General features: G+C 70.1%; 114 protein-coding genes (2 of these 114 only partly in view). 51 read left to right on the top strand and 63 right to left on the bottom strand.

The features are described 5' to 3' along the window. The 8 genes from ACSQ2H_RS20580 to dmeF all read right to left on the bottom strand — a co-directional run. Positions 1-407, bottom strand: partial view of a nicotinate-nucleotide adenylyltransferase gene (locus tag ACSQ2H_RS20580; RefSeq protein WP_436063228.1) — the 5' portion only. Its footprint begins 244 nt before the window's first position; 407 of the gene's 651 nt are visible here — the first part of the coding sequence; its start codon is at positions 405-407; the stop codon falls past the left edge of the window. A gap of 15 nt (positions 408-422) precedes the next feature. After that, positions 423-1,988 (bottom strand): aldehyde dehydrogenase family protein, encoded by a 1,566-nt coding sequence (locus ACSQ2H_RS20575; RefSeq protein WP_436063227.1) that lies wholly within the window; start codon positions 1,986-1,988, stop codon positions 423-425. Positions 1,989-2,060: 72 nt separating this feature from the next. Beyond that, positions 2,061-3,185, bottom strand: a complete 1,125-nt coding sequence (proB, locus tag ACSQ2H_RS20570; RefSeq protein ID WP_436063226.1) for a glutamate 5-kinase — start codon at positions 3,183-3,185, stop codon at positions 2,061-2,063. After that, complete coding sequence (gene obgE, locus ACSQ2H_RS20565; protein WP_436063225.1) at positions 3,182-4,231, bottom strand: GTPase ObgE; 1,050 nt, start codon at positions 4,229-4,231, stop codon at positions 3,182-3,184. The genes proB and obgE overlap by 4 nt, the downstream gene beginning before the upstream one ends. 78 nt (positions 4,232-4,309) lie before the next feature. Next, positions 4,310-4,846 carry a GNAT family N-acetyltransferase gene (locus tag ACSQ2H_RS20560; protein ID WP_436063224.1) on the bottom strand — a complete coding sequence of 179 codons (537 nt, stop codon included), beginning with the start codon at positions 4,844-4,846 and terminating at the stop codon, positions 4,310-4,312. A gap of 130 nt (positions 4,847-4,976) precedes the next feature. Continuing rightward, positions 4,977-5,243, bottom strand: coding sequence for a 50S ribosomal protein L27 (gene rpmA, locus ACSQ2H_RS20555; protein ID WP_436063223.1), 267 nt, complete (start codon positions 5,241-5,243; stop codon positions 4,977-4,979). Between the two features lie 28 nt (positions 5,244-5,271). After that, on the bottom strand, positions 5,272-5,772 hold the full coding sequence (gene rplU, locus ACSQ2H_RS20550; protein ID WP_436063222.1) for a 50S ribosomal protein L21: 501 nt from the start codon (positions 5,770-5,772) through the stop codon (positions 5,272-5,274). 92 nt (positions 5,773-5,864) lie between these two features. Continuing rightward, a complete protein-coding gene (gene dmeF / locus ACSQ2H_RS20545; protein ID WP_436063221.1) occupies positions 5,865-6,782 on the bottom strand; it encodes a CDF family Co(II)/Ni(II) efflux transporter DmeF in 918 nt (305 codons plus the stop codon). A gap of 173 nt (positions 6,783-6,955) precedes the next feature. On the opposite strand from dmeF, the gene ACSQ2H_RS20540 reads away from it, so the two are divergent. After that, on the top strand, positions 6,956-8,026 hold the full coding sequence (locus tag ACSQ2H_RS20540; protein WP_436063220.1) for a CobW family GTP-binding protein: 1,071 nt from the start codon (positions 6,956-6,958) through the stop codon (positions 8,024-8,026). A 113-nt stretch (positions 8,027-8,139) separates the two neighbouring features. Here ACSQ2H_RS20540 and ACSQ2H_RS20535 read toward each other — a convergent pair whose 3' ends face one another. Beyond that, positions 8,140-8,571 (bottom strand): biopolymer transporter ExbD, encoded by a 432-nt coding sequence (locus tag ACSQ2H_RS20535; RefSeq protein ID WP_436063219.1) that lies wholly within the window; start codon positions 8,569-8,571, stop codon positions 8,140-8,142. Between the two features lie 206 nt (positions 8,572-8,777). Between ACSQ2H_RS20535 and ACSQ2H_RS20530 the strand changes: the two genes are divergently transcribed. Further along, positions 8,778-9,743, top strand: a complete 966-nt coding sequence (locus tag ACSQ2H_RS20530) for a WD40 repeat domain-containing protein (RefSeq protein WP_436063218.1) — start codon at positions 8,778-8,780, stop codon at positions 9,741-9,743. Here the strand turns inward: ACSQ2H_RS20530 and ACSQ2H_RS20525 are convergent. Continuing rightward, positions 9,740-10,405 carry a nitroreductase gene (locus ACSQ2H_RS20525; protein WP_436063217.1) on the bottom strand — a complete coding sequence of 222 codons (666 nt, stop codon included), beginning with the start codon at positions 10,403-10,405 and terminating at the stop codon, positions 9,740-9,742. The two genes, ACSQ2H_RS20530 and ACSQ2H_RS20525, sit on opposite strands and share 4 nt — an antisense overlap. Before the next feature lie 83 nt (positions 10,406-10,488). Here ACSQ2H_RS20525 and mtgA point away from each other — a divergent pair, with 83 nt between their 5' ends. Next, entirely contained in the window at positions 10,489-11,193 is a 705-nt protein-coding gene (gene mtgA, locus ACSQ2H_RS20520) for a monofunctional biosynthetic peptidoglycan transglycosylase (RefSeq protein WP_436063216.1), read from the top strand. Positions 11,194-11,253: 60 nt separating this feature from the next. Next, positions 11,254-12,372, top strand: coding sequence for an alanine dehydrogenase (gene ald, locus ACSQ2H_RS20515; RefSeq protein ID WP_436063215.1), 1,119 nt, complete (start codon positions 11,254-11,256; stop codon positions 12,370-12,372). On the opposite strand, the gene ACSQ2H_RS20510 is transcribed toward ald, so the two are convergent. Next, a complete protein-coding gene (locus tag ACSQ2H_RS20510) occupies positions 12,369-13,244 on the bottom strand; it encodes a bifunctional regulator KidO (RefSeq protein ID WP_436063214.1) in 876 nt (291 codons plus the stop codon). The two genes, ald and ACSQ2H_RS20510, sit on opposite strands and share 4 nt — an antisense overlap. A gap of 101 nt (positions 13,245-13,345) precedes the next feature. Between ACSQ2H_RS20510 and ACSQ2H_RS20505 the strand changes: the two genes are divergently transcribed. Next, the gene (locus ACSQ2H_RS20505) at positions 13,346-14,329 is read left to right on the top strand and encodes an XdhC family protein (RefSeq protein ID WP_436063213.1); all 984 of its coding nucleotides are present in this window, start codon (positions 13,346-13,348) and stop codon (positions 14,327-14,329) included. Positions 14,330-14,474: 145 nt separating this feature from the next. Here ACSQ2H_RS20505 and ACSQ2H_RS20500 read toward each other — a convergent pair whose 3' ends face one another. The 6 genes from ACSQ2H_RS20500 to moaA are packed head-to-tail and all read right to left on the bottom strand — an operon-like array spanning position 14,475 to position 18,405. After that, the gene (locus tag ACSQ2H_RS20500; protein WP_436063212.1) at positions 14,475-15,665 is read right to left on the bottom strand and encodes a molybdopterin molybdotransferase MoeA; all 1,191 of its coding nucleotides are present in this window, start codon (positions 15,663-15,665) and stop codon (positions 14,475-14,477) included. Continuing rightward, positions 15,662-16,132 carry a cyclic pyranopterin monophosphate synthase MoaC gene (moaC, locus tag ACSQ2H_RS20495; protein WP_436063211.1) on the bottom strand — a complete coding sequence of 157 codons (471 nt, stop codon included), beginning with the start codon at positions 16,130-16,132 and terminating at the stop codon, positions 15,662-15,664. Before moaC ends, ACSQ2H_RS20500 begins: the two co-directional genes overlap by 4 nt. Then, positions 16,133-16,681: a molybdenum cofactor biosynthesis protein B gene (gene moaB / locus ACSQ2H_RS20490; RefSeq protein ID WP_436063210.1), complete on the bottom strand. Its 549-nt coding sequence runs from the start codon at positions 16,679-16,681 to the stop codon at positions 16,133-16,135. It abuts the gene before it with no gap. After that, a complete protein-coding gene (locus ACSQ2H_RS20485; protein ID WP_436063209.1) occupies positions 16,678-17,130 on the bottom strand; it encodes a molybdenum cofactor biosynthesis protein MoaE in 453 nt (150 codons plus the stop codon). Before ACSQ2H_RS20485 ends, moaB begins: the two co-directional genes overlap by 4 nt. Then, positions 17,127-17,366 (bottom strand): MoaD/ThiS family protein, encoded by a 240-nt coding sequence (locus tag ACSQ2H_RS20480; protein WP_436063208.1) that lies wholly within the window; start codon positions 17,364-17,366, stop codon positions 17,127-17,129. The genes ACSQ2H_RS20485 and ACSQ2H_RS20480 overlap by 4 nt, the downstream gene beginning before the upstream one ends. Before the next feature lie 4 nt (positions 17,367-17,370). Continuing rightward, the gene (moaA, locus tag ACSQ2H_RS20475; RefSeq protein WP_436063207.1) at positions 17,371-18,405 is read right to left on the bottom strand and encodes a GTP 3',8-cyclase MoaA; all 1,035 of its coding nucleotides are present in this window, start codon (positions 18,403-18,405) and stop codon (positions 17,371-17,373) included. Between the two features lie 29 nt (positions 18,406-18,434). Between moaA and ACSQ2H_RS20470 the strand changes: the two genes are divergently transcribed. Beyond that, entirely contained in the window at positions 18,435-19,043 is a 609-nt protein-coding gene (locus tag ACSQ2H_RS20470; RefSeq protein WP_436063206.1) for a nucleotidyltransferase family protein, read from the top strand. Between the two features lie 267 nt (positions 19,044-19,310). After that, positions 19,311-22,553, top strand: a complete 3,243-nt coding sequence (locus tag ACSQ2H_RS20465) for an autotransporter outer membrane beta-barrel domain-containing protein (RefSeq protein ID WP_436063205.1) — start codon at positions 19,311-19,313, stop codon at positions 22,551-22,553. A 60-nt stretch (positions 22,554-22,613) separates the two neighbouring features. Here ACSQ2H_RS20465 and ACSQ2H_RS20460 read toward each other — a convergent pair whose 3' ends face one another. After that, on the bottom strand, positions 22,614-24,797 hold the full coding sequence (locus tag ACSQ2H_RS20460; RefSeq protein ID WP_436063204.1) for a molybdopterin cofactor-binding domain-containing protein: 2,184 nt from the start codon (positions 24,795-24,797) through the stop codon (positions 22,614-22,616). Between the two features lie 14 nt (positions 24,798-24,811). After that, positions 24,812-25,300 carry a (2Fe-2S)-binding protein gene (locus tag ACSQ2H_RS20455; protein ID WP_436063203.1) on the bottom strand — a complete coding sequence of 163 codons (489 nt, stop codon included), beginning with the start codon at positions 25,298-25,300 and terminating at the stop codon, positions 24,812-24,814. Positions 25,301-25,421: 121 nt separating this feature from the next. On the opposite strand from ACSQ2H_RS20455, the gene ACSQ2H_RS20450 reads away from it, so the two are divergent. From ACSQ2H_RS20450 to ACSQ2H_RS20435, 4 genes are all read left to right on the top strand, one after another. Then, positions 25,422-25,733, top strand: a complete 312-nt coding sequence (locus ACSQ2H_RS20450) for an MliC family protein (RefSeq protein WP_436063202.1) — start codon at positions 25,422-25,424, stop codon at positions 25,731-25,733. Then, a complete protein-coding gene (locus ACSQ2H_RS20445) occupies positions 25,733-26,626 on the top strand; it encodes a precorrin-2 dehydrogenase/sirohydrochlorin ferrochelatase family protein (RefSeq protein ID WP_436063201.1) in 894 nt (297 codons plus the stop codon). The genes ACSQ2H_RS20450 and ACSQ2H_RS20445 overlap by 1 nt, the downstream gene beginning before the upstream one ends. Next, positions 26,623-27,321: a molybdate ABC transporter permease subunit gene (modB, locus tag ACSQ2H_RS20440; RefSeq protein WP_436063200.1), complete on the top strand. Its 699-nt coding sequence runs from the start codon at positions 26,623-26,625 to the stop codon at positions 27,319-27,321. The genes ACSQ2H_RS20445 and modB overlap by 4 nt, the downstream gene beginning before the upstream one ends. A gap of 67 nt (positions 27,322-27,388) precedes the next feature. After that, positions 27,389-28,384 (top strand): phosphotransferase, encoded by a 996-nt coding sequence (locus tag ACSQ2H_RS20435; protein ID WP_436063199.1) that lies wholly within the window; start codon positions 27,389-27,391, stop codon positions 28,382-28,384. Between the two features lie 17 nt (positions 28,385-28,401). On the opposite strand, the gene ACSQ2H_RS20430 is transcribed toward ACSQ2H_RS20435, so the two are convergent. The 6 genes from ACSQ2H_RS20430 to ACSQ2H_RS20405 form a co-directional block, all read right to left on the bottom strand. Continuing rightward, the gene (locus ACSQ2H_RS20430) at positions 28,402-30,069 is read right to left on the bottom strand and encodes an MFS transporter (RefSeq protein ID WP_436063198.1); all 1,668 of its coding nucleotides are present in this window, start codon (positions 30,067-30,069) and stop codon (positions 28,402-28,404) included. A 76-nt stretch (positions 30,070-30,145) separates the two neighbouring features. Further along, positions 30,146-32,842 (bottom strand): PAS domain S-box protein, encoded by a 2,697-nt coding sequence (locus tag ACSQ2H_RS20425; RefSeq protein ID WP_436063197.1) that lies wholly within the window; start codon positions 32,840-32,842, stop codon positions 30,146-30,148. Positions 32,843-32,953: 111 nt separating this feature from the next. Beyond that, the gene (locus ACSQ2H_RS20420) at positions 32,954-34,144 is read right to left on the bottom strand and encodes an acyl-CoA dehydrogenase (RefSeq protein WP_436063196.1); all 1,191 of its coding nucleotides are present in this window, start codon (positions 34,142-34,144) and stop codon (positions 32,954-32,956) included. A gap of 46 nt (positions 34,145-34,190) precedes the next feature. Beyond that, positions 34,191-34,988, bottom strand: a complete 798-nt coding sequence (locus ACSQ2H_RS20415; protein WP_436063195.1) for an enoyl-CoA hydratase/isomerase family protein — start codon at positions 34,986-34,988, stop codon at positions 34,191-34,193. A gap of 44 nt (positions 34,989-35,032) precedes the next feature. After that, the gene (locus ACSQ2H_RS20410; protein WP_436063194.1) at positions 35,033-35,716 is read right to left on the bottom strand and encodes a Fe2+-dependent dioxygenase; all 684 of its coding nucleotides are present in this window, start codon (positions 35,714-35,716) and stop codon (positions 35,033-35,035) included. Between the two features lie 94 nt (positions 35,717-35,810). After that, the gene (locus ACSQ2H_RS20405) at positions 35,811-38,111 is read right to left on the bottom strand and encodes a TonB-dependent receptor (protein ID WP_436063193.1); all 2,301 of its coding nucleotides are present in this window, start codon (positions 38,109-38,111) and stop codon (positions 35,811-35,813) included. A 237-nt stretch (positions 38,112-38,348) separates the two neighbouring features. On the opposite strand from ACSQ2H_RS20405, the gene ACSQ2H_RS20400 reads away from it, so the two are divergent. Further along, entirely contained in the window at positions 38,349-38,519 is a 171-nt protein-coding gene (locus tag ACSQ2H_RS20400) for a hypothetical protein (protein WP_436063192.1), read from the top strand. On the opposite strand, the gene cysQ is transcribed toward ACSQ2H_RS20400, so the two are convergent. Both cysQ and ACSQ2H_RS20390 read right to left on the bottom strand, forming a co-directional pair. Further along, positions 38,516-39,280, bottom strand: coding sequence for a 3'(2'),5'-bisphosphate nucleotidase CysQ (cysQ, locus tag ACSQ2H_RS20395; protein ID WP_436063191.1), 765 nt, complete (start codon positions 39,278-39,280; stop codon positions 38,516-38,518). The two genes, ACSQ2H_RS20400 and cysQ, sit on opposite strands and share 4 nt — an antisense overlap. Continuing rightward, a complete protein-coding gene (locus ACSQ2H_RS20390) occupies positions 39,277-39,474 on the bottom strand; it encodes a DUF3553 domain-containing protein (protein ID WP_436063190.1) in 198 nt (65 codons plus the stop codon). The genes cysQ and ACSQ2H_RS20390 overlap by 4 nt, the downstream gene beginning before the upstream one ends. A 67-nt stretch (positions 39,475-39,541) precedes the next feature. Here ACSQ2H_RS20390 and chpT point away from each other — a divergent pair, with 67 nt between their 5' ends. Next, positions 39,542-40,231 (top strand): histidine phosphotransferase ChpT, encoded by a 690-nt coding sequence (chpT, locus tag ACSQ2H_RS20385; protein WP_436063189.1) that lies wholly within the window; start codon positions 39,542-39,544, stop codon positions 40,229-40,231. A 61-nt stretch (positions 40,232-40,292) separates the two neighbouring features. Next, positions 40,293-40,670 (top strand): VOC family protein, encoded by a 378-nt coding sequence (locus tag ACSQ2H_RS20380; RefSeq protein ID WP_436063188.1) that lies wholly within the window; start codon positions 40,293-40,295, stop codon positions 40,668-40,670. Between the two features lie 40 nt (positions 40,671-40,710). Here the strand turns inward: ACSQ2H_RS20380 and ACSQ2H_RS20375 are convergent, their stop codons facing one another. Both ACSQ2H_RS20375 and ACSQ2H_RS20370 read right to left on the bottom strand, forming a co-directional pair. Next, entirely contained in the window at positions 40,711-41,130 is a 420-nt protein-coding gene (locus ACSQ2H_RS20375) for a DUF805 domain-containing protein (RefSeq protein WP_436063187.1), read from the bottom strand. A 94-nt stretch (positions 41,131-41,224) separates the two neighbouring features. Further along, entirely contained in the window at positions 41,225-42,577 is a 1,353-nt protein-coding gene (locus ACSQ2H_RS20370) for an amidohydrolase family protein (RefSeq protein ID WP_436063186.1), read from the bottom strand. Positions 42,578-42,653: 76 nt separating this feature from the next. Here ACSQ2H_RS20370 and ACSQ2H_RS20365 point away from each other — a divergent pair, with 76 nt between their 5' ends. The 8 genes from ACSQ2H_RS20365 (at position 42,654) to ACSQ2H_RS20330 (ending at position 51,123) form a co-directional block, all read left to right on the top strand. Beyond that, positions 42,654-43,040, top strand: a complete 387-nt coding sequence (locus tag ACSQ2H_RS20365) for a VOC family protein (RefSeq protein WP_436063185.1) — start codon at positions 42,654-42,656, stop codon at positions 43,038-43,040. Between the two features lie 67 nt (positions 43,041-43,107). Then, positions 43,108-43,986 (top strand): TauD/TfdA dioxygenase family protein, encoded by an 879-nt coding sequence (locus ACSQ2H_RS20360; RefSeq protein WP_436063184.1) that lies wholly within the window; start codon positions 43,108-43,110, stop codon positions 43,984-43,986. Positions 43,987-44,049: 63 nt separating this feature from the next. Beyond that, positions 44,050-44,868, top strand: a complete 819-nt coding sequence (locus tag ACSQ2H_RS20355) for an SDR family NAD(P)-dependent oxidoreductase (RefSeq protein ID WP_436063183.1) — start codon at positions 44,050-44,052, stop codon at positions 44,866-44,868. Positions 44,869-44,937: 69 nt separating this feature from the next. Then, on the top strand, positions 44,938-45,609 hold the full coding sequence (locus tag ACSQ2H_RS20350; protein ID WP_436063182.1) for an MOSC domain-containing protein: 672 nt from the start codon (positions 44,938-44,940) through the stop codon (positions 45,607-45,609). A 31-nt stretch (positions 45,610-45,640) separates the two neighbouring features. Next, entirely contained in the window at positions 45,641-46,165 is a 525-nt protein-coding gene (locus ACSQ2H_RS20345) for an RNA polymerase sigma factor (RefSeq protein WP_436063181.1), read from the top strand. Continuing rightward, positions 46,162-47,145 carry a FecR family protein gene (locus ACSQ2H_RS20340; RefSeq protein WP_436063180.1) on the top strand — a complete coding sequence of 328 codons (984 nt, stop codon included), beginning with the start codon at positions 46,162-46,164 and terminating at the stop codon, positions 47,143-47,145. Before ACSQ2H_RS20345 ends, ACSQ2H_RS20340 begins: the two co-directional genes overlap by 4 nt. Before the next feature lie 82 nt (positions 47,146-47,227). Further along, positions 47,228-50,197: a TonB-dependent receptor gene (locus ACSQ2H_RS20335; protein WP_436063179.1), complete on the top strand. Its 2,970-nt coding sequence runs from the start codon at positions 47,228-47,230 to the stop codon at positions 50,195-50,197. A gap of 8 nt (positions 50,198-50,205) precedes the next feature. Beyond that, on the top strand, positions 50,206-51,123 hold the full coding sequence (locus tag ACSQ2H_RS20330; RefSeq protein ID WP_436063178.1) for a glycerophosphodiester phosphodiesterase family protein: 918 nt from the start codon (positions 50,206-50,208) through the stop codon (positions 51,121-51,123). Here the strand turns inward: ACSQ2H_RS20330 and ACSQ2H_RS20325 are convergent. Next, complete coding sequence (locus ACSQ2H_RS20325; RefSeq protein WP_436063177.1) at positions 51,120-51,845, bottom strand: glutathione binding-like protein; 726 nt, start codon at positions 51,843-51,845, stop codon at positions 51,120-51,122. The two genes, ACSQ2H_RS20330 and ACSQ2H_RS20325, sit on opposite strands and share 4 nt — an antisense overlap. A 180-nt stretch (positions 51,846-52,025) precedes the next feature. Between ACSQ2H_RS20325 and ACSQ2H_RS20320 the strand changes: the two genes are divergently transcribed. Together ACSQ2H_RS20320 and ACSQ2H_RS20315 are read left to right on the top strand one after the other, a co-directional pair. Next, positions 52,026-52,391 (top strand): response regulator, encoded by a 366-nt coding sequence (locus ACSQ2H_RS20320; protein ID WP_436063176.1) that lies wholly within the window; start codon positions 52,026-52,028, stop codon positions 52,389-52,391. Continuing rightward, positions 52,388-53,215 (top strand): CheR family methyltransferase, encoded by an 828-nt coding sequence (locus tag ACSQ2H_RS20315; protein WP_436063175.1) that lies wholly within the window; start codon positions 52,388-52,390, stop codon positions 53,213-53,215. Before ACSQ2H_RS20320 ends, ACSQ2H_RS20315 begins: the two co-directional genes overlap by 4 nt. A gap of 102 nt (positions 53,216-53,317) precedes the next feature. Here the strand turns inward: ACSQ2H_RS20315 and ACSQ2H_RS20310 are convergent, their stop codons facing one another. From ACSQ2H_RS20310 to nepR, 4 genes are read right to left on the bottom strand one after another with little or no spacing between them, the layout of a single operon-like run. After that, positions 53,318-53,455 (bottom strand): entericidin A/B family lipoprotein, encoded by a 138-nt coding sequence (locus ACSQ2H_RS20310; RefSeq protein ID WP_267233848.1) that lies wholly within the window; start codon positions 53,453-53,455, stop codon positions 53,318-53,320. Between the two features lie 37 nt (positions 53,456-53,492). Next, positions 53,493-55,217: a sensor histidine kinase PhyK gene (phyK, locus tag ACSQ2H_RS20305; RefSeq protein WP_436063174.1), complete on the bottom strand. Its 1,725-nt coding sequence runs from the start codon at positions 55,215-55,217 to the stop codon at positions 53,493-53,495. A gap of 12 nt (positions 55,218-55,229) precedes the next feature. Then, on the bottom strand, positions 55,230-55,838 hold the full coding sequence (locus ACSQ2H_RS20300) for a sigma-70 family RNA polymerase sigma factor (RefSeq protein ID WP_436063595.1): 609 nt from the start codon (positions 55,836-55,838) through the stop codon (positions 55,230-55,232). Beyond that, the gene (gene nepR / locus ACSQ2H_RS20295; protein WP_436063173.1) at positions 55,835-56,083 is read right to left on the bottom strand and encodes an anti-sigma T factor NepR; all 249 of its coding nucleotides are present in this window, start codon (positions 56,081-56,083) and stop codon (positions 55,835-55,837) included. Before nepR ends, ACSQ2H_RS20300 begins: the two co-directional genes overlap by 4 nt. Positions 56,084-56,247: 164 nt before the next feature. Between nepR and phyR the strand changes: the two genes are divergently transcribed. Beyond that, complete coding sequence (gene phyR, locus ACSQ2H_RS20290; RefSeq protein ID WP_436063172.1) at positions 56,248-57,039, top strand: anti-anti sigma factor/receiver protein PhyR; 792 nt, start codon at positions 56,248-56,250, stop codon at positions 57,037-57,039. A gap of 79 nt (positions 57,040-57,118) precedes the next feature. Then, entirely contained in the window at positions 57,119-57,292 is a 174-nt protein-coding gene (locus tag ACSQ2H_RS20285; protein ID WP_183771343.1) for a DUF1328 domain-containing protein, read from the top strand. Here ACSQ2H_RS20285 and ACSQ2H_RS20280 read toward each other — a convergent pair. Continuing rightward, positions 57,289-57,567: a hypothetical protein gene (locus ACSQ2H_RS20280; RefSeq protein WP_436063171.1), complete on the bottom strand. Its 279-nt coding sequence runs from the start codon at positions 57,565-57,567 to the stop codon at positions 57,289-57,291. The genes ACSQ2H_RS20285 and ACSQ2H_RS20280 overlap by 4 nt on opposite strands. 18 nt (positions 57,568-57,585) lie before the next feature. After that, positions 57,586-57,786 (bottom strand): hypothetical protein, encoded by a 201-nt coding sequence (locus ACSQ2H_RS20275; protein ID WP_436063170.1) that lies wholly within the window; start codon positions 57,784-57,786, stop codon positions 57,586-57,588. A gap of 130 nt (positions 57,787-57,916) precedes the next feature. Between ACSQ2H_RS20275 and ACSQ2H_RS20270 the strand changes: the two genes are divergently transcribed. Continuing rightward, positions 57,917-58,234, top strand: a complete 318-nt coding sequence (locus ACSQ2H_RS20270) for a hypothetical protein (protein ID WP_436063169.1) — start codon at positions 57,917-57,919, stop codon at positions 58,232-58,234. Positions 58,235-58,501: 267 nt separating this feature from the next. Here the strand turns inward: ACSQ2H_RS20270 and ACSQ2H_RS20265 are convergent, their stop codons facing one another. Further along, positions 58,502-58,945, bottom strand: a complete 444-nt coding sequence (locus ACSQ2H_RS20265; RefSeq protein WP_436063168.1) for an OmpA family protein — start codon at positions 58,943-58,945, stop codon at positions 58,502-58,504. 96 nt (positions 58,946-59,041) lie between these two features. After that, positions 59,042-59,377, bottom strand: a complete 336-nt coding sequence (locus ACSQ2H_RS20260; protein WP_436063594.1) for a YMGG-like glycine zipper-containing protein — start codon at positions 59,375-59,377, stop codon at positions 59,042-59,044. 141 nt (positions 59,378-59,518) lie between these two features. Here ACSQ2H_RS20260 and ACSQ2H_RS20255 point away from each other — a divergent pair, with 141 nt between their 5' ends. Both ACSQ2H_RS20255 and ACSQ2H_RS20250 read left to right on the top strand, forming a co-directional pair. Beyond that, entirely contained in the window at positions 59,519-60,397 is an 879-nt protein-coding gene (locus tag ACSQ2H_RS20255; RefSeq protein WP_436063167.1) for a diacylglycerol/lipid kinase family protein, read from the top strand. Further along, positions 60,394-61,176, top strand: a complete 783-nt coding sequence (locus ACSQ2H_RS20250) for a metallophosphoesterase family protein (protein WP_436063166.1) — start codon at positions 60,394-60,396, stop codon at positions 61,174-61,176. The genes ACSQ2H_RS20255 and ACSQ2H_RS20250 overlap by 4 nt, the downstream gene beginning before the upstream one ends. A 46-nt stretch (positions 61,177-61,222) precedes the next feature. Here ACSQ2H_RS20250 and ACSQ2H_RS20245 read toward each other — a convergent pair whose 3' ends face one another. The 4 genes from ACSQ2H_RS20245 to ACSQ2H_RS20230 all read right to left on the bottom strand — a co-directional run bounded on the left by ACSQ2H_RS20245 (position 61,223) and on the right by ACSQ2H_RS20230 (position 62,875). Beyond that, the gene (locus ACSQ2H_RS20245; RefSeq protein WP_183771352.1) at positions 61,223-61,396 is read right to left on the bottom strand and encodes a DUF1328 domain-containing protein; all 174 of its coding nucleotides are present in this window, start codon (positions 61,394-61,396) and stop codon (positions 61,223-61,225) included. A gap of 63 nt (positions 61,397-61,459) precedes the next feature. Continuing rightward, complete coding sequence (locus ACSQ2H_RS20240) at positions 61,460-62,086, bottom strand: superoxide dismutase (RefSeq protein ID WP_436063165.1); 627 nt, start codon at positions 62,084-62,086, stop codon at positions 61,460-61,462. Between the two features lie 76 nt (positions 62,087-62,162). Next, positions 62,163-62,555 (bottom strand): hypothetical protein, encoded by a 393-nt coding sequence (locus tag ACSQ2H_RS20235; RefSeq protein ID WP_436063164.1) that lies wholly within the window; start codon positions 62,553-62,555, stop codon positions 62,163-62,165. After that, complete coding sequence (locus tag ACSQ2H_RS20230; protein WP_436063163.1) at positions 62,552-62,875, bottom strand: glycine zipper domain-containing protein; 324 nt, start codon at positions 62,873-62,875, stop codon at positions 62,552-62,554. The genes ACSQ2H_RS20235 and ACSQ2H_RS20230 overlap by 4 nt, the downstream gene beginning before the upstream one ends. 173 nt (positions 62,876-63,048) lie before the next feature. On the opposite strand from ACSQ2H_RS20230, the gene ACSQ2H_RS20225 reads away from it, so the two are divergent. Continuing rightward, positions 63,049-64,458 carry an HWE histidine kinase domain-containing protein gene (locus ACSQ2H_RS20225; RefSeq protein WP_436063162.1) on the top strand — a complete coding sequence of 470 codons (1,410 nt, stop codon included), beginning with the start codon at positions 63,049-63,051 and terminating at the stop codon, positions 64,456-64,458. Here the strand turns inward: ACSQ2H_RS20225 and ACSQ2H_RS20220 are convergent. Next, entirely contained in the window at positions 64,455-65,507 is a 1,053-nt protein-coding gene (locus tag ACSQ2H_RS20220) for an ATP-grasp domain-containing protein (RefSeq protein ID WP_436063161.1), read from the bottom strand. The genes ACSQ2H_RS20225 and ACSQ2H_RS20220 overlap by 4 nt on opposite strands. 42 nt (positions 65,508-65,549) lie before the next feature. Then, complete coding sequence (locus ACSQ2H_RS20215) at positions 65,550-66,347, bottom strand: alpha/beta fold hydrolase (protein WP_436063160.1); 798 nt, start codon at positions 66,345-66,347, stop codon at positions 65,550-65,552. Positions 66,348-66,442: 95 nt separating this feature from the next. Here ACSQ2H_RS20215 and ACSQ2H_RS20210 point away from each other — a divergent pair, with 95 nt between their 5' ends. Further along, positions 66,443-66,994 carry a cytochrome b gene (locus tag ACSQ2H_RS20210; RefSeq protein ID WP_436063159.1) on the top strand — a complete coding sequence of 184 codons (552 nt, stop codon included), beginning with the start codon at positions 66,443-66,445 and terminating at the stop codon, positions 66,992-66,994. Positions 66,995-67,019: 25 nt separating this feature from the next. Beyond that, complete coding sequence (locus ACSQ2H_RS20205) at positions 67,020-67,715, top strand: VIT1/CCC1 transporter family protein (protein ID WP_436063158.1); 696 nt, start codon at positions 67,020-67,022, stop codon at positions 67,713-67,715. A gap of 60 nt (positions 67,716-67,775) precedes the next feature. On the opposite strand, the gene ACSQ2H_RS20200 is transcribed toward ACSQ2H_RS20205, so the two are convergent. Next, the gene (locus ACSQ2H_RS20200) at positions 67,776-67,985 is read right to left on the bottom strand and encodes a cold-shock protein (RefSeq protein WP_269627887.1); all 210 of its coding nucleotides are present in this window, start codon (positions 67,983-67,985) and stop codon (positions 67,776-67,778) included. Between the two features lie 252 nt (positions 67,986-68,237). Here ACSQ2H_RS20200 and ACSQ2H_RS20195 point away from each other — a divergent pair, with 252 nt between their 5' ends. Further along, positions 68,238-68,417 carry a hypothetical protein gene (locus ACSQ2H_RS20195; protein ID WP_436063157.1) on the top strand — a complete coding sequence of 60 codons (180 nt, stop codon included), beginning with the start codon at positions 68,238-68,240 and terminating at the stop codon, positions 68,415-68,417. Positions 68,418-68,426: 9 nt separating this feature from the next. On the opposite strand, the gene ACSQ2H_RS20190 is transcribed toward ACSQ2H_RS20195, so the two are convergent. The 3 genes from ACSQ2H_RS20190 to ACSQ2H_RS20180 all read right to left on the bottom strand — a co-directional run bounded on the left by ACSQ2H_RS20190 (position 68,427) and on the right by ACSQ2H_RS20180 (position 71,637). After that, the gene (locus ACSQ2H_RS20190) at positions 68,427-69,941 is read right to left on the bottom strand and encodes a M20/M25/M40 family metallo-hydrolase (protein WP_436063156.1); all 1,515 of its coding nucleotides are present in this window, start codon (positions 69,939-69,941) and stop codon (positions 68,427-68,429) included. Between the two features lie 87 nt (positions 69,942-70,028). Continuing rightward, positions 70,029-70,280: an endonuclease domain-containing protein gene (locus ACSQ2H_RS20185; RefSeq protein ID WP_436063155.1), complete on the bottom strand. Its 252-nt coding sequence runs from the start codon at positions 70,278-70,280 to the stop codon at positions 70,029-70,031. Between the two features lie 148 nt (positions 70,281-70,428). Then, positions 70,429-71,637: a CaiB/BaiF CoA transferase family protein gene (locus tag ACSQ2H_RS20180; RefSeq protein WP_436063154.1), complete on the bottom strand. Its 1,209-nt coding sequence runs from the start codon at positions 71,635-71,637 to the stop codon at positions 70,429-70,431. A gap of 104 nt (positions 71,638-71,741) precedes the next feature. Between ACSQ2H_RS20180 and ACSQ2H_RS20175 the strand changes: the two genes are divergently transcribed. From ACSQ2H_RS20175 to ACSQ2H_RS20160, 4 genes are all read left to right on the top strand, one after another. Then, the gene (locus ACSQ2H_RS20175) at positions 71,742-72,332 is read left to right on the top strand and encodes a DUF4142 domain-containing protein (RefSeq protein ID WP_436063153.1); all 591 of its coding nucleotides are present in this window, start codon (positions 71,742-71,744) and stop codon (positions 72,330-72,332) included. Positions 72,333-72,550: 218 nt separating this feature from the next. Beyond that, positions 72,551-73,246, top strand: a complete 696-nt coding sequence (locus tag ACSQ2H_RS20170) for a fumarylacetoacetate hydrolase family protein (RefSeq protein ID WP_436063152.1) — start codon at positions 72,551-72,553, stop codon at positions 73,244-73,246. Next, the gene (gene maiA / locus ACSQ2H_RS20165; protein ID WP_436063151.1) at positions 73,243-73,887 is read left to right on the top strand and encodes a maleylacetoacetate isomerase; all 645 of its coding nucleotides are present in this window, start codon (positions 73,243-73,245) and stop codon (positions 73,885-73,887) included. Before ACSQ2H_RS20170 ends, maiA begins: the two co-directional genes overlap by 4 nt. Then, positions 73,880-74,503: a carbonic anhydrase gene (locus ACSQ2H_RS20160; RefSeq protein WP_436063150.1), complete on the top strand. Its 624-nt coding sequence runs from the start codon at positions 73,880-73,882 to the stop codon at positions 74,501-74,503. The genes maiA and ACSQ2H_RS20160 overlap by 8 nt, the downstream gene beginning before the upstream one ends. Positions 74,504-74,505: 2 nt before the next feature. Here ACSQ2H_RS20160 and ACSQ2H_RS20155 read toward each other — a convergent pair whose 3' ends face one another. From ACSQ2H_RS20155 to ACSQ2H_RS20145, 3 genes are all read right to left on the bottom strand, one after another. Next, entirely contained in the window at positions 74,506-74,871 is a 366-nt protein-coding gene (locus ACSQ2H_RS20155; protein WP_436063149.1) for an endonuclease domain-containing protein, read from the bottom strand. Positions 74,872-75,056: 185 nt separating this feature from the next. Next, entirely contained in the window at positions 75,057-77,051 is a 1,995-nt protein-coding gene (gene pbpC / locus ACSQ2H_RS20150; RefSeq protein WP_436063593.1) for a penicillin-binding protein 1C, read from the bottom strand. 215 nt (positions 77,052-77,266) lie between these two features. After that, on the bottom strand, positions 77,267-82,309 hold the full coding sequence (locus ACSQ2H_RS20145) for an alpha-2-macroglobulin family protein (RefSeq protein WP_436063148.1): 5,043 nt from the start codon (positions 82,307-82,309) through the stop codon (positions 77,267-77,269). A 193-nt stretch (positions 82,310-82,502) separates the two neighbouring features. Between ACSQ2H_RS20145 and ACSQ2H_RS20140 the strand changes: the two genes are divergently transcribed. After that, a complete protein-coding gene (locus tag ACSQ2H_RS20140) occupies positions 82,503-83,921 on the top strand; it encodes a DUF1254 domain-containing protein (RefSeq protein WP_436063147.1) in 1,419 nt (472 codons plus the stop codon). A 45-nt stretch (positions 83,922-83,966) separates the two neighbouring features. On the opposite strand, the gene ACSQ2H_RS20135 is transcribed toward ACSQ2H_RS20140, so the two are convergent. Next, positions 83,967-85,466 (bottom strand): arylsulfatase, encoded by a 1,500-nt coding sequence (locus ACSQ2H_RS20135; RefSeq protein WP_436063146.1) that lies wholly within the window; start codon positions 85,464-85,466, stop codon positions 83,967-83,969. Between the two features lie 200 nt (positions 85,467-85,666). Between ACSQ2H_RS20135 and ACSQ2H_RS20130 the strand changes: the two genes are divergently transcribed. Together ACSQ2H_RS20130 and ACSQ2H_RS20125 are read left to right on the top strand one after the other, a co-directional pair. Continuing rightward, on the top strand, positions 85,667-86,695 hold the full coding sequence (locus ACSQ2H_RS20130; RefSeq protein WP_436063145.1) for an MBL fold metallo-hydrolase: 1,029 nt from the start codon (positions 85,667-85,669) through the stop codon (positions 86,693-86,695). Between the two features lie 23 nt (positions 86,696-86,718). After that, positions 86,719-86,970: a hypothetical protein gene (locus tag ACSQ2H_RS20125; RefSeq protein ID WP_436063144.1), complete on the top strand. Its 252-nt coding sequence runs from the start codon at positions 86,719-86,721 to the stop codon at positions 86,968-86,970. Here ACSQ2H_RS20125 and ACSQ2H_RS20120 read toward each other — a convergent pair. Genes ACSQ2H_RS20120 through ACSQ2H_RS20110 form a run of 3 tightly spaced genes read right to left on the bottom strand, consistent with a single transcriptional unit; the run spans position 86,967 to position 88,252 of the window. After that, positions 86,967-87,470: a GNAT family N-acetyltransferase gene (locus ACSQ2H_RS20120; RefSeq protein ID WP_436063143.1), complete on the bottom strand. Its 504-nt coding sequence runs from the start codon at positions 87,468-87,470 to the stop codon at positions 86,967-86,969. The two genes, ACSQ2H_RS20125 and ACSQ2H_RS20120, sit on opposite strands and share 4 nt — an antisense overlap. Continuing rightward, on the bottom strand, positions 87,467-87,799 hold the full coding sequence (locus ACSQ2H_RS20115) for a MazG nucleotide pyrophosphohydrolase domain-containing protein (protein WP_436063142.1): 333 nt from the start codon (positions 87,797-87,799) through the stop codon (positions 87,467-87,469). Before ACSQ2H_RS20115 ends, ACSQ2H_RS20120 begins: the two co-directional genes overlap by 4 nt. Before the next feature lie 27 nt (positions 87,800-87,826). Next, positions 87,827-88,252, bottom strand: a complete 426-nt coding sequence (locus ACSQ2H_RS20110) for an acetyltransferase (RefSeq protein WP_436063141.1) — start codon at positions 88,250-88,252, stop codon at positions 87,827-87,829. A 110-nt stretch (positions 88,253-88,362) separates the two neighbouring features. Here ACSQ2H_RS20110 and ACSQ2H_RS20105 point away from each other — a divergent pair, with 110 nt between their 5' ends. After that, positions 88,363-89,094 carry a CPBP family intramembrane glutamic endopeptidase gene (locus tag ACSQ2H_RS20105; protein ID WP_436063140.1) on the top strand — a complete coding sequence of 244 codons (732 nt, stop codon included), beginning with the start codon at positions 88,363-88,365 and terminating at the stop codon, positions 89,092-89,094. Positions 89,095-89,271: 177 nt separating this feature from the next. Here the strand turns inward: ACSQ2H_RS20105 and ACSQ2H_RS20100 are convergent, their stop codons facing one another. Then, positions 89,272-90,249, bottom strand: coding sequence for an NAD(P)H-dependent flavin oxidoreductase (locus ACSQ2H_RS20100; RefSeq protein ID WP_436063139.1), 978 nt, complete (start codon positions 90,247-90,249; stop codon positions 89,272-89,274). A gap of 297 nt (positions 90,250-90,546) precedes the next feature. Between ACSQ2H_RS20100 and ACSQ2H_RS20095 the strand changes: the two genes are divergently transcribed. Beyond that, positions 90,547-91,419 carry a crotonase/enoyl-CoA hydratase family protein gene (locus ACSQ2H_RS20095; RefSeq protein WP_436063138.1) on the top strand — a complete coding sequence of 291 codons (873 nt, stop codon included), beginning with the start codon at positions 90,547-90,549 and terminating at the stop codon, positions 91,417-91,419. 10 nt (positions 91,420-91,429) lie between these two features. Here the strand turns inward: ACSQ2H_RS20095 and ACSQ2H_RS20090 are convergent, their stop codons facing one another. Continuing rightward, entirely contained in the window at positions 91,430-92,446 is a 1,017-nt protein-coding gene (locus ACSQ2H_RS20090) for a zinc-dependent alcohol dehydrogenase family protein (RefSeq protein ID WP_436063137.1), read from the bottom strand. Between the two features lie 103 nt (positions 92,447-92,549). Here ACSQ2H_RS20090 and ACSQ2H_RS20085 point away from each other — a divergent pair, with 103 nt between their 5' ends. Genes ACSQ2H_RS20085 through ACSQ2H_RS20075 form a run of 3 tightly spaced genes read left to right on the top strand, consistent with a single transcriptional unit; the run spans position 92,550 to position 95,580 of the window. Continuing rightward, a complete protein-coding gene (locus ACSQ2H_RS20085) occupies positions 92,550-93,230 on the top strand; it encodes an HAD hydrolase-like protein (RefSeq protein WP_436063136.1) in 681 nt (226 codons plus the stop codon). 33 nt (positions 93,231-93,263) lie between these two features. Further along, complete coding sequence (locus ACSQ2H_RS20080) at positions 93,264-94,217, top strand: DUF1254 domain-containing protein (RefSeq protein ID WP_436063135.1); 954 nt, start codon at positions 93,264-93,266, stop codon at positions 94,215-94,217. 16 nt (positions 94,218-94,233) lie between these two features. Further along, positions 94,234-95,580, top strand: a complete 1,347-nt coding sequence (locus tag ACSQ2H_RS20075; RefSeq protein ID WP_436063134.1) for a DUF1254 domain-containing protein — start codon at positions 94,234-94,236, stop codon at positions 95,578-95,580. Here ACSQ2H_RS20075 and ACSQ2H_RS20070 read toward each other — a convergent pair. Next, complete coding sequence (locus tag ACSQ2H_RS20070) at positions 95,577-96,281, bottom strand: DUF899 family protein (protein ID WP_436063133.1); 705 nt, start codon at positions 96,279-96,281, stop codon at positions 95,577-95,579. The genes ACSQ2H_RS20075 and ACSQ2H_RS20070 overlap by 4 nt on opposite strands. Before the next feature lie 190 nt (positions 96,282-96,471). Between ACSQ2H_RS20070 and ACSQ2H_RS20065 the strand changes: the two genes are divergently transcribed. Beyond that, complete coding sequence (locus ACSQ2H_RS20065) at positions 96,472-97,887, top strand: amidase (RefSeq protein ID WP_436063132.1); 1,416 nt, start codon at positions 96,472-96,474, stop codon at positions 97,885-97,887. Here the strand turns inward: ACSQ2H_RS20065 and ACSQ2H_RS20060 are convergent. From ACSQ2H_RS20060 to ACSQ2H_RS20050, 3 genes are all read right to left on the bottom strand, one after another. Then, positions 97,884-98,585: a glutathione S-transferase gene (locus tag ACSQ2H_RS20060; protein ID WP_436063131.1), complete on the bottom strand. Its 702-nt coding sequence runs from the start codon at positions 98,583-98,585 to the stop codon at positions 97,884-97,886. The genes ACSQ2H_RS20065 and ACSQ2H_RS20060 overlap by 4 nt on opposite strands. A 180-nt stretch (positions 98,586-98,765) precedes the next feature. Continuing rightward, positions 98,766-99,386, bottom strand: a complete 621-nt coding sequence (locus ACSQ2H_RS20055; protein WP_436063130.1) for a response regulator — start codon at positions 99,384-99,386, stop codon at positions 98,766-98,768. Beyond that, positions 99,386-101,068 (bottom strand): sensor histidine kinase, encoded by a 1,683-nt coding sequence (locus tag ACSQ2H_RS20050; RefSeq protein WP_436063129.1) that lies wholly within the window; start codon positions 101,066-101,068, stop codon positions 99,386-99,388. The genes ACSQ2H_RS20055 and ACSQ2H_RS20050 overlap by 1 nt, the downstream gene beginning before the upstream one ends. Before the next feature lie 138 nt (positions 101,069-101,206). Between ACSQ2H_RS20050 and ACSQ2H_RS20045 the strand changes: the two genes are divergently transcribed. Continuing rightward, positions 101,207-101,833: an FxDxF family PEP-CTERM protein gene (locus ACSQ2H_RS20045; RefSeq protein WP_436063128.1), complete on the top strand. Its 627-nt coding sequence runs from the start codon at positions 101,207-101,209 to the stop codon at positions 101,831-101,833. A 76-nt stretch (positions 101,834-101,909) separates the two neighbouring features. Here ACSQ2H_RS20045 and ACSQ2H_RS20040 read toward each other — a convergent pair whose 3' ends face one another. Next, on the bottom strand, positions 101,910-102,449 hold the full coding sequence (locus ACSQ2H_RS20040; RefSeq protein WP_436063127.1) for a dihydrofolate reductase family protein: 540 nt from the start codon (positions 102,447-102,449) through the stop codon (positions 101,910-101,912). A 46-nt stretch (positions 102,450-102,495) separates the two neighbouring features. Here ACSQ2H_RS20040 and ACSQ2H_RS20035 point away from each other — a divergent pair, with 46 nt between their 5' ends. Continuing rightward, positions 102,496-103,059, top strand: a complete 564-nt coding sequence (locus ACSQ2H_RS20035; RefSeq protein WP_436063126.1) for a hypothetical protein — start codon at positions 102,496-102,498, stop codon at positions 103,057-103,059. On the opposite strand, the gene ACSQ2H_RS20030 is transcribed toward ACSQ2H_RS20035, so the two are convergent. After that, positions 103,056-104,531 carry an NAD-dependent succinate-semialdehyde dehydrogenase gene (locus ACSQ2H_RS20030; RefSeq protein ID WP_436063125.1) on the bottom strand — a complete coding sequence of 492 codons (1,476 nt, stop codon included), beginning with the start codon at positions 104,529-104,531 and terminating at the stop codon, positions 103,056-103,058. The genes ACSQ2H_RS20035 and ACSQ2H_RS20030 overlap by 4 nt on opposite strands. A gap of 171 nt (positions 104,532-104,702) precedes the next feature. Here ACSQ2H_RS20030 and ACSQ2H_RS20025 point away from each other — a divergent pair, with 171 nt between their 5' ends. From ACSQ2H_RS20025 to ACSQ2H_RS20015, 3 genes are all read left to right on the top strand, one after another. Further along, positions 104,703-104,876 (top strand): hypothetical protein, encoded by a 174-nt coding sequence (locus tag ACSQ2H_RS20025; RefSeq protein WP_436063124.1) that lies wholly within the window; start codon positions 104,703-104,705, stop codon positions 104,874-104,876. A 90-nt stretch (positions 104,877-104,966) separates the two neighbouring features. Beyond that, entirely contained in the window at positions 104,967-106,775 is a 1,809-nt protein-coding gene (locus ACSQ2H_RS20020) for a M2 family metallopeptidase (protein ID WP_436063123.1), read from the top strand. A gap of 114 nt (positions 106,776-106,889) precedes the next feature. Then, positions 106,890-106,975, top strand: the 5' portion of a protein-coding gene (locus ACSQ2H_RS20015; RefSeq protein ID WP_436063122.1) for a ubiquitin-activating E1 FCCH domain-containing protein. It continues 1,549 nt past the right edge of the window; only the first 86 of its 1,635 coding nucleotides appear in the window; the start codon lies at positions 106,890-106,892; the stop codon falls past the right edge of the window.

Below are 106,975 nucleotides of genomic sequence, written 5' to 3'. Positions count from 1 at the left end.
GCCAGGCTGTCGGCGCCCATGATCCAGACGAAGTCCACGCCCGGAAAGCGAGCCTTCAGGGCGCGAATGGTGTCGATGGTGTACTGCGAGCCAAACCGGGTCTCGGCGTCGCTGACGATCATGCTGCGGCCGTGCGCCACAGCCCGGGCGCCGGCTATGCGTTCGGCCAGCGGCGCGGTCTCGCGCGCGGTCTTCAACGGGTTCTGCGGCGAGACCAGCCAGATCACCCGGTCGAGCTGCAGGCGCCGGCGGGCGGTTTCGGCGACGTGGGCGTGACCCTCGTGGGCCGGATTGAACGAGCCGCCGTAAAGGCCCACGCGCATCCCCGGCTTCAGATCGAAGCCGAGCCGCAGGGCCCCCGGACGCCCCGCTACGGGCCGGCGCCTAGCGGGGCCGGCGAACCACATGGACGTCCCCGGATCTCAAAGCGTCTTCGCCGTGGCCGGATTGCGGTCGAGGTTTGGGTCGCTCTGGCGGACCCGGGCGCGGACGGTGAACACCCCGTCGCCGGACAGCACGCCGCCGCGGGCGAACAGGCGGCCGTGCTCCCAGTTGGAAAGGCCGAGCTCGGGGCGGTCGAGGGCGAACTGGCCGTCGACCCAGCGGGTGAAGCCGTCCCCGACGAACGGCGCGTTGACGGCTCCGTAGAAGCGTTCGTGCGCGGCGGCGTCCTGCGAGATCAGGCTCGCGGCGAACTGCGGGCTGTAGCGGTTGAAGAGGTCGGCGGCGGCCTCGACACTGTCCACCAGCACCAGGGTCAGCTCCGGGGTTTCTTCCCACTCCCACTCGCGGGCCAGGTCGTGCTCGGCGAGCAGCTCGACCTTGGGCTCGTCGACGTCGCCCTCGGCCCGGCCGACGACCACGCGCGCCTCGCGCCAGGCGGCGGGCAGGGCGCCTTCCGAGCCCTCGACCACGTGCAGCTTCACATTGCGGCGGCGCTCGCCCGCCAGGTCCAGCGCCTCGAGGAAGGCCGGGACCAGCACGTCGGCCGCCTCGCGGACGATGGCGCAGACGTTGAGCGTGTTGCAGACCTTGCGGTCGAGCGAGTGGTAGACGGCGGCCTTGAAGCGGGCCGGATCGGCGTCGGCGGCGGCCACCATCCAGGCGCCGCCCGTACCGTGCAGGCTGACCGGCGCGCCGGCCTGGCGGGCGATGGCGCCCAGTTGGGCCACGGCCGGGCCGGAGCCGCGGGCGACCGCCAGGGCCAGGCGCGGATCGGAGAACATCGCCCAGCCGGCGGCGTGCTCGGGACTGTCGACCAGGGCGGCCGAACCCGGCGGCAGGCCCGCGGCCTCGATCGCCGGATCAAGGGCGTGCTCGACAATGGCGCGCGCGGTGCCCAGCGCATCGGAGCCGATGCGGAAGACCACGGTGTTGCCGGTGCGCAGGACGCCGGTGGCGTCGGCGAAGACGTTGGGGCGGCCCTCGAAGATGAAGCCGACCACGCCCAAGGGCGCTGCGACCTGCTCGACGCTCCAGCCGGGATGCTCGACGCGTTCGACCAGCCGGCCGCGGCCGACCTTGGCGTTCTGCCAGACCTGCAGGCCGGCGATCATGTCGGCGCGCATCGCGGCGTTGACCGCCAGGCGGGTGGTCGAGCGGCCGCGGGCCTGGGCGCGGGCGACGTCGTCGGCGTTGGCCTTGGCGATGGCGCTCCAGGCGCCGTCGTCGGCGAGGTTGCCCGCGAAGGCGGCGAAGAAGGCGGTGATGGCCTCGTCGCTGACCTGGGCCAGCTGGCCGAAGGCTGCGTGCGCGCGGCCCACGGCGCCGGCGGCGATCGCCTGGACGGGGGCGGGGACGTGCAGCAGGTCGCCGGTCTCCTGGACCACCACCAGCCGGTCGCCCGGCTGGAAGGCCGCCGCCAGCTTGTCGGAGACGTAGGCGACGCGATCGCCCCCGAACGGGATCGGCATGCCGGCGACCAGCGTCTCCAGCTTGCCCGTCCGGGCTCCCGTCTCGGCCTTGGTGCTCGCCGCCGCGTCGTCCACTACGCGCCCCTAATGCTCAGTTTGAGGTTTAGTAGGCCCCTTTAGGGCCTGTCGCAAATCCGCAATCGTCGGTCAGGCTGGCGTTCGCGCCGCCAGCGCCAGGTCGTCGGCGTGGATCATCGGGCCGTAGGTGAAGCCTAGCACGCCCTCGATGGCGTCGGACTTCAGGCCGCGGATGCGCCCGGCGTCCTCGGAGTCGTAGCGGGCAAGGCCGCGGCCGATCTCGCGGCCGGCCTCGTCGACTACGACCACGGCGTCGCCCTTGCCGAAGCGGCCCTCGACCGCAAGCATGCCGGCGACCAGCAGGCTCTTGCCGGTGGCCAGCGCCTTGGCTGCGCCGTCATCGACGATCACGGCGCCCGAGGTCGCCAGCGAGCCGGCGATCCAGGCCTTGTACGCGGCCGCGACCGAGACCGACGGCTCGATCACCGTCGCCTTGTCGCCAGCCTCGATCGCCGCCAACGGCGCCGGACGCCGGCCGAGCGTGATGATGGTGGCGCAGCCGGCCGACTGGGCGATGCGGGCGGCCATGATCTTGGTGGCCATGCCGCCGGTGCCGACCCCGGCGCTGGCGTTGGCGCCGCCGGCCATGGCCTCGATCTCCGGCGTCAGCTGGCTGATGCGCGGCAGATGCTCGGCGGCGGGATTGCTGCGCGGGTCGGCGGTGTAGAGGCCGTCGATGTCCGACAGCAGGACCAGGGCCTCGGCGCGGATCATCTGGGCGACGCGGGCGGCGAGCCGATCGTTGTCGCCGTAGCGGATCTCTTCGGTGACGACGGTGTCGTTCTCGTTGACCACCGGGATGACGCCCAGGGACAGCAGGGTGGTCAGCGTCGCATGGGCGTTGAGCCAGCGGCTGCGGATCTCGGTGTCGTCGCGGGTGAGCAGCACCTGGGCGGTGACCAGGCCGTGGGGCTCGAGCGCCTCTTCCCAGGCCCGCATCAGTTCCGACTGGCCGGCGGCGGCGCAGGCCTGCTTTTCCGGCAGGGTCAGCTTGCGGCGGCCCATGGCGAGCCGGCGGCGGCCCAGCGCCACGGCGCCGGACGACACGACGAGCACCTGCTGGCCACGGGCGCGCAGCCGCGCGACGTCGGCGGCGAAGGCCGAGAGCCAGGCCGAGTCGGGGCCGGCCTCGCCGGCCACGAGGGCCGAGCCGACCTTGACGACGACGCGCTTGGCCTCCCCCAGGCCGCTCACGGGGTCCAGCCCGTTCCGCCGGCCTGGTCGGCCTCTTCCTGGGCGATCTCCGCCTTGCGCTCGCGGACCATGCCGTAGGCCTCGCGCAGCAGTTCGACGACGCCTTTGCCCGACACGCCGGAGACCAGGCGGACCTTGCGGCCGGTGGCTTCCTCCAGCGCCTCGCGCTGCATCTCGATCACGCTGTCGTCGAGGGCGTCGATCTTGCTGAGGGCGACGATCTCGGTCTTGTCGCCGAGCTCCTCGCCATAGGCTTCGAGCTCGCCGCGGACGGTGCGCCAGGCTTCGGCGACGTCGGTCTGGGTCGCGTCGACCAGGTGGATCAGCACCGCCGTGCGCTCGACGTGGCCGAGGAAGCGGGTGCCGAGCCCGGCGCCTTCCGAGGCGCCTTCGATCAGGCCGGGAATGTCGGCCAGCACGAACCGCTCGCTGGGCGACAGGTCGACCATGCCGAGGTTGGGAGCCAGGGTCGTGAACGGGTAGTCGGCGATCTTCGGCTTGGCGGCGCTGGCCGCGGCCAGGAACGTCGACTTGCCGGCGTTGGGCAGACCGACCAGGCCGACGTCGGCGATCAGCTTCAGCCGCAGCCAGATCCAGCGCTCCTCGCCTTCCTGGCCGGGATTGGCGTGACGCGGAGCCTGGTTGATCGGGCCCTTGAAGCGGTCGTTGCCCCAGCCGCCGTTGCCGCCCTTGAGCAGCAGGATGCGCTTGCCGGCCACGTTCATGTCGGCGATCAGGGTTTCCTTGTCCTCGTCGAGGACCTCGGTGCCCACGGGGACTTTCAGCACCACGTCGTCGCCGGCCCCGCCATGGCGGTTGCGGCCCATGCCGTGGATGCCGGTGCCGGCCTTGAAGTGCTGGGTGTAGCGGTAGTCGATCAGGGTGTTGAGGCCTTCGACGGCCTCGATCCAGACGTCGCCGCCGCTGCCGCCGTCGCCGCCGTCAGGGCCGCCGTACTCGATGTACTTCTCGCGCCGGAACGACACAGCGCCGCCGCCGCCGTTTCCGGAGCGGATGTAGATCTTGCACTGGTCGAGAAACTTCATCGGGGCCTTTTGTAGCATGGGAAGCGCCCCGTCGAGCCTTGCGGCCGCGGGGCGCTTCGATTCATCGCGTGTGTGGCCTCAGGCCAGCCACACCATCATCCGGGTCGGGGTGGTCTGGCCGCCCCGGGCGATCGACGGGCGCAGCTCGACGTCGCCGGTGTAGAGGAAGCCGGCGTTGCAGAGCACCTGGCCCGAGGCCGGGTTGTCGGCGAAGTGGCCGGCGTGCATGTAGCGCCGGCCCCAGGTCCGGTGCGCCCAGACCAGCGCGCCGCTGGCGGCCTCGGACGCATAGCCCTGGCCCCAGTGCGGCCTGCCGACCCAGTAGCCGATCTCGCGTTCGCCGCCGTCGCGGGCGTCGAAGCCGAGCACGCCGATCGCGCCATGCTCGGGATGGTCGATGACGAACACCGCCTCGCGGGCGGGGTCGGCCTCGCTGGCCTTTTCCAGGAAGCCTTCGGCGTGCTCGATCCCATAGGGATAGGGCATGCCGGTGGTCATGCGGGCCACGTCGAAGTCGTTGGCGTAGGTCGCCAGGCGGGCTGCGTCTGCCTTGCGGGCCTTACGCAGCCGCAGCCGCTGCGTCGTGATGACGGGCTCCAGTTCGATCGCACACATCGTCTACCTCCCGGCCCTCTGTCGGGGCCCCAGAACGCAAAGAGGGGGAGTCCGGCGGTCCGGACTCCCCCTCGGAAGCACTCTGCCCGGTCCGCCTTACGGCGAACCCGGTTTCAAGAGGTTCGCCTGATTATTCAGCCGCTTGGGCCACAATCACGTTCACGTAGGTGCGGTCGTCGCGCTTGGTCACGAATTTCACGGCGCCGGCGGCGGTCGCGAAGAGGGTGTGGTCCTTGCCGATGCCGACATTGTCGCCCGGGAAGAACTTCGTGCCGCGCTGGCGCACGATGATGTTGCCGCCGACGACAGCTTCACCACCGAACTTCTTCACGCCGAGGCGGCGGCCAGCCGAGTCGCGACCGTTGCGCGAAGAGCCGCCAGATTTCTTGTGAGCCATAGCTCTCTCCTAACTCTCTAGTGCGCGCTTATTCGGCGGCGTCAGACTTCTTGGCGGCGGCCTTCTTCGGCGCAGCCTTCTTGGCCGGAGCTTCGGCCGGGGCCGGAGCGGCGGCGGCTTCCAGTTCGGCGACCACGTTCTTCAGGTTGCGGGCGCGAGCGTCCAGCAGGGCCTTCGAGGTCAGGTCGACAGTGCCGTCCCACTTGGCGGTCTTGCCGGCGCCGGCGATCGAGGTCACGCGCAGCACGGTTTCCGACTGGCGGTGACCGCGGGTGCGGCGATAGCCCTGACGACGGATCTTCTTGAAGATCTTGATCTTCTCGCCGCGGCGGGTCTCGATCAGCGTGGCGGAGACGGTCGCGCCGTCGACCAGCGGAGCGCCGACCGTGATGGCCTCACCATCGCCGAGCAGGAGGACGTCGCCGAACGCGACTTCCGCACCCGGTTCACCGTCGAGCTTTTCGACGACCAGCAGGTCACCGGCTTGAACCCGGTACTGCTTTCCGCCGGTTTTGATCACCGCGTACATCGTTGGCGCCTTGGACTATAGCAAAATGGATAGCGCCCGCGAGATAGCCCGCGGGCGAGAGGCGCGGACTTATACAGAGGGACTGTTGAGAGTCAACGCGCCTGGCGTGTTTCTACCGTGACGTGGCTCAAACCCGGCAAGCCGGCAAGCCGGGCGCGGTAGATTTCGGCCGCCACGGCCTCGCGCGCCTCGACGACGACGATGGCCGCGTGGTGGCCAGGACCCAGCCGCCAGAGGTGCAGGTCGAGCAGGCGCTCGCCGCCGCTCTCCATGCGCTTGCGGATTTCGGCGGTCAGTTCGGGCGAAGGATTGATGTCCAGCAGCACCGAGCCGGTGCGGACCATCAGTCTCCAGGCGAAGTGGGCCAGCAGCGCCGCGCCGGCCAGGCCCGCCAGGCCGTCCGCCCAGGCCCAGCCGAACACGCGTCCGAGCCCGAGGCCGACGATGGCCAGCGCCGAGACCGCCGCGTCGCCGGCCAGGTGCAGGTGCGCGGCCGAAAGGTTGAGGTCGCCGTCGCGATCATGGGCGTGCGCGTGGGCGGGGCGCAGCAGCCACACGCAGATCAGGTTGATCGCCAACGCCAGACCGGCCAGGGCCAGCGCCCCGTCGTAGGCGACGGGGGCGTGCGAGAGCATATGCCGCCCGCTTTCGATCGCCACCAGCACGGCGCTGATCGCCAGCACCGCGGCGTTGGCGAACCCGGCCAGGTAGCCGAGCTTGCCGGTGCCGAACGAGAAGCGATGATCCTGGGCGTAGCGCCGCGCCATCCGGTAGGCGCCGGCCGCCACGACCAGAGCGGCGACGTGGGCGGCCATGTGTACGCCGTTGGCGATCAGGGCCATGGAGTTGAAGGCCAGGCCGCCGCCGATCTGGGCGGCCAGGGTCAGCACGCAGATCGCCGCCACCAGCCAGGTCCGCCGCTCGTTGCGGGCGTGGTCGGCGCCCAGATAGACGCGGTCGCCCCGGAAGGCGTCCATCTGTCCTTGGCGTTCGGGGGCGGAGGCGGTCACGAGGGCTCTTATATAGCGGCGATCGGGGAGCGCGCGCGCCGATATGGGCGCCGGAACTGGAGTTGTCACGCTCCGACGGCAGGCCGGGGGCGCGGTGTTATTCGATAACACCTATATAGTGGTCAAGCGGTCGATAGCCGCAGACTGTTCCCTTCGCCACGATCAGTGACTAGATGACGTCCATGACCGACAAGACCCCCGTCACCGTCCTCACCGGCTATCTCGGCGCCGGCAAGACCACGCTCTTGAACCGCATCCTCACCGAGGACCACGGCAAGAAGTACGCCGTCATCGTCAACGAGTTCGGCGAAGTGGGGATCGACAACGACCTCATCGTCGGCGCGGACGAAGAAGTCTTCGAGATGAACAACGGCTGCGTCTGCTGCACCGTGCGCGGCGACCTGATCCGCGTGCTCTCGGGCCTGATGAAGCGCAAGGGCAAGTTCGACGCCATCGTCGTCGAGACCACCGGCCTGGCCGATCCGGGCCCCGTGGCCCAGACCTTCTTCGTCGACGACGACGTGAAGGCCAAGACCCAGCTCGACAGCGTCACCACCGTGGTCGACGCCAAGCACCTGCCGCTGCGGTTGGCTGACTCCAAGGAAGCGGTCGAGCAGATCGCCTTCGCCGACCAGATCGTGCTGAACAAGACCGACCTCGTCACCGAGGACGAGTTGCGCGCGGTCGAGGCGTCGATCCGCCGGCTGAACCCGCTGGCCCCGATCCACCGCACCCAACGCTCTCAGGTGCCGCTCGAGGCGATTCTCGGCCGCGGCAGCTTCGACCTGGCCCGCATCACCGAGGTGCAGCCGGAATTCCTAAATCCCGCCCACGGCGAACCGGGCCACGTTCACGACGAGGACTGCGACCATGATCACGACCATCATCATCACCACGATCATGACCACGGTCACCACGACCATGATCATGAGGACCATGCGGCGGCAGCGGGCATACGCGGCATCTCGCTCACGCTCGACAAGCCGATCCACGGGCAACGGGTGACCAACTGGCTGAACCAGGTCCTGCAGGACCAGGGGCCGGACATCCTGCGCGCCAAGGGCATCCTCGACGTCCAGGGCGAGGACCGCCGCCTGGTGTTCCAGGCCGTTCACATGATCCTGGAGGGCGACTTCCAAGGGCAGTGGAAGGGCGGCGACAAGCGCTACAGCCGGCTGGTGTTCATCGGCCGCAACCTCGACGAGGCCAAGCTGCGCGAGGGCTTCGAGGCCTGCGCGGCCTGACGTCTCCACAAGATCGTCATCCTCGGCCGCGCCGGGGATGACGGAAGAGGAGCAAAGAAAAGGCCCGCCCGGGTTTCCCTGGGCGGGCCTTTCTATTTCGTCCGAAGGGCTGCTTAGAGCTCTTCGTTGATCAGGGCGACTTGGAAGAAGCCGTTGCCCTGCAGCGTGTTCATCACCGCCATGAAGTCGCCGTAGCGAACGGTCCGGTCGGCGCGGATGTAGACGCGCTCTTCGGTCGGTTCCGGCGAAGCCAGGATACGGGTCAGATCCGCGGGCAGCGTGTCGAGGCTGGTCGGCACGTCGCCGATGAACAGCTTGCCGCCTTGCTGAACATTGATCAGCGTCGGCTCTTCGACCTTCGTACCCGGGGGCGGCGGGATCGCCGGCGGCAGGTCGAGCTTAATCGACACCGTCGCCGCGGGGATCGACACCATGAAGATGATGAGGAGCACCAGCATCACGTCCACGAAGGGCGTGACGTTGATGTCGCTGTTTTGGCCGAGGTCGAACTTGCCGCCGCCTCCGCCTCCCAGCTTCGCACCCATATGAATTTCCTTCCCTAGGGCCCCTACACTGGGGCCGCCGCACAGTCAGCGACACCCTTCGCTAAACAAAATGCGCTTGTAAAGCCCGAACCTGCGAAGATGCGTCCATCAGACCGCCTGCTCTGCTCGGCGCCTGTTTGCCAGGCGTGAATCCGAGTGATTCCGCCTCTCGCCAAGACCAATGTTAGGCAGGTATGACCCCTGCCATGACTTTCCAGTTTGACGCCTATGTCACCGCGGCCCTTTTCGGAAAGGACGGCAAGGCCCTGTTCGCCCTCGGCGACGGCACCGTCCGATTCGAGTCGGGTGAGCAGATCGAAGCCCACGACGGGGCGATTCTCTGCGCCTGCCTGCACCCCAGCGGCGAAGGCCTGATCACCGGCGGCGACGACGGACGCGTCGTCTGGTCGCGGACCTCCGGCGCTGTCGAGATCGCCAAGATCCCCGGTCGCTGGATCGACTCGGTCGACGCCTCGGCGGACTCCAAGCTGATCGCCTTCTCGGCCGGCAAGGACCTGCATATCCGCGATAGCGCCGATCCGGCCTTCAGCCGCACCTTCACGCACGAGAAGTCGGTGGCCGCCGTGGTGTTCGATCCCAAGGGTCGCCGCGTCGCCGCGGCGACCTATGGCGGCGCCTGGCTTTGGTACGCCAAGATCGCCGAGCAGAAGCCCTATGTCCTGAAGTGGGCCGGCAGCCATGTGGGCCTGGCCTTCAGTCCCGACGGCAAGTTCCTGATGTCGGCCATGCAGGAGAACGCCCTGCACGGCTGGCGGGTCGCCGACGAGAAGAACCTGCGCATGGGCGGCTATCCGGTGAAGGTCAAAAGCATGACCTTCATCACCAAGGGGCAGCTGCTGATCACGTCCGGCGCCAACGGCCTGGTGGCCTGGCCGTTCGCAGGCGCGACCGGCCCGATGGGCAAGCAGGCGGCCGAGGTCGGGTTCGACGAGAGCGCGATGGTCGTTCGGGTCGACGGCATGCCGGGCGGCCAGTGGGTCTGCGCCGGGCTGGACGACGGCCGGGTCTGGGCCTGCGACCTGACCGGCCAGCGGATCGTGCCGCTCAAGGCCGAGAAGGGCGCGGCGATCGCCGCCCTGGCGATGAGCAAGGATGGGACCCGCGTCGCCTGGGGCGACGAGGACGGCGCGGCCGGCGTGGTGAGCGTCTAGCTTTCGAACCCTCGCAACTCGCCCCAGGTCTCGAACGGATCGCGGGCGGCGCGCAGGGTGTTGATCGGCGCGGCGTCGTCGCGCCAGCCCAGCGCCATGCCGGAAAACACCATGTGGTCGTCCGGCAGGCCGAGCAGGCCGGCAAGGGTCTGCGGATAGCGCGCCCAGTATTCTTGGGCGCAGGTGTCCAGCCCGCGCTCGGTGGCCAGCAGCATCACCGTCTGCATGTACATGCCCAGGTCCGACCACTGCGGCGGCCCGAGCTTGCGGTCCAGGCAGAAGAACAATCCCACCGGGGCGCCGAACAGTTCGCCGTTCTTGGCCAGCTGGCGCAGGCGCGCGGGCTTGTCCTCGCGCGGGATGCCGATCGTCGCATAGAGGTCCTCGCCGTTCTGGAAGCGGCGGGTGCGGAAGGGGTCCCAAAGGTTGGGCGGATAGACGTCGTACTCGGGCGTCTCGCCCATCGGATTGGCTGCGACCTGCGCCTTCAGCTGCGCCAGCGGCGCGCCGGCCAGGGCGTAGACCCGCCAGGGCTGCAGGTTGCCGCCGGACGGGGCGCGGGCCGCCGCCTCCAGGATCTCGCGGACCACGGCGGCCGAGGGGACGTCCGGCTTGAAGGCGCGGACGGACATGCGGGCGGCGACGGCGTCGGAAACGTTCAACAGATTGCGTCCTTGCGGCGGCTTGACCGGAAACGTGGCTCGAAGCATCGCTACTATCCGGCCGTGGGGTAAGGGCAAGGGTCTTGGCGAAAGCGTCGAAGGGGTTGTTCGGGCGGCTGATCGGCGGTCTGTTCGTGCTGGTGCTGATCTTCGGCCTGATCGGCCCGGTGATGGTCACGGCCATCTACCGGTTCGTGCCGCCGCCGGTGACCTGGCTGATGGTTCAGCGGGTGACCGAGGGCCGCGGGTTCGATCGTCGCTGGAAGCCGCTGGACGAGATCTCGCCGCGGCTGGTGCGGGCGGTGATCGCCGCCGAGGACGCCAAGTTCTGCGACCACAACGGCTTCGACTTCCAGGCGATCGAAAAGGCCTACGAGGCCAACGCCAAGGGCAAGAAGCTGCGCGGCGGCTCGACCATCAGCCAGCAGACCGCCAAGAACGTCTTCCTCTGGCCCGGCCGCTCCTATGTCCGTAAGGGGCTGGAGGCCTACTTCACGGTGCTGATCGAAGTGATCTGGGGCAAGCAGCGGATCATGGAGGTCTACCTCAACTCCATCGAGTGGGGCCCGGGCGTCTATGGCGCCGAGGCCGCCGCCCAGAAGAACTTCGGGGTCAGCGCCGCCAAGCTCACCCCCGCCCAGGCTGCGCGGCTGGCGGCGATCCTGCCCAGCCCGTTGAAGTGGAAGGCGGCGACGCCGGGGCCTTATGTGAAGCGTCGCTCGGGCAAGATCGGCAAGGCGGCCGGGACCATCAACCGCGAGGGCATGGCCGCCTGCGTCCTGGGTTGAACCCAAGACCGATAGGCCATCCTATGCCGTGGGGGCTCAAACCTTGACGGAGGCGGCTGCATGAAGGTCGGCGTTCCCAGCGAGATCAAGCCGAACGAGCATCGGGTGGGCCTGACGCCCACCGCCGTCCGCGAGTATGTCGAGCGCGGTCACGAGGTCGCCGTCCAGGCCGGCGCCGGGACCGGGGCCGGCTATGCCGACGAGGCCTATCGCCGGGCCGGGGCCGCCATCGTCGCCGACGCCGAGGCGATCTTCTCCGCCAGCAAGCTCATCGTGAAGGTCAAGGAGCCGCAGCCGCCCGAATGGGCGCGGCTGAACCAGGACCATATCCTCTTCACCTATCTGCACCTGGCGCCGGACCCGGAGCAGGCCGAGGGCCTGCTGGCCTCGGGCTGCGCGGCGATCGCCTATGAGACGGTGACCGACGCGGCCGGCGGGCTGCCGCTGCTGGCCCCGATGTCGGAGGTGGCAGGCCGGATCGCGGTGTTCTCGGCCGGCGAGACCCTGCTCAAGCACAACGGCGGCATGGGGCTGCTGATCTCCGGCGTGCCCGGCGTGCCGCCGGCGCGGGTCTGCGTGCTGGGCGGCGGCGTGGTCGGCATCAACGCCGCGCGCATGGCCGCGGGCCTGGGGGCCGAGGTGGTGGTGCTGGAGCGCTCGATCCCGCGGATGCGCCAGATCGACGACCTCTTTCAGGGACGGATCCTGACCCGGTACTCGACGCTCGATGCGGTCGAGGAGGAGGTGCTGAAGGCCGACGTGGTGATCGGCGCGGTGCTGACCCCGGGGGCCTCGGCGCCCAAGCTGGTCCGCCGCGAGCACCTGAAAAAGATGAAGACCGGCTCGGTGCTGGTCGACGTCTCGATCGACCAGGGCGGCTGTTTCGAGACCTCGCACCCGACCACCCACGCCGAGCCGACCTATGTGGTCGACGGCGTCGTACACTACTGCGTGGCCAATATGCCGGGAGCCGCGCCGCGCACGTCGTCGGAGGCGCTGGTCCACGCGACCCTGCCGTTCGGCCTGGCGCTGGCCGACCGCGGGCTGGAGGCGCTGCGGGACAATCCGCACCTGGCCAAGGGGCTGAACGTGCTGAAGGGCGCGGTCACCCATCCGGCGGTAGCGCACGCGCTCGGCAAGGATTTCGTCGACCCGTTCGGGGTCTGGGCCAAGCGTTAGGCGGCGGCCCAGGCGCGGGGATCGAGGGCGACCGGATCGTCGATCGCCATTTCGTCCCAGTCGAGGTCCGGCGGCGGGCTGGAGGCTGCGGCGATCACCGCCGACAGCTCGGCGGCCGAGGTCACGCCGACCAGCACAGTGGCCGCTTCGACGCGCGAGAGAGCGAAGCCCAGCGCCGCCTGCAGCGGGTCCGAACGGCCCTCGGCGATCAGCCGGCGGGCGCGCGAGATGCGGCTGGCGGCGGCCTTCAGGTGGGTCGGGGCGCGGTCCGGCGGCAGGAACAGCAGGCCGTTGAGGAAGATCGAGCGCAGGTGAACTTCGATGCCCAGGCCGGCCAGCGCGGCCAGGGTGCCGTCGATCAGCAGCCGCTGGTCGAGCAGCGAGGCCGGGGCCTGGACGATGTCCGGGCGGAACCGGCGGGCGACGCCCAGCGGATCGTCGGAGGCGAACACCGACACCCCGATCTTGCGGGTCAAGCCGGCGTCTTTCATCGCCCGCAGGCGGTTCCATAGGGCCATGCCGTGCGGGCCGAACAGGTCGGCGGCGCAGGGCACCAGGATGGCGTCGGCCTGCTCTACGCCCAGCCGGCGCAGGGTGTTGCGGGCCTCGGCCTCGACATAGTCTGGGCCGCGGTCGGGGCGCACGGTCGAGATCGAAATGCGGAACGGGGTCGGGCGCGGCAGGGATTCGCCCAGCGCCGCCTCGGCGACCGCCGAATGGCCGTCCACGTCCAGCACCGGCAATTGCGCGCGCGCGGCGATGTCCAGGATGTCCCGGGCTTCGGCCTTGGGCGCGCGGCCGCGCACCAGCGTGGTCTGGTCCAGACCGAACTGTGCGGAGCCGAGGCCGAGCTTGGAGAGCGGTGAGATCATGAAGCCGGAGACGCTGGATACGGAAGCGATGAAGCGCCATCTTCACGGCAATGCCTAAAGAAGCGGTGTCTAGGACCTTTCCAGGGAGTTAAAGTCGAGCCATGCGAGAGCCGCTCCCCGAATGGCCGATGTTCGGCATGGCCGACGACGTCCGCCCCGCGCTAGCCCAAGCCCAGCAAGGGAATTTTCCGCTGGCCCTGGCCACCCTGACCTCGGTCGAAGGCGGCGGTCCGCGTCCGCCGGGGACCCAGATGGTGTTCGCTCACGGCATCGTCTCCGGTTACTTTTCCGGCGGCTGCGTGGAGAGCGACGTGGCCGATCACGCCTTCGCCTGCCTGGACGACGGACAGCCCCGGCGGCTCGTCTACGGGGCAGGCAGCCCCTGGCCCGACATCCAGCTGCTCTGCGGCGCGCGGATCGAGATCTTCGTCGAGCGCGTGGCCCCCGACGATCCGGCGCTCATCGAACTGCTCGCCGCCCATCAGGCCCGCCGGCCGGTGGTCTGGGTCAGCGACGGGGTCCGCCGCGCCTGCGGGACCGCGCCGAGCCCCTGGGAGGGGGCCATCGTCCAGGCCTATGAGCCGACCCCGCGGCTGGTGGTGTTCGGGGCCGACCCGACCGCCCTGGCCATCGCCCAGCTCGGCGTCCAGTCAGGGATGGAGACGACGCTGGTCCGCCCCAAGGGCCCGCAGAGCCCGCCGCCGATCGCTGGGATCGCCTATCGCCGCGATGAGCCGGCGCAGGCCCTGGCGGCGATCGGGACCGACGCCTGGACCGCGATCGCCATCGCCACCCACAATCTCGACATGGACCGCGAGGCCCTGGCAGCGGCGCTGCCGTCCGACGCCGGCTATGTCGGCCTTCTGGGCGCCCGCAAGCGCCTGCCCGAGCGCCTGGCCCCGCTGCGCGCGGCCGGGTTTTCCGAGGCGCGGCTGCAGCAGTTGCACGCCCCGATCGGGCTCGACATCGGCGGTAAGGCCCCCTGGGAGGTGGCTTTGTCGGTGATCGGCGAGATCACCGCCCTGCGCCACGCGCGCCTGGCCGAGGAGCCGCGCAAGGCGACCCCGAAGCGGGCGACGGCTTAGAACGACGCAATTGCTCCCCCTCTGGGGGACCTGTCAGCCGAATGGCTGGCCGAGGGGGACTTTGACTGCCGCTTGAGAGCAGTCCCCCTCCGTCTCGATGCCTTGCATCGATCCACCTCCCCCAGCGGGGGAGGAATTTGTAGGCCTAGCCCCGCGCCAGCGGCAGTACCTCGACCAGGTCGCCGGCGGCCAGGGCCGGGGCGTTGGCCGGGCGGCGCAGCAGGGCGTCGGCGGCGGCGAAGACGCTGACCAGCGAGGAGTCCTGGTCGCGGTAGGGCTCGGCGACCAGCGCGCCGTCGACGTAGCTGAGCTTGGCGCGCATCCAGTGCTCGCGCGAGCCGTTGGCGGCCATCGGCAGGGCGGCCTTGGCGCTGGCCATCGGCAGGTTTTCCGCCCCGCCCTGCATCTTCATGACGATGGGTTTCAGGAACAGTTCGGCGCAGACGAAGGCCGAGGCCGGGTTGCCCGGCAGGCCCAGCATCCGGCGCCCGTCGCCGAGCACCCCGAAGAAGGTCGGCTTGCCGGGGCGGACATTGACGCTGGCGACCTTGAGCGAGAGGCCCAATGCGCCGGCCGCCGCGCGCACCAGGTCATGGTCCCCGACCGAGGCGCCGCCGACGGTGACGATGAGGTCGGCGTCGGCGGCGCGCAGGGCGCCGATCACCGCGTCCAGCTCGTCGCGCACCGGTTTGCACTTGAAGGCCGCGCCGCCCCAGCCGTCCACCATGGCGGCAAGGGCCGGCGCGCCGGAATCGTAGATCTGGTAGGGGCCCGGCGCGGCCGGCGCCTCGACGATCTCCTCGCCGGTGGACACGATCGCCACCCGCGGCCGGGCGTGGACGAGGACTTCGGCGCGCCCGGCGGAGGCCGCCAGGGACAACCGCCAGGGATCGATGCGGGTTCCGGCGCCCAGCAGCGCCTGGCCGGCTTTGAAGTCGCCGCCGGCGGGGCGCAGGTTGGCGCCGGGCGCGGAGGCCGGGACCGTGACGTGCTCGCCCTCGCGGGTCGCGTCCTCCTGGATGACGATGGTGTCGGCGCCGGCCGGCATCGCCGCGCCGGTGAAGATCCGCACCGCCTGGCCGGGCTGAAGCTCGCCTTCGTAGCCGTGGCCGGCGGCGCTCTCGCCGACGATGGCCAGGGTCCCGGGAGCGTCGGCGCTGCGCAGCGCCCAGCCGTCCATGGCCGAGGCGTCGAACGGCGGCTGGTGACGGACCGCCGTCACGTCCTCGGCCAGCACTCGGCCGATGGCGGTCTTCAGCGCGATGGTCTCGCCGGCCAGCGGGGAGACCTCCGCCAGCATCGCCGCGCGGGCGTCCTCGACGGGCATCAGCTTCATGCGCGGGCCCAGTCGCCGGACTTGCCGCCGCTCTTGGTCAGCAGGCGCACGTTTTCGATGGTCATGCCTTTGTCGGCCGCCTTCAGCATGTCGTAGACCGTCAGGCAGGCGACCGAGACGGCGGTCAGCGCCTCCATCTCTACGCCGGTCTGGCCCGAGGTCTTCACCCGGGCCGTGACCGCCAGGCCGCCCTCGGCCGGAGCCACGCGGACCTCGACCTTGCTCAGCGCCAGCGGGTGGCAGAGCGGGATCAGGTCAGAGGTCTTCTTGGCGGCCATGATCCCGGCGATCTCGGCGGTGGCGCGCACGTCGCCCTTCTTGGCGTCGCCCGACAGCGCCAGCGCCAGGGTGGCGGCGTCCATGCGCACGAAGCCCTCGGCGGTCGCCTCGCGCGACGTGACGGCTTTTTCGGAGACGTCGACCATATGGGCGCGGCCGGTCTCGTCGATGTGGGTGAGCTTGCTCACCTACTGCTCGAGCAGACGCGGCATGAGCTCGACCATGTTGCAGGGGCCATGGCGGCTGTCGAGCTGGGCCGAGATCACCTTGTCCCAGCCGTCCTTCACCGCGCCGTTGGAGCCCGGCAGGCAGAACACGAACACGCCGTCGACGATGCCCGCGACCGCGCGGCTCTGCAGGGTCGAGAGGCCGACCGACTGGTAGCTGACCAGATGGAAGATCACCGAGAAGCCGTCGATCTTCTTGTCGAACAACGGCTCGACCGCTTCGGGCGTCACGTCGCGGCCGGTGATGCCGGTGCCGCCGGTGGTGATGATCGCATCGACGCTGCCGGACGCGACCCAGGCTTTGATCTGCTCGCGGATCTGGGCGACGTCGTCCTTGACGATGCCCTTGTCGGCCAGCTCGTGGCCGGCGGCCTTGATCCGCTCGGCGAGCACGTGGCCCGAGGTGTCGCTTTCCTCGTCGCGGGTGTCGGAGACGGTCAGCACGGCGATGCGGACCGGCTTGATCGCCTGGCTCTCGTCGATGCGGCCGCCGGGGGTGAAGGCGTTCATGGCTTGGTGCTCTCCCATCGGGCGATGTCGGCGTGATCCTGGTCGCGCGGTTCGATCCAGCGCGAGCCGTCGGGGCCGGTCTCCTTCTTCCAGAAGGGGGCGCGGCTCTTCAAGTAGTCCATCAGGAAATCGCAGGCCTCGAAGGCCGCGCGGCGGTGGGTGGCGGCGGTGGCCACGAAGACGATCGGCTCGCCGGGCGCGATGGCGCCGACCCGGTGCACGATCTGGAAGTCGTCGAGCGCGAAGCGGGTCTTGGCCTCGTCCGCGATCTTGCCGATCGCGGCCTCGGTGAAGCCGGGATAGGCCTCGAGCTCCAGGGTCGTGGTCGCGCCGCGCTCGGCGCGGGCCAGGCCTGTGAAGGTGGCGATGGCGCCGGTCTCGCTGCGACCTTGGCTGAAGGCGGTCAGCAGCGCGCCGGGTTCGAACGGCTGGTCGGTCAGGCTGATCATCCGCCGCTCATCGGCGGCAGGTAGGCGACCTCCGACCGCGCGGTCAGCGCCGCGTCGCCGCGGACGATCTCCTGGTCGAGCGCGACCTGGACGCCCGGCCGGGCCAGGGCCTCGGCAAGGTCGGCGTCCTCGCCCGACAGCAGGGCCGTCAGCGCGGCGATCGAGTCCGCTTCGAGCTCGCGCGAGCGCCAGCCGGCGACGTCGCTCAGGCGACCGAACAACAGGACCTTGGCCATGACTTCAGCCCCCGGTCGTCGACATGTGGCGGGCCACAGCCGGGGCGGCGGCGCGTGCGATCTGGAAGTCGTGGCCCTGCGGCTTGGCGTCGACCGCCAGCCGGATGGCGTCCACCAGGCCGGCGTCGTCGGTCCCGGCGCGGATCACGGCGCGCAGGTCGCTGGCGTCCTCGCGGCCCAGGCAGGTGTGCAGGGTGCCGGTGCAGGTCAGCCGCACGCGGTTGCAGCTCTCGCAGAAATTATGGCTGAGCGGGGTGATGAACCCCAGCCGACCGCCGGTCTCTTCGACCCGGACATAGCGGGCCGGGCCGCCGGTGCGGTGGGCGATCTCGTTCAGGGTCCAGAAGCTCTCCAGCCCGCGGCGGACGTCCTTCAGCGACAGAAACTGATCGGTGCGGTCGACCTCGATCTCGCCCAGCGGCATGGCCTCGATCAACGTCATGTCGCAGCCGCGGGCGTGGGCCCAGGCGATCAGGTCGGGCAGCTCGCCGGCGTTGTCGTCCTTCAGCGCCACGGCGTTGATCTTGACCGACAGGCCGGCGGCCAGGGCGGCGTCGATGCCGGCGACGACCTTAGGCAGCTGGCCGCCGCGGGTCAGGACCCGGAACTTGGCTGGATCGAGGGTGTCCATCGAGACGTTGACCCGCCGCACGCCCAGCCGCGCCAGGTCGGCGGCGAATTCCTCGAGCCGCGTGCCGTTGGTGGTCAGGGTCAGCTCGTCCAGCGCCCCCGACTTCAGGTGCCGCGACAGGTTCTCGAACAGGCCCATGACGCCCTTGCGCACCAGCGGCTCGCCGCCGGTGATGCGCAGCTTGCGCGTGCCCAGCGCCACGAAGGCCGAGGCGATGCGGTCCAGTTCTTCCAGCGTCAGCACCTCGGCCTTCGGCAGGAAGGTCATGTGCTCGGACATGCAGTAGACACAGCGCAGGTCGCAGCGGTCCGTGACCGAGACGCGCAGATAGCTCACCGTGCGTCCGAAGCCGTCGATCAACGGCTGGACGCGGGCCTCTTGCGGTGGTGCGGCGTCATAGGGCGTCATGCTGCCCATAAGATAGAGGGGAACACGGTTTGGCGACAGAGGCGCCTGAATTCGAGGCTGTGGTTCTGGCGGCCGGCGCGGGCCGCCGGTTTGGCGGCGGCAAGCTGCTCGCGCCATGGGCAGGCGGCGCCCTTTTGGACGGCGCCCTCGCCGCCGCCTTCGCCGCGCCCGTCCGGCGCGTGATCGTGGTCACCGGAACGGCAGCAGCCGAGGTGGAGGCCGTGGTCCGCGCCTTCGCCGGGCGAACGGGCGCGACCGATCGCCTGCTGGTGGTCCATGCGGACGACCACGAGGAGGGCATGGGCGCGTCGCTGCGCCGGGCCGCGGCCGAACTGCCCGCCGATTGTGCAGGCGCGTTTGTTTTCCTGGGCGACATGCCGCGCGTGCCGCATGCGGTGCTGGAAGGCCTGGCGCGGGCGGTTCGCGCCGGCGCGCCGGCCGCCGCTCCGGTGTTCGAGGGTCAGCGCGGTCATCCGGCTCTGATCGGGCCGGCTCTGTTGCCGCGGCTGTTGACCCTGCATGGCGACGCTGGGGCGCGGGCGATCCTCAAGGACCTCGGCGAGGCCTTGGCGCTGGTGGCGGCGCCCGACGACGGGGTGCTGTTCGACGTCGACGAGCGCGGCGACCTGCCGCACTAGGCGCCTATTTTTCAATCAAACTTCATTAAACAAGTTCAGTCAGAAACCCTCAACCGCGATCCATCCGGGCCAGCAGAAGCGCGCCCACGCGGATAGTTGAATGAAGAAATCAGCGGTCTGGCCGAGCGCCGCCGCCAAGGGGTCTGGGGCTTAGTCTTGTTCAGTTCGAGTGTTGAGCGTGCGGCCGTCGCCGCGCGGGAAGTGTCGTGCGGCCTGCGTTCTGGCCGGAGTACAAATCGACGGTGGTCGCGCCTGGCGCTGATCGCCATGGCCGGAACGGCGCTGAGTTCGCCGGTGTGGGCGACGCCCGTGGGCGGCCCGCTGATCCTCAGCGGCAAGTACATCAAGGTCGGCCTGAATGAGATCGGCGGCACGCTCGGCTACAACAACAGCACCTCGCCCGGCATTCTCTACGACGGGACGGGCACGGGCACGTTCAATCCGAGCTACGACTACCTGACGCCGGGGACGGCTTACGAGGGCTTCTCGCTGCAAGGCAGCGCCGCCTCGGCCTTCTCGTTCCACAACAACAACTCGCAGCTCAGCTCAGTCGGGATCGCAGGCGGCGTCCTGACCTCCTACAACGGCGTGGCCTACGACGGAGCGACCTACGATCAGCGCGCGGTGTGGTCGGCCACCGCCGTCGAAGGCGGGGTGAACCTGTTCACCATCAGCCACGACTACTACTTCAACGACGCCGGTCAGCAGCTCAACATCGTCACGACCATCGAGGCGCTGACGGATCTCACGGGCCTGACCTTCGGCCGGTTCACCGATCCGGACGCAAAGGCCGCGACCGGCGACAGCACCCAGACCACGAACATCCAAGGCTCCGGAAGCGTTGCCGCCAGCGACCTGGTCTATGCCGAGGCGCTGGCTTCGAAGTACGTGATCGGCCTCTACTCCAACGACTCGGTCACCCACAATTCGGGCGTGAGCGGCTACCCGTGGAGCTCCGATCCGCTGTTCTACCTATCGGGCGTGAACGACGGGAACGGTGACTATACGATCGGTCTCGGCTTCGACATCGGCGACCTGCTGAGCGGCGGGAAGGTCACCTTCAAGTACCAGTACATCTTCGGCACCGACATCGCCGCGGCGATCGGCGCCAATGGCGGCGGCGGTGGCGGCGGCCTGCTGCCGGACATCGGCGTGGGCGGCACGTTCACGCCCGAGGACATCCTGGGCGGCAAGGTCAATCCGGTGTTCGACGGCGGCACGCTGAACCTCGGCGCCTCGACCTCGATCAACAACGCCTTCACGATCCGCGAGGCGGGCGGCACGATCAACACTGCGGGCCATGATCTGACGATCAGCGGCGGGATGAGCGGGGCCGGCGCCCTGACCAAGACCGGCGAGGGCGTGCTGATCCTGACCGGCGCCAACAACCAGAACGGCCTCAACGTCCAGGGCGGCACGGTCGCCTTCAACAGCGGCGGGTCGCTGAGCTCGGGCCTGGTCACGCTGAGCGGCGGCGGTTCATTGCGCTCGGAGCGCGATTCGAGCGTCGGTCAGACCCTGCAGATCGAAGCTGGCCAGCAGGGCGGCTTCAACACCGGCGGACACAACGTGGTGCTGTCGGGGAACATCAACGGCGGCGGCGGCCTGATCAAGACGGGCGAGGGCTCGCTGATCCTGACCGGCGCCAACAGCCACGGCTCGCTCGACATCCAGGGCGGCTCGGTGGTGGCCGGTTCGGCCGGCGCGCTCGGCGCGGCGGGCGGCCAGATCACCCTGGGAACCGGTTCGAGCCTGGTCGCGGGCTCGGGCCTGACCATCACTCAGCAGCTTAACGTCCAGGGCGAGAACGCCCGCTTCGACACCGCCGGCAACGACGTCGCCATGAACGGCGTGATCAGCGGCCAGAACTGCCTCATCAAGGCCGGAACCGGCCGCCTCAGCCTCAACGCCGCCGGATCCAACGCCATCGGCGCCTGCGTCCAGGAAGGTCAGCTGGCGTTCAACAACGTCTTCGCCGGCCAGGTCTGGGTCGACCAGAGCGGCACGATGAGCGGCTCGGGCCGGGTCAACGGCGATGTCGAGGTCGACGGGACCTTGTCGCCCGGCAACTCGCCCGGCGTGCTGGTGGTCGCCGGCAGCGTCGTGCAGGCGGCAGGTTCGACTCTGGCGCTCGACATCGACGGTCCGACCGCCGGCAACGGCGCGGGCCATCACGACCAACTGGTGCTGAGCGGCGCGGGCAGCGTCTACACGGCCGGCGGCACGATCGCCCCGATCACCCGCGGCATCACCGGGTCGGCGACCAACACCTACACCCCGCAGATCGGCGACAGCTTCCAGGTGGTCAGCGCCGAGGGCGGCGTCACCGGCTCGTTCACGGCCATCACCCAGCCCACCGAGGGCCTGGCCCCCGACTCGCGCTTCGACGTGCTCTATCTGCCCAAGGCGGTGGTGCTGGCGGTGACCCCGAACAGCTATGCGACCCTGGCGGCGCGCGCCGGCAAGCAGAACGCCCAGGCCGTGGGCGCGGCGGTCGACGCCGCTCGCCTGGCTCCGGGCCAGCGCGACGCCGGCCTGGCCGGGGGCCTTGTCGGCCTCAAGCAGCCGCAACTGCTCGACGCTCTGCAACAGGCGTCCGGCGAAATCCACGCCGACGGCATGGAAGCGGTGCTGGCGTCCAGCCGCGCCACCCGCACCGAGGTCACCGACCGTCTGGAGACGGCGTTCGGCGCCCGCAAGGTCTGGGGCGTGGCCGGGGCCGACACCTGGGAGATCGACGCCGATCACGTCGCCAACGGCTATCGCACTGATCGCGCCTCGCTGATCTTCGGCTTCGACCAGCCGCTGTCGGACGACCTGCTGATCGGCGCTGCGGTCAGCTACGCCCAGACCGAGGTCGACGGCCGCGGCATGGGCACGGCCCGCACCAACAGCTACCAGCTGCACGGCTACGGCGCCTGGCGCTCGGGCGAGACCTACGTCAACGGCGTCGTGGCCGCCGGCCTCGACGACTACAAGCTGACCCGCTCGGTGACCCTGGCCAACGGCGCGCGCGCCTATCTGGGCAAGGCGGACGGGACTTCGCTGTCGGCCGACGTCGAGGCGGGGCGCCGCTTCGCCATGGGCCGCGCCGACCTGGTGCTGGCCGCCGGCCTGGCCGCCGACCGCGCCGAACGTGACGCCGTCAGCGAAGAGGGCGAGACCACCGGCGCCCTGCGTTTCGCCAGCGAAACCCGCACGGCCGTCCAGGGCCGCGTCGGCGGCCGGATCAGCACCGAGACCCAGGCCGGCGCGATCAAGCTGCGTCCGCTGGCCTCGCTGTTCGTGACCCAGGAGTTCGGCGACGACGCCACGGTGCTCGGCGCGCGTATGGGCCAAAGCAACTTCGATGTCGCGGCGGCCTCGACCGGCGAGACGGCGGTGAAGCTGTCGACCCAGCTCGACGCGGCGATCAGCGACCGCACCCGCGTCAGCCTCGGTTACCGCTATGGCTGGACCGACGCCTCGGACAGCCACGCGATCCGCGCGGCGGCGTCCTTCACCTGGTGATGAACCGCAGCGTTTTTCCTCCCCTGCTTTTGCGGGGGAGGGGGGAGGAAAGGAACTAGCCTACGCCTTGACGAACGGCTGGCTCAGCGTCGGCTGGCCCGTGAGGGTCAGCAGGGCGTTGGCCACCGCCGGGCCGATCACCGGGGTGCCCGGCTCGCCGACCCCGCTCGGCGCATTGCCGGACGGGACGATGTAGGTCTCGACCGTCGGGGCCTCGGAATTTCGCAGCACGCGGTAGCTGTCGAAGTTGCCCTGCTCGACCACGCCGTCCTTCAGGGTGATCTGGCCGAACAACGCCGCCGACAGCCCGTAGCAGGTGCCGCCTTCCATCTGGGCGGCGATCTGGTCGGGCGAGATCGCCGTGCCGCAGTCGATGGCGGTGACCACGCGGCCGACCTTCGGCGCGCCGCCGTCCAGCTTCACTTCCGTCACCTGCGCGACCACCGAGCCGAAGCTCTCGTGCACGGCCACGCCGCGGGTCCAGCCCGCCGGCGCCGGGGTCGTCCACCCGGCCTTCTCGGCCGCCAGGTTCAGCACCGCCAGATGCCGATTGGCCCCGGCCTTGGTGTAGAGCGCGCGGCGATACTCGACCGGATCCTTGCCGGCCTTCCTGGCCAGCTGGTCGATGGTGTGCTCCATCACATAGGCCGTATGGGTCGCGCCCACCGAACGCCACCACAGCACCGGCACGCCCGAGTCCGGCTGGATCAGCTGCGCATCGACGATCGGCGTCGCCTTGAGATAGGGCGAGCCCAGCGTGCCTTCGACCGCGGTCTCGTCCAGCTTGGGCTGGCCCATGGGCGAGCCCTTCATCAGGGTCTGGGTGACCACCCGCTGGCGCCAGCTGGCCGGATAGCCGTCCTTGTCGAGCGTCACGCGCACCGTGTGGTGGGCGATGGGCCGGAAGTAGCCGGCGGCCATGTCGTCCTCGCGGGTCCAGACCAGCTTCACCGGCCGGTCCTTGCCGACCTTCTTGGCGATCTCGACGCACTCGGCGACGTAGTCGGACTGGAAGTTGGCGCGGCGCCCGAACGAACCGCCGGCGAACAGCGTCTCGATCTCCACCGCGCCGGGCAGCATGGTCATGATCTTGGCGGTGTTGAGCTGGTCGATGGTCGGGATCTGCGAGCCGAAGGTCAGCTTGGCCTTGCCGCCGCCGACCTGGGCCACGCAGTTCATCGGCTCCATGGTCGCATGGGCCAGGAACGGGAAGTCGTAGGCCGCCTCGAACGCCTCGCCCTTGACCGTGGCGATGTCGCCCTTGCTTTCGAAGGCCTGCCACTTCTCCTTGTCGGCCGGCTGGGCCTTGCCCGAGGCGAGGTCCTTGTAGCGGGCCAGGATCGCGTCGGAGGAGCGCTTCTCCGCCTCGTCCTCGTTCCAGGTGACCTTCAGCGCCTCGCGGCCCTGCTTGGCGGCCCAGGTGGTGTCGGCCACCACGGCCACGCCGCTGGGGATCTGGTAGACCTCGACCACGCCGGGGACCTTCTTGGCCTCGGCGGCGTCGAACGAGGCGACCTTGGCCCCGAACTTCGGCGCATGCGCGACCATGGCGATCAGCATGTTCGGCAGCTGGACGTCCTGGGTGAACCTGGCCGTGCCGTCCGACTTGGCCTGGGCGTCCTTGCGGCGCACGCGGTCGGTGCCGATCAGGGTGAAGGTCTTGGGATCCTTCAGCGTCGGAGTGGCGGGCGGCGTCGCCTTGGCGGCGTCGGCGACCAGTTCGCCGAAGCCGGCGCTCTTGCCGGAGGCGTGGGTCAGGACGCCGTCCTTCACCGCGATCTCGCCGGCCGGTACGCTCCACTTGTTGGCGGCGGCCTCGACGAACATCGCGCGCGCCGAGGCGCCGGCCTTGCGCAGCTGGTCCCAGGAGTTCGAGATCGCCGACGAACCGCCGGTGCCCTGCACGCCCATGCCGGTGTTGGCGTAGACCTTGGCGATGGCCGGGGCCTGCTCGACGCGGACCTTGGCCCAGTCGGCGTCCAGCTCCTCGGCGACGATAGCCGCCAGGCCGGCGTGGTTCCCTTGCCCGAATTCGATGTGCTTGGAGACCACGGTGACCACGCCGTCGGGCGCGATCTTGATGAAGGGGCCGAAGGCGCCGAAGTCCTCCTTGGCGCCGATCGACAGGATGTCGCCGGGCGAGCAGGCGCCGACCACCAGGGCGCCGCCGACCAGGCTGGCGCCGATCACCACGTCGCGGCGGGTGGCGCTGGCGATCGTCTTCTTGTTCACAGGAGCGTTCATCGGTGCGTCTCCCCTCAGGCCTTGGCCGGCGCCGGCGCGGCGGCCGGGGCGGGCGCGGGCATGGCCGCGGCGTCCTTGATGGCCGCGCGGACCCGCTGATAGGTCCCGCAGCGACAGATGTTGCCGTCCATCGCCGCGTCGATGTCGGCGTCGGTCGGCTTGGCGTTGGCGCCCAGCAGGGCGGCGGCCGACATGATCTGGCCCGACTGGCAGTAGCCGCATTGCGGCACGTCGTGCTTGACCCAGGCCTGCTGCAGCGGGTGCTGACCGCCCAGGCCTTCGATGGTGGTGATCTTGCTGGCGGCGACCGCTTCGATCGGGGTCACGCACGAGCGGACCGCCTGGCCGTCGACCATCACCGTGCAGGCGCCGCATTGGGCGACGCCGCAGCCGAACTTCGTGCCGGTCAGTTGCAGCTCGTCGCGGAGCACCCAGAGCAGCGGGGTGTCGGGCGCGGCCTTGACGGCCAGGGGCTTGCCGTTGACGTCCAGAGTCATGGCCATGGGTATCCCTCCCGCGATGTGAGCGTTCGCTCATCCTAACGGCGTTCAGCCTCGCCGGTAAAGTGGCTGCGTTCGGGACCGACCGCGGCTAGGCTGTGCGCCTGACAGTCAGGGGACCTGGATGGCGAAGGTGATGTTGGCGATCGGCGCGGCGCTGGTCCTGGCCGGTTGCGCCAGCACGGCCCCGATGGACGCGACCGACGCGCCGCAGACCTACGCCTGCGCCGGCGGCCGCACCTTCACCGCCGCCTACGACCTGGCCGGCGACAAGGCGATCGTCCGTGCCGGCGACCGCACCTTCCGCCTGGCGCACGTGCGCTCGGCTTCGGGCGCCAAATACGCCGCCGGCGGGGTCGAGCTCTCGAGCAAGGGCGAGGCGGCGTCGCTCACGGGCGTCCCGGGCGCGGCCTACCGCGACTGCAAGACCGGCTGATGGACGCCTTTCCCGCCTTCTTTCCGCTCAGCGGCCGCACGGTGGTGATCGCCGGCTCGGGGGAGCCGGCCCAGGCCAAGCTGCGCCTGCTGGAGGGCTCGCCGGCCCGCATCGTCCACCTGCAGGGCGCCGACGCGGCCGATCCGGCGGCCTATGCCGGGGCCGCGCTCGCCTTCGTGGCCAGCGCCGACGACGCGTTCGCGCAAGCCGCCGCCGCCGCCGCCCGCGCCGCCCACGTGCCGGTCAATGTCGTCGACCGCCCGCAGCTCTGCGACTTCACCACCCCGGCGGTGATCGACCGCGGCGAGGTCGTGGCCGCCATCGGAACCGGCGGCGCCTCGCCGATGCTGGCCACCATGCTGCGCGCCGACATCGAGCAGCGCGTGCCCGAAGGCGCCGGCCGGGTCGCGGCGTTGTTCCGCCAGCTGCAGGACGAGGTCCGCGCCGCCCTGCCGCAGCTGCACGAGCGCCGGACCTTCCTGCGCGAGGCGCTGGCCGGTCCCGCCGCCGAGGCCGCCATGGCCGGCGACATGGACGGCGCGGCCAGGCTGCTGCGCGAGGCCCTGGCCCGCGGCGTCGCCGCCCAGGGCCGCGTGCGGATCGTGGTCGCGGGCGGCCCGGTCGACCTGCTGACCCTGCGCGCGGTGCGGGCGCTGGCCGCCGCCGACGTGCTGGCCGCTGATCATGACGCCGACCCGGCGGTGCTGTCGCTGGCGCGCCGCGACGCCGAGCGGCTGGCGCCGGACGAGGCGAGCGCCGAGCGTCTCGCCGAACTGACCCGCGCCGGGCGGGTGATCGCCTGGGTGACGACCGCCGCGCCCGGCCGCGCGCGGCTGGCGGCGCTGGAAGCGGCCGGCGTGGCGGTCGAGATCCTGCCGACGGCGGCGCCGTGAGCCAACTGACGCCCGAAGACTTCGCCGCGGTGATGCTGTCGCTGAGGGTGGCCGGCGCGGCGACGCTCGTCGCCCTGCCGATCGCGGTGCTGGTGGCGCTGGCCCAGGCCCGCGGCCGCTTCGCCATGCGGGTGGTGCTCGACGCCGCCGTCACCCTGCCGCTGGTGCTGCCGCCGGTGGCGACGGGCTATGTGCTGCTGTTGCTGTTCGGCCGCCGTGGGGCGTTCGGCCAGGCGCTCGAGAAGATCGGGATCGTCTTCGCCTTCGACTGGACCGGGGCGGCGCTGGCCGCCGGGGTCATGGCCTTTCCGCTGATGGTGCGTCCAATCCGGCTGGCCATCGAGGCGGTCGACCGCGAGGTGGACGAGGTGGCCCGCACCCTGGGGGCCGGCCGTCTGATCCGCTTCTTCCGCATCACCCTGCCGCTGGCGCTGCCGGGCGTGGCGGCGGGCGCGATCCTCGGCTTCGCCAAGGCGCTGGGCGAATTCGGCGCGACCATCACCTTTGTCGCCGCGATCCCCGGCGAGACCCTGACCCTGCCGGCGGCGATCTACGGCGCGACCCAGTCGCCGGGAGACGAGGCGCGGGCCGCGGCGCTCTGCCTGGTCGCCGCCGCGATCGCGGTCGCCGCGGTGCTGGTCTCCGACGCCGTCAGCCGCTGGGCCGCGCGTGCGGCCCGCGGGGATCGGGAATAATTACCCGGGTAATATTGACCTAGATTTATATCCGGGTAAAAGCGGCCTCCCAATCGGAGGACGCGCCATGGCGCTCGACTTTTCCCCTACGGTGCGCGCCGCCGTCGCCCGTGGCCTGACCGCAGCCTTCGGCGTCGCCGAACCGGACTCCGTCGTCGCGCTCGGCGGCGGGCTCTCGGGGGCGGGCGTGTTCCGCATCCGGGTCGGCGGCATCGCCTACCTGCTGCGGCTGGACCAGGCGCGCGACGGCTTTCGCGACCCGGACCGAGCCTATGCCTGCATGCGCATCGCCGCGGCCGGACTGCTGGCCCCGCGGGTCCGCTACGCCGACGCCGACGACGGCGTGGCGATCATGGACTTCATCGAGGAGCGGCCGCTGTCGCTCGAGTATCGCGGCACGCCCGACCAACTGGTGGTCGAGGCCGCCCAGAGCGTCCGCGCCCTGCATGCCGGCCCGCCGTTCCCGCCCCTGGTCGACTATCTCGACGGGATCGACGCCCTGGTCGCCCAGTTCCAGGCCCGCGGCCTGGTGGCGCCGGCCGCCATGGCCGAGCTGCTCGACCGCTATGGGAATCTGCGCGCGCGCTACCGCACCGACCCGGCCGACCTGGTCGCCAGCCACAACGACCTCAACCCGCGCAACATCCTCTATGACGGATCGCGCCTGTGGCTGGTGGACTGGGAGTCGGCGTTCCTGGCCGACCGCTACGTCGACCTGTCGTGCATCGCCAATCTCTTCGCCCGCACGCCAGCCCAGGAAGATCTGCTGCTGGCCACCTACTTCGGGGCGGCCGACGAGACCCGCCGGGCGCGGCTGCAGGTCATGCGGCAGGTGAACCACCTGTTCTACGGGCTGGTGATGGCCAGCGCCGTCGGCGACCCGCCGCAGGCGCGCGACCTCAGCGGTCGTTCACTGGCGCAGCTGCACGAGGCGCTGTCGCTGGGCGAGCCGGTGCTGGACACCGAGGCGGGCCGCTTCGCCTACGTGAAGGCGCGGCTGGCGGCGGCGCTCGAGGGGCTGCGCGCGCCGCAGCTCGAAGCGGCCCTGGCGGTGATCGCCTGACGCCGCCGCGCTGACCCCTACTGATCCAGCGACCGGCCGCGGGTCTCGGGCAGCAGCAGCAGGCAGACCACGACCGAGATCAGGGTGAAGACGAACGGATACCAGAGCCCGGCATAGACGTGGCCGGTCGCCGCCACGATCGCGAAGGCCGTGAACGGGGTGAAGCCGCCGACCCAGCCGGTGCCGATGTGATAGGGCAGGGACATGGTGGTGTAGCGGATGCGGGTCGGGAACAGCTCGACCAGGCAGGCGGCGATCGGGCCATAGAGCGCGGTGGCGGCGATCACGAACACCAGCAGCACCAGGAACGCGCCCGGCAGGTTCATTCGCTCGGGGTCGGCTTCCGACGGATAGCCAGCGTAGGCCAGGGCGGACTTGATCTCGCCCTCGACCTTGGCCTTGGCGGCCTTGGCGGTGTTGCCGACCAGGCCGGCGGCGCTGGCCGAGTGCACGGTGGTCGAGCCGATCCGCACCATCGCCGGGGCGCCCGCCGCGCCGACCTCGTTGTCGTAGGAGACGCCGGCCCCCGACAGCACGCTCTTGGCGATGTCGCAGGACGAGAGGAACGCGGCCTTGCCGACCGGGTCGAACTGCAGCGAGCAGTCGTTGGGATCGGCCACCACCACGACCGGCGTGCGGGCCTGGGCCTCCGACAGCGCCGGGTTCAGCGTCTGGGTCAGCATGTGGAAGCCGGGAAAGTAGGCGATCAGCATCAGGACCATGCCGAACAACATCACCGGCTTGCGGCCGATCTTGTCCGACAGCCAGCCGAAGAAGACGTAGCCGACGGCGCTGACCGCGGTCGCCGACAGCATGAGGAGGTTGATGGTCTCAGGCGGGACCTTCAGGAACCGCTCCATGAAGGTCTGCACGTAGAAGAAGGCCGTGTACCAGACCGCCCCTTGGGCGAACATCACCGCCACCAGGGCCAGCAGCACGATCTTCAGGTTCCGCCACTGGCCGAAGGCTTCGGCGAACGGCGCCTTGGAGGCGCTTCCCTCGGCTTTCATCTTGGCGAAAGCCGGGCTCTCCGACAGCTTCAGCCGCATCCAGATCGAGATCGCCAGCAGGCCGGCCGAAACGAGGAACGGGATCCGCCAGCCCCATTGATCGAAGGCCTCGGGACCGAAATAGCGCCCGACCACGACGCGGGTGATCAGGATCACCATCAGGGCGCCGAACAGGCCGAGCGCGGCGGAGGTCTGCACCCAGCCGGTGGCCCAGCCGCGGCCCTCGGCCGGCGCGTGCTCGGCGACATAGATCGCCGCTCCGCCGTACTCGCCGCCGAGCGCGAAGCCCTGGACGATCCGCATCAGCACCAGCAGCGCCGGGGCCAGCAATCCGACCTGGGCGTAGGTCGGCAGCAGGCCGATGGCGAAGGTCGCCGCGCCCATCAGCACGACGGTGACCAGGAACGCGCCCTTGCGCCCGGCCTTGTCGCCGATCCGTCCGAACACCAGCGCGCCCAGCGGCCGGAACAGGAAGCCGGCCCCGAACAGGGCCAGGGCGGCGATGTAGCCGGCGGTCTCCGGCAGGCCGGAGAAGAAGGTCTTGGAGATGACGTGGGTCAGGCTGCCGAAGACGAAGAAGTCGTACCACTCGAAGGCGGTCCCCGCCGACGAGGCGGCCACTACGGTGCGTAGCGACGCAGGCTTCTTGCCTGCTTCCACGGCGACGTCCGCCATTCCCTGGTCTCCCCCGAAACTGACCAAGGTCTAACTCGGAGAACGCCGATGTGGGAAGGGGCGCCGCGCCCCGGGGTCAGGCCACCGCTGCAGCTTCGTCGGGCGCCTGGTCGTCCGCCCGTTCGGCCAGCCGCGCGATCTCGCTCAGCAGGGCGGCGGGCGAGATCGGCTTGCCGACCACCCCGTCCATGCCGGCCTCCAGGTAGGCGGCACGTTGGTGCGCCAGGACGTTGGCGGTGAGCGCGACGATCGGCGTGGCCGCGACAGACCCGCCGATCGCGCGGATGCGTCGGGCCGCCTCCAAACCGTCGATGCCCGGCATCTGCACGTCCATCAGGATCAGGTCGAAGGCGCCGCGGCCGGCCGCCTCCACCCCCAGATAGCCGTCGGCGGCGGTCTCGACATCGGCGCCGAGCTTTTCGAGCAGCTTGGTGGCGATCATGCGGTTGGTCGGGTTGTCCTCGACCACCAGCACCCGCAGGCCGTTCAGCCAGTCGTCGGCGGTCTCCTCGGCGGCGACCGCAGCCTCGGACGGAGCGGCCGAGACCTCCAGCCAGAACACCGAGCCGACGCCTTCGGTCGAGGCGAAGCCGACGCCGCCGCCCATCATCTGGGCCAGCTTCTGGGTGATCGACAGGCCCAGGCCCGAACCGCCGAACTTGCGGGTCGTCGAGGCGTCGCCCTGGTCGAAGCGCTGGAAGATCCGCGGCTGCACGGCTTCGGGAATGCCGACGCCGGTGTCGGCGATCTCGAGCCGCAGCATCTGGGTCACAGGTCCGGGCCGCAGGCAGGCGCGGATCGTCACCTGGCCCTTCAGCGTGAATTTCACGGCGTTGCCGACCAGGTTGAACAGCGCCTGGCGCAGCCGCACCGGATCGGACACCACCCAGCCCACGGCCGGATCGACGTCGACGACCAGCTTCAGGTGCTTGGCCTCGGCCTGCGGCCGCAGCAGCCGTGCAACGCCCTCGATCAGGGCGCGCGGCTCGACCGCCTCGGGCGCCATCTCCAGCCGCCCGGCCTCGATCTTGGAGAAGTCGATGACGTCGTTGAGCAGTTCGGCCAGCATCTGGCCGCAGGACAGCGCCTCCTCCAGCATCCGCCGGCCCTCTTCGGAGAGGGTCTCGGACTTCAGCAGGTGCAGCACGCCCATCACGCCGTTCATCGGCGTGCGGATCTCGTGGCTCATATTGGCCAGGAACGCGGCCTTGGCCTCGCCCGCCGCCTGGGCGGCGCGCTGGGCGGCGATGAGGTCCAGTTCCTGGCGCTTGCGCTGGTCGAAGTCCTGCACCAGGCCCACGCCCTTCAGCCAGCGTCCTTGGCGGTCGGTCGACAGGTGATGGAAGACGCGGATCCAGCGTTCCTCGCCGCCGGGGCCGATGGCGCGCGCCTCGAACGCCTCGCCCGGCGCGCGCTCGCCGTCGCGGATGTCGCGGAACGACTGGCGCACATGGTCCAGGTCGTCGGGGTGAAAGCGCGGGAACTGCAGGTTCTGGGCGTCTTCGTAGCCCCGGATGTCCTTGCCCAGCATCCGCTCGAATTCCGGGCTCGCCCAGAAGGTCTTCTGGACGTGGTCGATCTCGTAGACGCCGGCGTCGGCGGCGGTGAGGGCGAGCTTCAGGCGTCGGGCGTTGACCTCGGCCTCGCGGCGCGCCTGGGTGAGCGGGGTGACGTCGTCGATGTAGCAGACCACGCCCTGCACCCGGCCCTTGGCGTCGCGCCAGGGGCGCGCCTGCCAGCGCACCCAGCGGCGCACGTCCTCGATGTCGTTGATCCGGTCCTCGTTGCGGGCGACCACCTCGCCGTCCAGGGCGCGCTGCATGGCGCTGAGCAGCCGCTTGGGCGCGCGCGGGAAGGTCTGGGCCAGGGTCAGGCCGATCTGTTCCTTGTCCTGGCGGGTGAACATCTGCCGCCAGGCGCCGCTCATCACCAGATAGCGCAGCCGCCGGTCGAACATCGCCACGGCGAAGGGCGCGCCTTCCACCAGCTGCAGCATCTGCTGCTGGCCGCGCACGGCGCCGTCGCGGGCCTGCACCAGCTCGGTGATGTCCTGCATGACGCCGCGCAGGGCGTACTCGCCGCCGGGCCGCGCCTCGGTGCGGAAGGTGTTGCGCCAGTGCGACCAGCCGCCGGTCTTGTCCTTCAGCCGGTGCTCGAGCGATCCGGCCTTGCCGTAGAGGATGCCCTCCATGACCGCCGTGCGGACGACGAGCGCGTCGTCGGGGTGCAACACGGCTCCGACCTTTTCGATGTCGTCGATCTCGTCGTCGCGGTAGCCGGTCAGGTTGAGGATGTCCTGCGACCACTCGATGCGGTCGTTGTCCGGTTCATAGGACCAGGTGCCGATGCCGGCCGCCTGCGACAGCAGCTGTCCGGTGCGCTCGGCGGCGACCAGGCGGGCGTCCAGCTCGCGCTCGCGGGTGGCGTTGCGGACCACCCCGATCATCTCGCCGTCTGGGAGCAGTTGGGCGCGGCCTTCGAACCAGCGCCAGCTGCCGTCCTTGGCGCGGATGCGCGAGGCGTGGTCGCTGAAGCCCTGGTCCTTCAGGCGCCGCAGGTGCGCCTCGATGCTGGCTTCCTCGCCCGGATGAATGAAGTCACGAGCGTACTGGCCGACGACCTCGGCCTCGGTCCAGCCGGTCTCCCGCTCGAAGGTCGGGTTGACCAGCTTGAACCGCTTGTCCGCGCCGATGACGAACATCACCTCGCGGCTGTTCTCGAACAGCCACTCGACGATCGCCTTCGATTCCTGCGGTGTCCGCCCTGCGGCCATCGCCCCCGTCCCCTTGTTCGGGAGGATGATGTAACGCGGGTCGGTAAACGTAACGTTTGGACCCGGAAATTTTTACCGCGATGGTTGTGGACTAAAACTCCGGCGCGAAACCTAGAACGCGTTCTCGCCCGTGATGGCGCGGCCGAGGATCAGGGCGTGGACGTCGTGAGCGCCTTCATAGGTGTTCACGGTCTCCAGGTTCGCGGCGTGGCGCATCACGTGATAGTCGCCGGAAATGCCGTTGCCGCCGTGGATGTCGCGGGCTTCGCGGGCGATGGCCAGGGCCTTGCCGCAGTTGTTGCGCTTCATCAGGCTGATGGCTTCCGGCACCCAGGCGCCCTGGTCGAGCAGGCGGCCCAGCGCCAGCGCGCCCTCGAAGCCCAGCGCGATCTCGGTCTGCATGTCGGCCAGTTTCTTCTGGACCAGCTGGCGGGCGGCCAGCGGCTTGCCGAACACCTTGCGGGTCAGGGTGTATTCTCTGGAGGCGTGCAGGCAGAACTCGGCCGCGCCCATCGCGCCCCAGCTGATGCCGTAGCGGGCCTTGTTGAGGCACGAGAACGGACCGCGCAGGCCGGTCACGTTCGGCAGCATGTGGTCTTCCGGCACGAACACGTCGGCCAGCGCGATCTCGCCGGTGATCGAGGCGCGTAGGCTGAGCTTGTTCTCGATCTTCGGGGTGGTGAGGCCCTCCGAGCCGCGGTCGACCAGGAAGCCGCGGATCACGCCGTCCAGCTTGGCCCAGACCAGGCAGACGTCGCTGATCGGGGCGTTGGTGATCCACATCTTCGCGCCGTTCAGCACGTAGCCGCCGTCGACCTTCTTGGCGACCGTGCGCATCGAGGCCGGATCGGAGCCGCCGTCGGCCTCGGTCAGGCCGAAGCAGCCGACGATCTCGCCGCGGGCCATGCCGGGCAGGTACTTCATCTTCTGCTCTTCCGAGCCGAAGGCGTAGATCGGGTACATGACCAGCGAGGACTGCACGCTCATCGCCGAGCGATAGCCGGAGTCGATCGCCTCGATCTCGCGGGCGATCAGGCCGTAGGCGACGTGGCTGACGCCGGCGCCGCCGTACTGCTCGGGCAGGGTCGCGCCGAGGAAGCCCAGCGCGCCCATTTCGCTCATGATCTCGCGGTCGAAGCGTTCCTGGGCGTAGGCCGAGACCACGCGCGGCAGCAGCTTCTCACGGGCGTAGGCGCGGGCGCTTTCCCACACCATCCGCTCCTCTTCGGTGAGGCGCGAGGCCAGGTCCAGCGGATCTTCCCAGTTGAAGGTCTTCTGCTGGTCGCCGGTGTCGAGGGCCATGGCGCGGTCTCCCAATGGAACTGTATGCGCGCCTTATGACCTCATTTTACGTGCCCGTGTAGACGCCTTTGCGCTTCTCGCGGAATGACGCAGCCGACTCCTTGACGTCGTTCACGGCGCGGCGGGCATGGGCCAGGCCGACGGACTCGTACTTCACGGCGCTGACGAAGTCGGACTCCATGTTGGTCTGCAGCACCCGCTTGGCCATCCGGATGGCCAGCGGCGGCCACTGGGCCATCTGTTCGCCATAGGCCACGGCGTCATCCAACAGCGTCTCGTGCGCGGTCATGCGGTTGAGCAGGCCAAGCTTCAGCGCCTCGTCGGCCAGCACCATGCGGCTGGTGAAGATCAGATCTGCGGCGCTCGCATAGCCGACGATCCGCGGCAGCAGAAACGACAGGCCGGAGTCCGGCGAGATCGCCCGCTCGGCGAAGGTGGTCTTGAAGCGCGCGTGCTCGGAGCCGATGCGCACGTCGCAGGCCAGCGCCCAGGCCATGCCGGCGCCGGCGCAGACGCCGTTGATCGCGCCGATCAGCGGCTTGTCGAAGTCGCGCAGCAGCCGCGCCCAGCGGCCCATCCAGGCCTCTTCGTCCAGCCGCTCGCTCTGCGGCGGCGGGCCGTCGCGCTCGGGCGCGGGGCCGGTGAGGTCGGCGCCGGAACAGAACCCGCGGCCGGCCCCGGTCAGCACCAGGGCGCGAACCGCATCGTCGGCCTGCGCCGCGATCAGCCCGGCCTCCAGGTCGCGGCGCAACTCGGCGGAGATGGCGTTGAGCTTCTCGGGCCGGTTCAGGGTCAGCACCCCAATCTGGCCGCGGGTCTCGTAGGTGATGGTCTCGTAGGTCATGGCGCCCTCCCGTGCGTGGGCGTCCGCGCCGCCGCCGTGCTCGGCTAGACCTCGGCCCACATGCGCAGAAGGTTGTGATAGGTCCCGGTCAGCGACACAAGCTCGGGGGCGCCCGCGCCCACCTTCAGCGACAGCTGCTGGATGGCGATGTCCATCTGGAACAGCAGCGCGCGGCGGGCGTCGTCGCGGATCATGCTCTGGATCCAGAAGAAGCTCGAGGTCCGCGCCCCGCGGGTGACCGGCGTCACCTGATGCAGGCTGGAGGCCGGGTAGAGGATCAGGTCGCCGGCCGGCAGCTTCACCTCGTGGACGCCATAGGTGTCCTCGACCAGCAGTTCGCCGCCGTCATAGTCCTCGGGCTCTGTCAGGAAGAGCGTCGCCGACAGGTCGCTGCGGATCCGCACGCTCCCATCGCGGCTCTGGCGGATCGAATTGTCGATGTGGGTGGCGAAGGTCTGGCCGCCGCCATAGCGGTTGAACAGCGGCGGAAACACCGTCTGGGGCAGGGCGGCGGTGACGAACAGCGGGCTGCGCGACAGGGCGTCGAGGACCTTCTCGCCGGCGTAGCGGGCGGCTTCAGACCCCTCCGGCAACTGCTCGTTGCGCTTGGCCAGCGCCGACTGCGTCCCCGACGTGGCGTTGCCGTCGACCCAGTCGGCGGCGTCGATCGCCGCGCGCAGCTCGGCCACCTGCGGCTTGGTCAGCACCTCGGGGATATGCAGCATCATGGCGCGGGACCTTAGTTCGGGATCTTGGAAAGACAAAAGGCCCCGCCCGGGAAGGGGCGGGGCCTGTCATCGTCTGCTTCCGCCGGGGGGAGGTTTAGAAGCGGACGTTGAGCGTCAGGATCGCCTGGCGGCCCGGACCGTAGTCGGCGTGGTGCACGCCGTTGGTCGAGGCGATGTACTCCTCGTCGCCGACGTTCTTGATGTTCAGCTGCAGGTCCAGGTTCTCGCGGATGCGGTAGGCCGCGTAGACGTCGAACTTCCAGTAGGCCGGGGCGAAGACGCGGTTGCCGCCGCCGCCAGCGCCGCCCTGGTTGCCGCCGTAGCTGTCCGACGAGTAGTAGGCGCCGCCGCCGAAGCTGAAGCGCTCGTTGAGGTCATAGGTCGTGAACAGGCTGAAGGTGTGCTCGGGCGTGTTGGCCAGCTGCTCGCCTTGGTTGACGCCGTTGTAGGCGCCGCGGACCAGCTCGCTGTCCATGTAGGTGTAGCCGCCGAACACCATCCAGGCCGGGGTGACGCGGCCGGTTACGCCGATTTCCACGCCCTGGACCATGGTCTCGCCGACCTGCGCATAGACGCCGTTGGCGATCTGGATCTGGGCGTTCTCGCGGGTCATGTGGAAGATCGCCGCCGAGGCCGACAGGCGCTCGCGGAAGAAGGCCCACTTCACGCCGGCTTCGGCCGAGGTGATGTCTTCCGGGTCCAGCAGCACGTTGGCGAGGTTGCCGGTGCCGGTGCCCGTGCCGGTGTTCTGGTCGCCGCCGGAGATCGTCGGCGGGGTCGAGGAGGTGCCGTACGAGACGTAGAGGCTGCCGTTCGCCACCGGCTTGTAGACCAGGCCGACCTGATAGTTGGTGAACTGCCAGTCGCCCTTGCGCGGGGTGATGGTGGTCCCGGTGATCACGCCCAGCGCGCTGGTCGCGGCCACGTCGCGGCCCTCCACCGAATAGTCGTCGAAGCGGACGCCGACGTTCAGCAGCCACTTGTCGCCGAACGACATGGTGTCGAAGGCGTAGACGCCGATGGTGTTGGTGTAGTTCACCGACGGATCGGGGCGGGTGACGATGCCCTGCCACGGATCGCTCGGGTTCGGCGCATAGACGCGGGTGCAGTCGGCGACGCCGGCGGCGGTGGTCGCCCCGGTGAAGCCCGTCGGGCAGGCCGCGCCCGCCGTCGTGTAGATCACGTAGGACGCGTTCCTGTTGGTCTCACGCGACAGCTCCAGGCCGACATCGTAGCTGTGCTCGACGCCGCCGGTGCGGAACTTGCCGTAGAAGTCGGTGACGTTGGCGACGGTGAACGCCTCGTTCCAGCGGGACTTGGTGCCGCGCTTCATCCACCATTCGCCGGCCACGAACTGGGCGGCGCCGCCGTCGCCGGGGTTGGTGACCAGATAGTCGTTCAGGGTCTTGGCGACGCGGAACGCGTTGCGGAAGGTGATCGCGTCGTTGATGTCGTGTTCGGCGATCAGGGTGACGATGTCGGCTTCCGTCTTTTGGAAGTCGCGCGCCTTCAGGCCGTAGAACGAGTCACGCGGCACATCGAGCACGCCGCTGGCGTTCGTCCGCGGGGCGGTGGCGCCGCCCAGCTTGGTGTACAGCGGCACGCCGTAGTCGGGCATGTCATTGCGGGTCAGGTGATAGTAGCTGGCGGTGACGCGGGTGTCGGTGCCCAGGCCCACGGCGCCGCTGATCGCCGCGCCCCACGCGTCGAAGTCGACGCTGTCGCGGCCGGGGACGTCGCCCTGGGTGCCCATCAGGTTGAAGCGGACCGCGCTGGTCTCGCCCACCGGCAGGTTGGCGTCGACCACGCCGCGCAGATAGCCGTCGGTGCCGACCATGGCGCTGGCGGCGATGCTCTCTTCCAGCTTCGGACGCTTGGTCGTCAGGTTGATCGAGCCGCCGCCCGAGCCGCGGCCGTTATAGGCGCTGTCCGGACCTTTGATGACTTCGACCTGCTCCAGGTTGAAGACCTCGCGGACCTGGCCGCCCGAGTCGCGGATGCCGTCGACGAAGATGTTGTTGCCCGAGGCCTGGCCGCGGATGAACGGACGGTCGGCCAGCGGCTGGCCGCCTTCACCGGCGCCGAAGGTGATGCCCGGCGAGGTGCGCAGCAGGTCCGAGAGCGAGGTCGCGGCGGTCTGCGTGATCACCGCCTGCGGGATCACGGTGACGCTGCGCGGCGTGTCCAGCAGCTGGGCGGTGTACTTGGGCGAGGACGGCTTCAGGGTCTGGTGCCCGTCGACCTGGACGCCTGAGACTTCGGTGGCGTTGTCCGCCGCTTCGTCCGCGAGGGCGAGCTGCGGAACCAGGGCCAGGCCGGCGACGCCGGCGACCGCAGCGGGAGTGAGCGCCTTGCGCGCATAGGCGCGAACGCCGTTTGTCCGTCGATTAATCACCGAATGCCCCTCGGCCCGTATGCGAATGAAACTGCGAGGCGCTATTAGTTAGTGCGGGCGAGAATGGCAATGCGAGTCAGTCGCAAATAATAATCTGTGTTCTGAAAGACGCACCCGCCGCGTCGCTGCAGCGTTCGGGCGCTTCGTCGCGCTTCGAGCCGAGATTGTCGAAATCGCCTCGCAACCGACGGCCCGGTTCGGCTGTTCCGCTAACGTGGGTCTCGACAGGAACATCCAGTGACCGAAGTCAGCGTCTATCAGATCATGCGGCCGTTCGCGTGGATCGCCGCGACAGCGTTTGCAGTGGGTTTCGCCGGCTACGTGGCCATCGGCGCGGGTGATCCGGGCCTGGCCCAGGGCGCGCAGGCCCCCGTGATGGCGACGGTCGCCGGCCCCTCGGCCGGCTAGCCCTTGGCGACGAACCAGCCGTTGCGGAACCCGGCCTCGGCCTTGCCGTAGGCGACGTCCTGGCCTTCAGGAGTCTTCACCTGCCCGCCCGCCGCGGCCAGCACCGCGTGGCCCGCGGCGATGTCCCATTCCATGGTCGGTCCGTGGCGCGGATAGATGTCGGCCGAACCTTCGGCGATGCGGCAGAACTTGATCGACGAATCCATCGGCTCGCGCAGGTCGAAGCCGTACTGCTCGGCCAGCTTCTGGGCGGTTTCTTCCTTCATGGTGTGGCTGATCAGCGCCACGGCCGCGCCTTGCGGCCAGGGGCGGGTGCGCACGGGCTGTGGCGCCGCGCCGGCGGTGCGCTTCATCGCCGCACCAGCCTGCGTGAACCAGGTCTCTCCGGTCGCCGGCGCGTTGACCGCACCGGCGATCGGGCGGCCGTTTTCGATCAGGCCGATATTGACGGTGAAGTTTGGATCGCCGCGCACGAAGGCCTTGGTGCCGTCGACCGGATCGACCAGGAAGAAGCGCGGCCCGATCGCGTCGGGAGTGCCGAACTCGCTGGCGTCCTCTTCCGAAATCACCGGAATGTCGGGGAAGGCGGCTGCCAGCCGCTCCAGGATCAGCGCCTCGCCGCGCCGGTCGGCTTCGGTCACCGGGCTTTCGTCGGCCTTGGAATAGACCGTCAGCTCAGACTTCCAGAGCGGCAGGATCAGGGCCGCGGCTTCTTCGCAGATCTCGGCCAGCACCTCGCCGACGTCACGTGCGCTGCTCATCGGGCGCCTCGCGGGTCGTCGCTCACAAACGTCAGGGCGATCACTTCGTTGTCGATCACCTGTTTACCTGCGTGCTCGAAGTTCACCGTCACCTTGCGTCCCGCGACCGATTGCACCTGGCCCACGCCCCAGTCCTCGCGGGTCGGGTGCATGACCAGCACGCCGGGCTCGAGGAAGGGATCGGGACCGCCCATGGGCGGTTCTCTAGAGTGCAGCGGCGCGTTTGCCAAAGCGCCAAATCAGGACAAGTTCGCGAGCGTAATGATGGACGGCGTAGACACCCCCCAATCGACCCCCGAAACCGCGCCGGAAGCCAAGGCTCCGCCGCGCACCGCCGAGGTGGCCGCCTACCTGGCCGCGCGGATGTGTCACGACTTCATCAGCCCCGCGAGCGCCATCGTCTCGGGCCTGGATCTGCTGGACGATCCCAGCGCCCAGGACATGAAGGACGACGCGATGAACCTGATCTCGGGTTCGGCGCGCAAGCTGGCCGACCTGCTGGCCTTCACCCGCGTGGCCTTCGGCGCCTCGGCCTCGGCCGAGACCTTCGACCCGCGCGAGTTGGAAAAGCTGGCCCAGGGCGTCTTCAACCATATGCGCGCGACGCTGGAGTGGCAGGTCGAGGCTCCGGCCGTGAACAAGCCGGCCGCCCGTGCGCTGATGAACCTAGCCCAGATGGCCGGCGCGGCGCTGCCGACCGGCGGCGTCGCCAAGGTTCGGGCCGTGGCCCAGGAAGCCACGATCGCCATTGCGGTCGAGGCGGTCGGCCCGCGCGCGCGCCTGCGTCCCGAGGTGCTGGCCGGCCTGCGCGGCGAGGCGATGGGCGAGGGCCTGCACGGCCACTGGGTCCAGGCCTACTACGTCCACCTGTTCATGGGCGACGCGGACGGACGCGTGTTCGCCGACGTGGCCGAGGAAAAGGTCACCTTCGCGGCGACGGTTCCGGCCTGAGGGGGCTTGTGGGCGCAGGCCCGCGCCCACAACTCAGTTAGCCCAACCGGAGGGCTCACCCATGTTCGATCATCTCTCTGTCGGCGTCCGCGACCTGGCCGCGGCGCGGACCTTCTATGACGCCTTCTTCGGTCCGCTCGGCTGCGCCAACGCCTGGGCGGCCGAGCACGAGTTGGCCTATGGCCCCGGCGGCGAGAGCCGCCTCTTCTGGCTCTATCCGGTCCAGGGCGACCAGGTCGCGGGGCTCGCCACGCACATCGCGTTCACCGCTCCCACACGGCTGGCGGTGGATCAGGCCTACGCCGCGGCGCTGGCCGGCGGCGCGACCAGCGTGCGGCCTGCGGGCCTGCATCCCGATATCTCGCCCGACTACTACGGCGCGGTGCTGCTGGACCCCGACGGCAACAAGCTGGAGATCGTCGCCGGGACCATGCACTAGGCGAACGCGTCCGGTGAGGCTTGCCTCACCGGATCGCCGGTCAGGCCGCGACGGCTGAGACACGTCCCTTCGGATCGGGACCGTATTTGTTGGGGCCCGGCGTGCCGTCCAGCAGGTAGAAGATGAGCAGCACCAGCGCGCCCAGGAACGGGATCAGGCCCAGCAGCAGCCACCAGCCGGTGCGGTTGGTGTCGTGCAGCCGGCGCATGGCCACAGCAAGGCTGGGGATCAGCAGGCCCAGCATGACCAGGAAGAAGAGGCCGTAGAGCGCCTTGGCCGGCCCATTGAGAACGGCGAGCGGGTCGGTGGCTTCGGCGGCCGCCGCCATCGGTCCGGCGACCATGCCGATCAGGATCGAGAAGACCACCTGGATCCCGATCAGCAGCAGCCAGAAAAGCCAGAATTCCAGCCGGCGCGCCCGGCCGTTAAAATCCGCGTACTTGCGGAGCGGTTGGAACATCAAGTCCATCGTGCCCTCCGAAGTTAAGCTGGGCATGAGCCTAGCCTAACTTCGGAAGGTGACAACTCCCGCGCGTGCGGCGCGGCCCTCTCGCCTAGTTCGGCGGGAACGGCGCGCGCTGGCCGCCGACCTTGGCCACCGCGCCACGGTGCATGACGAAGGTCGGGTGTTCCAGCTGGGTGACGTCGGCGAGCGGGCTGGTGGCCACGGCGATGATGTCCGCGTCCTTGCCGACTTCCAGGGTGCCGATGCTGGACGAGCGGCCCAGCAGGTCGGCGGCGTTGACGGTGGCGGCCTTGATCGCCTCGGTCGGCGACATGCCGACGCCGACCATCAGGGCGAATTCCTTGCCGTTGTCGCCATGCGCCGAGACGCCGGTGTCGGTGCCGAAGGCGATCTTGACGCCGTTGGCGATGGCCCGGCGGTGGTTGTCCATCGCCGCCTTGGCCGCGATCTCGGCCTTTTCCAGCGAGGCCTTAGAACGGGCGCCGGCGCGGGCCTGGTCGAGAGCGGTCTTCGGGGCCAGCATGGTCGGCACGAAGTAGGCGCCGGTCTTCTTGAACAGCGCATCGGTCTGGGCGTTGCCGAAGGTGCCATGCTCGATCGAGTCGACCCCGGCGTTCAGCGCCCCGATGATGCCGTCGGTGCCGTGCGCGTGGGCCGCGACCTTGCGGCCGAACATGTGGGCGGTGTCGACGATCGCCTTCATCTCGTCATCGAACATCTGGGCGCCGAGGCCGCCGGCGACGTTCGACAGCACCCCGCCGGTGGAGGTGAACTTGATCACGTCCGCGCCCTGGCTGATCTGGGCGCGCACCGCGCGACGGCAGTCGTCGGCGCCGTTGCAGACGTTGTCGCCCTCGCGGTGAGCGGCTTCGGTCAGGTCGCGGTTGAGGTTGTTGGAGCCGTCGCCATGGCCGCCGGTGACGGCGATCGGGCGGCCGGCGGCCAGGATAGTCGGGCCGGTCAGCAGGCCGTTGTTAATCCCGTCGCGCAGGGCGGTGACACTGCGGATGTCGCTGCCGACGTCGCGGATGGTGGTGAAGCCGGCTTCCAGGGTGCGGCGGGCGTTGTCGATGCCGATCACCATCTCGTCTTCGAGGTCGCGGTTGGCCGCTTCCATGCGACCCTTGACCTTGTCGTCGTCGCTGAAGATGTGGACGTGGCTGTCGATCAGGCCCGGCAGCACGAACTGGTCGCGCAGGTCGACGACCTTGGCGCCGGCCTCGGGTTCGACGAAGCCGTCGCGCACCGCTTCGATCTTGCCGCCGCGGATGATCAGGGTGGAGGCGCCGCGCGGCGCCTGGCCCGGCTTGTCCAGAAGCGCGCCGGCATGGATGACGGTGGCCGGCTGGGCCTGGGCGGCGGCCTGTCCGCTCGCGCCCATACTCAGAACAATGGCGGCGCCAAGAATTTTAACGGCGGTGGGCGCCGAGACTCTACGCATGGATACTCCCCCCTTTAAAAACGGCCCGCACTCTAGCTTCGGTGGCGCCGGGGTCTAGAGTCCAATTGGAGGTTTTATGACCCAACGCCTGGCCCTCACCGCCCTCGTGGTCCGCGACTACGACGAGGCGATCGGCTTCTATGTGAACCAGCTCGGCTTCGAGCTGACCGGCGACGACGACATGGGCGGGGGCAAGCGCTGGGTGGTCGTCACCCCGCCGGGCTCGCAGGGCGGGCTGCTGCTGGCCAAGGCCGCGGGCGAGACCCAGGCGGCGCGGGTCGGCGACCAGACCGGCGGTCGCGTCGGCTTCTTCCTGCACACCGACGACTTCGCCGCCGACCACGCCCGCATGACGGCGGCGGGCGTGAAGTTCCTGGAGGCGCCGCGCCACGAACCCTACGCCACGGTGGCGGTGTTCGAGGACCTCTACGGCAACCGGTGGGATCTTCTGCAGCCGAAGTGAGAGCTTCTGACTCGCGCTCGCGGCCCAGGCGTTGTTTGATCGCGCGAGCCAAGAGGGAGATGGTCCGATGTCAGGCCTTACGATCCGCAAGGTGGCCGGCGCCCTGGGCGCCGAGATTTCCGGCGTCGACCTGTCCGCTGACCTGCCCGACGCGGTGATCGAGGAGATCCGCGCGGCCTTCGTCCATCACCAGGTGGTGTTCTTCCGCGACCAGGCCCTGACGCCGGAGGCTCAGCTCGCCTTCGGCCGCCGCTTCGGGCCGCTGAACATCCATCCCTATGTCGCCGGCATGCCGGGCCATCCCGAGGTCATGGAGATCGTCAAGGAGCCGGGCGACAAGGTGAACTTCGGCGGCGGCTGGCACTCGGACATGAGCTTCCTGGAGAACCCCTCCATCGGCTCGATCCTCTATGCGGTCGAGATCCCGGAATGGGGCGGCGACACCCTGTTCGCCAGCCAGGCCGCCGCCTACGAGGCGCTCTCGCCGGGCTTGAAAGCGACGCTGGAGGGGCTCAACGCCGTCCATTCCGCCGGCCGCGAGTACTCCGCCCAGGGTCACTCGGCCCAGAAGCGCGCCTCGATGAAGGTCGTCGAGGCCGAGGGCGCGGTCGGCGAGTTCATCCATCCGGTGGTCAAGGTGCATCCCGAGACCGGCCGCAAGGCGCTCTACGTCAATCCGGCCTTCACGATGCGGATCGACGGCTGGAGCAAGCGCGAGAGCAAGCCGCTGCTCGACTTCCTGTTCGAGCATTCCCGCTACGAGGCTTTCACCTGCCGCTTCGCCTGGAGCGCCGGCTCGGTGGCCTTCTGGGACAACCGCTCGGTCTGGCACTTTGCGCTCAACGATTATCCGGGTCAGCGGCGGCATATGCGCCGCGTCACGGTCGACGCCTGGCCCGCCACGGTGGGCAAGCCCGCTCTCCAGACTGTGGAGGGCGTGACCTAGGCGGGGCCGCGAGCGGCCTCGTTTCCAAATAAAAACAAAGACATTTCATTAGGGAGATTTGAGATGAGCCAAGCCAAGTTCAATCCGAACGGCTCGCTGAAGGGCCGCGTCGCCCTGGTCACCGGGGCCAGCCGCGGCATCGGCGAGGCGATCTGCGCCCGCCTGGCCCAGGAAGGCGCCAAGGTCGTGGCCTCGGCCCGCACCGCCGAGAGCGGCGAGAGCCGGCTGCCGGGCACGCTGCAGGACACGGTCGAGCGCATCGGCAAGGCCGGCGGCGAAGCGGCCTTCATCAAGGCCGACCTAGCCCAGGCTTCCGAGCGCGAACGCCTGGTCGAGGAAGCCACGGCTCTCTACGGCCCGGTCGACATCCTGATCAACAACGCCGCCATCACCTACTTCATCCCGGTCGAGGAGTTCCCGGAGAAGCGCTTCAAGCTGATGATGGAGGTGCAGGTCTACGCGCCGTTCCACCTCTCGCAGCTGGTCATTCCCGGCATGCGCGACAAGGGCGCGGGCTGGATCGTCAACATCTCCTCGCCGGCCGGCATCCATCCCAAGCAGCCCTACGGCCCCGGCCGCGGCGGCACTGTCTACGGCATGTGCAAGGCCGCGCTGGAGCGGTTCTCGACCGGCCTGGCGTCGGAAGTCTATGCCGACAACATCGCGGTCAACGTGGTCTCGCCGGGGCTCGTCGACACTCCCGGCGTCGCGGTCCACGGCCTGATCAACGAGGCCACCAAGAGCCGCGTGCAGCCGATCGAGTACATCGCCGAGGCGGTCTATCGCCTGGCCTCGGGCGACCCGCAGACCGTCACCGGCCGGGTCGACTACGCCGAGCCGCTGCTCAAGGAGCTGGACGTCCAGCCCGCGGCGCTAATCTAGCGAACTGGTCTGGCCGGAGGCGCGTCAGCGGAGCTTCCGGCCAGACCTTTCTGCGCCTATCGCAGGCGCATGCCCCGCCTCGATCACCTGCTCGTCGGCCAGGTCGCCCCGCTTGGCGAAACTCTAAGCGGCATCGCCAAGGCGCCCGTCGCCGGCCCGCTGCGGCTGACCCCGACCGGCTTCGAGGGCGACGCCCAGGCCGACACCCGCGTCCATGGCGGACCGGAAAAGGCGGTGCATCACTATCCCTTCGATCACTACGCGACCTGGCGCGCCGAGCTCGGCGAACGCCCGGTCCTGGCCGCGCCCGGCGGCTTCGGCGAGAACCTCTCGACCCGCGGCCTCGATGAAACCGAGGTCGCGATCGGCGACGTCTTCCGCCTGGGCTCGGCGCTGATCGAGGTCTCCCAGGGCCGCCAGCCGTGCTGGAAGCTCAACCTGCGTCTGGGCGTCCCGGACATGGCGCAGCGCGTCCAGGCGACCGGCCGCACCGGCTGGTACTACCGGGTGCTGGAACCCGGCGTCGTGGAGGCCGGCGACGGCTTCGAGCTTCAGGATCGGCGCTCGCCCGACTGGACCATCCATCGGCTCTGGCGGACGCTCTATGTCGACACCCTGAACCGCGAGGAGCTGGCCGCCATGGCCGCGCTCGAACACCTGCCCGAGGGCTGGCGCAAGTACGCCCGGCGGCGGCTGGAAACCCGCCGGGTCGAGGACTGGTCCGCCCGCCTGCGCGGCTGAGCCCTTCGAAAAACCGTCACGCACCGCGGCTATGGGGCGCCCGCCAGTTCGGAGTGCGGGCGTGTCCGAGAACCGCGTACCCGTCGCGAGCCATCGCGACGCGCTTTTTCGTTTCATCCAGAGAAGGGTCCGCGACGCGGCCGTGAGCGAGGACATCGTCCAGGACACCTTCGTCCGCTACCTCGGCCGCCAGGGCTCTCCGGCCGCCGACACCCTGGCCCTGATGCGCCGCATCGCCCTCAACCTGGTGCGCGACCACTTCCGGGCCGGCGCGCGGCGGGCCTTCGAGCCGGTCGACGCCGAGCATCCCGCCGACACCGAGACGCCGGAGGATTCGCTGATGTTCCGCGAACGGGCCGAACGCTTCGGCCGCATCCTCGCCGCCATGCCGCCGCTGCAGCGGGACGTCTTCATCCATCGCCGCCTGCACGGCCTCAGTTCCAAGGACACGGCCCAGCGACTGGGCCTGACCCCCGCTGCCGTCGACGCCCATGTCGCCCGCGCGCTGGTGGCCCTGGAAAAGGGCCTGGGCCCCAAGACCGGAGGCCGGCGATGAGCCTCGCCCAGCTGTTCCGCCGCCGCGCGCGCAAGCGCTCGGCCGCCGCCTTCGTCGCCGCCCGCGAGGGCCGGGGTCTGGACGCCGCCCGCTTCGGCGCCTGGCGACGGGCCGATCCCGGGGCCGGCGAGGCCTATGTGCGCTTCAGCGACGTCTGGGACGATCCGGCCCTGACCGAGGCGCTGCGGCTGGCCGAGCATCGCCGCCCCGCCGCCCGCGCCAAGCCGCGTCGGCTCGCGACCCTTGCCGGCCCGGCGCTCGCCGCGGCCGTGGCCGCCGTCGTCCTGCCGCTGGCCTGGCCCGCGGTCGAACTGGCCGGCGCGCCGGTGCTCGAGCAGCGCACCCGTCCCGGCCAGCGGCTGGCGGTGTCGCTAGACGACGGTTCGGTGCTGGACCTGGCCGGCGACACCTGGGTGCGGATCCGGCAGACGCCGCACCGCCGCCAGGTGGAGCTGCTGCGCGGCGAGGCGTTCTTCGACGTCGCCCACGCCGAGGATAGGCCCTTCGAAGTGCTGACCGCCGACAGCCGCGTGCGGGTGGTCGGCACCCGCTTCGACGTCAACCTCACCGCCGGGCGCACGGAGCTGGCGGTCGAGCAGGGCAGGGTGCGTTTCGGCCCGCGCGGGCTGCTGTCGCGCGACCGCATGGTCGAGGCGGGACTGGCCACCGCGCTGACCACGGCAGGCCCCGAGCCCGTGCGCGCGTTGGAGCAGGGCGCGGCCGGCGACTGGCGCGAGGGCTGGATCGAGACCCACGGCATGTCGGTCGAGCGGCTGGTCGAGCAGATGGGCCGCTGGTCGGCGACCCCGATCCGAGTCGCCGATCCGCAGCTGGGGGCGATGACCGTCTCCGGCCGCTTCCGGATCACCAGTCCCGAACGCACGCTGTCGAACCTCGCGCGGCTGCACGGCTTCCAGGTCGCCCACGAGCGCGGGGCCATCGTCCTGCGCCGTCACGCGGCTGACAGCAAAGCTTCGTGAAACCTTGTCGTAGGATTTCGCCGCCCCGGACGTCCTTCCCTCCGAACCTGGCGCGCCGCGCCACGCAAGGGGGACCTGTCCAATGAAGCATCACCTTCTCCAGGCCGCGGCCATCGTCGCCGTGCTGGCGATCGCTGCGCCGGCCGCCGCCGCCGACGTCTCGCTGGCCATTCCGGCCGGCGACCTGGAAACCGCCCTGGCCGCCTTCTCGCGCGCCACGGGGGTCGAGGTGATGAGCGATCCGGCCCAGATCCGCGGCCGCCGCACGCAGGGCGTCCGCGGCCTGATGGCGGCCGACGAAGGCCTGCGCCGCCTGCTCGCCGGCACCCAGCTGACCTTCGAATTGCGCGACGGCGCGGCGCTGATCTCGCCGACCGCCCGTGCCGCCCAGCCGCCGAGTTCGGCCGCCGCCTCCGACCACGCCGCCGCCGAGGTGGACGCCCTCGTCGTCACCGGCCAGCGCCGCGCCCAGCTGACCGCCGCGGCGATCAAGCGCGACAGCGACGCGGTGGTCGACGTGGTCTCGTCCGACGACGTCCAGCGCCTGCCCGACCTGACCGTGGTCAGCGCCCTGCGCCGCATCCCCGGCGTCTCGGTGCTGCCGGTCAGCGACAACGAGCACCCGCGCGATGAGGCGATCAGCCCGGTGCTGCGCGGCCTCAACCAGGCCTACAACAACGTCACCGTGAACGGCCTGCCGATCGCCTCGACCGGCACGCCGCTGTCGGGCTCGGGCACGGCCGGGCGCGGCGTGCGCCTCGACATCCTGCCGACCTCGTTCGTCAGCGACATCGTCGTCGCCAAGACCTTCACCGCCGATCTCGACCCCAACGCGGTCGGCGGCTCGATCGACCTGCGCACCCGCAGCGCCTTCGACTTCGGCGGCAAGCCGTTCCTCAACCTCGACGCCGGGGCGGCCTACACCAGCGATAAGGACGAGCCCTCGGCTCAGGACGACTTCGGCCTGCGCGCCTCTGCGACCGGCGGCTTCACCTTCGGTCCCGATCAGCAGTTCGGCCTGGTGGTCTCGGCCAACTACCAGCGCCAGGAAAGCACCACCGACGCGCACATGACGTCGGATTCCACCTTCTACAACGTCTATACGAACGCCGGCGTCCGGGTGGCCGACGGCGGTCTGGGCAACGGCTACCTCGTGCCCCAGCAGGACAAGTACTGGTACAATCAGAACGACCGCGAGCGCTGGAGCCTGACCGGCAAGCTCGAGGGCCGCTTCGGCGACAGCGTCGAGGTCTCGGCCATGCTCGGCCACTACAGCTTCGTCGACGCCTATCAGCGCAATGAAGTGATCATCAACGGCCGCAACGCCGCGGTGCTGAACCAGACCCCGACCACCGGCCGCTACGCCGCCGCCTCGGTCGAGGTCGGCTTCCGCGACGGAGCCACCGACAGCACCACCGACATCGCCCAGGCCGAGCTGAAGTGGCGGCCGACCGACGACAGCCTGCTAACCCTGCGCGCCGGCTCCTCGCGCGCGAAGTCCAGCGAGCCGCATGCGATGGTCAAGTACTCGGCCGGCGCCGACCGCTTCGGCAATGTCGGCGGGCTGGCGGCGATGAGCTTCAGCTACGACGCCTCGGACTTCCACTACAGCTTCAACATGGACAACCCGCAGGCCTACCGGAACCTCGGGCTCTATCGCGCCGACTACTGGCGCAACGTCGACCGCCGCATCGAGGCCCAGGTCGACAGCGTCGACGTCAACTACCAGAGCAACTTCGACCACGCGGCCACCGGCCTCGGCTATTCGGTCGGCGGCCAGCTGACCCGCAGCCAGATGAGCTACTGGTTCCACCGCGACCAGCACAAGCCGAACGGCGGCGACTTCAATCTGGCCGACGTCGGCCAGCTCAGCCGCGTGGTGCTGCCGTTTCAGCAACAGGGCCTGCAGCTGATCACCATCAATCCCAAGCTCGCCTGGGAGAAGATGACGCCGCCCGGCGCGGTGACCGAGAGCGACTCCGTCTCGACCAACAACCAGGACAATTTCGAGCACGAGGAAACCACCCTCGGCCTCTACGCCATGGGCCGCTACGCCACCGACCGGGCCAGCCTGATCCTCGGCGTGCGCAACGACGACACCGACCAGGAGACCACCAGCCGGCTGCTGATCAGCCGCCGCTGGCAGCCCTTCGAGACCTCGTCCAGCTATCAGTACCTGCTGCCCTTCGCCCTGGCTGGCTACGAGATCACGCCCGACCTGCGGGTCCGCGCCGCCTTCAGCCAGACGCTGGGCCGGCCGAGCTACGAATCCTACGCCGCCCGCTCGTCGATCTCGTTCGAATCCGAGAGCGACCGCGGCAATCCCAATGCGCTGAACGTCTCGGTCAGCCTCGGCAATCCCGACATCAAGCCGCGGCTCTCCAGCAACTACGACCTCAGCCTGGAATGGTACCCGCCCAACGACCGCGGCGGCGTCGTCGCCCTCGGCGCCTTCTACAAGGACATCCAGGACGAGATCTACGACGGGACCAGCCAGGGCTACAGCTTCGAGGGCGTGACCTATGTCAACGCCACGGTCCGCCAGCCCGGCAACGCCAAGGGCGCGCGCATCGCCGGCCTCGAGGCGCAGGCGACCTTCAACTCGCTGGAGTTCGTGCATCCGCGGCTGTCGGACTTCGGCGTCTCGGCCAACTTCAGCCTGCTCGACGGCGAGATCGAGGTGCCGCTGGCCGGCGGCCGCTCGCGCACCATCGGCGGCCTGGTCGGCCAGCCGGACAAGATCGCCAACCTGGCGGCGTTCTACACCCGCGGCCCGTTCGAGCTGCGCGCCGCCTGGAACTGGACCGGCCAGGCCCTGCGCGCCATCACCCCGGAGATCGCCTGGCAGGACGTCTACTGGGACGAGCGCAGCCAGATCGACCTGCAGGCCCGCTACGCCGTGCGGCCGAACCTCACCGTCGTGGCCGAGGTCAGCAACCTGACCCGCGCCCGCATGGACAGCGTCACCGGCCAAGGCCGCGACCAGCTGAAGGACAGCTACAGCACCCCGCGCGTGGTCTGGCTCAGCCTCAACTGGACCCCGAACTTCTGATGCGAAACATGATCGTTCGTCTCGCCGCCTGCGCCCTGCTGCTGGGCGCGGGCGCCGCCCAGGCCGCCGCGCCCCACCGCGCCGCCGAACTGGAGCGCCGGCTGCACGCGCCCGACGGGGCGGTGACCATCGTCGCGCACCGCGGCTGCTGGGAAGGCACGTCCGAAAACACCCTGGACTCGATCTCGGCCTGCATCGCCTTCGGCATCGACATGGTCGAGCTGGACGTGCGCCGCACCGCCGACGGGGCGCTGGTGCTGATGCACGACGCCAGCGTCGAGCGCACCACAGACGGCCAGGGCCCGGTCGAGGCCCTGACCCTGGCGGAGGTCCGCGGGCTGAAGGTGCGGGCCGGCAAGGGCGGTCCGAGCGCCTCAGTCACCGAGCGCAAGGTGCCGACCCTCGACGAGGCGCTCGACCTCGCCAAGGGCCGCATCCTGATCAACATCGACGCCAAGGCCGACGTGCTGGCCGAGGTTCAGGAGAAGGTCCGCGCCCGCGGCATGCAGCGCCAGGTGCTGCTGAAGTCCGGCGCGCCGGTCGCCGAGGTGCTGGCCGCGCTGTGGTGGACGGCGGGCACGCCCTATCATCCGAACATCCGCCCCGAGCGTCTGGGCGATGATCCGGCCGCAGTCATCGGGTCCTACGCGCCGCTGGACCCGGTCGGCTACGAGATCAACGTCAAGGACCTGGCCGCCGCACCGAAGGTCGCCGCCCTGCTGCAGGCGCGCTGCGCCCGCTTCTGGGTCAACAGCCTCAACTCCGCCGAGGCCCGCTTCGACGACCAGGCGCTGGTCGATCCGGACGCGGTCTGGGGCGCGATGCTGGCGGCCGGCGTCAACGCTATCCAGACCGACCACCCCATCGCCCTGCGGGCCTATCTGTCGCTGCGCCATCCCCGGGCGCAGAGCTGCTCGCGCAGCTAGACGGCGGGCGCCGGCCGGGCGCGCTGGTTGTACAGCAGCCCGCGCCGGCGCTCCTGTTCCTCCGGGGTCACCGACTTCGGATCCTCGCCGGGGTCGGCGACCACGGCCATGCCGCGCTGCACGGCCGGGCGGGCGGCCATCTCGTCGAACCAGCGCTTGAAGTACTTGAACTCGCCCATGTCGATGCCCTGCATCTCCCAGCTGGCGGTCCAGGGATAGGAGATCATGTCGGCGATTGAGTACTCGTCGCCGGCGATGAACCGGCGGTCGTAGAGCCGGTTGTTCAGCACCCCGTACAGGCGGTGCACCTCGTCGTTGAAGCGCCGCTGGGCGTAGGACTGGTCGCCGTGCTCGGGAGCCACGCGGCTGAAGTGGCCGCGCTCGCCGAACTTCGGACCCTGGTTGGCCATCTGCCAGATCACCCACTGGATGACCTCGTACTTGCCGCGCACGTCGGCGGGCAGGAAACGTCCGGCCTTCTCGGCCAGATAGATCATGATCGCGCCGGACTCGAACACGCTCAGCGGCGCCCCGCCGTCGGCCGGTTCATGGTCGACGATGGCCGGCATGCGGTTGTTCGGCGAGATCTGCAGGAAGCCGTCGGTGAACTGGTCGCCGCGGCCGATGTGCACCGGCACGACCTTGTATGGCAGGCCGAGCTCCTCGAGCAGGATCGTGACCTTCTTGCCGTTCGGGGTCGGCCAGTAGTGGAGGTCGATCATGGCGGTCCTCTTGCATCGGGTATGTCAGGAAGCCAGCCTAGGCCGGGCGCGCGGCGCCTCAATCGACAAATTCTGAATCGCTCCCCAGCTTCCCGGCGCCGGCGGCGGAAATCTGCCGTGCGCCATACCGCTCCTTAACCAACGTAGCGCCAGAAACGCCACGAGGGAGGAGCCCCCGCGTTGAAGACCTGTCTTGTCGTCGACGACAGCCGCGTGATCCGCAAGGTCGCGCGCCGGATCCTGGAGGACATCGGCTTCGAGATCGCCGAGGCCGCCGACGGGTTGGAGGCGCTCGCCTGGTGTCGCGCGGCCATGCCCGACGCGGTCCTGCTGGATTGGAACATGCCTGCGATGTCGGGCATCGAGTTCCTGCGCATCCTGCGCCAGGAGCCGGGCGGTGATCGGCCGACGGTGGTGTTCTGCACCGTCGAGAACAGCATCGATCGCATCCGCGAGGCGCTCGACAGCGGCGCTGACGAATACATCATGAAGCCGTTCGACGGCGACATCATCACGGCGAAGTTCGCCGAGGTCGGGCTGGCATGACGCCGGGCGATCGCGAACTGGTGGCCCAGCTCTGCGCGGCGCGCGCGGGCGTGCGGGTCGATCCCGAAAAGTCCTACCTGATCGAAAGCCGGCTGGCGCCGGTGGCCCGCCGCGACGGCTTCGGCAGCGTCGGCGACATGCTGGGCATGCTGCGCGAGCGGCGCGAGGACAAGCTGGCCTGGTCGATCGTCGAAGCCATGGTTCAGTCCGAAAGCGCGTTCTTCCGCGACCGCGAGCCGTTCGCCCTGTTCCGCGACGAGGTGTTGCCGGCCCTGGCGCGCCAGCGCGGGACCGAGCCAGTGCGCATCTGGTCGGCGGCGTGCGCGGCCGGGCAGGAAGTCTATTCGCTGGCGATGACCGTCGAGGACGAGCGAGGCCGGCTGCCGGGGCTGAAGGTCGAGCTGTTCGGCACCGACATCGGCGAGCGTCAGCTGGAGAAGGCCCAGAGCGGCCTCTACACCCAGTTCGAGGTCCAGCGCGGCCTGCCGATCCGCCTGCTGGTCCGCCACTTCGAACAGTCGGACGACATGTGGCGAGTCTCGCCGCGGCTGCGCCAGATGATCCGCTGGCGGCGGGTCAACCTGGTCGCCGACCTGTCGACGGCCGGCCGCTTCGACGTGATTTTCTGTCGCTACGTGCTCTCGACCCTTGTCGAGCCGATGAAGGGGCGGCTGCTGATCAATCTCGCCCGGGCCCTCAGCCCCGAGGGCTATCTGTTCCTCGGCGAGCAGGAATCGGCTGCGGGCCTGTCCGACGCCTTCGAGCCGGTCGCCGGCCGTCCGGGCCTCTACGCCCGCAATCCCGCCTACCGCGTCGCCGCCTGAGGCCCAGACGCGCGAAAGCCGCCACCCGGCCATAAGCGACCCGGTGACGGTCTCATCGCCTCGTCATGGCGGCGGGAGATCCGCCGCCCAACTGAAGCTGCCTTACTTCTTGGCGTCTTCGGCGGTGTTGGTCACGGCCTGTCCAGCCGCCTTCACGTCCTTACCGGCGCCCGAAACGGTGTTGCAGGCGGTGACGGAAAGGCTGGCGGCCAGGACCGCGAGGATCACGAACTTACGCATGAGAGTATCTCCCCTTGATAGCGCACGAGGCTAACGGTCAAGCCGCAGCCTGGTTCCCTCGCGCCGGGGCCCGCCGGCCCGCCTGTTCGTCGGTCGGGGTCGGGAAGATGAGGCGGGCGGTGATCCCGCCCGTGTCGTTGCGCACGACCTCGGCGCGGCCGCGCAACTGACGGCCGAAGGCGGTCATCAGGGTGCGTCCGACGCCCGAGGTGGACAGCGCGTCGGGCGGCGCCTGGCCGTCGTCGCTGATCTCCAGCTCGGCCTCGTCGCCGCGGACGATGAAGTTGACCCGCAGGGTGCCGCCGCGGCCGGCGAAGGCGTGCTTCTGGGCGTTGGTCACCGCCTCGACCGCGAACAGCGCCAGCGGGGCCAGACGGTCGGGATCGATGACCAGATCGTCGACGTGGATCTCGGTCCTTACCCCGGCGCCATGGCTGATGTCGGCGGCGATCAGCTGGGCGGTCAGCTCTTCGAGGAAGGTGCGCAGGTCGACCCGCTTCAGGTCGGGGCCCTGGTAGAGCGCACGGTAGATCAGGGCCAGCGCGGTGATCCGCTGGCGGGTGTCCGACATCGCCGCTCGCGCCGCCGGGTCGGTCAGCGCCCGCTGCTGCATGTTGAGCAGCGAGGAGATGACCTGCAGGTTGTTCTTCACCCGGTGGTGGATCTCGCGCATCAGGTCGTCCTTCTGCGCCAGGGAATCGCGCAGCGAGGCGTCGCGCCCGACGATGGCGTCGGCCATGTCCTCCAGGGTCTCGGCCAGGTCGCGGATTTCGGGCGGGGCCTGCTCGGCCTGCACCGGCCGCACGCTCAGCCGCCCGCGGGCATAGAGCGCGGCGATGCGCTGCAGATAGGCGATCCAGCGGATCACCACCCGCTCTGTGACCACCGACACCGCCACCAGCGCCAGGATGAAGGTCAGGATCGGGAAGACGATGCTGGTCAGCGGGTTCAGCGTCGCCCATGAGAACAGGCCGCCTGAGCGCGCCGACAGGATCACGAACAGCTCGTCGCCGACCAGCGGCGCGGCCGAATAGACCCGTCGCTCGCCGCGCGCGTCGCGGGCGTACCAGACCATCGAGCCCTGCTTTAGCGCCTTGGCCCGCCAGTCGGCCGGCAGCACCGGAAAGGCTTCCTTGTCGGTGGCGTTGATATAGGCGCCGTCGCCGTCGGCCAGCGCGACCTCGGACTTCTGCGGCAGCGAGCGGTCGGCGGTGCGCGGCGCCAGGCTCTCCAGCGAGATCACCGCCACCAGCGCGCCATCGAAGCCGACGCGCGGATCATGCGCCGGCACCGCCGCCAGCAGCGCCGGGACCGTGGCGTAGTTGGCTCCGGGATCGCGGGTGATCACCAGGCTGTCGCCCTTGGCCAGGCTCTGGAACCAGGGGCGGGTGGCGCGCGCCATGTCGGCCGGCACGTCTCCGGCCGCGCAGGCCACCCGGCCGCGGCGGTCGAAGCGGATCAGGTTGTGGTAGCCGGGGATGCGGTGGGTGACCTCGGCCAGCCGCTGGGCGCAGTTGAAGCCGACCGAGCCGGGGGCCAGCGTCTCCAGCAGGATGTCCGCCGCCTCCATCCGCGCACGGGCGGTGGCGGCGCTGCGTTCGGATGCGGCGGCCAGGTCTTCGCGCAGCTGCACGCCTTCACGCCGGAACGAGATCGCCGACTGCAGGATGCCGAGGATCAGAACCGGCAGCAACGCAGCCGCCAGCGCCGCCGTTAGGCGGACGCGGATGGTGGAAAGGGACCCCCAGGGCGTGCCGTCCATGCTTCCGCCCTATCAGCGAGCGGTGCTCAACCGCTCCGCGTCCGCCAGGATGGCGCTCATTGCGTCGCCGGCTGCGCTTCCATCCCGTTCATAACTGCCGTCTTCGAGGATGCTGTGCAGGGCCTTGCGCGCCCGGCTGACCCGGCTCTTCACCGTGCCGACCGCGCAGCCGCAGATTTCGGCCGCTTCTTCGTAGGCGAAGCCGCCGGCGCCGACCAGGATCAGCGCCTCGCGCTGTTCGGCCGGCAGCTGGGCCAGCGACAGACGAAGCTCGTCGAGCGCCACCGGGGCCTCGGGATCGTCCACCGCCACCAGGGTCCGCTCGGCGGCCTCCTGGTCCAGCTGGCTCTGGCGCCACGAGCGCCGCTTCTCGGAATAGAATTGATTGCGCAGGATCATGAAGGTCCAGGCCTTCATGTTGGTGCCCATCTGGAAGCTGCTGCGTGCGTCCCAGGCCTTCATCATGGCGTCCTGCGCCAGGTCGTCGGCGCTGGCCGGATCGCCGGCCAGCGTGCGGGCGAAGGCCCGCAGGTGCGGGATCAACTTGACCAGTTCGCGCTTGAAGGCTTCGTCGTCAGCCTGCGTGTTGATCGGCCGGGCCTTGCTCTGCTCGGCCATCAGCCGTTCTCCGCCGACTTCTTGTCCGCTTGACGAAGAATGGCGAGGAATTCGTCGGGCACAGGCTCGCTGACGACCTCGTCGAACATCTGACGCAGGCGCACCCCGATGGCCTGCTGGCGCAGGCGCGCTTCGTCCAGAGCGGCGGGCGCTCGGTGACGGTCCTCTGTGGCACGCTGTTCTATCATGGCCTCGGCGCCCGGCTTTCGCTGAGCCCGCCCCCTCGGTTCGTCCTGGTCGCCCGTCAACGCCTCACCCCACCCAGGGTTCCAAACTGTAGACATTATCACGAAGAGGAAAACCTCGTTCTGACGGAACCGGTTCCCAAGGCCTACGTTCGGGCACATGATGGACCTGCCCAGCGAGCCCAATCCTGGTCGGCTGCATCGAACTCGAGAGGGAGGAGTTTGATTTGAGTCTTCTTGCCCGCCTGGCGCCGCATCTTCCGTATGTCCGGCGCTATGCCAGAGCCCTGACCGGCGACCAGACGACTGGCGATCACTATGTTCGGGTGGCGCTGGAGGCGCTGGCGGCCGGCGACCGGGTGCTGGAATCCAATCTCACCCCACGCGTGGCGCTCTATCACGTGTTCCACGCCATCTGGCTGACCAGCGGCGCCCAGCTCGAGGCGCGCGGCGAGGAAAGCGGCGATGACGCCAGCCAGCGGCTGATGCGTATCGCCCCGCGCTCGCGCCAGGCGTTCCTGCTCACCGCCCTGGAAGGGTTCACCCCGTCCGAGGCGGCCCAGATCCTGGGCGTCGAGTTCGGCGAGGTGGAGCTGCTCATCGCCGAGGCCCAGGCCGAGATCGACGCCGAGCTCGCCACCGACGTGCTGATCATCGAGGACGAGCCGGTCATCGCCGCCGACATCGAGGCGCTGGTCACCGAGATCGGCCACACCGTGGTCGACATCGCCGCCACCCGCACCGAGGCGATCGACGCTGTCAATCGAAAGACCCCGGGCCTGGTGCTGGCCGACATCCAACTCGCCGACGGCTCTTCGGGCATCGACGCGGTCAAGGACATCCTGGCGCGCCACGACGTGCCGGTGATCTTCATCACCGCGTTCCCCGAGCGGCTGCTGACCGGCGAGCGGCCGGAGCCGACGTTCCTGATCACCAAGCCGTTCCAGCCGGAGACCGTGAAGGCGGCCATCGGTCAGGCGCTGTTCTTCCATCCGCGCAACAACCGCAAGGCGGCCTAGGAACAGGCTTCTCGCCCTCGCGTTCCCCAGACGCCGCGCCGAATTTCCGGCGCGGCGTTTTGCTGTGTGGGAGCGACGCATGCTCGGATGGGCCTTGGTTTTCGCAGTTCTGGCGGTGGTCGCCGGCGTGCTCGGTTTCTCCGGCCTGGCAGGCATGGCCGCGGGCATCGCCAAAATCCTCTTCGTGATCTTCCTGGTGCTGCTGATCGCGACCTTCGTGGTCCGCGCCTTCCGCGGACGCTCGGTGCTTTAGCGGGCGACCGGGGTCTGCTCGGCGCTCGGCGTGGTCTGCAGCGTGCCGTGGGCCGGTTCGCCGAGGTCGAAGGACTGGGCGGTGCGGACCGCGCCGGCCTTGCTCGGCGGCGTCGCGGACTGCTCGCCGGCCCGCCACGACCAGGCGCCGAACAGCGCCAGGGCGGCCAGGGCGGTGGACACCGCCAGAACCCAGAACATGTGCACGCCCATGCGTCCCTGACGCGCGCGCGTGGCGTTGAGTCCGGGGCGAGAAGTGTATCGGGTCGTGGCCATGTTGGGTCGTCTCCCAGTTTAGAACGGCAGTCGGTCGAGGGGGCCGGGCGGCGCCGGCCGCGCGGAATCTCCGCGGTCCACGGACATCTGGCCGAGCAGGGCGCCTGCGAGCGCCACCGACAGGATCACCGCCAGCGCCCACCAGCGGCGGCGCAGCGAATGACCGTGATCCTCCTGCGTTCCAATCGCGCCGAAGCGCTCGTTCCGCTCGTGGATCATGGCCCTCTCCCCTGACCAGACGGGCGAAGCTGCCCGCTTCTGGCTAACGTCCCGCGGGGGGCGGACGTTCCGCAGGCGATTTTGCCGACGCAGGGTTCGACATGCGCGCGCCGCGCCTTATCTATGGGGCATGAAGAGCACCAAGCTTATCGCCGGCGCCGTCGCGGCGCTTTCCCTGGCCGGGGCCGCTCAGGCCCAGGCGCCCGCCGCGCTGGAAGGCATGACCGTGCGCGGCCAGAACGGGGTCGTGCTCGGCGTCGTCGAGCGCGTGACCTATCGCGACAACGGGGCCCCCGCCCAGGTGCTGGTGCGGCCCAAGGGCCCGCCTGGGGCCGGCCCGCGCAGCCTGTCCTACGGCGCCCTGCGCAAGGAGGGCGGCGAGCTCTCGGCGCCGCTCACCCAGGCGGAGTTCAACGCCATGCCGGCGGTCAACGTCGCGCCCAAATAGCCGGCGCGAAAAGTTCTCGAAAAAAATCGCGCGTGGCGGGAACGAACCCACCGCACATGGGTTTATGGATTGCGGAGGCGGCGACGCCCCCCCCGACTTGAGACCGGCGAACATGCCGGTCTGCCGCCTCCGCACCCCTTTTCTCGATGATGCGCACTCAAGAGGCGGGCCTAGTGCCCGCCTTTTCTTGTGCGCCTTCTGCTGGAGCATTTTCGCCGAACCGGACGTCGTCCGGCGACGAAAACGCTCCTAGCTTTCGGCGAGGCCCTAGGGCGTGGTCAGCTCCAGGGTGACGTCGGCGCGGCGGCGCAGCGGGCGGGCTTCGCCGTCCTGGGTGACGGCGCCCTGCTGGCCGGCGGCCGCCAGGTCGAACTCGCCGGCCGGCAGGCCGGTGGCGACCAGCGCCTTGGTCACCGAGGCGACGCGCTGCTTGGAGAGCTCCAGATTGGCGGCCGGCGCGCCGACGGCGTCGGCCAGGCCCAGCACCTTCACCCGCTCGACCTTGCAGGCCTTGGCCGAGCTCGCGGCCTGCGAGAGCACCGCGCGGCCCTCGTCGGTGACCTCGGCGCTCTCAGGCTCGAAATAGATGTGGACGGTGAGGTCCTCACAGGCCGCGGGGGTCTCGATCTTCGCCCGCGCGCCGCCGGCCGGCGTGGTGGCGCATCCGGCCAGCAGCCCGGCGCTCAGCGCCGCGATCATCCACGTCTTCATTCCCAGCCCCATGTTCCTGCAGCTCTCAAATACGACGGTGGGCGGACAGCATAGCTGACCGCCCACCGCAGGCTAGTCTAGGTTGCGCTCGCGCGATCAACGCGGGCTGCCGTCTTCCCAGTAATAACGGCCCGAGCCGTTGTCGTAGTAGTAATACCGGGCGGCGCGCTCGTCGTAGTACTGGCGGCGGTTCTGGGTCTGGGCCCCGCAGCCGCCGTCCTGGCGACAGCCGCGCACCGCGCCCGCGCCGCCGCCCAGGGCCGCGCCGATGGCCGCGCCGGTTCCGGCGTCGCCGCTGCCGACGTTATTGCCGATCACCGCGCCCGCCAGCGCGCCCAGGGCGGCGCCGCCCGCGGCGTTGCGTTCGACGTTGCCGGTGGTGGTGCAAGCGCTCGCCAACAGAGCGGCGCCGGCCAGGGCCGCGAACGGCATGAGAGATTTGGCCTTGAGCATATGGCTCTCCTTACTTATCCCGCCGACCCCAACGCGCGCCTTACGGCAGAGTTCCGGACGGAACCGCGTCCAACCGCCGCCGTTAGGGGGCTGCTCCTACGGGGCGCTGGCAGAGGACAAATGGCTCAAGCACCCAAGATTTCCCGCATCGAGGCGGTGGTGAACATCTCTTCCGGCGGCGCGAGCGCGCAGGACGCCGAAGAGATGCGCGCCCTGCTGGCCGAGTACGGCGCCCACGCCAACGTCCAGGTCGCCGACGGCGGCGAGATCGAGCGGCGGCTGCGCTCGGCGGTCGATGCGGCGCCCGATCTGCTGGTCATCCTGGCCGGCGACGGCACCGCCCGCTCGGCCGCCGACATGGCCGGGCCGCAGGGGCCGATGATCGCGCCGCTGCCGGGCGGGACGATGAACATGCTGCCCCACGCGGTCTACGGCGCGGTCCCCTGGCGCGAGGCGCTGACCGGCGCGCTGGAGTCCGGCGTCGAGCGCGACATCGGCGGCGGTCTGATCGAGGGCCGCAGTTTCCTGGTCGCCGCCATCCTCGGGGCGCCGGCGCTGTGGGCGCCGGCCCGTGAGGCGGTGCGCGAGGGGCAGCTGCGTCTGGCCTTCGCCCGCATGCGCCGGGCCTGGCGGCGCGCCTTCTCCGGGCGCCTGCGCTACGCCCTCGACGATGGTCCGCGCGGCAAGGCCGAGGCCCTGGCGTTCCTGTGCCCGCTGGCCTCCACGGCGCTCGACAACGAGGCCCAGAGCCTGGAAGCGGCCGTGATCGACCCCCAGACCGTCGGCGAGGCTGCCCGCATCGGCTTCAAGGCGCTGGTCGACGACTGGCGCAACGATCCGGCGGTCAGCGCCGGCCCTTGCCTGCAGGCCCGCGTCTGGGCGGCGAGCCGGGTGCCGGCCGTGCTCGACGGCGAACCGGTCTGGCTGGCTTCCAACGCCACGGTCGACTGGCGCCCTCAGGTCGCCCGGCTGCTGGCCCCGGCCTCGGAGGCGCGATGATCCGCCTGGCCCATCTCTCCGACATCCATTTCGGCGGCGAGAACGTGGCGGCGGTGGAGGGCGCGGCCGAGATCCTCCGGCAGGGCGGCTTTGATCTCACCATCGTCTCGGGCGACCTTACCCAGTTCGGCGCTGTGGGCGAATTCGAGGCCGCAGCCGCGTGGCTGGCCTCTGTGCCGGGACCGCAGCTGGTCTGCCCGGGCAATCACGACGCGCCCTATCTGGCCTGGTGGGAGCGCTTCTTCGATCCCTTCGGCCGGTTCTCGCGGATCATCGGCGCGGCCGAGGCGCAGACCTTCGCGGGGGCGGGGCTGGCGGTCTACGGGCTCAACACCGCCCGCGGGGTGCAGCCGCGCGCCAACTGGTCCAAGGGTCAGATCTCGCGCGCCCAGAGCCGCGAGGCCATCGCCTGGCTGGCCGCCGCCCCGTCCGAGGCGCTGAAGGTGGCGGTCGTGCACCACCCGCTGGTCGAGATGATCGGCGGGCCGATGACCGGCAAGGTCTGGGGCGGCGAGGCGGCCGCCCGCGCCCTAGCCGAAGGCGGCGTCGACCTGGTGCTGTCGGGGCACATCCACGCGCCCTTCGTCTGGCCTTATCCGTTCGCGGGCGGCTGCGCCCACGCCGTCGGCGCCGGCACCCTGTCGGTGCGCGAGCGCGGGGTCGTCCCGAGCTTCAACATCATCGAAGCCGACGCGGACCAGATCCGCGTCATCGCGCAGGGCTGGGCCGGCTCGCGGTTCGAACCGCTGCGCAGCTGGGCGGTCAATCGCAGACACTAAAACGCCCGCCCCGGTGAGGGGCGGGCGTTTGATGTTCAGTGTTCCGCTAGAGCGCGCCGCGCCCTCGTACCAGATGCATGACGAGGGAAACCACGAAAAGCACCAGGAACACGAAGAACAGAATCTTGGCGACGCCCATCGCTGCGCCGGCGATCGAAGTAAATCCGAGTACGCCAGCGATGAGGGCGACTACCAGGAAGGTCAAGGCCCATCCAAGCATGTCGTTTCTCCGGTTATTGTGTCCGGATATGTAAACGCTCAGCTGTGCCTGACGTTCCGGGATCTAGACCGGACCGGGATGGGTCCAGCCGGATTCGCCCTTGCGGGCGGCGTCGTACTGGGCCTGGGCGAACGTCCAGTTCGGCAGCGCGTCAAACCAGGCCTTCAGGAAGCCCTCGCGGTCGTTCTTGTGATCCAGGTAGTAGGCGTGCTCCCACAGGTCGGCGACCAGCAGCGGCACAACGCCGGCTTCGGTCAGCAGGTTCACGCCATCGTGCGTGTCGACGATGCTCAGCGCGTCGCCCTTGGCGGCGAGCCACACCCATCCCGAACCGAAGTGGCCGACGCCCTTGGCCACGAACTGGGCCTTGAGCTGGTCGAGGCCGCCGAAGTCACGATCGATGGCCGCGGCCAGATCGCCGGAGACCTTCTGGCCGGGCGGGCTCATGCATTCCCAGAAGAAGGTGTGGTTCCACGCCTGGGCGGAGTTGTTGAACAGCTTGGCCTGGCCAACCGCGCCGCGAATGACCTCTTCCAGCGAAGCCGGCTTGGCCCCGGCTTCCTCGAGCATCGGATTCATGACGTCGAAATAGCGCTTGTGATGCTTGCCGTGATGCAGATGCATCGTGGCTTCCGAGATCACGGGCTCCAGCGCATTGTGGGCGTACGGAAGGTTCGGCAGTTCAAACATAGCAATTTCCTACGGGGGAGGGATCGCGGGCCAGCGCCCACGTCCCACACTAACCCGAACTGTGGTGTTTGGTTCTCTAGGATTTAGAGGCGCGGCCCGCCATCAGCGCCGAAACGACGGTGGCGGTGGTGCGCGGATTCTTCAGCGCCACGGCGGCGACCGCCCCGACGATGCCCAGCGCCACCCAGGGCTTGGCCTGGGCGAGTTCGAACATGCGCGAGCTGAGGTCCTTGTCCTGGTCGCGCTTGTGATGGCGCCGCGGCGGGCTGGCCATCATCAGCAGCACCATCCCGATCAGCCCGGCCAGCAACGCTGCGGCCGCAGCCACCAGCACACCGGCCCAGGCTTCGCCGACAAGGGGCTTGAGGCCCGCATGCAGGGCCATCGCCAGGAACACCACGCAAACAACCGCCGTCGCGGCGAGCGCGACGGCGGCGACGACGTAATAGAGCGCTCGCTTGAGGATCAATTTTTGCGGCCGCTGGCGAGCAGCAGACCGATCAGCAGGCCGACGCCGAGCGCCGCGCCGGTCGCCACCAGCGGGCGTTCCTTGACGCGTTCGACGACATAGCGCTGGGCGTCGTCGATGTGCTCGCCGGCGTTGTCGGCATAGGTGCGGCTCTGGGCGCGGATCTGTTCCAGACCCTCGGCGACGACCTTCTCGAACTTCTTGGCCGCTTCGCCGAAGCTGCGCTGCGCTTCGGCCGACAGCTTGGAGGCGGAGTCGGCCATCGATTGGGCCGCGGCCTTGGCTTCGTCTTTGGCGTGGTCGACGGCGTTGGTGGCCATGTCAGATTCTCCAAGTATTCAGCAGGTAACGCAGGGATGGCATGGAAGCCTTGCCACAACGTCAAAGGCAATAGGGGGTTCCGAAAATTGACTGAAAGACTCGGCGCGCAATTCAGGGCATACAACCGTTGGTTCCTGTCGCTCGGACCCGAACCCCGCTTAATGGTCGCGCCATGGTGAAGCCCGCCCCTGGACGCAATCTGGATCAAGAACGCCTCGAACTGGCGCTCGAGTCCGCGCGCCTTGGCGACTACGAATGGGACATGGTCGAGGACGTCGTGCGGATCAGCCCGCGCATGTCCGAGGTCAGCGGCCTGCCGGTCGGCGAATGGCCGGCCGAGAAGGGCGAATTCCTCTATCGCGGCGTGCACCCGGACGATCGCGACCGCACCCGCCAGTTCATGGAAGACTCGATGCGCGCTGAGGGCCGCTTCGAGGCCGAGTACCGCCGCATCCGCGAGGACGACGGCCGCACGGTCTGGATGCGCACCTCCGGCCTGCTGGTCTGCGACGACGAGGGCCGGGCGATCCGCGCGGTCGGCGTGGCCCAGGACATCGGCGACCGCCGGGCCGAGGAAGACCGCCGCCGCGCGCTGATGGCCGAGCTCGATCACCGGGTGAAGAACGTGCTGGCCGCGGTTCAGGCCCTGGCCGTCCAGACCGCCAAGCGCACCACCTCGCTCGACAGCTTCCTGTCGACCTTCTCCGGCCGCCTGAAGTCGATGGCGTCGGCCAACGAGCTGCTGACCGCCGCCCGCTGGCGCGGCGCGGCCATCGCCCACCTCGCCGCCGCCGAGCTCGGCGGCATCGCGCCGGGCCAGACCCGCTGGGATGGGCCTGAGCTGTTCCTCACCCCGCGTGGGGCCAACGCCCTGTCGCTGGCGCTGCACGAGCTGGCGACCAACGCCGTGAAGTACGGCGCGCTGTCGGTGGAGAGCGGGCGTGTCGACGTCCGCTGGGCCCAGATCGCCGACGGCGGCTTCGAGCTGTTCTGGACCGAAACCGGCGGCCCGCCGGTGGTGGCTCCGACTCACAAGGGCTTCGGCTCGACCCTGCTGGGCCAGGTCACCGGCCGGGAGCTCAACGGCGAAGTCGAGCTCGAGTATCGCCGCGGCGGCGTCAGCGTGCGCCTGCGCGCCGGTCCGGCCGCCGTGGTCTCCCGGCCCGAGACGGTTCCTGAAGCGCCGGCCCCCCGGAAGATCGAGGCCACGCCCGCCGCCCAGGGACCCGTCGACCTGCGCGGCAAGCGCGTGCTCATCGTCGAGGACGCGGTGCTGTTGGCGCTGGAACTGGAGACCGGGCTCTCCGACGCCGGGGCCCAGGTGGTCGGCCCGGCCTACGAGCTCGCCGAGGCGATGAGCCTGCTGGCCGGCCACATCGATGCGGCCGTGCTCGACGCCAATCTCAACGGTTTGGCGGTGACCCCGGTGGCCGAGGCGCTGGCCGCGCGCGGGGTGCCGTTCGTGTTCGCCACCGGCTACGGCGACAGCGGCGCGCCGATGGGCTTCGACGCCCCGATCATCCGCAAGCCGTACGACGTCACCCAGGTCGCCGCCGCCGTCGGCGCGCTGCTGGCGCCCTAAGCCGTCATCGCCAGCGTCGGGGTGGACCACGCCCCGCGGTGCAGCCAGCGCTCGGGCCGGGCGTGCAACTCGGCAAGCGCCGCTCGCACGGCCGTGACCGGCCCGTCCCACATGTTCGGCGGCGAAATGGTGCTGTTGTCGAGCGCGTTCATGCAGGCGTTGGCCTCGAACACCAGCAGCTCCCCGTTCGGCCGAAGCGAGACGTCCAGTCCGAAGTGGTCGAGGCCGACCGCGCGACGAATCGCGGTCAACGTCGGGGCGAGGCGCGGCAAGGTCAGGGTCTGGAAAGCCGCCAGCGAGGCGCGTTCCTCGGCCTCGGTGTTCGCAATGCGGTCGCCGGAGTGCAGCAGCCAGCGATCGCCGATGACCAGATGACGCCAGAACACGCGCTCGCCGACAAAGGTCAGCCGCAGTTTGCGATAGAGGCGGTCGTTGTCGGCGAAATCGATGTACTCGCTGGCGTAGACGGCCTCGTCGACGCCCAGCGGAAGGTGTGCGGCCTCAAGCTGCTCGCGACTGTCCAGCCGCATCAACCCTTTGCCGCCGTGCCGGCCGGCGGGGCGCAGCAACAGCGGAAAGCCGAGCCCGGCGTCGAGGATCGCAGCGATCAGTTCGGCTCGGGTCGGCGCGTTGAGGCGCACGGTCCGTGGGGTGCGCACCCCCGGAATCGTCGCCAATAGCCGGGCGCTGCGGTCCCGGCGCGAGTTCAGGACCGACGTGGGATGGTTCAGCACCGGCAGGCCCGATTGCTCTGCGATCAGCTCGGCCTTCGTGAGCGCTTCCGCATAGAGGTCGGGGTCGGCCATGTAGTTGACCAGCGGGACCCGCGGCAAGTTCAGCTGAAAAGCGCCGGGCCGGTTGTCCAGCCAGAGGTCGCGCCCGCTGCGGCGCAGGTCCGGCATGAACGAGAGGTAGCTGGCCGTGCCCTGAACCATGAAGCGCGGTCGGCCAAAGCCGCTCTCGACGGCCATGTGGCACTCGCCGCCAGCCGGGGCGCTGACCAGGAACAGGAACTCGGGGTGGGAATCGGTAAGCGAAGACTGTGACACTCGTGGCGTCGTAATCCGCTGGGCCGCCGAGGGGCAAGCGGCCTAGGCGTTGAGGAACGCGACCATATCGCGCACCGCGGCGCGGTCCTGGATCATGAACATGTGCCCGCCGTCGTAGAAGCGCAGCTCCGCGCCCGGAATCCTGCCGGCCAGCCGCTCCAGCGTCGCGGGCAGGGCGATGCCGTCGAAGCGGCCGCCGGCGACCAGGGTCGGGGCCGTGATCTGGTCCAGCCGCTCCCAGGTGTCGTGGTCGGCCCGCGCCTCGAGCTGGCGATGGGCGCCCTGCGCGCGGCCGGGCTCGTCCGCATACGGATCGGCCGCGGTCATGGCGATGATCTGGGCGTAGAGCTCGCGGTTGGCCGCCGCCCACGCCTCGTCGCGGCGGGTGTCGGAGATCGGCGTCAGATACCGCGCCCGCTCCTCGCCCTTCAGATGCTCGATCTCGTGGAACGCGAACGAGGCCCCGCCCGCGCCGCCCGGCGAGGTGCAGGCCAGCACCAGCCGGCGGATCCGGCCCGGATGGCGCAGGGCCAGTTCCTGGGCGACCATGCCGCCGAACGAGACCCCGATGACGTGGGCGCTCGCCCAGCCCTGGCTCTCCATCAGCGCGGCGGCGTCGTCGGCGTAGTCCGCCATGGTGTAGCGCTCGTCCGGCTTGTCCGACTGGCCCAGCCCGCGCTGATCGTAGCTGATCATGTCGAACGCCTTCGGGAACGGCCCGTCGAACTGGTTCGGCTTCACCCGCAGGTCGCCGCCCGTGCCGGAGATGAACAGCAGCGGCTCGTCGGCTCCCGCACGCTCGAAGTAGAGGTTGAGGCCGTTGACGGCGGCGATGGGCATGGCGTGTTGGGTCCCGCGGCAGGGGCTGCCGCCTTTGAGTTTGATCAATGCTGGCGCCAACCTCGCCGTTAGCGTGGGGAGAGGCAAGGAGTCCCATGTCGCTCACCAACACCCGCGCCGCCTACGGCTGGATCGCGATCGCCCTGCACTGGATCAGCGCGGTCGGGGTCACCGCCCTCTATTTCCTCGGCGAGCGGATGGAAGACGCTCCCGACCGCGCCGAGAAGATACTCGCGCGCGATCTGCACGTCTCGGTCGCGATGCTGCTGATCGCCTTCCTCGCCGCCCGGCTGTTCTGGACCGCGTCTCAGCCGTCGCCCCGGCCGATCGAACAGAACCGTGTCCTGCGCATCGCCGCCCGCGCGGTGCAGGGCCTTTTCCTGCTGATGATCGCGGCGTTGATCGTGACCGGCCCGTTGGCCGTCTGGTCGACGGGGCAGCCGTTGCAGGTCTTCGATGTGCTTGCGATCCCCAGCCCGTTCGCCGCTCGCGTGGACTGGCTGCATGAGGCCTGCGAGGAGGTGCACGGCGCGGCGACGAAGCTGTTCTGGCCGCTCATCGGGCTGCATGTCGCCGGCGCCGTAAAACACCTTGTTTACGACCGCGACCGCACGTTGCAGCGTATGCTCTGGGTCCGCCGGGCATGATCGGCGGCGCCAGCCGGGGGCGTCGATGAATCCGAAGCATCAGGAAATCCACTTCGTCGAGCGCATCGGTTGGCTGCGGGCCGCCGTCCTGGGCGCCAACGACGGCATCGTCTCGACCGCCTCGCTGATCGTCGGCGTGGCCGCCGCGGCCCAAGGGCGATCGGACATCTTGGTCGCCGGGGTCGCCGCCCTGGTCGCCGGCGCGATGTCCATGGCTGCCGGCGAATATGTCTCGGTCAGCTCCCAACTCGACACGGAAACCGCCGAGCTCTCGCGCGAGCGGGCCGAGCTGGCGACCCAGCCGGAGTTCGAGCGTGAAGAATTGACGGGGATCTATGTCGCGCGCGGCCTCACTCCAGACCTCGCCCGCCAGGTCGCCGAGCCGCTGATGGCCAAGGACGCCCTCGGCGCCCACGCCCGCGACGAACTCGGCATCAACGAGACCACCGCCGCCAAGCCGATCCAGGCGGCGTTCACCTCGGCCCTGACCTTCTCCGTCGGGGCTGGCCTGCCGCTGCTGGTGGCCGCGCTTGCGCCTTTGCCGGTCGTGGTGCCGGCGGTCTCGGGCGCCTCGCTGGTCTACCTCGCTGTGCTGGGTGCGGTCGGCGCCCGCGCGGGCCAGGCGCCGATGCTCAAGCCGGTGCTGCGCGTCACCTTCTGGGGGGCGATGGCCATGGCCGTCACCGCCGCGGTCGGCGCCCTGTTCGGCGTGGCGGCCTGACCACGAAAAACGGCCCGGCGCTTGGGCGCCGGGCCGTCGATCTTCGCAGCTGAGGTCGGCTTAGACCGCTTGCAGCTGGCCGGCCGAGTTCTTGCCGCTGCGCTTGTCGCGCTCCAGCTCGAAGCTCAGCTTCTGGCCCTCGTGCAGGGTGGCCATGCCGGCCCGCTCCACCGCCGAGATGTGCACGAACACGTCCGCGCCGCCATCGTCAGGCTGGATGAAGCCGAAACCCTTTTGGGCGTTGAACCACTTAACGACACCAATAGTCATGTTGTCCCTTTCCGGGCATGAGTTCTCGCGCCCAGAGTGGGTCGCAAGATCAAATTTTCGGAGAGGTCCGAAGGCAATTGTGAAGCTGATCTCTCAAGTAGAACTAGCGCCACGGCAGCGAGCCAAAACGACATTTGACCCACCCAAACTGCGGGAAATTTTCGCGGACGGCAAGAAATATATGGAAGATTCGCCGTCAGGCCCCCGGTATGCTATGGCTTGCCGATGCAAAAAGGTTTGGAACGGGCCGTTTTGACGGTCGCATTTCGTGACGGCTTCTGGGCCGTCGAGTTGGACGGCGACACCTTCGGCCACTCGCCGGACAAGGACATCGCCAAGGCCGCCGCCAATCGGCGGGCGCGGGAAGTGCAGGACGACGGCCGCCCCTGCCAGGTGCGGGTCAGCGGCGAACTCGGCTTCTTCGCCTCCTAGCCCCGGCGGCTAGGCGATCGACGCGATCTCATAGAGGAAGTCGGCGTAACCCACGGTCGCGCCGACCAGGCCCTCGACCTTCGGATTCGAGGATTCGATCACATAATACTCGTTCGGCGCATGGGCCCCGCTGCCGTGGCCCAGCCCGAACTGTCCGGCCGGCAGGCTGACGGGGGCGGAGGTGAACACCGCCCCGGGCCAGGATCCGGCCAACCGCGGATAGAGGCTGATCGGCACGCCGGCCTTCTTGTAGGTGGCGATCTCGGCCTTGATCAGGCGGCTGTTCTCGTCGGTCTCGGTCGGGTCGTAGCCGCCGCTGACATTGACCTCGATGTCGGTGAAGCCGCGCTTGTCCAGGTGCGCGCGCAGCTTGGCGACCGTGTCGTCCTTGGTCTGGTTGGGCACCAGCCGCATGTCGATCTTGGCGGTCGCCCGGCCAGGCAGGATGGTCTTGCCGCCCGGGCCCGTATAGCCGGACACCAGCCCCTCGATGTTCACTGTCGGCTGGCTGGCCAGCCGCTCCAGCGACTGCTCCCAGGGCATGTCGTCGATCCAGCGGTCGACGCCCATGGCCTTCTTGGCGTCGGCCTCGCTCATCTGCTGGGCGGCCAGACCGATCAGCTCCTTCTCGCGGGCGGTCAGCGGCCGGACCTTCTCGAAATAGCCGTCGATGGCCGGGGTGTTGCCGTCGGGCGTGACCAGGCTGGTCAGCGCCTGCACCAGCCGCCAGGCCGGGCTGTCGACTCGCGCCTTCTCGCTGGAATGGATGTCGGTCTTCGGGCCGCGGCCCCACTTGGCGCCGCTGGAGATCAGCTCCAGTTCGACGACGCCCTTGGCGCCCAGGTTGACGCTGACCCCGCCGTTGCTCGGGCTCTGCCAGCCGGCCGGGATGATCACGCCCTCGCAGCGCTTCAGCGCCGCCAGCACCTTCGGCTGGGTGACGATCTGGCGGAAGTTCGGGCTGCCGATCTCCTCCTCGCCCTCGCAAACCAGCACGATGTTCACCGGCGGCTTCTTCCCCGCGGCGCGGATGGCGTGCAGCGCGGCCAGGAAGGTCGCCTCCGGTCCCTTCTGGTTCACCGCCCCGCGCCCGACGATCACCTTGCCGAAGCCCGGCTTGTCGACGATACGCGCCTCCAGCGGCGGGCTCGACCACTCGGCCGGGTCGTACTGCTTCACGTCGTACATGAAGTAGATGCCGATGGTCCGCTTGGCCCCGACGTCCAGGGTGGCGAACACGCCTGGAAAGCCGGCGGTCGGCACCTTCTCGACGTGCTGGAACCCGGCGTCCTTCGCCAGGGCCATCATGTAGTCGCAGCCCTTGTCCATGTCGCGGTTCTCCGCGGCGATGGAGGGCAGGGCGATCCATTCCTGGATCCGCTTGACCGAGGCGTCATAGCCCTTCTCGGCCGCCAGCCGGATCGGCGTCACGTCCCCGCTCTGAGCGAAGGCCACGCCGGGCGCGAACAGGCTCGCGGCCCCCGCCGCCAGCAGCGTGCGGCGGCTCTGGATCAAGTCGGACATGCGGGCCCCTCCCCGGAAACAACTCGTGGGATTAGGACCGCATCGTGTGGTGGGCGCAAGGAGGCCCGTTCAGGTTGCGGTGAACAACTAGATGCTCCCCCGCTGGGCGTCCCGGACCGGCCGGATCCCCGTCCCATGGTTGTACCCGTCCACCTCCACGCAGAGCCGGGCGCTGTCGCAGTAGAAATCGAGGATGTAGGGGCCGGCGGGATGTTGTTTGCGAAAGTGCAGGCCATCGAGCTTCCGGCTCTTGATCGCCTTCCAGAGCAGGACCTCGGGCAGGGACATCGCCTTTCGCAGACCAAGCGCCAGCCGCCGGGTTCGCTCGGGCGCCTGCATGGTCAAAGTCCCCTCAGTCGGCCTTCGGCCGCCAGCTCCCCCAGAAGGGGAGCATCTGAAGAACATGCCCGCGGCTCGGCTCCGTCAAGATGCTCCCCCGCTGGGGGAGCTCCCGGCGCAGCCGGGTGAGGGGGACTTTGGACTCGGCCTAAACCACGCCCTTTGCCCGCAGCCCAGCCACGTCGTCGGCGCTGAGCCCGACTTCGGCCAGCACCTCGTCGGTGTGCTGTCCGAGGTCCGGTCCGGGCCAGCGCACGGCGCCCGGCGTCTCCGACAGCTTCGGGAAAGCGTTCTGCATCTTCACCTTGCCGAACACCGGGTGCGGCAGCTCCACGATCGCGTCGCGAGCCTGGTACTGCTCGTTCTCCAGCATGTCCGGGGCGCGGAACACCCGCCCGCACGGAATGCCAGCGGTCTCCAGGTGGTCGATCAGGTCGCCTAGCGTCCAGGTCGCGGTCCAGGCGGCGATGATCTCGTCCAGTTCCTTCTGGTTCACCCCGCGGGCCGCGTGGCTGACGAACTTCGGGTCGGCGGCCAGGTCGGCCCGGCCCATCGCCTCGGCCAGCCGCGCGAACACCGTGTCGCCGTTGCCGCCGATCAGGATCATCTCGCCTTCCGCGCACGGATAGACGTTCGACGGCGCGATGCCCGGCAGGATCGAGCCCGAGCGCTCGCGCACATAGCCGGTCAGGTCGTACTCGGTGACCAGGTTCTCCATCACCGCCAGCACGCTTTCGTACAGCGCCGCGTCGATCATCTGACCGCGGCCGGTGCGCTCGCGCGCGTGCAGCGCCATGGTGATCCCCATCACCGCATGCATGGCGGTCAGGCTGTCGCCGATCGAGATGCCGGCCCGCGCCGGCGGCCGGTCCGGCTCGCCGGTCACGTGCCGCAGGCCGCCCATCGCCTCGCCGATCAGGCCATAGCCGGCCCGCTTGGCGTAGGGGCCGGTCTGGCCGAAGCCCGACACCCGCGCCACGATCAGCCGCGGATTGCGGGCGCTGAGGGCCTCATAGCCCATGCCCCACTTCTCCAGCGTGCCCGGCCGGAAGTTCTCGATCAGCACGTCGGCCTGGTCGATCAGCTTGAGCGCGATGTCGCGGCCCTCAGGCGTGCGCAGGTCCAGGCCCACCGAGCGCTTGTTGCGCCCGATCACCGGCCACCAGGGCGAGAGCCCCTTGGGCAGGCTGCGGCCCCATTGGCGCATCGGGTCGCCGGTCTTGGGATCCTCGATCTTGATGACGTCGGCGCCGAAATCGCCGAGGATCTGGCCGCAGAACGGGCCGGCGATCAGGGTGCCCATCTCGACGACCTTCAGCCCCTGCAGCGGGCCGGTGTTGGTGGCGGCGTCGGTCACGTTTGCTCCCTCCCCGGAACGGATCACGCGTCTGTGAGTTCTGAACCCGTGCGCCGTCCGTTGGACCCGCGCCGATCATTTTAGTCAATCGTAAGGAGGGTTTGATGACCCGTAACCTGCTGATCGCGGGCGCGGCTATGGCTGCCATTTCGCTGGCCGCTTGTGGGCAGAAGACCGAGACCAAGGGCGCGGCCACCCCGGCCGAGCAGGCTGCGACACCGGACGCCAATCCCGCCGCCACCGTGGTCACGCCGTCGAACGAAGCCGCGGCGCCCGACTTCGTCGCCAAGGCCGCCGCCAGCGACATGTTCGAGGTCGAGGCCGCCAAGCTCGCCGCCACCAAGGCCAAGAGCCCCGAGGTCAAGAAGTTCGCCGCCGACATGGTCACGGCCCACACCAAGACCACCGAGGGCCTGAAGAAGGCGATCGCGGACTCGGGTCAGACCGCCCTGGCGCTGCCGACCGTTCTGCCGAAGGACCTGCAGGACAAGCTGACCGACCTCGGCAAGGCCGACAACTTCGACAAGGCCTACATGGACAACCAGGTCGACGCCCACCAGGCGGCGCTGGACGTCCTGCAGCGCTACGCCCAGGACGGCGACGTCCCGGCCATCAAGGCGTTCGCGGCCACGACGGCCCCGACGGTGCAGCAGCATCTCGACAAGGCCCGCGCCATCCGCGACGCGGTGAAGTAGCGCCGGCATAGTTCCTCCCCCATTGGGGGAGGTGGCGCGCGAAGCGCGACGGAGGGGGACTGCTGACTTTAGCAAGCCCCCTCAGTCAGCCATCCGGCTGACAGCTCCCCAAGCGGGGAGCGATTGTCCGCCCCGTCGACGACCCTCCGGCAAAAAACCCCCCGTCCTCCCACTACGGCAGGGTTCACATCGCCCTTTCCCAGGCGTAAGGCGGCGCTATGACAGCCTATGTCCTGCCGCCGACCGCTCCCGCCTCCGTGCCCGTGGAGGGCGAGACGGCGGCCTTTCCGGTCCGGCGCATCCTCTGCGTGGGCCGCAACTACGCCGCCCACCGCCGCGAAATGGGCGGCGACGATCGCGATCCCCCGTTCTTCTTCGCCAAGCCGGCCGACGCCGTCGTTCCGCCGGGCGGCCAGGTCCGCTATCCGCCCCGCACCGCCGACCTGCACCACGAGATCGAGCTGGTCGTGGCGCTCAAGGGCGGCGGCGCCGACGTGCCGGTCGAGCAGGCGCTCGGCCTCGTCTACGGCTATGCGGTCGGCGTCGACCTGACCCGCCGCGACCTGCAGAACGCCGCCAAGGACAAGGGCCATCCCTGGGATGCGGCCAAGGGCTTCGACGCCTCGGCCCCGATCTCGGCGATCCGCAAGTGGGACGCCGCGCCGCCGCAGGGCCGCATCGCGCTGAGCGTCAACGGCCAGCTCCGCCAGCAAGGCCGGGTCGCCGACATGATCTGGAACCTGGCCGAGGTGATCGCCGAGGCCTCCAAACTCTGGACCCTGGCGCCCGGCGATCTGATCTTCACCGGCACCCCCGAGGGCGTCGGCCCGATTGTCCCCGGCGACGTCGTCGAGGGCGAGGTCGAGGGCGTCGGCCAACTCCAGTTCACGGTGTCAGCCGGAGACGCGTCATGAGCCTCACCCTGCATTCCTACTGGCGCGCCACCGCGCCCTACCGCGTCCGCATCGGCCTCAACCTCAAGGGCCTCGACTACGGCTATGTGGGGGTGAACCTGCTGAAGGGCGAGCAGCACGCCGACGACTACGTCACCAAGCGCAACCGCCAGCACCTGACCCCCGCGCTGGAAACGGAAGGCCACGTCCTGGTCCAGTCCCTGGCCATCCTCGAATGGCTGGAGGAGACCCATCCTCAACCCGCCCTGCTGCCGACCGACGCCTTCGACCGCGCCACGGTCCGCGCCATGGCCGCCATCGTCGCCTGCGACATCCACCCGCTGAACAACATGCGCATCCAGAAGGCGCTCGAGCAGTTCGGCGTCGATGAGGCCGGCCGCCTGGAATGGAGCCAGCGCTGGATCGTCGACGGCTTCTCGGCGCTGGAGCCGATGGTCGCCCGCCACGGCAAGGGCTTCGCCTTCGGCGACGCGCCGACCCTGGCCGACTGCTGCCTCGTGCCCCAGGTCTACTCGGCCCAGCGCTACAAGGTCGACCTGTCGCCGTTCCCCGCGATCGCCGCCGCCGCCGCCCGTGCGGGCGAGCACCCGGCCTTCGCCGCCGCCCATCCCGATCGCCAACCGGACGCCGTGCATGCTTGAGGACCTGAAGGAAAACAACCGCCGCTGGGCGGCTGGAAAGCTCTCCGTCGACCCCGGCTTCTTCGAACGCCTGGTCGCCCAGCAGAGCCCCGAATATCTCTGGATCGGCTGCTCCGACAGCCGCGTCCCGGCCAACGAGATCGTCAATCTCGATCCGGGCGAGCTGTTCGTGCACCGCAACGTCGCCAACCTCGCCCCGCCGCAGGACGCCAACTACCTGTCGGTGCTGCAGTTCGCGGTCGACGTGCTGAAGGTGAAGCACATCATGGTCGTCGGCCACTACGGCTGCGGCGGCGTCGCCGCCGCCGTCGACGGCAAGCGCCGCGGCCTCGTCGACCACTGGCTGCACCCGATCCGCGAGGTCTATGCCGAGCACCGCGAAGAACTCGAGACCCTGCACGACCACGAGCGCATCGACCGCCTGATCGAGCTCAACGTCATGCGCCAGGTCCGCAACGTCGCCTCCGACGTCTTCGTCCAGGACGCCTGGGCCCGCGGCCAGAACATCAGCGTCCACGGCTGGGTCTATTCGATCGCCAATGGCCTGGTCACCGACCAGAACTGCACCATCAGCGGCCCCGGCGACCTCGACAAGGCCCGCGACGAGGGCCAGTAGGGTCAGCGCAGCGGCCGCAGGGCGTCAGGCGGCCCGGAGCGTGGAACGGCGTCGAGGATCGCCATCAGCACGTTTTCCGGACGCGTGATGATCTCGCTGTTGGCGAAGCGCAGGACGCGGAATCCTTCCGCGTTCAGCCAGGCGTCCCGCCGCGCATCCCTGGCTTCGTCGTGGAGCGCGCTGTCGGCCTCGACGATGAGCCGATGCTCGAAACAGATGAAATCGGCGATGTAGGGACCGACCGGAACCTGCCGGCGGAACTTGCAGCCTTCTAGCTGGCGACCGCGGAGCAGCTTCCAGAGCACGCGCTCGGCGACGCTCGGCGTCCGCCGCATCCGTCGCGCCTGCTTCAACTTAGCTTCCGTCATGCCTCAGCCTCGCACGATGAGCGCCGAAGACCATCCTTCTCCCCTCGCGGGAGAAGGTGGCCCCGCGCAGCGGGGTCGGATGAGGGGGCGAGCCTCTCCGACGTCGCGGGCGTTGAGGTTTCGCATACCCCTCATCCGTCAGGCTTCGCCTGCCACCTTCTCCCGCAAGGGGAGAAGGGACCTTGTCACTTCACTCGCACCCGTGCGGTGGCCTTGCGGCCCTGCGCGTCGACGACGGTGAGGCGGTAGAAGCCCGGCCCCTTCGGGCGCCAGATCGTCCGTCCACTGACGGGGTCAGCGACCAGCGGTTCGCCGGCGACGTACCAGGAGAGGCCCTCGCCGCCGGCCGCCAGCACCAGGCCGCGCGAGGCCGGGCCGAACGCCTCCACCTGCACGGTCGAGCCATTGGGCGGGAAGATCAGCCGCGGGCCCTGCTCGCGCTGCTCCAGCTTGGTCAGCGCCGAGGGCGCGCCGCGCGGCGCGATCGGCCGCGGCGCGCTGGCCGGGGCGTCGATCAGGTCGGCGGCGTCGAACAGCAGCGGCAGCGCCGCGTCGCGCCCGGTCAGCCCGCCGCGCGCCCCGCCGTCGGCGCGGCCGGTCCACACCACCACCACGTACGGGCCCACCACCCCGGCCGCCACCGCGTCGCGGAAGCCGTAGGAGGTGCCGGTCTTGAACGCCATCACCGGCCGGCCCTTGGTCAGCGCCGCCGCCGTCGCCCCGGCCGGGGGCGGGGTCTCGCGCAGGATCGCCAGCACCTGGTCGGCCGCCTCGGCCCGCATCAGCCGCCGGCCGCCCTGATCCTCGCGCCGCGCCGCCTCGCCCTGCGTCCAGGCCAGCGGCTTGGCGACGCCGCCGTCGCCGAGCGCCGCGTACAGCACCGCCAGGTCGCGCAGGGTGATCCCGACCCCGCCTAGCGCCATGGCCAGGCCCGCCTCGCGCGTCTGCGCCTTGGGCCGCACCAGGTTGACCCCTGCGCCGTCGATCCGCGCTTCGAACGCGGCCGGCCCGACCTTGTCGAGCAGCTCCACCGCCGGCACGTTCAGCGAATAGGTCAGCGCCTCGCGGGCCGTGACCTTGCCGCGGAAGATGCGGTCGAAGTTCTCCGGCTGGTAGTCGCCGAACCGGCGCGCGGCGTCGTCGATCTGGGTGTCGGGCGCGGCCAGCCCGTCATCGAATGCAAAGCCGTAGATGAAGGGTTTGAGCGCCGAGCCGGGCGAGCGCACCGCCCGGGTCATGTCGATCCAGCCGCCGGGCCGCGTCAGCCCGCCCGAGCCGACCGCCCCGCGCACCGCCCGGGTCTTGATCTCCACCACCAGGATCGCCGCCGTCGCCTCGGGGCCCTGGCTCTGGGCGACCCGGGCGGCCAGCGGCTCCAGCCGCGCCTGCAGCCCGGCGTCCAGGGTGGTCAGCACCGAGGCCTCGCTCACCGGCGCTGAGCGCGCCAGCTCGCCGGCGACATGCCAGGCCAGGGCCGGGAACGGGCTGCGGCCGGGCAGGGGCTCGTCCTCGGCCTCGGCCGCGGCGGTCTCGCTGAGGATCCGGGCGCGGATCATCTTGTCCAGCACCGCGCGCCGCGCCGCCCGCGCATTCTCGGGGCGCAGGTCCGGCCGCCGCGCCTCCGGCGACTGCGGCAGCGCGATCAGCAGCGCCTGCTCGCCGTCGGTCAGGGTCTCCGGCTCATGGCCGAAGTAGGACAGGCTGGCGGCCCGCACGCCCTCCAGGTTGCCGCCATAGGGCGCGAGCGTCAGGTACAGCGCCAGGATCTCGCGCTTGCTGAGCCGCGCCTCGATCTGCCCGGCCCGCACCATTTCGATCAGCTTGGCGGGGAGCGTCCGCGGCCGCGGCTCCAGCAGCCGTGCGGTCTGCATGGTCAGGGTCGAGGCGCCCGAGCTCACCCGCCCCGACACCGCCGCCGATCCCGCCGCCCGCGCCACCGCCAGCGGGTCGACGCCCGGATGGATCCAGAACCGCGCGTCCTCGATCTGCACCAGCCGCTTCTGGAAGCTGTCGTCCGTGCGCGTCAGGTCGGCGCGGATCCGCCAGCGTCCGTCCTCCACCGGCAGCGCCCGCAGCCACGCCCCGCGCCGATCCAGCGCCACCGGCGAGGACCGCTCCGCCCGCCCCATGTCCGGCGGCAAGGCGGCGTCCAGGGCGAACACCGCGACCTGGCCGCCCATCAGGGCGATGAGGCCAAGGGTGAGGGCGCGCACCTTGTCCTTCTCCCCTCGTGGGAGAAGGTGGCCCCGCGCAGCGGGGTCGGATGAGGGGCCGAGCTGCCCCATCCGCTCAAGCCGTCGCCGCCATGCCGCCATCGGGCCCAGCAACCCCTCATCCGACGGGCTTCGCCCGCCACCTTCTCCCGCAAGGGGAGAAGGCTCGCTGACGTCGCTGCTCATGGCCCGGGCGCGATCACCGTGCGGCTGGCGCCGGTGCGCGCGTTCAGGCTCGGACGGTACATGTCCTTGGCCTGCGCCCCCGGCAGCAGGAAGTCGCCCGGCGTCACCGCTCGCGCCACATAGGCGAAGGTGAAGGCGCCCTTGCCGGCCAGGTCCATGGCCGCGACATAGCGGTCGTCGCGGGCCTCTTGCACGTCGGCGCTGGAGAGCTCGCCGAGGAACTTGAACGGCCCGCTCTGCGCGTCGTCCGGTCCCAGCACGGTCTCGATCTCGAAGCCGGCCGGCAGCGGGTCGTCGACCACCAGCGACATCGAGCGGCTCTGGCCCGAGCGGCCCGACACCACCACGATCACCCGCTCGCCCTGGGTCAGGGCCGAGGGATCGACCGATCCGCCCGTGAACCCGACCAGTCGCTTGGAGAGCGTGATGCCGTTGTCCTCGGCGGGCGGCGGAGCGACCGGCGTGCCGGTCACCGTCACCGTGCGCCAGAGCGCACCCTTGCCGGCGTTGACGAAGCGGGCCTCGGCCAGCTTGCCGACCGCCCAGCGCGGCGCGCCGCCGACCGCGGTCAGCGGCTCGGCGCCCTGGGCGTCGATGCGGATCGCGCCGGCCGCCTTCAGCATCCAGTGCGCCGCCTGCAGCAGCCGCGCCTGCTCCTGGGTGTTGAGGCTGTCGGGATCCTTGACCGCATTCTCCAGCCGCTTCTGCAGCCCGCGCGCCAGGTCGGTCTCGCCGGCCTCGTAGGCCAGGGCCGTCACGGCGGCGATGTCGCGCAGCGGGCTCTGGTACCAGTCGGCCTCGTCGCGATAGCCGAGCGCGGCGATCGCCTGGCGGAAGGACGAGCGCGCCCGGGCCTTGTCGCCCATCATCGCCAGACCCGCGCCGACCTGCGCCTTGGCCAGCGGCGAGGCCTCGGTCTTCATCTGCACGTCGTGCCACCAGCGCAGCCGCGCCAGGTCGCCGCGACCGCCCTTGGCCAGCACGTAGAGCGCATAGGCCGAGGCCCGACTGCGCATCCGCTCGGTCGCCTTCTTCGAGGCGTCCGATCCGCCGGCCCACCAGTCCGGATACTCCATCCGGTAGGAGACCGACGCCCAGCCCTCCGGCCGCGAGACCTGACGCATGGCGCTGAGCGCCCGGTCGATCGCCTCCTGCGGCACCGGCGTCCCGGCCTTCTGCGCTTCAAGCAGGAAGTCGGTGACGTAGGCGCCGAGCCAGGGATCGGCCTCGCCGTCGCCGACTCGCCAGAGCCCGAAGGCCCCGTCCAGGGTCTGCCGGTCCAGCAGCCGTCCGACCGCCCCGGCCAGGGCCACGGACGAGCGCTTCAGCTTCGGATCGCTGGCGACCTCCGCCGCGTAGATCAACGGATAGGCGGCCGACACCGTCTGCTCCGTGCAGCCATAGGGATAGCGCGACAGGGCGTTGGCGATCGGGGCCGGGTCGAAGCCGCGGAACGGCGAGTAGCTGACGTGCAGGGTGACGTCCCCGGCCGCGAGGCCCGCCAGCAGACTGGAGGCCGGCGTGAACGCCGCCCCCGGCTGCTGCAGCTCATAGGTCGTCCGGGTGACCGGGCTCCAGCCCAGCCGCGTCTGGATCGGGTAGTCCTTGGCGGTCGAGAAGCCCGGCCCGGAGACCTTGAAGCCCACCTGGCCGATGCCGGCCCGGCCCGGCGCGCTGAACGGGATCTTCTCGGCCACGCGTTGGCTGAGCGCCAGCTGGAAGGCCTTCTTGAACGGCGCCAGCACACCGCCGCCGCTGGTCAGTTCGGCGATGTACGAGCCGACCTTGCCCTCGATGTTGTGCAGTTCCAGCGTCGCGAACGCCTTGTCGCCCGGCGCCAGGAAGCGGGGCAGGGCGAGGTCGGCGACCACCGCCTCGCGCACGGTCAGCGGCTTGCTGGCCGACCCCACCGCGGTGTCGGTCCAGGCCACCGCCATCAGCCGCAGCTCGCCGTTGAACTGGGCGGCCGGCAGCTTGATCACCGCCTTGCCGTCGAGCCCGGTCTCGACCACGCCCGACCACAGGGCCACGGTCTTGATCGGCGTGACGCTCAGGCCCTCGCCGCCGATGCCGTCGGCGCCGAAGTTGACGTTGGCCGGCGCGCCCAGGTTCGGGTCCAGCAGCCGCCCGTAGTCGTCGCGGTAGTTCAGCGTCAGCGCCCGCTTGCCGAAGTACCACTTCACCGGATCGGGGCTCTGGAACTTGGTCAGTTGCAGGATGCCCTCGTCGACCGCCGCCAGGGTGACCCGCGCGCGGCCGCCGAACCCGGCGCCCTTGATGGTGATCGGCACCTCGACTAGCGCCTTGGAGTCGATCTTGGCCGGGGTGTTCAGCTCGACGTTCAGCTTCCGGTCCTTCGGGTCCAGCGGCACATAGACCAGGCCCAGCGCCCGCCGCGGCTTGGGCGAGGCTACGGGATCGCGCGGCTGCACGACGCTGACCAGCACATAGGCCCCGCCGCCCCAGGCGGCGCTGGTCTTCAGCCGCACCGTCGCCCCGTCCTTGCCGACGGTGACGGTCTTCAGGTCGATCAGCCGGTCGGTGGCGACGGCGATCTGAGCCTCGCCGGCATAGGGCGGCTTCAGCGTGATCTCGACGGTGTCGCCTTGCGCATAGGGCTTGGCCCCGGCGCTGACCCGCACGAAGTCGGGGGCCTCGACGTCTTTGGCCGGCGCGCCCCAGCCCGACGCGAAGCGAATGACGCTCTTGGCGCCGCCCGGTCCGGTCATCTCCAGCCGGTAGTCGCCCCAGCCCAGCCGGCGGCTGATCCGGGTCGGCTGGCCGGCGGCGAGGTTCACATTGGCCTTCGCCACCACCACGTCGCGGCTGGTCCGCCGCCACTGCCAGCGGCCGTCCTGCTGGAACCAGTCATAGTCCCAGTTCTCGGAGATCAGGGTGTAGGTCGTGGCCGGCGCGGCGATCCGCTGGCCGGCGGCGTTCACCGCGATCAGGTCGATCAGCATGGTCGGGTCGCCCGAGCCGTTCGAGTCCCCCTGGTCGATCTTGGCGCCCAGATAGACGGCCTTGGTCCGCACCTTCAGGTCTAGACCTTCGCGCACCGGGCGCCCGCCCGGCTCGAACACGCTGGCGGTGAAGGCGGCGGTCAGCGGCTGGGGCGTGTCGCCCGCTTCCTCAGACGACAAGGCCAGCACCGCGCGACCGGAGCCGTCAGTGACGGTCTGGCCGACCTCCAGGAACTTCTCGGCGAACGGCTCGCGCTGGTCGCCCCACTGATAGCCTTCGAAGGCCGGGAACGGGTTGGCGTCGACGCGCAGCCGCGCCTCGCCCTGGGTCTGCAGGCCCGCCCCCGCCGCGCCGTAGAGGAAGCGCGCGGTGACGTCGATGTTGCGGGTCTCGCCGGCCTTCAGCGGCACGGCCTCCTGGCCGACGGCGGTGACCGCCAGCCGCTGCGGCGCAAAGTCCTCGACCTGGAACGACAGCTCGCCGGCCGGCTTGTCCAGCCCGTCGATCTCCAGCTTGGCGGTCCAGCGCCCGCGCGGCGCGCTCTTGGGCAGCTCGATGTCGACCGGCACGGCGCCAAGCGGCGCCTTGTCGAACGGGTAGCGCTTGTATTCGACGCCCGAGGGACGGCGCACCACGACCGCGCCCTTGCGGTCCTTCACCGCCTTGGCCTCGCGGTCGCGCAGCAGGGCGTTCAGGTGCACGGTCTCGCCGGGCCGATAGATGCCGCGGTCGGCGTAGAGATAGCCGTCGATGGCGGTCTGCGCCGTACGGCCGGAAACGCCGCTGTCCTCGGTGCGCCCGCCGATCCCCTGCTTCGACAGGTCCACCGGCGCGCGGTCCAGGTCCAGCACCGCCAGGTCGCCCTGCGCGCCATAGGCCATGACCATCTTGGCGTCGGCCGCGCCTTCGCCGTCCAGCAGCGGGCGGTCGAAGCGCACCCGGCCCTGCGCGTCGCTCTGCGCGACGGCCAGGTCCTCGCCGTTGCGCGCCACCAGGGTCACCCGCACGTTCGGCATCACCTTGGCGGTCTTCAGCGAGCGGACCACCACGTCCAGCGCCTCGGACCCGTCATAGGCCGACAGCGCCATGTCGGTGAACACCACCCAGCGCCGCGCCTGGGCCGGCGGGTTGGGGTCATAGTCGTCGTCGGAGCCCTCGCCCTTGATCGAGCGGCCGCCGGAGGCGTCGCGCACCTTGATCACATAGGCGCCGGGCTTCATCTCCTTCAGCACCGCGCCCAGCGGGAACACCGTGGTCACCCGCTCGCCCGCGCCCTGCGTCGTCACCGGCAGCTCGCCCTTCCAGACCACCCGGCCCTCGTCGTCGGGGCTGTCGGAGCCGTAGTCGCTCGGCCACTCGCCCTCGGCGGTGGGGTCGGGGGCGCTGATCGACTTGCGCACCAGGTTTCGGTCGACGACCCGCCAGACCTCGACCGACAGTCGGCTGACATTGACCGTCTCGATCCCGACGCCGTCGGAATCCTCGCGCGGCAGGATCACGCCCTCGCCGGCGAAGCCGACGAAGGGCGGCCGCTCACCAAAGGTAAAATCGACGTCGGCGTTGGCCGCCAGGGTCTCGCCGCCTTTCGACGGCAGCCCCTTCAGCAAGGTCACGCGGCGGTCGGCGAAGCCGGTCCCGCCGATGCACAGCTCCGATCCCTTCACGGTGACGGCTGGCGCGCCGCCCAGGTCGGGCGAGACCAGCACGTAGTCGGCATAGGACTTGGCCGGATCCAGCGGCCGGGTCAGCTCGATGCAGGCGGCCGGCTGGTTGGCCGAGGTGTCGATCCGGTGGCGCCAGACCGCGAACCCCTCCGGCTTGGGGATTCCACGCCTTGCAGCCTTGGCGTCGCGGGGTTTGCCGAACAGCGACCAGCCCTGCGCGCCCGGCGCGACCTGGGTCTGCTCCGAGGGCTTGCCGAACCAGTCGACGCCCTTGGCCGACAGCACCCCGCCGCCGAACGCGGCGATCACCAGACCCGCCGCCATCAGCCCCGGCATCTTGCTGGCGCGCAGTTTCCGCATCCAGCCCTGGGGTTTCGGCGCGTCTTGTCCGGGCGTCTGGTCGCTCGCCATCGGTCTCTCTCAAGCTGGACAGAATGTCGCAGCGATGGGACGCGAAAGCCTCCGCTGCGTCAATCACGGGTAGGCGCCGATCCCCAGCTGTCGCCCCTGCGCCTCGCCGCGCGCCCTCCGGGTTCGGCCCGATACCGGCGCGGCCGCGCCCCCGCCTAGGCTTGGCTCTCCCTTACCCCCGTGGAGCGCGAAGATGGCCCAGGCCGCCGATCATCATTGGCTGGAGACCGAGACCCTCAAGGTCGGCGACGAGACCTTCGAGTTCAAAGGCGGCTATCCCACGCCCGCCGCCGCGGCCGCCCTGCGCGAGCAGCTGGCCTTCAATCGCGCGGTCGAGGCCTACCTCGTCCAGATGCACGGGGTCTCCTGGCATCACGTCTGGAAGGGCGTGGCGCAGGCCGGGACCGGCGCGCCCAACCAGCTGGTGCTCTGGGCGAACCTGATGGACGGCCAGACCCTGCTGCTCACCGGCAACACCGAGACGGTCTACGGCCTGGTCGCCGTCGATCTGAAGCGCGACGGCCCGGTGGTGATCGAGGCGCCCCCCGGCCTGCTCGGCGGGGTCAGCGACCTCTGGCAGACCGAGATCTTCGGCATCGGCCCCACCGGCGCCGACAAGGGCCAGGGCGGCAAGCTGCTGCTGCTGCCGCCCGACCACGAGGGGCCCGCGCCCGAAGGCTACATCACCGCCAAGTCGCGCACCTTCAGCGCCGTGTTCGGCGTGCGCGGGTTCCAGGTCGACGGCAAGCCCGACAAGGCCGCGGCCCTGATCTCGAGCATGAAGATCTATCCGCTGGCCCAGGCCGCCGCGCCGCCGGCCCTGACCGTGTTCAACGGCTCGCGCCAGGAGGTCGACACCATCTTCTCCGACGACGGCCGCTACTTCGAGGACCTGGCCTGGATGATCGCGCGCGAGCCGCAGGACGTCATCCCCAGCCACGAACGCTTCCAGCTGGCCGCCATCGGCATCGAGAAGGGCAAGCCCTTCGCCCCGGACGCCGCGCGCAAGGCCTCGCTGGACGCGGCCGCCCGCTTCGCCGGCGCGATCGCCCGCGCCAACAGCTTCGACACCCAGGACGAGGCCGCGCGCGTCTATTCCGACCGCGCCTGGGAATGGGCCTTCGTCGGCGGCAGCGCCGCCTGGGACAGCCAGGGTTACGTGAACACCGACCGGCGCAGCGCCTTCGCCTACATCGCGATCGGCATGTCGCCGGCCATGGTCGACAAGCACGTCGGGGTCGGCTCGCAGTATCTCACCGCAGCCAAGGACGCCGACGGCGATTTCCTCGACGGCGGCCGCGACTACCGCCTGCACGTGCCGCCGAACCTGCCGGCCAAGAACTTTTGGTCGGTGGTGGCCTACGACGCCGACAGCCGCTCGATCCTGCGCAACGACCAGCCGTTTCCCTCGGTCAGCACCTACACCGACCCGCAGGTCAATCCCGACGGCTCCATCGATATCTGGTTCGGGCCGACGGCGCCGGCCGGCAAGGAGAAGAACTGGATCCAGACCCGGCCGGGCAAGGGCTGGTTCGTGCTGTTCCGCTTCTATGGCCCGCTGGAGCCGTTCTTCGACAAGACCTGGAAGCCCGACGACATCGCCAAGCTCTAGGCGGCGTCAGGCCGGCGCGCCGCTGAGCGCGCCGGCCGCCGCTCGTCAGTTCTGGTTCGGGCTGGCGGTGGCGATCTTCTCCATCGCGTCGCTGACCGTGAAGCTCGCCGCCTTGGCCCGCGGCGGGAACTCCTTGAAGGTCTCCAGCAGCTTGGCGACGATCGCCTGGGCCGGCACCATCAGGAACATCCGCCGGGCGACGAAGTCCGCATAGTTGATGCTCTCCGGGCCGCGCTCGAACGGGTCCGAGCGGATGTTGTACATCATCGGCGCGCGCAGGCTGGTGAACGCGCCCTGCCAGACGCCCAGCGGCGTGTGCGGGTTGATCTCGGTGTTCTGGGTCAGGAACGCGACCTTCCAGTGCTTGACGCGCACCGCCATCAGGTCGCCGTCGTCGCTCCAATAGGCGAAGCCCTGCCGTGGCCATTCCTTCGTCTCGCCCTTGAAGGCCGGGATCAGATTGTTGCCGTCGAGGTGAACCTTGAAGGTCTGGTCGCCGATCTTACCGCCCTTGCGGACGCGCTCGACGACATCGGTGTCCCCCGCCGCCGCCGCCAGGGTGGCCAGGAAGTCCTCGTGCGCGCAGATCTCGTTGATCACGCTGCCGGGCTTGATGGTCCCGGGCCAGCGGATGGCGCAGGGCACGCGGAAGCCGCCCTCCCAGTTGGTCGCCTTCTCGCCCTTGAACGGGGTCGTGCCGCCATCCGGCCAGGTGAAGCACTCGGCGCCGTTGTCGGTGGTGTAGACGACGATGGTGTCGTCGGCGACGCCCAGCTCGTCGACCAGCGCCAACAGCTCGCCGACATGTCCGTCGTGCTCGACCATCCCGTCAGGATAGAGGCCAAGGCCGGTCTTGCCCTTCGACTCCGCCTTCAGGTGCGTGAAGATGTGCATACGGGTCGAGTTGAAGTAGCAGAACCACGGACCGCCCTCGCCGTTCTTGCGCTGGATGAAGTCCTTGGCGCTGGCCAGGAACTCCTCGTCCACCGTCTCCATCCGCTTGGTGTCCATCGGCCCGGTGTTCTCGATGGTCTGGCCGCCCTTGCCGTCGGCCTTGCACTTCAGCACGCCGCGCGGGCCGAACTTCTTCCGGAACTCCGGATCCTTCGGATAGTCCTCGTTCTCGGGCTCCTCCTCGGCGTTCAGGTGATAGAGATTGCCGAAGAACTCGTCGAAGCCGTGCATGGTCGGCAGGTGTTCGTCGCGATCCCCCAGGTGGTTCTTGCCGAACTGGCCGGTGGCGTAGCCCTGGGCCTTTAGCACCTGGGCGATGCAGGGATCCTCCGCGGTCAGCCCGAGCGTCGCGCCCGGCAGCCCGACCTTGGTCAGGCCGGTGCGGATCGGCGACTGGCCGGTCAGGAACGCCGCGCGCCCGGCGGTGCAGCTCTGCTGGCCGTACCAGTCGGTGAACAGCGCGCCTTCCTGGGCGATGCGGTCGATGTTGGGCGTGCGGTAGCCCATGACCCCGAGGTTGTAGGCGCTGATGTTGTACCAGCCGATGTCGTCGCCCATGATGAACAGGATGTTGGGTTTGCCCTTCGGCATCGCGCGCGCTCCCTGATGTTGTTCGGGGGCGCTGGACACGTCTCCCCGCAGGGCGCCAGCCTCGGCCTGAGCGGGGCCGTGCGCCATCGGGCCGCCCCCTGCGGCGCACGCTGGTGAAAGCCCCACAAGTAACGCCGTTCGGCTTGCGCCCGGCCGCGGTTGGCGCGACTGTCCGCCGCGCGACGCACAGGGGCCCTGCGATGATCTTCGAACAGATACCGACCGGCGGCTGTCAGTCTTACCTGGTGGGATGCGAGACGACCCGCGCCGCGGCGCTGATCGACCCTGAGTTCTCGCAGATCGACCGCTATGTCGGTCTCGCCGGCCAGCTCGGCCTGCACATCCGCTACATCGTCGACACCCACACCCACGCCGACCACTTCTCGGCCAGCCGCGAGCTGCAGAAGCTGCTGCAGGCGCCGGTGGTGATGAACCGGCTGAGCCCCGCGCCCTACGCCGACCTGCGGCTCGACGACGGCGACATGCTGATCGTCGGCGAGCTGCGCATCCAGGCCCTGCACACCCCCGGCCACACCCGCGATTCCATGTGCCTGGTGATGGCCGACCGGGTGTTCACCGGCGACACCCTGCTGATCGGCGGCACCGGCCGCACCGACCTGCCGACCGGCGATCCCCACGCGCTTTACGAGAGCCTGTTCGACAAGCTGCTGAAGCTGCCGCGCGAGACGCTGGTCTTCCCGGCCCACGACTACAAGGGCCGCACCCACTCGACGATCGGCGACGAGATCGACGCGAATCCGCGCCTGGCGAAGACCGACCGCGCCGAGTTCGTGGCGATGATGCAGGCCCTCGACCTCTCGGCCCCGACCCACCTGACCGAGGCGCTGCGCACCAACATGAGCGGCGGCAAGACCGTCGCTCAGCTGCTGGCCGAGGCCTCGGCGAAGGTGCCGTTCATGTCGCTGGTCGAGCTGCACGGCCGTATCGGCGGCAACAGCGCCGACATCGTCATCCTCGACCTGCGCGAGAAGGACGCCTTCGACGCCGGCCACATCCCCGGCGCGCGCCACCTGCCGCGCGGCCAGCTGGAGCTGCGGGTCAATTCCGAGCTGCCCGACCCGACCGTGCGGATCCTGGCCTGCTGCGAGTTCGGCAAGATCTCGACCCTGGCCGCGGCCACCCTGCGCGAGCTCGGCTTCACCCGCGCCGTCGCCCTCGACGGCGGTCTCAAGGCCTGGCGCGACGCCGGCTACGAACTGGAGAGCTGACCACCGCGAAGCGGAGGCCTTCGATGGGCAAGCCCTGGTTCCGGGTCAAACGCTATGGCTACGGCGCGGGCCTGCCGTGCAGTTGGCAGGGCTGGGCGGTGACCGCGGTCTATCTGGCGAGCCTGCTGACCGTCGGCCTGCTGGGGTCGCGGTACTTAGAATCTCATCCGGTCGGCTACGTCCTGGCGATCACGGTCCCCACGGCGATCCTCGTCTACATCGCCTGGCGCAAGAGCGACGGCCCCTGGCGCTGGCGCAACGGGGAAGACCCCTAGCGCGCCGCGAACCGCAGCACCGGCCCGTTCCAGTCCGGGCTGCGAATGTCCAGCTCCTCGACCGGACCGGCCGCGCAGGCGCCGGCCACCTTGCGCCAGAAGGCCAGCGCCCCGGTGTTGGCCCGCGCCACGGCGATCTCCCAGCCACCCGGTTCGTCGGCGATCAGCGCCTGAGCCGCCGCCCGACCGGCCCCCTGGCCGCGGTGTTTGCGGACCACGAAGAACTCCGCCATCGACCGCCGCGCCGGCAGGCCCGAGTGGGCCTCGTCGTTGATCAGCGCGAACCCGGCCGGCGCCTCGCCCGCCTTCAGCACCCAGGCCGACCAGCCGGGGCGTGCGAAGTACGGCTCCAGCGGATAGTCCGTGAACCGACCATCGGCCCCCAGCTCGCCGCGCGCGCTCCCCGCCCAGAACTCCGAGAAGTCGTGGGTGTAGAGCTGGAAGAGGTTCTGCAGCAGGGCCGCGTCGCCGGCGCGCGCGCGGGTGATCGCCAGACTCATGGGCGCGCCGCCCGCGGGGCGAGCCCGGCTTCCAGTTCGTCCATCGTCGTCGCGAACGCCGCCTCGAGATCCACGTCGTACATCCGCGCCAGGGTCATCACGCTCCACAGGCAGTCGGCCAGTTCGTGCGCCAGCTTGCCGGGCGCGTCCGGAATCGCCCGCACGCCCTCGGCCGCCTGCACCAGCTTCATCAGGTCGCCGACGTCGCCGACGAAGCCCAGCGCCACCTCCTCGCGGCTCCAGGCCCGCCCGTAACGCTCGGCCTCGACCCCGGCGTAGAGCTCGCGCACCCGCCAGGCGCGCTCGGACATCGAACTGAAACTGCTCATCGGCTTCTCCCGTGCGGCCAGACTAGCCTAGCGCCGCCGCATGGTCAGGATCGGGAACGGCCGTCCTTCGCTGTCGAGGTCCGAGCGGTCCGTCACCGCAAAGCCGAGCCGTTGATAGAAGGCGATGGCCCCCGGGTTCTGCTCGTTGACCCCCAGCCAGGTCGCCCCGCGGGCCAGGGCGTGGTCGATCAGCGCCCGGCCGACGCCGCCGCGATGCACGGCCGGGTCGACGAACAGGCTGACGATCTCCTCGCCGTCCAGGCCCAGAAAGCCCACCGGCCGCCCGTCGCGTTCGGCGGTCCACAGCTCGGCGTCGCTGGCCAGGTAGCCGCGCACCTGGTCCTCGATGGCGTCGACGTCGGCCGGCGTCAGGAAGTGATGGGTCGCCTCCACCGCCGCCCGCCAGAGGGCGAGCAGGGCAGGGGCGTCGGCGGGCGTGGCGCGTCTGATCATCGCGCCCAGATAGGCGGCGGCGGCCCTCGGGCCAAGCCTCGCCGAACGTCCAGCTTGACCCGTGGCGGGCAATTGGACCGGATGTGATCATTCGACTCGTGGAGGCCCCGATGGCCGACGTTCCGCTCGCCGCCGCTCAACGCTCGCCCCGCCGGGCGGCCTGGCTCGACGTGGCCCTGATCCTGGTCGCCGCCGCGGCGATGCTCGCCCTGCCGGCGCCCGACGCCGGCGGCGCGGTGGTCGCCCAGCTGATGGTGCCGCTGCGGATGCTGCTGCTGGTGGCGGCTGCGACCCTGCTGCTGCGATGGCGGGGCCTCGCCTGGGCCGACGTCGGTCTGCGCCGCACCGGCTCCTGGGGGCGGACGCTGCTCCTGGTCGGCGGCGGCTATCTGGCCCTGGCGCTCTGCGCGGGCCTGCTGATGGCCTTCGTGCTGCCGGCGCTCGGCCAGCCGGCCCAGGCCTCGGCCGCCGCCTTCGCCTCGATCGAGGGCCAGCTCTGGAAGTATCTCTCCTGGCTGGCCATCGCCTGGACCTCGGCGGCGATCGGCGAGGAGCTGATCTTCCGCGGTTTCCTGCAGTCGCGGCTGGAGGCCGGGTTCGGCCCCGGCCGCGCCGGCGTCGTCCTCGCCCTGCTGGTCCAGGCCGGCGTCTTCGGCTTCGCCCACGGCTACCAGGGGATCGGCGGGGTGCTGCTGACCGCCGCCGCCGGGCTGGTGCTGGGCGGCGTGCGGCTGGCCGCGCGCCGCGGGCTGATCCCCTCGATGCTGCTGCACGGCCTCATCGACACCGTCAGCCTGACCGCCGTCTATCTCGGCGCCCTCAGCCTGGCCCAGGGGGTCTGAGTTGCAGACAGGCGTTGGCCGGCCGCTCTTCCTCCCCTGCGCAGCGGGGGAGGGGGACCGCCCGAAGGGTGGTGGAGGGGGCGAGCCGCAAGCTAAGCGCCCAGTCTCGCCCCCTCCACCGGCTGCGCCGGTCCCCCTCCCCCGTCGAGACGGGGGAGGAAGCGGCGTTAGGCGTCCTTACGCGTCGAGCAGCCCGACCAGTCGGCCGCGGATGATCTGCTCGGCCTCGGCCATGGTGCGCTCGATCAGCTCCTGCACGCTCGGCACGTCGTGGATCAGGCCCGCGACCATGCCGCACGACCAGCCGCCGGCGTCCATGTCGCCGTCGCGCAGGATGCGCGGATAGACGCCGGCCACCTCGGCGGCGATGTCGGCGAAGGTGACCTTGTCGCCCAGCTCCTTTTCCTTCTCCAGCAGCCGCTCGACCCCGGCGTTGACCAGCACCCGCTCGGTGTTGCGCAGCGGGCGCATGATCAGGCGCGTGTCCAGCTCGCTGGCCGCGACCAGGGCGTCCTTCACGTTCTGGTGGACCGGGGCTTCCTTCGTCGCGATGAAGCGGGTGCCCATGTTCATGCCGTCCGCGCCCATGGCCAGGGCGGCGACGAGGCTGCGGCCGTCCGCCATCCCGCCCGAGGCCAGGAACGGCACCTTCAGCTCCTCGCCGGCCCGCGGCAGCAGGATGAAGTTCGGCACGTCGTCCTCGCCGGGGTGGCCGCCGCACTCGAAGCCGTCGACGCTGACCGCGTCGCAGCCGATCGCCTCGGCCTTCAGCGCGTGGCGCACCGAGGTGCACTTGTGGATCACCACGATGCCGGCTTCCTTCAGCATCGGCAGCCACTTGGCCGGGTTGTTGCCGGCGGTCTCGACCACCTTGATCCCGCTCTCGACGATCACCTGCACGAAGCCCGGATAGTCGGGCGGCGTCACCGACGGCAGGAAGGTCAGGTTCACCCCGAACGGCTTGTCGGTCAGCGTCCGGCACTTGGCGATCTCGGCCTTCAGCCCCTCGGGCGTGCCCTGGGTCAGGCCGGTGATGATGCCCAGCCCCCCGGCGTTCGACACCGCCGCCGCCATCTCGGCGAAGCCGACGAAGTGCATGCCGCCCTGCACGATCGGATGCTCGATGCCGAGCAGTTCGGTGATGCGCGTCTTCATGGTGCGTTCCCTTGTTGGCGAGGCGCGTCGTCGCGCGCGCTGTTCGGCGTCTTGCATCGCCCATCGCTCGCCGTCCGGCAACGCCGGATCGCCTCTCAACACCACTCATCCCGGCGAAGGCCGGGACCCAAGCGGACTCGCAAACAAGCAGGCGACGCTCCAGCCATGGCCGAAGCGCGGCTTGGGCCCCGGCCTTCGCCGGGGTGAGCGGGGAAGGGGGCGGCGAGCCTTGAGGCTTCTGGACGCCGCCCCGCCGCTGTGCTGACTGGCGGCCGCAGATCACGAGGGGAGACGCCGATGACCTACAACACCCTGCTCTGGGAGGTGGAGGACCGCGTCCTGACCCTCACGCTCAACCGCCCCGACCAGCTGAATTCCTTCACCGTCGAGATGGCCCACGAGCTGATCGCCGCCTTCGAGCGCGCCAGCGAGGACGACGACGTCGGCGCCGTGGTGGTCACCGGATCCGGCCGCGCCTTCTGCGCCGGCATGGACCTGTCGGCCGACGGCAACGTCTTCGGCCTCGACGAGACCCAGGCCCCGACCATGGCCGACATGCGCGATCGCCTGGAGGATCCGGCCATCGTCGACGGCGTGCGCGACACCGGCGGCCGCGTCACCCTGGCGATCTTCAACTGCAAGAAGCCGGTCATCGCCGCCATCAACGGCGCGGCGGTCGGCATCGGCGCGACCATGACCCTGGCCATGGACATCCGCATGGTCTCGGAAAAGGCCCGCATCGGCTTCGTGTTCGGCAAGCTCGGCATCGTGCCGGAGGCCTGCTCCAGCTGGTTCCTGCCGCGCCTGGTCGGCCCGCAGCAGGCGCTGGAGTGGGTGCTGTCGGCCGACATCTTCGACGCCGCCGAGGCCCAGCGCGGCGGGCTCGCCCGCTCGGTCCACACGCCCGAGACCCTGGTCGCCGACGCCCAGGCCCTGGCCCGCAAGTTCATCGCCGGGCGCTCGCCCGTCGCCGTCGCCCTGGCCCGCCAGATGCTGCTGCGCAACGCCGCCCAGCCGCACCCGCTGGAAGCCCACCGCGTCGACTCCCTGGCGATGTTCTACGCCAGCATCGGCGACGGCAAGGAAGGCGTCGCCGCCTTCCTCGAGAAGCGCGAGCCGCAGTTCGCCGGCCGCGCCTCGCAGATGCCGCCCTTCTATCCCTGGGAGTAGAGCGCCCGCTTCAGCCGGCGCAGCTGATCACCACCTTGCCGAGGTGCGCGCCGGCCTCGAGGTGGCTGAACGCCTCGCGCGCCTCATCGAAGCCGAAGACGTGATCGACGACCGGCTTCAGGCCGCTGGCCTCGACCGCCCGCGTGAAGTCCACCAGGGCGGCGCGGTCGCCGACGGTGATGTTGCGGAAGCTCGCGCCGCTCGACTTCAGCTGGAAGAAGTCGATGCCGGGGTTGTCGGTGCTCAGGAAGCCGATGGAGGCGATCTCGCCGCCCAGCGCCACGGCCCGCAGCGACTGGCCGATGGTGCCCGGCCCGCCGACCTCGACCACGCGGTCGACGCCGCGGCCGCCGGTCAGCGCGCGCACGCTGCGGCCCCATTGCGGATCTTCGGCGTAGTTCACGATCCCCGACGCGCCCAGCGCCTTCAGCTGCTCGGCCTTGGCCGCGCTCGACGTCGTGGCGACGACGCTGGCCCCCACCGCGCGGGCCAGCTGCAGGGCGAAGATCGACACCCCGCCGCTGCCCTGCACCAGCACGCTGTGCCCCGCGCGGATCGGCGTCGGCCCGGTCAGCGCCGTCCATGCGGTGAGCCCGGCGCACGGCAGCGTCGCGCCCTCGTCGTAGGACAGGCTCTGCGGCATGCGGACCACGGCCTCCTGGCTGACCGCCTTCAGCTCGCACAGCCAGCCGTCGTTCTCGGCCCCGTAGCTGTCACGCTGGATGGTCGAGGGCATCTCGCCGCCGAACCAGCGCGGGTGGAAGGCGCCGATCACCCGGTCGCCGACCTTGAAGGCCTCGACCCCTTCGCCCAGCGCCACGATCTCGCCGGCGGCGTCGCTGGTCGGGATGTGGCCCGGCACGCACTTGCGCGGATAGCGACCGCGCAGCATGGCCAGGTCGCGATAGTTCAGCGACACGGCGTGCACCCGCACCAGCACCTCGCCGCGCTGCGGGACCGGATCGGCCTCCTCGCGCAGGCGCAGCGCGTCCAGGCTGTCGAAGCTGTCGAACCGGTAAGCCTTCATGTCCGCCCCTCGTCGTGATCTCGGGACGTCATGCGCCCGCCGCCCGCCGGCGTCCATAACCGCGTTCGGCTGACCGCGCCCGCGCCATGCGCTAAGCTCGGCCATGTCCTTCCCACCGACAGTCCTTCTCGACCTCGACGGCGCCCTGGTCGACTCGCTGCCGGGCATCGCCGCCAGCTGCCGCGCCGCGCTCGCCGCGCTCGGTCACGATCCCGATCGCGCGCCCGACGTCGCCGGCCTGATCGGGCCGCCGATCGAGGACATCATGCACGTGCTGCTGGCGCCCTTCGGCGACGACCGCATCGACGAGGCCGTCAGCGCCTATCGCGACGACTACGGCGCGCGCGGCCTGCTCGCCAGCGATCCCTATCCGGGGATCCCCGAGGCCCTCGACGCCCTGCGCGCGGCCGGCGCCCAGCTGATCCTGGCGACCTCCAAGCGCCGGACGTTCGCCGAGCGCATCCTCGATCACACCGGCCTGGCCCCGCGCTTCGCCGCCATCCACGGCTCCGAGCCGGGCGGCGCGCTCGACCACAAGCCCGAGCTCATCGCCCACATCCTCGCCCGCCACGGCCTCGACCCCGCCGCCTGCGTGATGGTCGGCGACCGCCGCTACGACATCTCCGGCGCCCACGCCAACGGCGTGCGCGCCCTCGGCGTGCTCTGGGGCTACGGCTCGCGCGAGGAGCTCGAGGCCGCCGGCGCCGACGCCCTGGTCGCCGACCCGCAGGACCTCGCGGACGCAGCGCTCGGCTTGGGCAAACCACCCGATTGGCGCGACTGAGCCGCGCTCGCAGGATGGTGGCGGAGGTGCCCCATGCCGCAAGCCGTCCCCGTCACCGTCGAGAACTTCACCCGCGCCGAAACCGACATGTACTTCGCCCACTCGGCGGCCGAGGGCGGGTTCGGCAAGTTCCACCATCACCGTGAACCGATGCGGATCGACGCGCAGTCGGTGGTCCGGGCCAACCGCGACACGCTCTATTCGTCGGGGGTCTTCGACCTCGACGCCGGGCCGGTCACCGTGACCATGCCGGACGCCGGCCCGCGGTTCATGTCGCTGCAGGTGTTCGACGAGGACGAGTACGTGATCGAGGTGGCCTACGGGCCGGGCGCGCACACCTACACCCGCGACGCGGTCGGCTCGCGCTACATGATGGTCGGCGTCCGCACCCTGCTGAACCCCGACGATCCGGCCGATCTGAAGGCCGTCCACGCGCTGCAGGACGCGATCACCGCGCAGCAGAAGTCTCCGGGCCTGTTCGAAACCCCCAGCTGGGATCCGGTCAGCCAGAAGACGGTCCGCGACGCCCTGATCGTGCTGGCCGGCACCCTGCCGGACACCCGGCGGATGTTCGGCGCCAAGTCCGACGTCGACCCGCTGCGCCACCTGATCGGCGCGGCCACCGGCTGGGGCGGCAATCCGGAGAAGGACGCCCTCTACCTCACGGTCACGCCGCCCAAGAACGACGGCCAGACCGTCCACCGCCTGACGGTCAAGGACGTCCCGGTCGACGGGTTCTGGTCGATCAGCGTCTACAACGCCGACGGCTATTTCGAGAAGAACGACCGCAACGCCTACTCGCTGAACAACCTGACCGCCAAGAAGAACGCCGACGGCTCGGTCACCGTCCAGTTCGGCGGCTGCGCCGACGACGTCGCCAACTGCCTGCCGATCACGCCGGGCTGGAACTACTGGGTGCGGCTCTACCGGCCGCGCGCCGAGGTGCTCGACGGCGGCTGGACGTTCCCCGATCCCCAGCCTGTCTAGCCCCCGGAGACCTGGCATGACCGACCTTGCGCCCGACGAGCTCGCCGCCCGCATGATCCACCGCCGCGCCGTGCAGGCGGTGATCTGGGGCATGCCGGCGGTGAACTACGACCTGATGCTGCAGGCCATGATCCGCGAGACCCAGGGCGGCCCCAACCAGATCGTCTACTGGTCACGGCTGCCCGACTGGAAGAACCAGACGCTGACGCCCAATCCCGACGCCATCTACATCATGCCCTTCTTCGACACCCGCGAAGGGCCGGTGGTGCTGGAGATCCCGCCCGCCGACGGCGGCTCGATCACCGGCTCGATCGACGACTGCTGGCAGACGGCGGTCGAGGACGTCGGCCCGGCCGGCGTCGACAAGGGCCAGGGCGGCAAGTACCTGCTGCTGCCGCCCGGCTATGAGGGCGAGGTTCCAGGCGGCTATCTGGCGATGCCGTGCGAGACCTATCAGAGCTACGCGCTGCTGCGCTCGATCCTGAAGAGCGGCTCCGACGCCGACATCGCCGCAGCGGTGGACTATGCCCGCCAGATCCGGGTCTATCCGCTGTCGGCCGCCGCCGCCCCGCCGCCGAGCGTCTGGCGCGACGCGGTCGACGTCGTCTTCGACGCCACCATCCCCTACGACATCCGCTTCTTCGAGGCGTTGCACCGCATGGTGCAGGTCGAACCCTGGATCGACCGTGACCGGGTGATGATCGACATGCTGGCGACCATCGGCATCGAGAAGGGCAAGCCGTTCGCCCCCGACGCCCGCACCAAGGACCTCCTCGAGGACGCTGCGCGCGAGGCCCACGCCTACCAGACGCTCCACTACGCCGACGCCTTCGCCGCCCCATTCGCCCAGGGCGCACGCTGGGCGATGCCGGCCTCGCCGGAGCTGATCGAGAACCTTCAGCAGGGCTACGCCGATCTCGAGGCCTATCCGGTGGACGCGCGGGGGCTGGCCTACAGCTACGCCTTCTTCAGCGCCAAGCACCTGGGCGCGGGCCAGTATTATCTGATGACCATCAGCGACAAGGACGGCCAGCCGTTCCACGGCGACCAGACCTACCGCCTGCACGTCCCGGCCAAGGCGCCGGTCAAGCAGTACTGGTCGGCCACCGTCTATGACCGCGAGACCCACGCCTTCGTGCGCGGCCAGCCCTACGCCAGCCGCTCGTCCCAGAACCCGGTGCTGCAGAAGGCGGCCGACGGTTCGGTGGACGTCTTCTTCGGGCCCAAGGCCCCGGCGGGCCAGGACAGCAACTGGGTGCCGACCGACCCCAAGGGCGATTTCGAGGTGCTGTTCCGGATCTACGGGCCCGAGCCGGCCTTCTTCCAGAAGGCCTGGACCCTGCCCGACATCGAGCGGCTCTAGTAGCTCAGCTTCGGATACCAGTCGGCGCCCCGCCCTTCCGGGGTGAGGTCGAGAATCGACCACAGCGCCGCGACGTCGGGGGCGTCGCGCGGATCCTGGCCGGGGTCGGCCATCGCCAGGGTCATCTCGCTGGCCCAGAACAGCCGCACCTGGTCGCCGTCGCGCCTGAACACCACCAGCGCCGGGTTCTCCGAACCGTCCTCGTTCAGCAGCCCCAGGTCGCGGCCGTAGTCGTCGCCGACCGTCTGCACGAAATCCAGGTCGCGCCAGCCCCGCTCCTGCGCGAAGGCGAGCTGCCGTTCCACCGGGCTGCGGCCGAAGATCTTCAGGGCCACGCGCTGCTCGATGTCGGCGGCGTTGCCGGCCACCGCCCCCAGCCAGTTGGTGCACATCGGGCAGGGACGCTCGCGCTGCGGCCCGTACATCCAGAAGTACGAGACCAGCGTCTCCTTGTCGCCGAACAGCTCGCGCAGTCCGACCTCGCCGCCGCCCGCGTCCTTGAACCGGTAGTCCTTCTCGATCACCGGCCCGTCGGGCAGGGCCTGGCGCTGCTCGGCCACCCGGGTCATGTGGCGGCGGAACTCGATCTCCTGCGCCAGCAGCGCCCGGCGCGCCTGGCGATAGGCCGCGCTCTCGCCGGGGAACGGCGTGCGCCCTTCGGCGGCGAGCTGGGCGGCGGGAACCAGTGTCTGATCGGTCATCGACGGTTTCCTTTCATGGCGCGGCGTCGGCCGCTCCCCAAGGACGTCCCGCGCCGCCGAACTCCGACAAGCCGCCGCAGATCGTTCCGGTTCCCCGCATGTTGAGCGTCTCAATCAAGCTTGGCTTTCGCGGGGGGAGCATGTGCTAGCTCCCCTGGCGTCGCCGACCGCGCGGCGCGAAGGAGGGCGCGTGAAGCCATCTGAGTATCTCGAACATGACGCCGTCGGCCTGGCCGACCTGATCGCCCGCCGCGAGGTCAGCGCCGCCGAGGTGCTGGAAGCCGCGGTGAGCCGTCTCGAAGCGGTCAATCCCGCCATCAACGCCGTGATCTACACCGACCTCGCCGCCGCCCGCGCCGAGGCCGAGCGGCCGCGCCAAGGCCGGCTCGCCGGGGCGCCGTTCCTGGTCAAGGACTACGGCGCCCACGTGGTCGGCTGGCCGACCTCGGCCGGCTCGCGCCTCTATCAGCACGAGGTCGCCGCCGCCGACGCTCCGATCGTCGCCGCTTATCGCCGGGCCGGCCTGGTGATCTTCGGCAAGACCAATCTTCCCGAGCTCGGCCTCGACGCCACGACCGAGCCCGACCTGCACGGCCCGACCCGCAATCCCTGGGACGTGGCGCGCACGGCCGGCGGCTCCTCGGGCGGATCGGCCGCCGCGGTGGCCGCCGGCATCGTGCCCGCCGCCCACGCCAGCGACGCCGGCGGCTCGATCCGCATTCCGGCCTCCTGCTGCGGGCTGTTCGGGCTCAAGCCCTCGCGCGGCCGCGTCTCGTTCGCCCCCGCCAGCGACGGGCTGGCCGGCTTCGACGCCCAGCACGCGGTCACCCGCACCGTCCGCGACTCCGCGGCCCTGCTCGACGCGGTCTGCGCCCCGCAGGTCGGCGATCCCTACTCCGCCGCGCCGCAGGAGCGGCCGTTCCTGGAGGAGTGCGGCCGCGATCCCGGCGCCCTGCGCGTCGGGTTCACGACTGAGGCCTTCGAGGCCGGTACGATCTCCGGGGAATGCCGTCAGGCGGTGGCCGCGACCGTCGAGCTGCTGGCGGGGCTCGGTCACGAGGTCGAGGAATTCGCCATGCCGGCGGGGTTGGACGCCGCCGTCGCCGCCTCCAGCGCCGTGCTCGCCGGTCACATCGCCGCCGATCTCGACGATCGCGCCCGCCAGCTCGGCCGCCCGATCGACGAGGCCGACGTCGAGCCGCTGACCTTCGCCCGCTATCAGCACGCCAAGGGCTACAGCGCCTCGGACTATGTCAGCGCCTTGCGCGTCGTGCATGGCTATGGCCGAGCCGTCGCGGGCCTGTTCAGCCGCTTCGATGTCGTCGTCACCTCGACGCTCGGCTCGCCGCCGGTCGCGCTCGGCGTGCTGCGCGGCGCCGCCCCGGGCCCGGCCGGCGTCGCCCGCCGCGCCTTCATGCCCAACACCCGGATCTTCAACCTCACCGGCCAGCCGGCGATGAGCGTGCCGCTGGCCTGGACGGACGACGGGCTTCCGGTCGGCGTCCAGTTCGTCGCGGCGATGGGGGGAGAGGCGACGCTCTTCCGTCTGGCGGCCCAGCTCGAGCGGGCCGCGCCCTGGGCCGGGCGGCGGCCGCAGCTGACCTAGCCGCCCGCCACCTTGCGCAGCGAGGCCTCGATCTGGCCGCCGCAATAGGCCTCGCCGTAGGCCTTGCGGGTGCGCGCCGCGAGCTCGGCCTGGGCCGGCAGCGCGGCGATCCGGCGCGACAGGGCGGCGGTCATCGGCGCGGTCTGGTCGAGCAGCGCGTCGATCTCGCCGAAGCGCTCGGCCATCGTCCGCCATAGGGTCGCCGTCACCAGGTCGGCGACGCCGGGCGCTTCGCCGCCCAGCAGCAGCCCGGCGTCGGCGCTCAGGCCGTGGCGGGCGCCGGTCTCCTCCCAGATCGACATCCACTTGCCGAGCCGCGGCGTGAACTCGCGCCAGCGTTCGTCCGTCCACATCAGCCGGCCGCCGTCGAGGGTCAGCTCGTCGATCACGTCGTTGGCGTCGTTGACCACCTTCAGGCTCAGGGCGCGCAGCGCCGGCGAGGCCGGCAGCAGGTCCAGCGTCTCGCCGAGATAGAGCGCGATCGCCGGCATCTGGGCGACGGCGACATCGGCCCTGCGGTCGATCAGCAGCGGCGGCCCCATGAACGGGACCGGCGTTTCGGCCGGCGGCGCGGCCATCAGCTCGCCGATCGCCGCATCGCCGGCCTCGGTCCAGCTCTTGCCGGCGTGGGCGAGCAGCGCCCGCACGAACTGCCCGCGAAACGGCACGGACCAGTAGTAGAGGTGATAGTCGGACATCGCGGCGTCTCCCGGCCTGCGCCATCAACGCCGCGGGGCGCGCGATCGTTCGCCGCAACTTCTTCGCTAAGGCTTGGCCGGGAGGCACGATGGGCGAGCGTCCCGGCGTAGCCGGCGAAGGCGATAGGGTCTGTTAGCGACCCGCGGGCTGGTCCGGTTCCGGCCGCGTCCGCCCGCCGCTCAGTTCAGCCGCAGGTCCAGCGCCAGGATCGCCAGCTCCGTGCGCGACGAGACCTCCAGCTTCTCATAGAGGTTGTGCAGGTGCATTTTCACCGTGCCCTCGGAGATGTTCAGCAGCCGGGCGATCTCCTTGTTGCGGCGGCCGACCGCCACCAGCCGGACCACCTCGGCCTCGCGCGGCGTCAGCTCGGCGCGGGGGGTGGCCGGCGCGGCGACCACGGCGATCACCTGCTTCATGGCCTCCTTGTCGAACCACTGCTCGCCGCCCATCACCGTCTCGGCGCAGCGCAGCAGCATGTCGCCGCCGGCGTCCTTCAGGATCAGCCCGTCGACCTGGAGCTTGAAAGCCTCGACCAGCGGCTCGGGGTCCAGCCCCGCGGTCAGCAGCACGATCCGCGTGCGCCACTGCTCGGCCCGCGCCTGCCGCAGCAGTTCCAGGCCCGAAACGCGCGGCATATTGACGTCGAGGATCGCCAGGTCCGGCGCATGTTCGGCGATCGCCGCACGCGCCTGCTGCCCGTCCAGGCAGCTGGCGACGATCTCGAACTGGGTGTCGGCGAACAGCGCCACCACGCCCTTGAGCATCAGCGGGTGGTCGTCGGCGATGATCAGGGACGGCATCACACAGTCTCCGGAAGCGGCACTTCGATCGCCAGGCTGGCGCCGTCGGGACCGCTGGACAGCCCGAGCCGGCCGCCGAGCGCGCCGATGCGCTCCTGCAGCGACCTGGGCCCCGCATCGGTCCGCGCCAGCTCGTCGTCGGTGAGTTCTCCGTGGAAGCCGAAGCCCTCGCCGTCGTCGTCGATCTGGATGCTGGCCAGGCCGTTCGACATGGTGACGGTCACCGCGACCCGGCTGGCGTGGCCGTGGCGGACGGCGTTGGCGACCGCCTCGCGCACGATGCTGGCGATGTCGTAGCCGACCTGGTCGGAGACCAGCAGTCCGGCCGGCGAGATCTCGGCGCTCACCGAAATGCTCCAATAGCGGGCCAGCCGTTCGGCCAGCAGCACCAGTTCGTCGTTCAGCACCTGACGGGCCGGCGGCCGGTCGCGGCGAATGGGCCGCATGGCGGAAATGAAGCCGCGCAATTCGCGCTGCTCGTCGGCCAGCGCCAGCCGCAGCGCGGCCAGCCGCGTCTTGCCGTCGTCCGCCAGGCCCGGCTCGCGCGACAGCACGTCCAGCTGCAGGGCCGCGCCGGCCAGGAACTGCAGCACCCCGTCGTGCAGGTCGCGCGCCACCCGCATCCGCAGCTCGGCGGCGGCGGTTTCGCGGCGGACCTTCTGGGTGTGCCAGCGCTCCAGGCTCACCGACAGCTGGGCGCCGACGACGGCGGCCACGGCCAGGTCTTCGGAGGCGGAGTCGTCGCTGTCGAGGATCAGCACCCAGCCGCGCAGCCCCTCGGCGGAGACGGGGAACACCAGCGCCCGGGCCAGCGCGAACGCCTGCACGACGTTGGCGGCCAGCGGCGCGGTCTCGGTGCTCGGCCGCGCGCCGCTGCGGGTAATGGTCATGCCGCTCGCCGACTCGAACAGGAACGGCGCGTGCGCCAGGTGCGAGGCCACCAGCCAGTCGTCGGTGGTCGGCGGCAGGTCCTGGAGCGTGAAGACGCCGCGGTCGTACAGCATGGCGCGGGCGTACGGCTCCTCGCCGTCGTTCCAGATGATCGCTCCGCGCCGCGCCCCGAACACGTTGATCGTGTGGCCCAGCAGCTCGCGCATCGGCGGCTCGCGGTCGCCGGCCGATTCCTGCACCGGGTCCGAGAGCCGCGACAGCTCCGCGACCACCCGCTCCAGGTGACGTCCGAAGGCCATCAGCAGCGTGGTGACGACGATCGTGTAGCCGAAGCGGACGACGGTCGCCTGCAGCGCGGCTTCGTCGTTGCCGAAAGTCGAGGCGACGCCGGCCGGCAGGTAGGCCAGGATCACCAGCGCGCCCATCGCCAGGGCGCCGCGCGATCCCCACTGGATCGTCCCGCTGAGGATCAGGAACACCAGCGGGCTGAAGAACGGGCTCTCGGCGCCGCGGGTCATGTAGATCAGCGCCGTGAACACCAGCAGGTCGATCGCGGTCGGCAGGATGTGCGCGCGCATCAGCCGATAGGCCAGGACCGGCTTGCGGAAGCCGGCCGCCAGCAGGACGCTGTAGCCCAGATAGCCGCTCAGCAGCGCCGCTTCCGGCCGTCCCGACCCGCTCTGCGCGCCGGCGCCGAGGACCACGGCGGTCAGCAGGAACACGGCGAACAGCGCCCGGCTGTCGGCGATCAGCCGGCCGCCGCGTACGGAAAAGAGCTGACCGCTGCTCACGTCTCCCCCTTCGGCCCTGGCCGGCGCGCCCCGCAGCATCGCCGATTTCCGCGGCCCTAAACACCCGCGCGAACGCCAGCTTAGCGTCGAGCGCGATTATCGGCGGCTGTCTACCTGACCGAACGATAGGGGCCGCGCATGTCCGTCTCACCAGATTGTTCGCCGTCAGGCCGCGGCGATAATGCGGTGAAGCTCAAGGCGGCCAATAACGCCGCGTTCTTGAAGGATAATCTCATGCGAAAAGCGTTACTTGCAGCAGTTGTCGGCGCGGCGATGGTCATCGGCGCGTCGAGCGCGTCCGCCGCCACGTACATCAGCTTCACGTCACCGGACAGCGACGGCTCGATCAGCGGCGTGTTCGGAAACGATGGCGGAATCGCCAAGGGAAGTTTCACCAACACCTTCAACTTCACGTGGCCTGTACTTGGCGTCAGCTCGGGAACGATCTCGTCGAGCTTCACGTCCAAGGCCAACGATCTCAACTTCACGTCGGTGACCCTGAACGGCGTGGCCTTCGCGTCGGTGATCGGCGGCAGCGGCCTGCCGGAGTTCCGGTTCCTGACCAATCTGCCGGTCTCGGCCGGGCCGCAGCAGCTGGTGGTCACCGGCTACAGCCCGGGCGCAGCGGCGACCTACAGCGGCACGCTGTCCTTCAGCCCGCTGGGCGCGGTTCCCGAGCCGGGGACCTGGGCGCTGATGATCGTCGGTTTCGGCGCGACAGGGGCGATGATCCGCGCCCGCCGCACCGGTTCGGCGCTCGCTTAGAGAGCAGCGACGCCAGACCAGAGCACGCCGCCGGCCCCTCACCGGCGGCGTGTTTCGTTGCATGAGCGGGGCGTTGCTACCCCGTGCGCTCCCCGAGCGCGTAGTGCAGCCGCACGCACCCGCGATCCAGGGCCTTGGCGCTCAGCAGCCGGGGGCTCGCCTGGAAGCCGGTCGCGGGAAACAGCGGGCTGCCCCCGCCCAGCAGTTCGGGAATGACGTAGACCTCGATCTCGTCCAGCGCGCCGCGTTCCATGAACGCCATCTGCAGTTCGCCACCGCCCAGCATCCAGACGTCGCCGTCCTCCAGCGCGCGCAGCTCGGCGATCAGGGCGTCCACGTCGCTGCGGATCTCGAGCGCGCCCTTGGGATCCTCGATCGGCCGCGAGGTCACGACGATGGCCCGCTGGTCGCCATAGGCCCAGGGCGCCGGATCGCGGGCGAGAAAGTCGTAGGTGCCGCGGCCCATGACGACCGTGCGGATCTGCTTGAGGAACAGGGCGTAGTCGTGTTCGCCCAGGTCCATGCCGTCGTACTTGAACAGCCAGTCCAGACTGTCGTCCGGCGCGGCGATGAAGCCGTCGAGGCTGGCTGCGATGTAGCCGAGAATTTTCGCCATAGGTCGCTCGCTTGAATATAAACGATCGTTCGTTTATTATTCGAGCATGGCCCGAGGCAAGACAATTTCCGACGAGCAGCTCCTGGATCGGCTGTTGGGCGCCGTGCTGGAGCACGGTCCGGCCGAGGTCTCTTTCGCCAGGGCGTCGGGCGCTGCAGGTCTCGCCGCCGCCACCCTGGTTCAGCGGTTCGGAACCCGCGCCGGCATGGTCGAGGCCGTGCTCCTTCATGCCTGGGACCGGCTCGACGAGGAGACGACGGCCGCCGAGGCGGCGGCGTCGCCCGATCCCGCCGGGGCCGTCGAGCTGTTGGTGCGTCTGACCCGTTCGGAGGCGGCGGAGTACGACTTCACCGACGGATTGCTGCTGCTGCGCGAGGATGTCCGCAATCCGGTGCTGCGCGCCCGCGGCGCGGCCTGGGGCGCGCGGCTGGCGGGCGCGCTCGGGCGGCGCCTCACCGACGATCCCGAACGCGGCGGCCGGCTCGGCTGGCAGATGCTCAGCCTATGGCAGGGGGCGCTGGTCTGGTGGGCGTTCCGACGCGACGCCGACCCGGCGGTGAAGGTGCGCGAGACGCTGGAGGACTGGGGCCGCGGCCTCGGCGTCCTCTAGGCCTGGCGCAGCGCCAGGGTCAGCGCCTTGACCTGCATGTAGTCGGCGATCCCGTAGACCGACCCCTCGCGGCCGTAGCCGCTCTGCTTGACCCCGCCGAACGGATTGGCGGCGTTGGAGATCAGTCCGGCGTTGATCCCGACGATGCCGGATTCGATGGCCCGGCCGACCCGCATGGCGCGGTTCAGGTCGTCCGAGAACAGGAACGCCGCCAGCCCGAACTCCGAGGCGTTGGCCCGTTCGATCGCCTCGTCCTCGGTCTGGAACTCGAACACCGGCACCAGCGGACCGAAGGTCTCCTCGTGACAGAAGAGCACGTCGTCGCCGCCGAAGGTGACGGTCGGCGCGAAGAAGTTGCCCTCGATCGGCGCCCCGCCGGTCAGCACCTGGCCGCCGGCCGCGACCGTGCGGGCGATGTGGTCCTCGACCTTGGCCACGCCCTTGGCGTCGATCAGCGGTCCGATCACCGTGTCCGGCGCGAAGGGATCGCCGACCTTCAGGGTCTTCACCTTGGCGACCAGCGCCGCGACGAAGCGCTCGCGCACGCCGGCCTGCACATAGACCCGGTTGGGGCAGACGCAGGTCTGGCCGCCGGCGCGGAACTTGCCGGCCACCGTGCCTTCGACCGCGACGTCGATGTCGGCGTCGTCGAACACCAGCAGCGGCGCGGCTCCGCCGAGCTCCATCGACAGCCGCTTCAGGGTCGGGGCGCACTGGGCCGCCAGGGTCCGGCCGACCTGCGTCGAGCCGGTGAAGGACAGCTTGCGGATCAGCGGCGACCCGGTCAGGGCCCCGCCGACCACGTCCTGCGCGCCGGTGACCACCGAGAAGCAGCCTGCAGGCACGCCGGCCTCCAGCGCCAGGGCGGCCAGCGCCAGGCCCGTGAACGGCGTCGCCGAGGCGGGCTTGAGCACCACCGGGCAGCCGGCGGCGAACGCGGCCGCCGCCTTGCGGGTGATCATCGCGGCCGGGAAGTTCCACGGGGTGATCGCCGCCACCGGGCCGACAGGTTCCTGGAAGGCGAGGATCAAATCCTGCCCGTTGGGGCTCTGGATCGCCTTGCCGTCCAGGCTTTGGGCCAGATTGCCGAACCAGCTGACGAAAGAGTTTGCGTAGCGGACTTCGCTCAGCGCCTCCTTGAACGGCTTGCCGTTCTCCAGCGCGATGATCGCCGCCAGCGCCTGCTCGTTCTCGCTAACCTTCTGAGCCCACTGGGAAAGGATCGCGCCGCGTTCGGCCCCTTTCAGCGCCGCCCAGGGGCGGAAGGCCGCGTCGGCGGCGCGAATCGCTCGTCCGACCTGGTCTTTCGGCAGCTTTGGGACCCGTCCGACGATCGTCCCATCGGCAGGATTGACGACCTCAATGACGGTGGCGCCCTCCGCGGCGATCCATTCGCCGTCGACCAGGGCGGCCTGGCGGATCAGGCGCGCCGCGCCGGCTTTCAGTTCGTCCACAGACGGTTGATCTGACATGCAAAATCCCTTCGCCAAGCTTGCCTGGCTATAGGTTCCCAGGCCCGTGCTGGGTTCCGATGAAACTTTTCGTGTTGCGCCGCAACCGCCCGAAAGCTTGACTCACGCAGGTCTTGGAGTCGTCATAAAGCGGACATGCCGCATTGCAGCATGAGTTTCGCGGAGGCGCTTGTGACGGATCTTCCGTTCGCCTACTCACTGGCCCACGCCGAATGCGGCTGGGCCTGGCGGATTTTCGACGAGGACGGCGAGACTGTCGCCCAGGGCCTCGACCTGTCGCAGTCCGACGCTCAAGCGTCGGTCGAGACCGCAATCCGCATGGCCGCCTCCGAGGCCCGCGCCTAAGCGCCGCTTGACGGCGCCTCTCCCAGACGTTCCTTTCCGTTCAGCGCGGCCTTCAAGGCCGCATTTGCCGCGTTAGGGACGTCTCGCCGCATGAAATCTCAGTTGCTGGCCGCTACAGCGGTCGCTTTGTTCGCCTTCGCCCCCGCTTCGGCCCAGGCCCCCAAGCCCGCCAAGCCGACCCCCGCCGAGGCCAAGGCCTTCGTCGACAAGGCCGAGGCCGAACTCGCCGCCTTCAACCAGTACGTGGCCAAGTCGGCCTGGGTGCGGGCGACCTACATCACCGAGGACACCCAGTGGCTGGAGGCCAAGGCCACGGCCGAGCAGAACGAGCTCACCGCCCGCTATGCCCGTGAGGCGGCCAAGTACGACGGCGTGGCCGTCGATCCGGTCACCGCCCGCAAGCTCAAGCTGCTCAAGCTGTTCCTGGTCTCGCCGGCCCCCAACCGGCCCGGCGCCGCTGGCGAGCTGGCGACCATCGCCACCCGCCTGGACTCGACCTACTCGGCCGGCAAGTTCCAGTACGGCGGCAAGACCCTGACCCTCAACGACGCCGAGGAGATCCTCGCCAAGAGCCGCGATCCGGCCGAGCTGAAGGCGGTCTGGGAGGGCTGGCACTCGGTCGCCCCGCAGATGCGCGGCGACTACGCCAAGCTGGCCGAGCTCTCGAACGAGGGGGCCCGCGACCTGGGCTTCAAGGACACCGGCGCGCTGTGGCGTTCGAACTACGACATGGACCCGGACAAGTTCGCGGCCGAGACCGACCGCCTGTGGAGCCAGGTCGAGCCGTTCTACCGCAATCTGCACTGCTACGTGCGCGGCCAGCTGAACGACAAGTACGGCGACGCCGTGCAGCCGCGCACCGGCCCGATCCGCGCCGACCTGCTCGGCAACATGTGGGCCCAACAGTGGGGCAACGTCTACGACGTGGTCCAGCCGAAGACCGCCTCGTCGAGCTACAACCTCGACAAGTTGTTGGTTTCAAAGGGCTATGACCCGGTGAAGATGGTCAAGACCGGTGAGAGCTTCTACACCTCGGTCGGCATCTCGCCGCTGCCGGAAACCTTCTGGCAGCGCTCGATGATCACCCGCCCGAAGGACCGTGAAGTGGTCTGCCACGCCTCGGCCTGGGACCTCGACGACCGTGACGACGTGCGCATCAAGATGTGCACCAAGGTCGACGCCGAAGACTTCTACACCGTTCACCACGAGCTCGGGCACAACGTTTACCAACGCGCCTACAAGGATCAGCCGTTCCTGTTCAAGAACGGCGCGAACGACGGCTTCCACGAGGCGATCGGCGACTTCGTCGGCCTCTCGGCCCTGACCCCGACCTACCTCCAGCAGATTGGCCTGATCGACAAGGCGCCGGGCGCGGAGGAGGACATCCCGTTCCTGCTGAAGATGGCGCTCGACAAGATCGCCTTCCTGCCCTTCGGCCTGATGGTCGACCGCTGGCGCTGGGAGGTGTTCTCGGGCGAGGCGACGCCCGACCACTACAATGACGAATGGTGGAAGCTGCGCCTTAAGTATCAAGGCCTGACCCCGCCGGGCCCGCGCCCGGCCGACGCCTTCGATCCGGCTGCCAAGTACCACGTGCCGGCCAACGTGCCCTACACCCGCTACTTCCTGGCCCACATCTATCAGTTCCAGTTCCACCGCGCGGCTTGCAACCAGATCGACTGGAAGGGGCCGCTGCATCGCTGCTCGGTCTATGGCGAGAAGGAAATGGGCCAGAAATTCAACGCCATGCTGGAAATGGGCGCGTCCAAGCCCTGGCCCGAAGCCATGGCCGCCTTCACCGGCGAGAAGACCGCCGACGCCAGCGCGGTGACGGCCTACTTCAAGCCGCTGAACGATTGGCTGACCGTCCAGAACAAGGGCGAAAGCTGCGGCTGGTAAGTCGGTTAACGGGCGCCGAATTAAGCTTTGCCTTAACCTTCTTCGGCGCCCGTTCGTTTACGCTGCTCTGGCAAGCTCCAGCGGATTCAACTCTGAACTGCTGGGGCTCCACGCGTGGAAAAGATCACCAAGCAAGTCGCCAGGCGTATTCATGGCATGACCGGGCGGCTCAAGGCCCGGTGCGTCGCGGGCGTCCGCGA

Source organism: Phenylobacterium sp. LjRoot97, from assembly GCF_964254345.1.
Taxonomy (GTDB): Bacteria; Pseudomonadota; Alphaproteobacteria; order Caulobacterales; family Caulobacteraceae; genus Phenylobacterium.
Note: the sequence above shows the minus strand (reverse complement) of the source record. Positions and strands in the feature narration are given on the sequence as shown.

Bases quoted from the DNA above. Each gene is read 5' to 3' on its own strand.
- ACSQ2H_RS20500 (WP_436063212.1), bottom strand. From the start codon at position 15,665: ATGAAGCTGATGCCCGTCGAGGACGCCCGCGCGGCGATGCTGGCGGAG.
- ACSQ2H_RS20275 (WP_436063170.1), bottom strand. From the start codon at position 57,786: ATGATCCACGAGCGGAACGAGCGCTTCGGCGCGATTGGAACGCAGGAG.
- ACSQ2H_RS20110 (WP_436063141.1), bottom strand. From the start codon at position 88,252: ATGATCAGACGCGCCACGCCCGCCGACGCCCCTGCCCTGCTCGCCCTC.
- ACSQ2H_RS20115 (WP_436063142.1), bottom strand. From the start codon at position 87,799: ATGAGCAGTTTCAGTTCGATGTCCGAGCGCGCCTGGCGGGTGCGCGAG.
- ACSQ2H_RS20095 (WP_436063138.1), top strand. From the start codon at position 90,547: ATGACCTACAACACCCTGCTCTGGGAGGTGGAGGACCGCGTCCTGACC.
- ACSQ2H_RS20170 (WP_436063152.1), top strand. From the start codon at position 72,551: ATGACAGCCTATGTCCTGCCGCCGACCGCTCCCGCCTCCGTGCCCGTG.
- ACSQ2H_RS20450 (WP_436063202.1), top strand. From the start codon at position 25,422: ATGGCGAAGGTGATGTTGGCGATCGGCGCGGCGCTGGTCCTGGCCGGT.
- ACSQ2H_RS20200 (WP_269627887.1), bottom strand. From the start codon at position 67,985: ATGACTATTGGTGTCGTTAAGTGGTTCAACGCCCAAAAGGGTTTCGGC.
- ACSQ2H_RS20510 (WP_436063214.1), bottom strand. From the start codon at position 13,244: ATGATCTCACCGCTCTCCAAGCTCGGCCTCGGCTCCGCACAGTTCGGT.
- ACSQ2H_RS20135 (WP_436063146.1), bottom strand. From the start codon at position 85,466: ATGCCGAAGGGCAAACCCAACATCCTGTTCATCATGGGCGACGACATC.
- ACSQ2H_RS20125 (WP_436063144.1), top strand. From the start codon at position 86,719: ATGGGCAAGCCCTGGTTCCGGGTCAAACGCTATGGCTACGGCGCGGGC.
- ACSQ2H_RS20310 (WP_267233848.1), bottom strand. From the start codon at position 53,455: ATGCGTAAGTTCGTGATCCTCGCGGTCCTGGCCGCCAGCCTTTCCGTC.
- ACSQ2H_RS20380 (WP_436063188.1), top strand. From the start codon at position 40,293: ATGTTCGATCATCTCTCTGTCGGCGTCCGCGACCTGGCCGCGGCGCGG.
- ACSQ2H_RS20465 (WP_436063205.1), top strand. From the start codon at position 19,311: ATGGCCGGAACGGCGCTGAGTTCGCCGGTGTGGGCGACGCCCGTGGGC.
- ACSQ2H_RS20530 (WP_436063218.1), top strand. From the start codon at position 8,778: ATGACTTTCCAGTTTGACGCCTATGTCACCGCGGCCCTTTTCGGAAAG.
- pbpC (WP_436063593.1), bottom strand. From the start codon at position 77,051: ATGGGCGGCCAGGTCGCGGTGTTCGCCCTGGACGCCGCCTTGCCGCCG.
- ACSQ2H_RS20190 (WP_436063156.1), bottom strand. From the start codon at position 69,941: ATGTCCGACTTGATCCAGAGCCGCCGCACGCTGCTGGCGGCGGGGGCC.
- ACSQ2H_RS20100 (WP_436063139.1), bottom strand. From the start codon at position 90,249: ATGAAGACGCGCATCACCGAACTGCTCGGCATCGAGCATCCGATCGTG.
- obgE (WP_436063225.1), bottom strand. From the start codon at position 4,231: ATGAAGTTTCTCGACCAGTGCAAGATCTACATCCGCTCCGGAAACGGC.
- ACSQ2H_RS20225 (WP_436063162.1), top strand. From the start codon at position 63,049: ATGGTGAAGCCCGCCCCTGGACGCAATCTGGATCAAGAACGCCTCGAA.
- ACSQ2H_RS20480 (WP_436063208.1), bottom strand. From the start codon at position 17,366: ATGGCCAAGGTCCTGTTGTTCGGTCGCCTGAGCGACGTCGCCGGCTGG.
- ACSQ2H_RS20375 (WP_436063187.1), bottom strand. From the start codon at position 41,130: ATGTTCCAACCGCTCCGCAAGTACGCGGATTTTAACGGCCGGGCGCGC.
- ACSQ2H_RS20040 (WP_436063127.1), bottom strand. From the start codon at position 102,449: ATGGCGAAAATTCTCGGCTACATCGCAGCCAGCCTCGACGGCTTCATC.
- ACSQ2H_RS20280 (WP_436063171.1), bottom strand. From the start codon at position 57,567: ATGGCCACGACCCGATACACTTCTCGCCCCGGACTCAACGCCACGCGC.
- ACSQ2H_RS20370 (WP_436063186.1), bottom strand. From the start codon at position 42,577: ATGCGTAGAGTCTCGGCGCCCACCGCCGTTAAAATTCTTGGCGCCGCC.
- ACSQ2H_RS20540 (WP_436063220.1), top strand. From the start codon at position 6,956: ATGACGTCCATGACCGACAAGACCCCCGTCACCGTCCTCACCGGCTAT.
- ACSQ2H_RS20425 (WP_436063197.1), bottom strand. From the start codon at position 32,842: ATGGCCGCAGGGCGGACACCGCAGGAATCGAAGGCGATCGTCGAGTGG.
- ACSQ2H_RS20155 (WP_436063149.1), bottom strand. From the start codon at position 74,871: ATGACGGAAGCTAAGTTGAAGCAGGCGCGACGGATGCGGCGGACGCCG.
- ACSQ2H_RS20140 (WP_436063147.1), top strand. From the start codon at position 82,503: ATGGCCCAGGCCGCCGATCATCATTGGCTGGAGACCGAGACCCTCAAG.
- ACSQ2H_RS20265 (WP_436063168.1), bottom strand. From the start codon at position 58,945: ATGAAGACGTGGATGATCGCGGCGCTGAGCGCCGGGCTGCTGGCCGGA.
- ACSQ2H_RS20020 (WP_436063123.1), top strand. From the start codon at position 104,967: ATGAAATCTCAGTTGCTGGCCGCTACAGCGGTCGCTTTGTTCGCCTTC.
- ACSQ2H_RS20120 (WP_436063143.1), bottom strand. From the start codon at position 87,470: ATGAGTCTGGCGATCACCCGCGCGCGCGCCGGCGACGCGGCCCTGCTG.
- ACSQ2H_RS20210 (WP_436063159.1), top strand. From the start codon at position 66,443: ATGTCGCTCACCAACACCCGCGCCGCCTACGGCTGGATCGCGATCGCC.
- ACSQ2H_RS20340 (WP_436063180.1), top strand. From the start codon at position 46,162: ATGAGCCTCGCCCAGCTGTTCCGCCGCCGCGCGCGCAAGCGCTCGGCC.
- ACSQ2H_RS20535 (WP_436063219.1), bottom strand. From the start codon at position 8,571: ATGGGTGCGAAGCTGGGAGGCGGAGGCGGCGGCAAGTTCGACCTCGGC.
- ACSQ2H_RS20240 (WP_436063165.1), bottom strand. From the start codon at position 62,086: ATGTTTGAACTGCCGAACCTTCCGTACGCCCACAATGCGCTGGAGCCC.
- ACSQ2H_RS20260 (WP_436063594.1), bottom strand. From the start codon at position 59,377: ATGCCGTTCGCGGCCCTGGCCGGCGCCGCTCTGTTGGCGAGCGCTTGC.
- ACSQ2H_RS20085 (WP_436063136.1), top strand. From the start codon at position 92,550: ATGTCCTTCCCACCGACAGTCCTTCTCGACCTCGACGGCGCCCTGGTC.
- ACSQ2H_RS20250 (WP_436063166.1), top strand. From the start codon at position 60,394: ATGATCCGCCTGGCCCATCTCTCCGACATCCATTTCGGCGGCGAGAAC.
- rpmA (WP_436063223.1), bottom strand. From the start codon at position 5,243: ATGGCTCACAAGAAATCTGGCGGCTCTTCGCGCAACGGTCGCGACTCG.
- ACSQ2H_RS20560 (WP_436063224.1), bottom strand. From the start codon at position 4,846: ATGTGTGCGATCGAACTGGAGCCCGTCATCACGACGCAGCGGCTGCGG.
- ACSQ2H_RS20160 (WP_436063150.1), top strand. From the start codon at position 73,880: ATGCTTGAGGACCTGAAGGAAAACAACCGCCGCTGGGCGGCTGGAAAG.
- ACSQ2H_RS20070 (WP_436063133.1), bottom strand. From the start codon at position 96,281: ATGACCGATCAGACACTGGTTCCCGCCGCCCAGCTCGCCGCCGAAGGG.
- ACSQ2H_RS20330 (WP_436063178.1), top strand. From the start codon at position 50,206: ATGATCGTTCGTCTCGCCGCCTGCGCCCTGCTGCTGGGCGCGGGCGCC.
- ACSQ2H_RS20080 (WP_436063135.1), top strand. From the start codon at position 93,264: ATGCCGCAAGCCGTCCCCGTCACCGTCGAGAACTTCACCCGCGCCGAA.
- ACSQ2H_RS20105 (WP_436063140.1), top strand. From the start codon at position 88,363: ATGGCCGACGTTCCGCTCGCCGCCGCTCAACGCTCGCCCCGCCGGGCG.
- ACSQ2H_RS20075 (WP_436063134.1), top strand. From the start codon at position 94,234: ATGACCGACCTTGCGCCCGACGAGCTCGCCGCCCGCATGATCCACCGC.
- ACSQ2H_RS20365 (WP_436063185.1), top strand. From the start codon at position 42,654: ATGACCCAACGCCTGGCCCTCACCGCCCTCGTGGTCCGCGACTACGAC.
- moaB (WP_436063210.1), bottom strand. From the start codon at position 16,681: ATGAACGCCTTCACCCCCGGCGGCCGCATCGACGAGAGCCAGGCGATC.
- ACSQ2H_RS20255 (WP_436063167.1), top strand. From the start codon at position 59,519: ATGGCTCAAGCACCCAAGATTTCCCGCATCGAGGCGGTGGTGAACATC.
- rplU (WP_436063222.1), bottom strand. From the start codon at position 5,772: ATGTACGCGGTGATCAAAACCGGCGGAAAGCAGTACCGGGTTCAAGCC.
- ACSQ2H_RS20355 (WP_436063183.1), top strand. From the start codon at position 44,050: ATGAGCCAAGCCAAGTTCAATCCGAACGGCTCGCTGAAGGGCCGCGTC.
- ACSQ2H_RS20410 (WP_436063194.1), bottom strand. From the start codon at position 35,716: ATGATGCTGCATATCCCCGAGGTGCTGACCAAGCCGCAGGTGGCCGAG.
- ACSQ2H_RS20430 (WP_436063198.1), bottom strand. From the start codon at position 30,069: ATGGCGGACGTCGCCGTGGAAGCAGGCAAGAAGCCTGCGTCGCTACGC.
- ACSQ2H_RS20270 (WP_436063169.1), top strand. From the start codon at position 57,917: ATGAAGAGCACCAAGCTTATCGCCGGCGCCGTCGCGGCGCTTTCCCTG.
- ACSQ2H_RS20145 (WP_436063148.1), bottom strand. From the start codon at position 82,309: ATGGCGAGCGACCAGACGCCCGGACAAGACGCGCCGAAACCCCAGGGC.
- moaA (WP_436063207.1), bottom strand. From the start codon at position 18,405: ATGACGCCCTATGACGCCGCACCACCGCAAGAGGCCCGCGTCCAGCCG.
- ACSQ2H_RS20230 (WP_436063163.1), bottom strand. From the start codon at position 62,875: ATGGCCACCAACGCCGTCGACCACGCCAAAGACGAAGCCAAGGCCGCG.
- ACSQ2H_RS20505 (WP_436063213.1), top strand. From the start codon at position 13,346: ATGCGAGAGCCGCTCCCCGAATGGCCGATGTTCGGCATGGCCGACGAC.
- ACSQ2H_RS20455 (WP_436063203.1), bottom strand. From the start codon at position 25,300: ATGGCCATGACTCTGGACGTCAACGGCAAGCCCCTGGCCGTCAAGGCC.
- ACSQ2H_RS20420 (WP_436063196.1), bottom strand. From the start codon at position 34,144: ATGGCCCTCGACACCGGCGACCAGCAGAAGACCTTCAACTGGGAAGAT.
- phyK (WP_436063174.1), bottom strand. From the start codon at position 55,217: ATGGACGGCACGCCCTGGGGGTCCCTTTCCACCATCCGCGTCCGCCTA.
- ACSQ2H_RS20445 (WP_436063201.1), top strand. From the start codon at position 25,733: ATGGACGCCTTTCCCGCCTTCTTTCCGCTCAGCGGCCGCACGGTGGTG.
- ACSQ2H_RS20175 (WP_436063153.1), top strand. From the start codon at position 71,742: ATGACCCGTAACCTGCTGATCGCGGGCGCGGCTATGGCTGCCATTTCG.
- ACSQ2H_RS20460 (WP_436063204.1), bottom strand. From the start codon at position 24,797: ATGAACGCTCCTGTGAACAAGAAGACGATCGCCAGCGCCACCCGCCGC.
- ACSQ2H_RS20245 (WP_183771352.1), bottom strand. From the start codon at position 61,396: ATGCTTGGATGGGCCTTGACCTTCCTGGTAGTCGCCCTCATCGCTGGC.
- cysQ (WP_436063191.1), bottom strand. From the start codon at position 39,280: ATGAGCAGCGCACGTGACGTCGGCGAGGTGCTGGCCGAGATCTGCGAA.
- ACSQ2H_RS20415 (WP_436063195.1), bottom strand. From the start codon at position 34,988: ATGACCTACGAGACCATCACCTACGAGACCCGCGGCCAGATTGGGGTG.
- ACSQ2H_RS20130 (WP_436063145.1), top strand. From the start codon at position 85,667: ATGATCTTCGAACAGATACCGACCGGCGGCTGTCAGTCTTACCTGGTG.
- ACSQ2H_RS20090 (WP_436063137.1), bottom strand. From the start codon at position 92,446: ATGAAGGCTTACCGGTTCGACAGCTTCGACAGCCTGGACGCGCTGCGC.
- ACSQ2H_RS20185 (WP_436063155.1), bottom strand. From the start codon at position 70,280: ATGCAGGCGCCCGAGCGAACCCGGCGGCTGGCGCTTGGTCTGCGAAAG.
- ACSQ2H_RS20335 (WP_436063179.1), top strand. From the start codon at position 47,228: ATGAAGCATCACCTTCTCCAGGCCGCGGCCATCGTCGCCGTGCTGGCG.
- ACSQ2H_RS20045 (WP_436063128.1), top strand. From the start codon at position 101,207: ATGTCCGTCTCACCAGATTGTTCGCCGTCAGGCCGCGGCGATAATGCG.
- chpT (WP_436063189.1), top strand. From the start codon at position 39,542: ATGATGGACGGCGTAGACACCCCCCAATCGACCCCCGAAACCGCGCCG.
- ACSQ2H_RS20035 (WP_436063126.1), top strand. From the start codon at position 102,496: ATGGCCCGAGGCAAGACAATTTCCGACGAGCAGCTCCTGGATCGGCTG.
- ACSQ2H_RS20060 (WP_436063131.1), bottom strand. From the start codon at position 98,585: ATGTCCGACTATCACCTCTACTACTGGTCCGTGCCGTTTCGCGGGCAG.
- ACSQ2H_RS20360 (WP_436063184.1), top strand. From the start codon at position 43,108: ATGTCAGGCCTTACGATCCGCAAGGTGGCCGGCGCCCTGGGCGCCGAG.
- ACSQ2H_RS20390 (WP_436063190.1), bottom strand. From the start codon at position 39,474: ATGGGCGGTCCCGATCCCTTCCTCGAGCCCGGCGTGCTGGTCATGCAC.
- ACSQ2H_RS20350 (WP_436063182.1), top strand. From the start codon at position 44,938: ATGCCCCGCCTCGATCACCTGCTCGTCGGCCAGGTCGCCCCGCTTGGC.
- ACSQ2H_RS20485 (WP_436063209.1), bottom strand. From the start codon at position 17,130: ATGATCAGCCTGACCGACCAGCCGTTCGAACCCGGCGCGCTGCTGACC.
- ACSQ2H_RS20030 (WP_436063125.1), bottom strand. From the start codon at position 104,531: ATGTCAGATCAACCGTCTGTGGACGAACTGAAAGCCGGCGCGGCGCGC.
- ACSQ2H_RS20435 (WP_436063199.1), top strand. From the start codon at position 27,389: ATGGCGCTCGACTTTTCCCCTACGGTGCGCGCCGCCGTCGCCCGTGGC.
- maiA (WP_436063151.1), top strand. From the start codon at position 73,243: ATGAGCCTCACCCTGCATTCCTACTGGCGCGCCACCGCGCCCTACCGC.
- ACSQ2H_RS20285 (WP_183771343.1), top strand. From the start codon at position 57,119: ATGCTCGGATGGGCCTTGGTTTTCGCAGTTCTGGCGGTGGTCGCCGGC.
- ACSQ2H_RS20205 (WP_436063158.1), top strand. From the start codon at position 67,020: ATGAATCCGAAGCATCAGGAAATCCACTTCGTCGAGCGCATCGGTTGG.
- ACSQ2H_RS20055 (WP_436063130.1), bottom strand. From the start codon at position 99,386: ATGCCGTCCCTGATCATCGCCGACGACCACCCGCTGATGCTCAAGGGC.
- ACSQ2H_RS20215 (WP_436063160.1), bottom strand. From the start codon at position 66,347: ATGCCCATCGCCGCCGTCAACGGCCTCAACCTCTACTTCGAGCGTGCG.
- ACSQ2H_RS20315 (WP_436063175.1), top strand. From the start codon at position 52,388: ATGACGCCGGGCGATCGCGAACTGGTGGCCCAGCTCTGCGCGGCGCGC.
- ald (WP_436063215.1), top strand. From the start codon at position 11,254: ATGAAGGTCGGCGTTCCCAGCGAGATCAAGCCGAACGAGCATCGGGTG.
- ACSQ2H_RS20325 (WP_436063177.1), bottom strand. From the start codon at position 51,845: ATGATCGACCTCCACTACTGGCCGACCCCGAACGGCAAGAAGGTCACG.
- ACSQ2H_RS20345 (WP_436063181.1), top strand. From the start codon at position 45,641: ATGGGGCGCCCGCCAGTTCGGAGTGCGGGCGTGTCCGAGAACCGCGTA.